The organism is Proteus sp. G2674 (genome assembly GCF_009915195.1).
GTDB lineage: Bacteria > Pseudomonadota > Gammaproteobacteria > Enterobacterales > Enterobacteriaceae > Proteus > Proteus mirabilis.
Genome location: NZ_JAABLS010000038.1, coordinates 57672 through 173014 on the forward strand (window position 1 = coordinate 57672; position 115343 = coordinate 173014).

General features: G+C 36.5%; 104 protein-coding genes, 2 tRNA genes and 2 pseudogenes (2 of these 108 cut by a window edge). 47 read left to right on the top strand and 61 right to left on the bottom strand.

What is annotated here, in order from left to right; all coding sequences use genetic code 11:
* Positions 1-845: the 3' portion of a LysR family transcriptional regulator gene (locus tag GWI58_RS14605; protein WP_004244812.1), read on the top strand. The gene continues 82 nt to the left of window position 1, outside the view; only the last 845 of its 927 coding nucleotides appear in the window; its start codon lies beyond the left edge, outside the window; the stop codon is at positions 843-845.
* Here the strand turns inward: GWI58_RS14605 and GWI58_RS14610 are convergent.
* Entirely contained in the window at positions 822-1742 is a 921-nt protein-coding gene (locus tag GWI58_RS14610) for a LysR family transcriptional regulator (protein ID WP_004244813.1), read from the bottom strand. The genes GWI58_RS14605 and GWI58_RS14610 overlap by 24 nt on opposite strands.
* A gap of 104 nt (positions 1743-1846) precedes the next feature.
* Between GWI58_RS14610 and GWI58_RS14615 the strand changes: the two genes are divergently transcribed.
* Positions 1847-2719, top strand: a complete 873-nt coding sequence (locus tag GWI58_RS14615; RefSeq protein ID WP_004247385.1) for an MBL fold metallo-hydrolase — start codon at positions 1847-1849, stop codon at positions 2717-2719.
* Positions 2707-3372, top strand: coding sequence for a DsbA family protein (locus tag GWI58_RS14620; RefSeq protein WP_094959638.1), 666 nt, complete (start codon positions 2707-2709; stop codon positions 3370-3372). Before GWI58_RS14615 ends, GWI58_RS14620 begins: the two co-directional genes overlap by 13 nt.
* Before the next feature lie 101 nt (positions 3373-3473).
* On the opposite strand, the gene GWI58_RS14625 is transcribed toward GWI58_RS14620, so the two are convergent.
* Positions 3474-4106, bottom strand: coding sequence for a prepilin peptidase (locus GWI58_RS14625; protein WP_094959637.1), 633 nt, complete (start codon positions 4104-4106; stop codon positions 3474-3476).
* Positions 4107-4353: 247 nt separating this feature from the next.
* Here GWI58_RS14625 and rsmE point away from each other — a divergent pair, with 247 nt between their 5' ends.
* The 4 genes from rsmE to ruvX all read left to right on the top strand — a co-directional run bounded on the left by rsmE (position 4354) and on the right by ruvX (position 7147).
* Positions 4354-5085 (top strand): 16S rRNA (uracil(1498)-N(3))-methyltransferase, encoded by a 732-nt coding sequence (gene rsmE, locus GWI58_RS14630; protein ID WP_049217911.1) that lies wholly within the window; start codon positions 4354-4356, stop codon positions 5083-5085.
* A gap of 10 nt (positions 5086-5095) precedes the next feature.
* On the top strand, positions 5096-6052 hold the full coding sequence (gene gshB / locus GWI58_RS14635; protein WP_161769302.1) for a glutathione synthase: 957 nt from the start codon (positions 5096-5098) through the stop codon (positions 6050-6052).
* 112 nt (positions 6053-6164) lie between these two features.
* Positions 6165-6728, top strand: coding sequence for a YqgE/AlgH family protein (locus GWI58_RS14640; protein ID WP_004244821.1), 564 nt, complete (start codon positions 6165-6167; stop codon positions 6726-6728).
* Positions 6728-7147: a Holliday junction resolvase RuvX gene (ruvX, locus tag GWI58_RS14645; RefSeq protein ID WP_004247382.1), complete on the top strand. Its 420-nt coding sequence runs from the start codon at positions 6728-6730 to the stop codon at positions 7145-7147. The genes GWI58_RS14640 and ruvX overlap by 1 nt, the downstream gene beginning before the upstream one ends.
* Here ruvX and GWI58_RS14650 read toward each other — a convergent pair.
* Positions 7144-8163, bottom strand: a complete 1020-nt coding sequence (locus tag GWI58_RS14650; protein WP_094959636.1) for a type IV pilus twitching motility protein PilT — start codon at positions 8161-8163, stop codon at positions 7144-7146. The two genes, ruvX and GWI58_RS14650, sit on opposite strands and share 4 nt — an antisense overlap.
* A gap of 21 nt (positions 8164-8184) precedes the next feature.
* On the opposite strand from GWI58_RS14650, the gene GWI58_RS14655 reads away from it, so the two are divergent.
* From GWI58_RS14655 to hemW, 5 genes are read left to right on the top strand one after another with little or no spacing between them, the layout of a single operon-like run.
* The gene (locus GWI58_RS14655; protein WP_004244825.1) at positions 8185-8883 is read left to right on the top strand and encodes a YggS family pyridoxal phosphate-dependent enzyme; all 699 of its coding nucleotides are present in this window, start codon (positions 8185-8187) and stop codon (positions 8881-8883) included.
* Positions 8884-8901: 18 nt separating this feature from the next.
* Positions 8902-9720, top strand: coding sequence for a pyrroline-5-carboxylate reductase (gene proC / locus GWI58_RS14660; protein ID WP_004252280.1), 819 nt, complete (start codon positions 8902-8904; stop codon positions 9718-9720).
* A gap of 18 nt (positions 9721-9738) precedes the next feature.
* The gene (locus GWI58_RS14665) at positions 9739-10302 is read left to right on the top strand and encodes a YggT family protein (protein ID WP_004244828.1); all 564 of its coding nucleotides are present in this window, start codon (positions 9739-9741) and stop codon (positions 10300-10302) included.
* Between the two features lie 10 nt (positions 10303-10312).
* The gene (rdgB, locus tag GWI58_RS14670) at positions 10313-10906 is read left to right on the top strand and encodes an RdgB/HAM1 family non-canonical purine NTP pyrophosphatase (protein WP_161769303.1); all 594 of its coding nucleotides are present in this window, start codon (positions 10313-10315) and stop codon (positions 10904-10906) included.
* A complete protein-coding gene (gene hemW / locus GWI58_RS14675) occupies positions 10899-12029 on the top strand; it encodes a radical SAM family heme chaperone HemW (protein WP_004244830.1) in 1131 nt (376 codons plus the stop codon). The genes rdgB and hemW overlap by 8 nt, the downstream gene beginning before the upstream one ends.
* Before the next feature lie 102 nt (positions 12030-12131).
* Here the strand turns inward: hemW and GWI58_RS14680 are convergent, their stop codons facing one another.
* The 5 genes from GWI58_RS14680 to trmB form a co-directional block, all read right to left on the bottom strand.
* On the bottom strand, positions 12132-13082 hold the full coding sequence (locus GWI58_RS14680) for a siderophore ABC transporter substrate-binding protein (protein ID WP_049196499.1): 951 nt from the start codon (positions 13080-13082) through the stop codon (positions 12132-12134).
* 147 nt (positions 13083-13229) lie between these two features.
* Positions 13230-13967 (bottom strand): DUF2884 family protein, encoded by a 738-nt coding sequence (locus GWI58_RS14685; RefSeq protein WP_161769304.1) that lies wholly within the window; start codon positions 13965-13967, stop codon positions 13230-13232.
* Between the two features lie 71 nt (positions 13968-14038).
* Positions 14039-14965: a glutaminase B gene (gene glsB / locus GWI58_RS14690; RefSeq protein ID WP_004247376.1), complete on the bottom strand. Its 927-nt coding sequence runs from the start codon at positions 14963-14965 to the stop codon at positions 14039-14041.
* A gap of 76 nt (positions 14966-15041) precedes the next feature.
* Positions 15042-15368, bottom strand: coding sequence for a YggL family protein (locus tag GWI58_RS14695; RefSeq protein ID WP_004244834.1), 327 nt, complete (start codon positions 15366-15368; stop codon positions 15042-15044).
* Positions 15368-16087, bottom strand: a complete 720-nt coding sequence (gene trmB / locus GWI58_RS14700) for a tRNA (guanosine(46)-N7)-methyltransferase TrmB (RefSeq protein ID WP_004244835.1) — start codon at positions 16085-16087, stop codon at positions 15368-15370. Before trmB ends, GWI58_RS14695 begins: the two co-directional genes overlap by 1 nt.
* A gap of 215 nt (positions 16088-16302) precedes the next feature.
* On the opposite strand from trmB, the gene mutY reads away from it, so the two are divergent.
* The 4 genes from mutY (at position 16303) to GWI58_RS14720 (ending at position 19116) form a co-directional block, all read left to right on the top strand.
* Positions 16303-17343 (top strand): A/G-specific adenine glycosylase, encoded by a 1041-nt coding sequence (gene mutY / locus GWI58_RS14705; protein WP_049196496.1) that lies wholly within the window; start codon positions 16303-16305, stop codon positions 17341-17343.
* 30 nt (positions 17344-17373) lie between these two features.
* Positions 17374-17646 carry an oxidative damage protection protein gene (locus GWI58_RS14710; protein WP_161769305.1) on the top strand — a complete coding sequence of 91 codons (273 nt, stop codon included), beginning with the start codon at positions 17374-17376 and terminating at the stop codon, positions 17644-17646.
* A 62-nt stretch (positions 17647-17708) separates the two neighbouring features.
* Positions 17709-18779, top strand: a complete 1071-nt coding sequence (mltC, locus tag GWI58_RS14715; RefSeq protein WP_036972226.1) for a membrane-bound lytic murein transglycosylase MltC — start codon at positions 17709-17711, stop codon at positions 18777-18779.
* 261 nt (positions 18780-19040) lie between these two features.
* A tRNA-Phe gene (locus GWI58_RS14720) sits at positions 19041-19116 on the top strand.
* Positions 19117-19396: 280 nt separating this feature from the next.
* Here GWI58_RS14720 and GWI58_RS14725 read toward each other — a convergent pair.
* Both GWI58_RS14725 and GWI58_RS14730 read right to left on the bottom strand, forming a co-directional pair.
* Entirely contained in the window at positions 19397-19696 is a 300-nt protein-coding gene (locus GWI58_RS14725; protein ID WP_094959633.1) for a helix-turn-helix domain-containing protein, read from the bottom strand.
* Position 19697: 1 nt separating this feature from the next.
* Positions 19698-20048 (bottom strand): annotated as a pseudogene (locus GWI58_RS14730) (type II toxin-antitoxin system RelE/ParE family toxin).
* 245 nt (positions 20049-20293) lie between these two features.
* On the opposite strand from GWI58_RS14730, the gene GWI58_RS14735 reads away from it, so the two are divergent.
* Complete coding sequence (locus GWI58_RS14735; protein WP_161769306.1) at positions 20294-21109, top strand: phosphoribosyltransferase; 816 nt, start codon at positions 20294-20296, stop codon at positions 21107-21109.
* A gap of 556 nt (positions 21110-21665) precedes the next feature.
* Here the strand turns inward: GWI58_RS14735 and GWI58_RS14740 are convergent.
* Positions 21666-21776: pseudogene (locus tag GWI58_RS14740) on the bottom strand (helix-turn-helix domain-containing protein); the annotation flags it as partial.
* Between the two features lie 459 nt (positions 21777-22235).
* Between GWI58_RS14740 and speFL the strand changes: the two are divergent.
* The 4 genes from speFL to GWI58_RS14760 all read left to right on the top strand — a co-directional run bounded on the left by speFL (position 22236) and on the right by GWI58_RS14760 (position 27093).
* Positions 22236-22343, top strand: a complete 108-nt coding sequence (gene speFL / locus GWI58_RS14745) for a leader peptide SpeFL (protein ID WP_107034653.1) — start codon at positions 22236-22238, stop codon at positions 22341-22343.
* A 373-nt stretch (positions 22344-22716) separates the two neighbouring features.
* Complete coding sequence (speF, locus tag GWI58_RS14750) at positions 22717-24879, top strand: ornithine decarboxylase SpeF (RefSeq protein ID WP_094959631.1); 2163 nt, start codon at positions 22717-22719, stop codon at positions 24877-24879.
* Between the two features lie 63 nt (positions 24880-24942).
* The gene (gene potE, locus GWI58_RS14755) at positions 24943-26271 is read left to right on the top strand and encodes a putrescine-ornithine antiporter (protein ID WP_094959648.1); all 1329 of its coding nucleotides are present in this window, start codon (positions 24943-24945) and stop codon (positions 26269-26271) included.
* 129 nt (positions 26272-26400) lie between these two features.
* Positions 26401-27093 carry a TetR/AcrR family transcriptional regulator gene (locus GWI58_RS14760; RefSeq protein ID WP_161769307.1) on the top strand — a complete coding sequence of 231 codons (693 nt, stop codon included), beginning with the start codon at positions 26401-26403 and terminating at the stop codon, positions 27091-27093.
* A gap of 117 nt (positions 27094-27210) precedes the next feature.
* Here the strand turns inward: GWI58_RS14760 and GWI58_RS14765 are convergent, their stop codons facing one another.
* The 9 genes from GWI58_RS14765 to GWI58_RS14805 form a co-directional block, all read right to left on the bottom strand.
* On the bottom strand, positions 27211-28362 hold the full coding sequence (locus GWI58_RS14765) for an adhesin (protein ID WP_094959629.1): 1152 nt from the start codon (positions 28360-28362) through the stop codon (positions 27211-27213).
* A 12-nt stretch (positions 28363-28374) separates the two neighbouring features.
* Complete coding sequence (locus GWI58_RS14770; protein ID WP_036900794.1) at positions 28375-28890, bottom strand: fimbrial protein; 516 nt, start codon at positions 28888-28890, stop codon at positions 28375-28377.
* Positions 28891-28910: 20 nt separating this feature from the next.
* On the bottom strand, positions 28911-29444 hold the full coding sequence (locus GWI58_RS14775; RefSeq protein ID WP_012367545.1) for a fimbrial protein: 534 nt from the start codon (positions 29442-29444) through the stop codon (positions 28911-28913).
* Positions 29437-29865 (bottom strand): fimbrial protein, encoded by a 429-nt coding sequence (locus GWI58_RS14780; RefSeq protein ID WP_094959628.1) that lies wholly within the window; start codon positions 29863-29865, stop codon positions 29437-29439. Before GWI58_RS14780 ends, GWI58_RS14775 begins: the two co-directional genes overlap by 8 nt.
* Before the next feature lie 31 nt (positions 29866-29896).
* Positions 29897-30628 carry a fimbria/pilus periplasmic chaperone gene (locus tag GWI58_RS14785; RefSeq protein WP_094959627.1) on the bottom strand — a complete coding sequence of 244 codons (732 nt, stop codon included), beginning with the start codon at positions 30626-30628 and terminating at the stop codon, positions 29897-29899.
* Positions 30629-30663: 35 nt separating this feature from the next.
* On the bottom strand, positions 30664-33186 hold the full coding sequence (locus GWI58_RS14790; RefSeq protein WP_161769308.1) for a fimbria/pilus outer membrane usher protein: 2523 nt from the start codon (positions 33184-33186) through the stop codon (positions 30664-30666).
* 60 nt (positions 33187-33246) lie between these two features.
* Positions 33247-33819 (bottom strand): fimbrial protein, encoded by a 573-nt coding sequence (locus GWI58_RS14795; protein ID WP_094959625.1) that lies wholly within the window; start codon positions 33817-33819, stop codon positions 33247-33249.
* 187 nt (positions 33820-34006) lie between these two features.
* Positions 34007-34567, bottom strand: a complete 561-nt coding sequence (locus GWI58_RS14800; RefSeq protein ID WP_094959624.1) for a fimbrial protein — start codon at positions 34565-34567, stop codon at positions 34007-34009.
* Positions 34568-34711: 144 nt separating this feature from the next.
* On the bottom strand, positions 34712-34996 hold the full coding sequence (locus GWI58_RS14805) for a helix-turn-helix domain-containing protein (RefSeq protein WP_004244884.1): 285 nt from the start codon (positions 34994-34996) through the stop codon (positions 34712-34714).
* 640 nt (positions 34997-35636) lie between these two features.
* Here GWI58_RS14805 and GWI58_RS14810 point away from each other — a divergent pair.
* The 8 genes from GWI58_RS14810 (at position 35637) to GWI58_RS14845 (ending at position 46028) form a co-directional block, all read left to right on the top strand.
* Positions 35637-36461, top strand: a complete 825-nt coding sequence (locus tag GWI58_RS14810) for a winged helix-turn-helix domain-containing protein (protein ID WP_094959623.1) — start codon at positions 35637-35639, stop codon at positions 36459-36461.
* A complete protein-coding gene (locus GWI58_RS14815; protein WP_004244887.1) occupies positions 36458-36910 on the top strand; it encodes a hypothetical protein in 453 nt (150 codons plus the stop codon). The genes GWI58_RS14810 and GWI58_RS14815 overlap by 4 nt, the downstream gene beginning before the upstream one ends.
* A gap of 162 nt (positions 36911-37072) precedes the next feature.
* Positions 37073-38041: a trehalose operon repressor TreR gene (gene treR / locus GWI58_RS14820; protein WP_110229810.1), complete on the top strand. Its 969-nt coding sequence runs from the start codon at positions 37073-37075 to the stop codon at positions 38039-38041.
* A 119-nt stretch (positions 38042-38160) separates the two neighbouring features.
* Complete coding sequence (gene treB / locus GWI58_RS14825) at positions 38161-39582, top strand: PTS trehalose transporter subunit IIBC (RefSeq protein ID WP_036969808.1); 1422 nt, start codon at positions 38161-38163, stop codon at positions 39580-39582.
* 25 nt (positions 39583-39607) lie between these two features.
* Positions 39608-42325, top strand: coding sequence for a glycoside hydrolase family 65 protein (locus tag GWI58_RS14830; RefSeq protein ID WP_110229809.1), 2718 nt, complete (start codon positions 39608-39610; stop codon positions 42323-42325).
* A complete protein-coding gene (gene pgmB / locus GWI58_RS14835; protein WP_110229808.1) occupies positions 42318-42962 on the top strand; it encodes a beta-phosphoglucomutase in 645 nt (214 codons plus the stop codon). The genes GWI58_RS14830 and pgmB overlap by 8 nt, the downstream gene beginning before the upstream one ends.
* 55 nt (positions 42963-43017) lie before the next feature.
* Positions 43018-44403, top strand: a complete 1386-nt coding sequence (locus tag GWI58_RS14840) for a carbohydrate porin (RefSeq protein ID WP_110229807.1) — start codon at positions 43018-43020, stop codon at positions 44401-44403.
* A 368-nt stretch (positions 44404-44771) separates the two neighbouring features.
* Positions 44772-46028: a Zn-dependent hydrolase gene (locus GWI58_RS14845; protein ID WP_161769309.1), complete on the top strand. Its 1257-nt coding sequence runs from the start codon at positions 44772-44774 to the stop codon at positions 46026-46028.
* Here the strand turns inward: GWI58_RS14845 and GWI58_RS14850 are convergent.
* A complete protein-coding gene (locus GWI58_RS14850; protein ID WP_094959617.1) occupies positions 46022-46906 on the bottom strand; it encodes a helix-turn-helix domain-containing protein in 885 nt (294 codons plus the stop codon). The genes GWI58_RS14845 and GWI58_RS14850 overlap by 7 nt on opposite strands.
* A gap of 464 nt (positions 46907-47370) precedes the next feature.
* Between GWI58_RS14850 and GWI58_RS14855 the strand changes: the two genes are divergently transcribed.
* The 7 genes from GWI58_RS14855 (at position 47371) to GWI58_RS14885 (ending at position 60575) form a co-directional block, all read left to right on the top strand.
* The gene (locus GWI58_RS14855) at positions 47371-49365 is read left to right on the top strand and encodes a M10 family metallopeptidase C-terminal domain-containing protein (RefSeq protein ID WP_161769310.1); all 1995 of its coding nucleotides are present in this window, start codon (positions 47371-47373) and stop codon (positions 49363-49365) included.
* 306 nt (positions 49366-49671) lie between these two features.
* Entirely contained in the window at positions 49672-51609 is a 1938-nt protein-coding gene (locus GWI58_RS14860) for a M10 family metallopeptidase C-terminal domain-containing protein (RefSeq protein WP_161769311.1), read from the top strand.
* A 215-nt stretch (positions 51610-51824) separates the two neighbouring features.
* Positions 51825-53861 carry a M10 family metallopeptidase C-terminal domain-containing protein gene (locus GWI58_RS14865; protein ID WP_161769312.1) on the top strand — a complete coding sequence of 679 codons (2037 nt, stop codon included), beginning with the start codon at positions 51825-51827 and terminating at the stop codon, positions 53859-53861.
* A 642-nt stretch (positions 53862-54503) separates the two neighbouring features.
* Positions 54504-55979, top strand: coding sequence for a serralysin family metalloprotease (locus tag GWI58_RS14870; protein ID WP_063108904.1), 1476 nt, complete (start codon positions 54504-54506; stop codon positions 55977-55979).
* 162 nt (positions 55980-56141) lie between these two features.
* A complete protein-coding gene (locus tag GWI58_RS14875; RefSeq protein ID WP_110229802.1) occupies positions 56142-57881 on the top strand; it encodes a type I secretion system permease/ATPase in 1740 nt (579 codons plus the stop codon).
* Between the two features lie 16 nt (positions 57882-57897).
* Positions 57898-59223 (top strand): HlyD family type I secretion periplasmic adaptor subunit, encoded by a 1326-nt coding sequence (locus tag GWI58_RS14880; RefSeq protein ID WP_094959612.1) that lies wholly within the window; start codon positions 57898-57900, stop codon positions 59221-59223.
* Positions 59224-59273: 50 nt separating this feature from the next.
* Positions 59274-60575, top strand: coding sequence for a TolC family outer membrane protein (locus tag GWI58_RS14885; protein WP_237611710.1), 1302 nt, complete (start codon positions 59274-59276; stop codon positions 60573-60575).
* 488 nt (positions 60576-61063) lie between these two features.
* Here GWI58_RS14885 and arnT read toward each other — a convergent pair whose 3' ends face one another.
* Positions 61064-62698 carry a lipid IV(A) 4-amino-4-deoxy-L-arabinosyltransferase gene (gene arnT, locus GWI58_RS14890; RefSeq protein ID WP_237611711.1) on the bottom strand — a complete coding sequence of 545 codons (1635 nt, stop codon included), beginning with the start codon at positions 62696-62698 and terminating at the stop codon, positions 61064-61066.
* 363 nt (positions 62699-63061) lie between these two features.
* Positions 63062-63400 (bottom strand): carboxymuconolactone decarboxylase family protein, encoded by a 339-nt coding sequence (locus GWI58_RS14895; protein WP_004244914.1) that lies wholly within the window; start codon positions 63398-63400, stop codon positions 63062-63064.
* Between the two features lie 131 nt (positions 63401-63531).
* Between GWI58_RS14895 and GWI58_RS14900 the strand changes: the two genes are divergently transcribed.
* Positions 63532-63915 carry a DUF1992 domain-containing protein gene (locus tag GWI58_RS14900; RefSeq protein WP_036894309.1) on the top strand — a complete coding sequence of 128 codons (384 nt, stop codon included), beginning with the start codon at positions 63532-63534 and terminating at the stop codon, positions 63913-63915.
* A 39-nt stretch (positions 63916-63954) separates the two neighbouring features.
* On the opposite strand, the gene GWI58_RS14905 is transcribed toward GWI58_RS14900, so the two are convergent.
* The 10 genes from GWI58_RS14905 to mrpA form a co-directional block, all read right to left on the bottom strand.
* Complete coding sequence (locus tag GWI58_RS14905) at positions 63955-65529, bottom strand: AbgT family transporter (RefSeq protein ID WP_004244916.1); 1575 nt, start codon at positions 65527-65529, stop codon at positions 63955-63957.
* A gap of 623 nt (positions 65530-66152) precedes the next feature.
* Positions 66153-66476, bottom strand: coding sequence for a transcriptional regulator MrpJ (gene mrpJ / locus GWI58_RS14910; RefSeq protein ID WP_004244917.1), 324 nt, complete (start codon positions 66474-66476; stop codon positions 66153-66155).
* Positions 66477-66497: 21 nt separating this feature from the next.
* Positions 66498-67325: an MR/P fimbria adhesin subunit MrpH gene (mrpH, locus tag GWI58_RS14915; protein WP_004244918.1), complete on the bottom strand. Its 828-nt coding sequence runs from the start codon at positions 67323-67325 to the stop codon at positions 66498-66500.
* A 21-nt stretch (positions 67326-67346) separates the two neighbouring features.
* On the bottom strand, positions 67347-67895 hold the full coding sequence (locus tag GWI58_RS14920) for a fimbrial protein (protein ID WP_041701024.1): 549 nt from the start codon (positions 67893-67895) through the stop codon (positions 67347-67349).
* 10 nt (positions 67896-67905) lie between these two features.
* Positions 67906-68391 (bottom strand): fimbrial protein, encoded by a 486-nt coding sequence (locus GWI58_RS14925; protein WP_161769314.1) that lies wholly within the window; start codon positions 68389-68391, stop codon positions 67906-67908.
* A gap of 12 nt (positions 68392-68403) precedes the next feature.
* Positions 68404-68949 (bottom strand): fimbrial protein, encoded by a 546-nt coding sequence (locus tag GWI58_RS14930; protein ID WP_004244923.1) that lies wholly within the window; start codon positions 68947-68949, stop codon positions 68404-68406.
* Between the two features lie 13 nt (positions 68950-68962).
* Positions 68963-69721 (bottom strand): MR/P fimbria assembly chaperone MrpD, encoded by a 759-nt coding sequence (gene mrpD / locus GWI58_RS14935; RefSeq protein ID WP_004244924.1) that lies wholly within the window; start codon positions 69719-69721, stop codon positions 68963-68965.
* 55 nt (positions 69722-69776) lie between these two features.
* Entirely contained in the window at positions 69777-72392 is a 2616-nt protein-coding gene (gene mrpC, locus GWI58_RS14940; RefSeq protein WP_049197759.1) for an MR/P fimbria usher protein MrpC, read from the bottom strand.
* Between the two features lie 22 nt (positions 72393-72414).
* Complete coding sequence (mrpB, locus tag GWI58_RS14945) at positions 72415-72963, bottom strand: MR/P fimbria assembly terminator MrpB (RefSeq protein ID WP_023843516.1); 549 nt, start codon at positions 72961-72963, stop codon at positions 72415-72417.
* A 96-nt stretch (positions 72964-73059) separates the two neighbouring features.
* On the bottom strand, positions 73060-73587 hold the full coding sequence (gene mrpA, locus GWI58_RS14950) for an MR/P fimbria major subunit MrpA (RefSeq protein WP_004247325.1): 528 nt from the start codon (positions 73585-73587) through the stop codon (positions 73060-73062).
* Between the two features lie 678 nt (positions 73588-74265).
* Between mrpA and mrpI the strand changes: the two genes are divergently transcribed.
* Positions 74266-74832 carry a phase variation DNA invertase MrpI gene (mrpI, locus tag GWI58_RS14955; RefSeq protein ID WP_004247323.1) on the top strand — a complete coding sequence of 189 codons (567 nt, stop codon included), beginning with the start codon at positions 74266-74268 and terminating at the stop codon, positions 74830-74832.
* Between the two features lie 564 nt (positions 74833-75396).
* Here the strand turns inward: mrpI and GWI58_RS14960 are convergent.
* The 8 genes from GWI58_RS14960 to GWI58_RS14995 all read right to left on the bottom strand — a co-directional run bounded on the left by GWI58_RS14960 (position 75397) and on the right by GWI58_RS14995 (position 82451).
* Entirely contained in the window at positions 75397-75717 is a 321-nt protein-coding gene (locus GWI58_RS14960) for a helix-turn-helix domain-containing protein (protein WP_004244929.1), read from the bottom strand.
* Between the two features lie 20 nt (positions 75718-75737).
* A complete protein-coding gene (locus GWI58_RS14965; RefSeq protein ID WP_094959610.1) occupies positions 75738-76586 on the bottom strand; it encodes an MrpH family fimbial adhesin in 849 nt (282 codons plus the stop codon).
* A gap of 18 nt (positions 76587-76604) precedes the next feature.
* Positions 76605-77141: a fimbrial protein gene (locus GWI58_RS14970; protein WP_012367529.1), complete on the bottom strand. Its 537-nt coding sequence runs from the start codon at positions 77139-77141 to the stop codon at positions 76605-76607.
* 10 nt (positions 77142-77151) lie between these two features.
* Positions 77152-77670, bottom strand: a complete 519-nt coding sequence (locus GWI58_RS14975) for a fimbrial protein (RefSeq protein WP_004244936.1) — start codon at positions 77668-77670, stop codon at positions 77152-77154.
* Between the two features lie 13 nt (positions 77671-77683).
* Positions 77684-78238, bottom strand: a complete 555-nt coding sequence (locus GWI58_RS14980; protein ID WP_004244937.1) for a fimbrial protein — start codon at positions 78236-78238, stop codon at positions 77684-77686.
* Positions 78239-78249: 11 nt separating this feature from the next.
* Positions 78250-79008 (bottom strand): fimbria/pilus periplasmic chaperone, encoded by a 759-nt coding sequence (locus tag GWI58_RS14985; protein ID WP_004244938.1) that lies wholly within the window; start codon positions 79006-79008, stop codon positions 78250-78252.
* Positions 79009-79056: 48 nt separating this feature from the next.
* The gene (locus GWI58_RS14990; RefSeq protein ID WP_094959609.1) at positions 79057-81684 is read right to left on the bottom strand and encodes an outer membrane usher protein; all 2628 of its coding nucleotides are present in this window, start codon (positions 81682-81684) and stop codon (positions 79057-79059) included.
* A 239-nt stretch (positions 81685-81923) separates the two neighbouring features.
* On the bottom strand, positions 81924-82451 hold the full coding sequence (locus tag GWI58_RS14995) for a fimbrial protein (protein ID WP_004244940.1): 528 nt from the start codon (positions 82449-82451) through the stop codon (positions 81924-81926).
* A 1247-nt stretch (positions 82452-83698) separates the two neighbouring features.
* Here GWI58_RS14995 and rnz point away from each other — a divergent pair.
* A complete protein-coding gene (gene rnz / locus GWI58_RS15000) occupies positions 83699-84616 on the top strand; it encodes a ribonuclease Z (protein ID WP_094959608.1) in 918 nt (305 codons plus the stop codon).
* Positions 84617-84698: 82 nt separating this feature from the next.
* On the opposite strand, the gene GWI58_RS15005 is transcribed toward rnz, so the two are convergent.
* Positions 84699-85373 carry a DUF421 domain-containing protein gene (locus GWI58_RS15005; protein WP_017628305.1) on the bottom strand — a complete coding sequence of 225 codons (675 nt, stop codon included), beginning with the start codon at positions 85371-85373 and terminating at the stop codon, positions 84699-84701.
* Positions 85374-85652: 279 nt separating this feature from the next.
* On the opposite strand from GWI58_RS15005, the gene GWI58_RS15010 reads away from it, so the two are divergent.
* Both GWI58_RS15010 and betT read left to right on the top strand, forming a co-directional pair.
* Positions 85653-86288, top strand: coding sequence for a hypothetical protein (locus GWI58_RS15010; protein WP_237611712.1), 636 nt, complete (start codon positions 85653-85655; stop codon positions 86286-86288).
* Positions 86289-86656: 368 nt separating this feature from the next.
* A complete protein-coding gene (gene betT, locus GWI58_RS15015; protein WP_004244946.1) occupies positions 86657-88660 on the top strand; it encodes a choline BCCT transporter BetT in 2004 nt (667 codons plus the stop codon).
* A 70-nt stretch (positions 88661-88730) separates the two neighbouring features.
* Here betT and hpaR read toward each other — a convergent pair whose 3' ends face one another.
* Both hpaR and GWI58_RS15025 read right to left on the bottom strand, forming a co-directional pair.
* Positions 88731-89168: a homoprotocatechuate degradation operon regulator HpaR gene (gene hpaR, locus GWI58_RS15020; protein ID WP_004244947.1), complete on the bottom strand. Its 438-nt coding sequence runs from the start codon at positions 89166-89168 to the stop codon at positions 88731-88733.
* Positions 89169-89445: 277 nt separating this feature from the next.
* The gene (locus tag GWI58_RS15025) at positions 89446-89637 is read right to left on the bottom strand and encodes a hypothetical protein (protein WP_004252455.1); all 192 of its coding nucleotides are present in this window, start codon (positions 89635-89637) and stop codon (positions 89446-89448) included.
* 107 nt (positions 89638-89744) lie between these two features.
* On the opposite strand from GWI58_RS15025, the gene hpaC reads away from it, so the two are divergent.
* The 3 genes from hpaC (at position 89745) to GWI58_RS15040 (ending at position 92840) form a co-directional block, all read left to right on the top strand.
* A complete protein-coding gene (gene hpaC / locus GWI58_RS15030; protein WP_004247315.1) occupies positions 89745-90263 on the top strand; it encodes a 4-hydroxyphenylacetate 3-monooxygenase, reductase component in 519 nt (172 codons plus the stop codon).
* Positions 90264-90886: 623 nt separating this feature from the next.
* Complete coding sequence (gene dtpB, locus GWI58_RS15035; protein ID WP_004244950.1) at positions 90887-92365, top strand: dipeptide/tripeptide permease DtpB; 1479 nt, start codon at positions 90887-90889, stop codon at positions 92363-92365.
* 262 nt (positions 92366-92627) lie between these two features.
* Entirely contained in the window at positions 92628-92840 is a 213-nt protein-coding gene (locus GWI58_RS15040; RefSeq protein WP_004244951.1) for a TM2 domain-containing protein, read from the top strand.
* Between the two features lie 90 nt (positions 92841-92930).
* On the opposite strand, the gene fbaA is transcribed toward GWI58_RS15040, so the two are convergent.
* From fbaA to GWI58_RS15100, 12 genes are all read right to left on the bottom strand, one after another.
* Positions 92931-94010 (bottom strand): class II fructose-bisphosphate aldolase, encoded by a 1080-nt coding sequence (gene fbaA, locus GWI58_RS15045; RefSeq protein WP_004244952.1) that lies wholly within the window; start codon positions 94008-94010, stop codon positions 92931-92933.
* Between the two features lie 64 nt (positions 94011-94074).
* On the bottom strand, positions 94075-95238 hold the full coding sequence (gene pgk, locus GWI58_RS15050) for a phosphoglycerate kinase (RefSeq protein WP_161769315.1): 1164 nt from the start codon (positions 95236-95238) through the stop codon (positions 94075-94077).
* Positions 95239-95340: 102 nt separating this feature from the next.
* Positions 95341-96360: an erythrose-4-phosphate dehydrogenase gene (gene epd / locus GWI58_RS15055; RefSeq protein WP_004244954.1), complete on the bottom strand. Its 1020-nt coding sequence runs from the start codon at positions 96358-96360 to the stop codon at positions 95341-95343.
* Between the two features lie 258 nt (positions 96361-96618).
* On the bottom strand, positions 96619-98613 hold the full coding sequence (gene tkt, locus GWI58_RS15060; RefSeq protein WP_004244955.1) for a transketolase: 1995 nt from the start codon (positions 98611-98613) through the stop codon (positions 96619-96621).
* A gap of 336 nt (positions 98614-98949) precedes the next feature.
* The gene (locus GWI58_RS15065; protein WP_227201502.1) at positions 98950-99336 is read right to left on the bottom strand and encodes a transcriptional regulator; all 387 of its coding nucleotides are present in this window, start codon (positions 99334-99336) and stop codon (positions 98950-98952) included.
* Positions 99337-99398: 62 nt separating this feature from the next.
* Positions 99399-100526, bottom strand: coding sequence for an ABC transporter substrate-binding protein (locus GWI58_RS15070; RefSeq protein WP_088206792.1), 1128 nt, complete (start codon positions 100524-100526; stop codon positions 99399-99401).
* A 10-nt stretch (positions 100527-100536) separates the two neighbouring features.
* Complete coding sequence (locus GWI58_RS15075) at positions 100537-101748, bottom strand: MFS transporter (protein WP_110229800.1); 1212 nt, start codon at positions 101746-101748, stop codon at positions 100537-100539.
* Position 101749: 1 nt separating this feature from the next.
* Positions 101750-102907 (bottom strand): NAD/NADP-dependent octopine/nopaline dehydrogenase family protein, encoded by a 1158-nt coding sequence (locus GWI58_RS15080; protein WP_110229799.1) that lies wholly within the window; start codon positions 102905-102907, stop codon positions 101750-101752.
* Positions 102904-103920, bottom strand: a complete 1017-nt coding sequence (locus GWI58_RS15085) for a PLP-dependent cysteine synthase family protein (protein WP_017628302.1) — start codon at positions 103918-103920, stop codon at positions 102904-102906. Before GWI58_RS15085 ends, GWI58_RS15080 begins: the two co-directional genes overlap by 4 nt.
* Before the next feature lie 11 nt (positions 103921-103931).
* A complete protein-coding gene (locus GWI58_RS15090) occupies positions 103932-105335 on the bottom strand; it encodes a Y4yA family PLP-dependent enzyme (protein ID WP_094959605.1) in 1404 nt (467 codons plus the stop codon).
* A gap of 11 nt (positions 105336-105346) precedes the next feature.
* Complete coding sequence (locus GWI58_RS15095) at positions 105347-107458, bottom strand: TonB-dependent receptor (RefSeq protein ID WP_094959604.1); 2112 nt, start codon at positions 107456-107458, stop codon at positions 105347-105349.
* A 31-nt stretch (positions 107459-107489) separates the two neighbouring features.
* Positions 107490-109352, bottom strand: coding sequence for an IucA/IucC family protein (locus GWI58_RS15100; protein ID WP_094959603.1), 1863 nt, complete (start codon positions 109350-109352; stop codon positions 107490-107492).
* Positions 109353-109565: 213 nt separating this feature from the next.
* On the opposite strand from GWI58_RS15100, the gene GWI58_RS15105 reads away from it, so the two are divergent.
* Complete coding sequence (locus tag GWI58_RS15105) at positions 109566-110402, top strand: HpcH/HpaI aldolase/citrate lyase family protein (protein ID WP_094959602.1); 837 nt, start codon at positions 109566-109568, stop codon at positions 110400-110402.
* Between the two features lie 70 nt (positions 110403-110472).
* Here GWI58_RS15105 and GWI58_RS15110 read toward each other — a convergent pair whose 3' ends face one another.
* From GWI58_RS15110 to dnaQ, 4 genes are all read right to left on the bottom strand, one after another.
* A complete protein-coding gene (locus tag GWI58_RS15110; RefSeq protein ID WP_094959601.1) occupies positions 110473-111267 on the bottom strand; it encodes an ABC transporter ATP-binding protein in 795 nt (264 codons plus the stop codon).
* Positions 111267-112349 carry a FecCD family ABC transporter permease gene (locus tag GWI58_RS15115; RefSeq protein WP_094959600.1) on the bottom strand — a complete coding sequence of 361 codons (1083 nt, stop codon included), beginning with the start codon at positions 112347-112349 and terminating at the stop codon, positions 111267-111269. Before GWI58_RS15115 ends, GWI58_RS15110 begins: the two co-directional genes overlap by 1 nt.
* 362 nt (positions 112350-112711) lie before the next feature.
* A tRNA-Asp gene (locus GWI58_RS15120) sits at positions 112712-112788 on the bottom strand.
* Between the two features lie 122 nt (positions 112789-112910).
* On the bottom strand, positions 112911-113669 hold the full coding sequence (gene dnaQ, locus GWI58_RS15125) for a DNA polymerase III subunit epsilon (RefSeq protein WP_094959599.1): 759 nt from the start codon (positions 113667-113669) through the stop codon (positions 112911-112913).
* A gap of 65 nt (positions 113670-113734) precedes the next feature.
* Here dnaQ and rnhA point away from each other — a divergent pair, with 65 nt between their 5' ends.
* Positions 113735-114214: a ribonuclease HI gene (gene rnhA / locus GWI58_RS15130; protein ID WP_004244975.1), complete on the top strand. Its 480-nt coding sequence runs from the start codon at positions 113735-113737 to the stop codon at positions 114212-114214.
* A 24-nt stretch (positions 114215-114238) separates the two neighbouring features.
* Here the strand turns inward: rnhA and GWI58_RS15135 are convergent, their stop codons facing one another.
* Positions 114239-114952, bottom strand: coding sequence for a class I SAM-dependent methyltransferase (locus tag GWI58_RS15135; RefSeq protein WP_004244976.1), 714 nt, complete (start codon positions 114950-114952; stop codon positions 114239-114241).
* Between the two features lie 37 nt (positions 114953-114989).
* Here GWI58_RS15135 and gloB point away from each other — a divergent pair, with 37 nt between their 5' ends.
* Positions 114990-115343, top strand: partial view of a hydroxyacylglutathione hydrolase gene (gene gloB / locus GWI58_RS15140; protein WP_060555270.1) — the 5' portion only. Its footprint extends 402 nt past the window's final position; the window shows 354 of its 756 coding nt (coding positions 1-354); it begins with the start codon at positions 114990-114992; its stop codon lies beyond the right edge, outside the window.

Consider the following 115343-nt stretch of genomic DNA (forward strand, 5'->3'; position numbering starts at 1 on the left):
TACTGAAAACGTCTCAACCCACAGTCAGTCGCGAACTATCACGTCTTGAACAGCTATTGTCATTTAAGCTATTTGATAGAATTAAAGGTCGCCTACAACCTACCACGGAGGGATTAAGATTTTTTGAAGAGGTACAGCGCTCTTATTATGGACTTGATCGCATTATTACCGCAGCCAATAGTATTCGCCATTTTCATCAAGCGGAATTAAATATCACCTGTTTACCGGCATTTGCTCAATCACTATTACCCTCAATTTGCCAACAATTTCTCAGCCAGTATCCCGAGGTTAATTTAACGATAGTGCCACAGGAGTCTCCTTTATTAGAGGAGTGGTTATCTGCACAACATTATGATTTAGGGCTAACTGAGCACACACAAACACCAGCCGGAACCCAACAAGAAACACTGCTAACGTTAAATGAAGTCGCTATTTTGCCAAAGTCTCATGTGTTAAGTAAAAAAGCATTACTGCAGCCACAAGACTTTCATCAAACTCGTTTTATCAGCTTATCTGCTAATGATAGTTATCGACAACTTATTGATGCTATGTTTATTAAACAGGGGATCACTCGACAATTGATCATGGAAACACAAAGTGCGGCCTCAATTTGTGCCATGGTGAGTAAAGGCATTGGTGTTTCTATCGTTAACCCTATTACTGCCCTTGATTATCAATATAGTGATCTCTGTATACGACCACTGAGTTTTACCATTCCATTTACGGTGAGTTTGATCACACCATCTCATCGCCCCTCATCACAACTTGTGCGCTATTTTATTGATGTGATGAAAACCACTTTAGCCAATTATCCAAAACAATTAACTCACGCGTTCACCCGATAATGACAACCAATGAGGCGAAGAGGCAAACCAGTCAACCAGAAAATCCAGTAAAACACGCACGGCTGCGGGCATGTTTTGTCGGCTCGCTAACACGGCATAAATTCCCATAGGCTGTGGCTGATAATCCGCTAACAAAATTTCTAACTCACCCCGTTCAAGATAGGGTTTTGCCGAGCAGTAAGGTTGTAAGGAGACTCCGGCACCTTGCAAAGTGGCTTGCAATAACACAACCGACTCATTGGCACTTAAATTACCACCTACAGGAACAGAATAGCGCTCATCACCTAAACTAAACTCCCACAAGCTACTGCCAAAAAAGCGATATGTGAGGCATTGATGATAAGTCAAATCATCCGGCGTGTTAGGGATACCATGTTTAGCTAAATAATCTTTATGAGCACAAACCACAGAAAGACATTTTGCTAAAGGGCGGGCTATCAGATTAGGCTCTAAATGGTTGGTAATACGCAATGCAATATCAATACGCTCTTCAATAAGATTGACTGTCTGATTAGATATCTGCAAATCGACTGCAATAAGAGGATAAAGTTGTATAAATTCAGTTATAGCCACAGATAATGCACAATTAGCGAGTGATTGTGCCGTTGTAATACGCACCAGCCCACTGATTTGGTGACTCTCTTTGGGAATATTCGCGGGAATACGCTCGGCCATCTCTAGCAGTTGTAAACTTTGTTGATAAACTAATTCTCCCACGGAAGTCAGACTCTGCTTACGGGTTGTTCTATGCAACAAACGCACCCCAGCCCACTCCTCCATTTCATTAAGATAGCGCGTCACCATTGCTCTAGACATACCTAGATAATCAGCAGCTTTAATCATGCTACCTTGCTTAACGATGGTCACAAAAACCTCTGATGCTTTAATTTTGTCCATATTATTTGCTCGATTTATGCAACAATGTATTCACCAAAACAGGGTTTTTCTCTCATTTCATGCAACCTATTATAGAACGCATCAACATGATGGAGAAAATAAAGATGAAAAAATTACTTCCTTTAACACTTGCAACTACTGCGTTTTTCGCCACTTCTGTGATGGCAACAGAGTTAACATTAGATATCTACAATCCCGGTGATGCCAGTGTATTCCCTGTTTCATCTGAAATCATTTATGGTGATAAAGATGCTGTCTTAATCGATGCTCAGTTCCAAAAAAATGATGCTCAAGCCTTAGTCGATAAAATTAAAGCATCAGGGAAAAACTTAACTTATATCTATATCAGCCATTCTGATCCCGATTTTTATTTTGGGTTAGATGTCATTACTGAAGCATTTCCAAATGCTAAAGTGATTGCCTCAGCTCCCACCGTCAAAATCATTAATGAAACCCAAGCAGGAAAACTTGCCTACTGGGGGCCTGTCCTCAAAGACAATGCCCCTAAAAAAGTTATCATTCCTGAAGTCGTTACTGGTGATAGTTTTTCTCTTGAAGGTGAAAAACTCTATATCAAAGGATTAGATAGCCAATCTCCAGAAAGAACCTATGTTTATGTGCCAAAACTGAATGCTATTATGGGTGGGGTAATACTGTCTGAAAATATTCATGTGTGGCTAGCAGATACTCAATCTAAAGCACAACGCCAATATTGGCTAGAAGCGTTACAACAGATTAAAACGTTATCACCTAAAACGGTTATTCCGGGACATTATGTTCCAAAAAGCAATTATGATATGCGTTCTGTTGATTTCACAATGAATTACCTTAAAGAGGCAGAAACTAAACTCGCTGAAACTCAAAACTCAGAACAATTTATTGCGGCGATGGAAAAAAGTTATCCTGACTTAGCAGATAAATCGAGTTTAGAGCTTAGCGCAAAAGTCCTTAAAGGAGAGATGAAATGGCCTCAGTAAGCCATGTGAACCAAGAAAATAGCACCAAAAAGCTGCACTATATTTACGATCCACTTTGTGGGTGGTGCTACGGCATTGCCCCACTTATTGAAGTAGTGAGTCACGAATACCCACATGTACTAACGCTACATGGTGGGGGATTATTTACCCCGACAAGAAAAGTGACAGGGGGCGATGCATGGAAAGAGCATGTAACCCCTATCGATGAACGTATTAGCCAGTTATCGGGGCAAGTTTTTAGTCAGCAATACCGCAATAACCTCGCCAATACAGAGATGACATTAAACTCACTGATGCCAATTGCAGCGATATTGGTAGCAAGAAAAATGGGCGATAGAGATGTCATGTTATTAAAAGCGTTACAAGATGCCTATTATCTTGATGGATTAAATATTAGTGATAAAGATGTGCTATTTTTTATCGTACAAAAACTCGGGTTTGATATCACCCTTTTTTCGACGCTATTTACGCAAGTAAATGAGTATGAAATAACTCAACATATACAGCAAACTCAACAATTAATGCATCAAGTAAATGGTCGTGGTTTCCCAACCCTATGTATTGAAGATAACCAAACCTACCAGTTGATCCCAGTAGAGAATTATTTTGGCGATACAAAAAGTTGGACTTCTTTTCTAAAACAAACGCTGTAATACCTTACTGAAAATAGAGTAAATAATGATAGAGACTTGAAGGTGTAGACAAATTCTACACCTCACTCTTATTTAATATTCAGCAAGAAATATTAGCCTATTCAATACATTATTATTGTCTTTACTCTTAAAACAACTATCGCTGAAAATGCAAGGCAAGAGCCAAAGGCAATCTGCTTTATCTTCACATTAGTAAAAGCCCAAATAAGCATATAAATAACAATCCCTAATAGTGCAGCGAAAAAGAGGATATAAGGTAATAGTTCTATTCCACACCAAGCGCCTATGGCACTAAAAAGCTTTACATCACCCAACCCCAAAATAGTCTCTTGATATATCCAATAACCGAGCCAATAAATACTATAAAAAAACAAGCTTGCGACTAAACAGCCATAAAAAGAGCAAGTTGAAGAAATCACGCCATAAGGCGTTAAATTAAGCGTAATTCCAAAGAAAAGTAACCAAAAAGTTAAGTTATCAGGTAGCTGAAGATAATCTGCATCGAAAAACGAGAGAGTTAAGAGGTAAAAACTAAACAATAGAAATAATATTAATAACGAATAATTAGAAATAGTAAAAGACCAATAAAAACAGATAATTAAATAGACTTGCCACAATTGCTGATAACGAATAGGTGAGAGGCGTGCTAAAACAGAGGTAGAGAAATAATCGCTATACCCTTTTAAAAAGGTAAAAAAGGCCATTGTAATCATGATGTTTTGCGGTAATAACATAAATATCTATCCTTGATATTTGCGAGTTCCTAATCTAGGACTCTAAAATAGAATGCTATTACTTCCAAGCAATGGTTGTTTTATCATATTGCAAACATGAAGTTTTACGACAAATCTCGCAAATAAAATCCAGCTATAATGATAGAAAAAGCCACCTGATAACTTGCATGAGCTAATGGCATGCGTATGATGCATATCACAATATCTTGTTTATCATGGTTAACATTTTACGTAAGGGTTTCACGTTATGCGTATTCCTCGCATTTATCATCCAGAGCCACTCAGTGCAGGTACACAAACTTCATTAGCAGAAGAAGCTGCAAATCACGTTGGACGAGTATTAAGAATGTCAAAAGGCCAAAAACTGGCACTTTTTGATGGCTCCAATCAAGTATTTGATGCTGATATTATCGAAAGCAGCAAAAAATCAGTGATTGTGCAGGTTAATGAAGGACAAATGGATGATAGAGAATCCCCACTTGATCTTCATTTAGGCCAAGTACTTTCACGTGGTGAGAAAATGGAGTTTACTATCCAAAAGTCCGTTGAATTAGGTGTTAACACCATTACTCCGCTGATCTCTGAACGTTGTGGTGTTAAACTAGATCCTAGTCGTTTAGAAAAAAAGCATCAGCAATGGCAAAAAATTATTATCTCAGCCTGTGAACAATGTGGCAGAAATAAAATTCCACAGCTTATGCCGGTGATGTCATTAGAGGCGTGGTGTGCCCAAACGGATGATAGCTTAAAACTTAATTTACACCCTAGAGCAAGCCAAAGTATTAATACCTTGCCACTTCCAGTTAAAAAAGTACGACTATTAATTGGCCCTGAGGGGGGATTATCTCCTGAAGAAATTGCCATGACAGCAAAATACCATTTTACTGATATTTTATTAGGTCCTCGTGTATTAAGAACAGAAACAACAGCACTCACCGCAATCACCGCTTTGCAGGTTCGGTTCGGCGATCTGGGATAAAGGAGAAATAATGATTAAATTAGGTATTGTGATGGATCCTATTTCATCCATCAAAATTAAAAAAGATACCAGCTTTGCCATGTTACTCGAAGCACAGCGCCGTGGTTGGGAAATCCATTATATGGAAATGAACGATCTTTATCTTAATCAAGGTGAAGCCCGTGCTCACACACGTCTGTTAAGTGTAGAAGAAAACCCTGAAAAGTGGTTTGAATTTGGTCAAGAGCAGGATATTGCGTTAGGCTCCCTTGATACTATTTTAATGCGTAATGATCCCCCATTCGATACCGAATTTATCTATGCTACCTATATTCTTGAACGTGCTGAAGATATGGGGACTTTAATTGTTAATAAACCACAAAGCTTACGTGATTGTAATGAAAAACTGTTTACAGCATGGTTCCCATCATTAACGCCAAACACATTAGTCACTCGAGAAGCCAAACACCTTCGCGCTTTCCATGAAAAACATGGTGATGTGATTTTTAAACCACTTGACGGTATGGGTGGCGCCTCTATTTTCCGCCTGAAAAAAGATGATCCAAACGTCGGTGTTATTATCGAAACCTTAACAGAGCACGGTCACCGTTTCTGTATGGCACAGAATTTCTTACCAGAAATTGTTGATGGTGATAAACGTATTCTGGTAGTTGATGGAGAGCCGGTTCCTTATTGTTTAGCTCGTATCCCTGCCAAAGGTGAAACCCGTGGTAACTTAGCCGCTGGTGGCCGTGGAGAAGCGCGTCCATTAACAGAAAGCGATTGGGCAATTGCACGCCAAGTAGCACCTATCTTAAAACAAAAAGGCCTTATTTTTGTTGGATTAGATGTTATTGGCGATCGTTTAACGGAAATTAATGTTACAAGCCCGACTTGTGCACGTGAGATTGAAGCGGCTTATCCTGAGATTTCTATTACAGGTATGTTAATGGATGCTATTGAAGCTCGCCTTAACAAGAAAAACTAATTTTTAAACGATGTGTTTTAAGGTTTAAAAGTCTTTACCTAGCCCTTATATTAAACATTATCAATAGGGCTAGGTTTTTTAATAAAAACAATCAGAGAACAGTATTACTATTATGAATTTACTCAACCATTTTCTTATTGCTATGCCATCATTAAGCGATCCGCTCTTTCAACGCTCGGTCGTCTATGTTTGCGAACATAATGAAAACGGTGCAATGGGTTTAGTTATTAATAAGCCGATTGAAGATATCTCTATTGAAAGTGTCTTAGAGCAGTTGGAAATATTCTCAGCAGATAGAGATAGTGCGATTAGCTTACAAAAACCAGTTATGTCTGGTGGCCCTGTAGCGGAAGAGCATGGTTTTATCTTACACACCCCTGTTTCTGGTTTTAGCTCAAGTATTAAAATCAGCGATAGCACCATGATCACCACATCAAAAGATGTGCTAGAAACATTAGGCACAGCAAGACAGCCTGAAAAAACCTTAGTCTCATTAGGATATTCCAGTTGGGAAAAAGGCCAGCTTGAGAGAGAAATTTTAGAAAATAGTTGGCTTACCGTTGAAGCAACCCCACAAATCATTTTTGATACCCCAATTGCAGAGCGTTGGCATAAAGCCGCCGAACTAATTGGTATCGATATCCACACAATTTCACCAACGGCTGGTCATGCATAATGTCAAATAGAACGGTAATGGGGTTTGATTTTGGCACCAAAAGTATTGGAGCCGCAATAGGTCAAGAAGTCACAGGGACAGCAAGGCCATTAGCCTCCTTTAAAGCTAAAGATGGTATTCCAGATTGGAGTCAAATCGAAAAAATCATTAAAGAATGGCAACCGGATTTAGTGGTGGTGGGATTGCCTCTTAATATGGACGGCACAGAACAGCTAGTAACTACCCAAGCCAAAAAATTTGCCAATCGCTTACATGGACGCTTTGGCGTACAAATCGCCTTACATGATGAGCGCCTTAGCACAGTCGAAGCCCGTGCTCACCTTTTTGAACAAGGAGGGTATCGTTCTTTAGATAAAGGTAGTGTCGATGCAACCTCTGCCGTTATTATTTTAGAAAGCTGGTTTGAACGGCAGTATTAATTTTCTTCATTGATGTGCTCATTGAGCAAACCTTCATATTGACGTTGTTGGCGACTTAAAGTGAAGGTTTGCATACCATATTCAAACCCAGTTTGCATTAATGTCGTCACTTGATGATATTTCCCTTCTCTGATCAGATGTGCAATCCCCTGCGTCATATACATCACTTCAAACAAAGCAACACGCCCGCCTTGTGTTGCAGGAACCAATTGCTGAGAAATAATTGCTTTTAAGCTCCCAGCTAATTGTACCGAGATCCATTGTCGTTCATTGGATGAAAATACATTAGTGACACGCTCTAACGTTTGAACAACGCCTTGTGTATGTAATGTTGCTAGTACTAAATGCCCCGTTTCAGCCGCAATTAATGCCATTTTAATACTTTCTAGATCTCTTAATTCCCCTAGCATAATTACATCAGGATCTTGGCGTAATGCAGCTTCTATTGCACTCGCTATATTTTGTACATCGCGCCCTATTTCACGTTGTTGGATAATGCTTTGCTTATTGGTGTAAATAAACTCTATTGGCGCTTCCAAAGTAAGAATATGCTGACGCTTATGCTGATTGAGATAATCAATCATCGCCGCTAATGTGGATGATTTACCACTCCCTGTTGCTCCCGTCACTAAAATGAGTCCATTAGAAACATTATCTAATAATGCAGTGATTGATTTTGGTACGCGTAGTGATGTTAATGTCGGGAGTTGTGAATTTATCACTCTTAGTACTGCGGATATCCCTAATTGTTGGCGAAATAAATTCACTCGTAAGCGCTGCCCCTCAGCAAGAGTTATCGCCGTATCAACTTGCCCCTCCTTACCAAAAAATTGCAATTGCGCTGTGGTCAGATAAGGTGTTATCCATTTGAGTAGCGTATCAGAAGTAATAGGTTTACATTGATTTTGTTGATAAAGTACGCCATTGATCCGTAATCGTGGCACATCGCCACAACAAAGGTGCAGATCGGAAGCATTATGCTTTACACTATATATAATTAATTTTTCCATATTCATCTTATTATCTCCTGAGTTGCCATGAATACTATTAAACAGAATCTCGTCAATGTCAGGTCTCACATTGACACCGCAGCGCAAAAATGCGGGCGTTCTCCAGACGAAATAACCCTACTTGCAGTTAGTAAAACTAAGCCTGTGAGCGATATCGAAAAAGCAATTGCATGTGGACAAACTGAATTTGGTGAAAACTATGTGCAGGAAGGTGTAGATAAAATTAGCTATTTTGCTGAAAACAAAAATTTAGTTTGGCACTTTATTGGCCCATTGCAGTCCAATAAAACACGTCTTGTTGCTGAACATTTTGCCTGGTGCCATACCATAGATAGATTAAAAATAGCGCAAAGATTAAGTGATCAACGTCCAACTACGTTACCGCCACTCAATGTTTTGATCCAAATAAATATTAGTGATGAAAACAGTAAATCAGGGATCTCTCTTACCGAGCTTGATGGCCTTGCTGCACAAATATCCATTCTGCCAGGGATCAAACTGCGCGGACTAATGGCTATTCCTGCCCCAGAAAATGACTATAACAAGCAAGTCGAGGTACTAGAAAAAATGCATCAAGCATTTAAACAGTTACAAAATCAGTACCCCGATATTGATACATTGTCGATGGGAATGACTGGTGATATGGAAGCAGCAATTGCCTGTGGCTCAACACTGGTACGCATTGGAACGGCCATTTTTGGCGCTCGTGATTACGCCAATAAATAAAAAAGAGGTTAAATTAGTATGGAACATCGCAATATCGCTTTTATTGGTGCTGGAAATATGGCACACGCTATTATTGCAGGACTGGTTAATGGGGGTTATCCCGCAAAAAACATTACGGTAAGTTCACCTTCTGAGGTTCGACGTGAGCCTTTAGAAAAAGAGTTTGCCATACAGAGTACTTGCGACAACATCAGTGCTGTTGAAAATGCCGATGTCATCGTATTAGCCGTCAAACCACAAATGATGGCTGAAGTTTGTAAGCCATTACAACATATCGATTTTAGTCAAAAATTAGTGCTAACCATTGCCGCGGGTATTCCAGCTTCTCGTTATAATGATTATTTAGCCACTTCGCTACGACTGATCCGCATCATGCCAAATACCCCAGCACTGGTTGGCAAAGGGTTAAGCGGTATGTTTGCTCAAAACACTATTACCCCTGAAGATAAACAATTTGCTGATGCGTTAATGAAAAGTGTCGGTACGACGGTTTGGGTAGAGCAAGAATCAGCTATCAATGATATTATCGCCGTTGCGGGTAGTGCGCCTGCTTATTTCTTCTTGTTTATGGAATCTATGCAACAAGAAGCCGAGCGCTTAGGTTTTTCAGCCGACGTAGCAAGAGCTATTGTACAACAAGCAGCCAGTGGCTCTACTGCATTAGCTGAAAAACAAAATAGCTTACCTTTTTCAACATTACGTGAACAAGTAACGTCAAAAGGTGGCACAACAGCTGCAGCATTGGCACAATTCTATGCAGGTAAATTACCTGAGAATGTTGCTTTAGCGATGCAAGCGGCGATTAAACGAGCGCAAGAAATGGAAAAACAGTTTTAATTTCATCAGGGCCAACTAATGAACTTTTTAAATTTCGTCATTCTGACTCTTATTCAACTCTATATTTCCGTGCTACTACTTCGTGTATGGATGCAATGTGTAAGAGCTGATTTTTATAATCCATTTTCACAATTTGTGGTTAAAATTACCCAACCTGTTGTGCGTCCATTAAGAAGAATTATCCCCTCTATTGGCTCTATTGATACTGCTTCGGTCATCTTGGCATATGTTTTAGTGTTATTAGAAATTATCCTCCCTTCTTACTTATCCGGAGCAGGTGGTGCTATTCCGTTTTCTTTAGTCCTACCCTTCGCATTTATTGAATTACTCACCGCAGCAGGTAAGATTATTTTTTGGATGATTATCATCCGCGCAATTCTCAGTTGGGTCAGCCAAGGACGTAATCCTATCGATCATCTACTCTTCCAATTAACTGAGCCTTTAATGGCCCCAATTCGCCGTGTTATTCCGGCAATGGGAGGATTAGATTTCTCAGCCATGATTGTTATCCTGATCCTTTATGCCCTTAATTATTTACGTGTAGATGTTTTACAGTGGCTAATCACCATGACACTTTACTAAGGAAGATAATATGCAAAAAGTGGTTCTTGCTACTGGAAACCCCGGCAAAGTAACAGAGTTAGCCTCATTACTCGCTGATTTTGGTTTAGATATTGTCGCACAAACTGAGCTAGGTGTTGGCTCAGTTGAAGAAACCGGTCTTACTTTTGTAGAAAACGCACTAATTAAGGCGCGTCATGCTGCCAAAGTAACAGGTTTACCGGCTATAGCTGATGATTCAGGGATCTCGGTTGATGCATTAGGTGGTGCTCCGGGAATTTACTCTGCTCGTTATGCTGGTATTGAGGCAACCGATCAGCAAAATGTAGATAAATTACTCGAAGCAATGAAAGATGTTCCCGCAGAGAAACGTCAAGCTCAGTTTAACTGTGTGTTAGTTTATCTACGCCATGAAAACGATCCCACTCCGCTAATTTTCCATGGTATTTGGCAAGGTGTGTTGACTCAAGAAATGCAAGGTGATGGTGGATTTGGTTATGATCCTATTTTCTTTATCCCTGAGCTAAATTGCACTGCGTCACAGTTAACCAAAGAGCAAAAAAATCAATACTCTCACCGTGGTAAAGCACTAAAACTAATGTTGGATGCACTTAAGAATGCTTAAGTTACCACCATTAAGTTTGTATATTCATATTCCTTGGTGTGTACAAAAATGCCCTTATTGTGATTTTAATTCTCACACCTTAAAAGGCGAAGTTCCACATCAGGAATATGTGCAACATCTGCTCAATGATTTAGATGCTGATCTTACTCATGTTGGCTCTCGTGAAGTGCAAACTATCTTTATTGGTGGTGGCACGCCAAGCCTATTAAGTGCTGAATCAATGGCTGATTTACTGTATGGCGTAAAAGAGCGCATAGCCGTTGCTCCTGATGCTGAAATTACTATGGAAGCCAATCCTGGTACGGTTGAAGCTGAACGATTTGCCGGTTTTCAACGTGCGGGAATTAACCGTATATCCATTGGCGTACAAAGTTTTGGTAATGATAAACTGATCCGCTTAGGGCGCATTCATGATGCCGATGAAGCTAAAAATGCCGCGAGACTAGCAAAAGAGTTAGGCTTACGTAGCTTTAATCTTGATTTAATGCATGGCTTACCTGACCAATCATTATCTCAAGCACTTTCAGATCTACAGCAAGCAATCGCTTTATCTCCCCCACATCTTTCTTGGTATCAATTAACTATTGAACCCAATACACAATTTGGCTCCCGTCCGCCTAAATTACCTGATGATGATATGTTGTGGGATATTTTTTCTGAAGGTGACAAATTACTTACCGCAGCAGGATATCAACAATATGAAACATCGGCTTATTGTAAGCCAGGTTTTCAATGTCAACATAACCTAAACTATTGGCGTTTTGGGGATTATTTAGGTATTGGCTGTGGTGCTCATGGAAAAATAAGTTTTGCCGATGGCCGAATTATGAGAACGGTAAAAACCAAACATCCTAAAGGTTTTATGGCAGGACGTTATCTTCACCAGCAAAATTGGGTTGATAATGATGACCGTCCATTTGAATTTTTTATGAACCGTTTTCGGTTATTAGAAGCTTTTCCTCGGCAAGATTTTAGCGACTACACGGGGCTTGCACAAGAGACTATCCGTAGACAAATTGATGAGGCACTCGCATTAGGTTATATCAGTGAAACAGAAACCCATTGGCAGATAACGCCCCACGGTAAACTGTTTCTTAATTCATTACTTGAACTCTTTCTTTAATACGAAAATTCACTTATTTCGTCAATAAACAAATGCCCATACTGTTCATTTACACTATGGGCATAATTTATTTATCGGCGCTTATAAACATTATCACTGATTTTAAAGTGCACTTTGTACCGCTTCAATTTGCTGAGTAAGACTTTCTAATCCACCACCAGAGAGATACCAAAGATCAGATTGCAGATAAACAATACCACCATTTTTATAAGCAGAAGTTGTTTTCACTTCATCATTTTCAAAGGTGGTTTTCTCTAATTTACCGGCACCAATGGCTTCACTGCGATCGATAATAAAAATAACATCCGGATTTACTTTGGCGATCATTTCAGAAGTAACCACGCGACGTTTGCCTTTCTCTTCTTCAGCAACAGGTGGTAATTCTGCTTTCTTCGCTTTAACCACATCGTAAATCACGCTTTGGTTATTGGGCATTAAATTGCCTGCATTGTGCAGTAAGACCAACACTTTTTTATCTGATCCTGCCGCTTTTTTCTGAGCCTGTTCAATCACGGTATTCAATGTTGCTAATTGTGCTTGAGTAGCTTGTTGCTTATCAAATAATTCACCTATTAATTGAATATTCGCTTCCACTGAATCAAGATAATTCGCACTATTTGCGCCTAAATTAATCGTGGGGGCAATGTTTGTGAGTTTCTCATAAGAAGCGCCTTGACGACCGGTAATAATAATTAAATCAGGTTTAAGCTCAGCGAGTTTCTCAAAATCAGGGGCTTTCATTCCCCCAACATTAGCTACATCATTCGCAATACGCCCTTTAATATATTCAGGTGCATTTCCTAATGGTAAACCAACCACTTTATCCGCTAAACCTAATGCAACTAAAGAGTCATATAGACCAAAATCAAACAGTACAACCTTAGACGGATTTTTAGATACTGCGGTTTCACCTAATAGGTGCTTGATAACAACTTTATCATTTTGCTGTTCAACAATTTGATTAGGCTGGTATGTAACTGAGGTATTACTTAATGCAGAAAAACTGCTAACTGACAGAAGAGAGGCAGTAACTAACGCAAGGATCTTTTTCATGAATTTAGCCCTGTTTAAGTGGAATACTTAAGCAGGGCATTCTAAACAGCTTACTTTACATGTCAATTGAATAAGAATGATTTTCATTGTTATTTTCAACTATTGTGAATCAACAATCTATAACTCTTATTTACTATAAGGATAAAGCTATTTGTTTAGTGAATTTATCAATTCGACACGTTGGTTTTCCATTTGGGTGATTTTATTACATGCCTGCTGCCCAAATTGATTAAATGAAGCTTCTTGTTGCTTCCATTCTTTTTCGATGATTTGCTGAAAACCATCAAGATTACCTAATAATCCACTTAAGGCTTTTTTCCTATCACCACTCGCAGCAGCTAGTAATTGTTTTTGACCTAATTCATTAATGCTATCTTGCAACATCCCCCCAAGGCTACTCTCAATTATTTCTCGCCCTTTGGTTTCGACCTGTTTAATCGCTTGAGCATGGAATGTGACATTATCAGGCTTGAGCGAAATAACAGTATCCATTTGTTGATTAAGATTTTTTTCTAAGTCACTTAAGCGCTTTAAAATACGGCTATCTTGCCCAAAGGCTTCAATAACAACTTTATCCAGTACTTTTCTTGACTCTTGTAATTTAATTCCCGTCTCTTTTCTTAACCAAGGGATATCTTGCCTAACTGTCGCTTGATATTTTTTCGCAATAGCTTGTTGCTCAGGGGTTAGTGTGACGCCCTTTTCATCACGCAGTAACGTGCCATCGGGATAAATGACAAGTAAACCATTAGAGCCGGCCACTTCAACAAATTCAGGTGTAATACGTAAATCATCTTTTGGCGTGACAGCACAGTCAAAACTGGGTGCAGCAGTGGCTGAACTTGCGACAAAAACCAATGCAACGACCAACTTTTTAAATCCCATAATCGCTCTCCTAGAAGCGTATTGAACTACTTTTTTACCTAACATTGCGCATTATTGGCGTCTACAGCCACTTAAAATATTGAGCGCCCTACTTTGTTTGCTAATAATTCAAGGGCAGCACACCCCGCCAATGAGTTACCGGATTTATCCAACTCTGGTGACCATACTGCTACAGTAAAGGCATCAGGAACCACAGCAATAATACCGCCTCCCACCCCAGACTTACCGGGAATACCGATACGGAAAGCAAACTCTCCCGCACCATCATACATACCACAAGTTAACATTAACGCATTTATTTGTCGGGCTTGTCTTGGCGTAATAATCTGATTTTTACTTCCAACACATATTCCTTGATTCGCTAAGTAGCTAAAACAACGAACAAGCTCTACACAACTCATTTCAATCGAGCAATAGTGAAAATAGGTTTCTAATACGGTGATAACATCATTATCAAAATTATCAAACGATTTCATCAGATAGGCAATGGCAGCATTGCGACTTAAATGTTCCATCTCTGATTTTGCCACAACGGTGTTATAGCAAATATCAGCTGTATTCGTCAGTGCACGAATAACTTCTAACATTCTCTGTTTTGGCGCGCTTAATCGCGATTGCAACATATCCGTAATCACTATCGCTCCAGCATTGATAAAAGGATTACGTGGTATCCCTTTTTCCATTTCTAACTGGATTAACGAATTAAAAGGTAATCCTGAAGGCTCTTTGCCTACTCGTTGCCAAATCTCGCTTTCATCATAACGTGTTAACGCAAGGGTTAAGCTAAGTACTTTTGATATAGACTGAATAGAGAAACGTTTATCGGCCATACCCGCTTGATAAAGCTCACCATCAACTGTATACACGGCCATAGCCAGTTGATTAGCAGGTACTTGAGCGAGAGCAGGAATATAATCTGCTACTTTTCCTTGCCCAATTAAAGGACGAATTTGTTGCAATATATCTGACAATAATGCGTTAGATAACGTTGTAGTCACAGCTGATTCCCTAGACAGACAAGGGCATCCTGTTGGATGCCCTTGTGATTATTTGCTAAAAATGTATAACTTTTTATTAGTCCCACCAAACGTCAAATAGTTCAGAGGTCTGTACATCTTGCATATTTTTTTCTTTTAAGTAGTTTTCTACTAATTGACGATGCTCTTCGGTACATTTGCCAATTTTTTGTAGACAGATCAGGCCTTCCCAACTCAGATAACCACTCGCATCAAATGCCAGCCCATTTGGCTCTATCACATTAAGGATAAAGTCATCAACAAAGCTGTCGACCTCCTCAATAGGGGTATTTTCTGGGAACGTCCATTTAACTGAAAAACCTAATTCCTGAAATTCATCGATACGCATTTTTTTGCGTAAACGGCGACTACGTTGTTTAGCCATTATTTTACCCTCTTAAACATAAGATCCCATACTCCATGCCCTAAACGATGACCGCGTTGTTCAAACTTAGTCACGGGGCGTGTTTCTGGTCGTGGTACATAATCCTGAGTTTCTGATAAGTTCTGATATCCATCAACACTTGTCATAACTTCAAGCATATGTTCTGCATAGGGTTCCCAATCTGTTGCCATATGGAAAACACCGTTTGGCGCTAATTTAGTTAAAATTAACTCTGCAAATGGTACTTGCACAATACGACGTTTATTATGACGCGCTTTGTGCCATGGATCAGGAAAAAACAACTGAACCATCTGTAAACTATTATCTGGGATCATGTGATTGAGTACTTCTATCGCATCATGACACATAACTCGCAGATTTGAGATATTCTCTTCTTGTGCACTGGCAAGGCAAGCACCTACACCGGGGGCATGTACCTCAATACCAAAGTAATTATTTTCTGGCGAATTTTTTGCCATAGTCACCAACGAAGCGCCCATTCCAAAACCAATTTCTAAAACAACAGGGGCGTTACGTCCAAAAACCTGACTGAAGTCGATAGGTTCCGGTTGATATTCAATGCCAAAGATAGGCCATTGCTTTTCTAATGCTTGTTCCTGACGAGGAGTTAAACGGCCTTGTCGGCGAACAAAACTACGAACGCGTCGTAAAGCACGCCCTTCTTCATTGAATTCCGGAGAAATTACATTCTTGATCATGTCTAATACTGTCAGTCGTTAGGCCAATTATTAACTTAATAACGTTATAATGTCGTTATAGTATACATTTAAGCGACATTATCCAAAGATAGCCAATTTTAGCAAGAGTCACCTATATAAGCATCACTCTATAAGATAAATATTAAGGGTGTTTACAGTTTATGCTCTCTGTGGTGCAATCTTACCCTTATACAGATCTGAGTTAAAAATAAAATATGATGGAAGCACAGCAGTTCTCGCAAGTCGTACTCGACTGGTATCACAAATACGGGCGCAAAACATTACCTTGGCAACAAGAAAAAACGCCTTATCACGTTTGGTTATCTGAGGTGATGTTACAACAAACTCAAGTTGCCACGGTGATCCCTTATTTTGAGCGTTTTATTGCGCGTTTTCCGAATGTTAGCGCATTAGCGAAAGCGCCACTTGATGAGGTGCTACATTTATGGACGGGTTTAGGTTATTACGCCCGCGCCAGAAACTTACATAAGGCGGCACAACACATTGTAGATAAGCATCAAGGACAGTTTCCTGATACCTTTGAGGACGTTTGTGCTTTACCGGGTGTGGGACGCTCTACAGCAGGGGCTATTTTATCGCTATCACTAAAAAAGCCTTATCCTATTCTTGATGGCAATGTAAAACGTGTTTTAGCGCGTTGTTATGCTGTAGAAGGTTGGCCGGGTAAAAAAGAAGTTGAAAATAAATTATGGGAAATCAGTGAACAAGTCACCCCAACCAAAGGGGTTGAATATTTTAATCAAGCAATGATGGATTTAGGGGCAATGGTTTGTACGCGAACAAAACCAAAATGCGAACTTTGCCCTTTAAATACAGGTTGTATTGCTTATGCTCACCATAGTTGGGCGGATTATCCGGGGAAAAAACCTAAAAAGGCTATTCCTGAAAAAACAACTTATTTTCTTATTTTACAATATGATAATCTGGTCTGGTTAGATAAAAGACCACCAGCAGGAATATGGGGAGGACTGTTCGCCTTTCCTCAGTTTGAAACAAAAATGCTTTTAGAACAGTGGCTAGCTGAACATGGTCTTGAAAATAACAAAACTGAGCAATTAATTTCATTTAGACATACTTTTAGCCATTTTCATTTAGATATAGTACCAATTTGCGTAAAACTCTCCACGTTTACCTCTCTGATGGAGGCGCAACAAGGACTTTGGTATAACTTACAAACCCCGGCAAGCGTAGGGCTTGCGGCACCTGTAGAGAATTTACTTAGACAATTAGCCTAAGCTAATACCGGCGATATTTGAGGATTTATTATGAGTAGAACTATTTTTTGTACGTTCCTAAATAAAGAAGCGGATGGACTTGATTTTCAGTTATATCCAGGAGAGCTTGGAAAACGCATTTTCAATGAGATTTCTAAAGAAGCTTGGGATCAATGGATGGCAAAGCAAACCATGCTTATCAATGAGAAAAAACTCAACACAATGAATCCTGACGATCGCAAATTATTAGAACAAGAGATGGTAAGATTTTTATTTGAAGGCCACGATGTTCATATTGACGGCTACACACCACCTGAAAAATAATATCCATTTTCCAGAGCCATTACGGCTCTGGAGTTTTATTCACCAGAGCGATGCAATAGACCATGAAAAAAATCCTTCTCTTGCTGATTATCGCCCCTCTACTCATCTCATGTAGTAGTAAACCCACTAAAACTTTTGAGCCTGATTACAGCAAAGACACCAATGCCTTCGATATATTAATGGGACAATTTGCCAATAATATCGAGATGATTTGGGGAATGCAGGAAGTATTAATCGCAGGCCCTAAAGACTACGTAAAATATACGGACGCTTATAGAACTCGTAGCCATATTAATTTTGAAGCGGGTACTATCACTATAGAAACCCTAGGGGGTGACGCGCCTCAATTCCAATTACATAAAGCGATTGTCACGACATTGCTTATGGGAGAAGATCCCGGCTCTATCGACCTCTACTCTGATGTAAATAATATTCCCCACAGTACAGAGCCTTTTTTATTAGGACAAGTACTTGATAATACAGGGCAGCCTATACGCTGGGAGTGGCGAGCAAATAAATTTGCAGATTATCTAATTGCCAATAAATTACAAAAGCGTCAATCAGGGCTGAACACTATTTGGTATGTCACTATTAACTTAGTACCTAACCACTTAGATAAACGTGCACATAAATATTTACCTTATGTACAACAAGCCGCGGCCAAGTATGGTGTTGAACCTTCACTGATCCTTGCCATTATGCAAATTGAATCCAGCTTCAACCCCTATGCGGTAAGTAGCTCTGATGCACTAGGCTTAATGCAAATTATGCCAGCAACAGCCGGACGAGATGTATTTCGTATGCAAGGTAAATCAGGGCAGCCAAGTCGCAGTTACTTATTTGATCCGGCGAATAATATCGATGTTGGTACAGCGTATATCTCGATATTACAAAATAGCTACTTAGGTGACATTAAAGATCCCGTTTCTCGTCGCTATGCGGTGATACAGGCTTATAATGGTGGTGCGGGTAGTGTGTTACGCATCTTCCACAGTGATAAGAAAAAAGCAGCCACGATGATTAACAACTTAGCACCGACGGAAGTTTATACGACATTGCGCAATAAACATCCGGCCGACCAATCACGGCGTTATCTTGAAAAGGTAAGCACCGCGCAACGTAACTATCGTTAACCATTATTATGTTTAAAAATAAAGCTTACCCAATCAATTTGGGTAAGCTTTTTTTGTTATCATTGCCCTACTTTTGTTCACTTCGCTACATTTTTTCTTTATTGCTCTGCGACAACAAAAATCACTTCAGTACTCTTTTTACTCATTTTGTGAAAAAAAGAGTCTTTTATTAATCAATAAGATTAAAAAAACAGCGATTGAACAGTTTTGTGATAAATAACGTTGACGAAGACGGTGAGATCGGGTTTAATACGCCCCGTTGCCCGGATAGCTCAGTCGGTAGAGCAGGGGATTGAAAATCCCCGTGTCCTTGGTTCGATTCCGAGTCCGGGCACCATATTTCTTTTGTTCGTCAGTGAGTTAAGTCACTGAGAGGGCAAACAAAAGCTAAAACATAAGTTTACGCAGATTATCTGTTGTTAAAATGTTATTTAAAGCTTTAAATAAACAGTCTTGCTCAATCAAGGCTGTTTTTTTTTATTTGTCTCTTTTACTTTCTTTCCTAATCACTGTCAAATCTAGATACTCCTCCTGTTATTCTTATCACATCAATTCCGCTTCAAGTATATCTCGCAAGTTATCAACACTTTCATACCTTATATCAATTAAATATGTCATTAAAGATGCAGCCCTATGCGCTTACCATTTGGTAACGTCACATCTATAGAAAGTTCGCCACCTAAAGCTTTTATATAGCGCTTTAACGTTGATAGCTTTGGATCGTTATCAACATTCTCAAGCTTAGCTATAGAGGGTTGAGAAATACCAAGCGATTGGGCCAACTCTGTTTGCGAAAGGTTTAATTCCTCACGAATTTTATCGAGTGTGATTTCACGGCGAATTTCTTCTGCTCGGGTTTCAATTTTTGCCAGTACTTCGGCTGATTGTTTTTTAAGTAGTTTACCCAAAGTGGACATGTTATTTCTCCTGCTCTAATAGAGGTGCAGTATATTCAGCATCGGCTATTTTGATTAATTTCTTATAGAAACGAGTTTCATCTTTCCTTTTTTATCACCAGCACATAGCACAATACCACGGCGAATGAGATCAAATGCAAAACACGCTCTAATCGGATGACCACCAACCTGAATTCTCAGTTCCTTCATATTCGGATATTTTGAACCTTTTAGTGTATCAACTTGAGGGCGACCAAGATTAGGGCCATCCTCACGCAAAAATCATTAACACCGCCAATACTTCAATTTGTATCTCTTCATCTTGTTCTTCAAACCAAGAATCAAACAAATCTCTCGTTAGTATTTCCCACATAAGTCATTATAACCTCTAGATTATATTGTCAATATATTAGTAATTCATAGTGTGTTATGAAAGTCTGGACTTCGATTAACAATTATTATATTTAAAAATATATAAATCTATTTTTATTTAACTTAATAAATTAAATTATTAATGTAATAATATATTCTAAATAATACATTGCCTTATTTTAATATAGCTCTGCTATTTTCTCTCTGTTATACTTTCCTTCTCTTCTCGGACTAGCATATGTATTTATGGGATTAATAATTCAAGAGCAATGTGTTATTGTTGATCATAATTGCCCCGACTGGCTAATAACTCAGTCTGAAGGGAATCCAACTATTGATTATACAGATGGCTTAAAAGTTTATGCTATTTTTAAAAGACAATTCCTTTCAGGTAAAAGAAGACGTAATAGAAAACAACGTCAACTGGGGGATAATTGTCCTTTAATTTATGCTTTGAAAAAAAAGGATGATTTATATACAAATATTTCTAGCATAAAAAAACTCAATGATAGCTTCAAAATTATTTGCAATAAACTTATGGAATTAGAACCTAAAGGGTATCAACTAATAATATCAATGCCTTCAGCCCATAATATTAGCCCTATTATCGCAAAACGTTTAGCAAAAAAATTTAATGCCACATATTTAACTGATATTTTAAGAAAAATAACAGTCGATAATGCTTTTCAACTTCTCGATAAAGCAGATATTAATATTGAAGAGGCTAAAAGTCTTAGTTTCAAAATTAAATTACAAGCAAAAGAAGTTGGACTTAAAGGAGGGTTTTCACTAAAAAGTATCCCTACTGAATTTAGGAATATATTTCCACCATTTGTTTTAAACACACAAGCATCATCCAATACTGAAAAAATCAGAATATTACTTGTCGATGATCTTATGGCTACAGGAACAACATTAACTACAGCTAGGGATATCATTGCACAACAGTATCCAAATGCCATTATACATGCTATCTGCCTATTCAGTTCAATAAAAAAACAAAACAAAAAACTTGATAATATCAAGATAAACGGGTATAAAGGCGTTATAGAGTGTGCTTGAGTCTCCCCGCTCTTAAAATCCAGATGAGACCCGCGTAAGCACCTGACTGAGGTCAGCTTGTAAAGAGCAAGTATCAGTCGATTAGGCAGCGGCTAATCCTTCAACACATATTGTTGTCGTAGAGAAATATCAAAAGGAGAACTTAGGTTCTCCTTTTACTTTTTAATCTTATGTGAAAAATTAACAAAGCATTCTTCCTTTCAAATTTCGTTACTACTATTTATCACGCCCTTTATAAATACTTCTTAAAACCCTCTACTGTTACAAAAATGGTCATTCCTATAAAAAAATTGAGTAATCAGAAACTAATTTTGTAATAAAAACACACTATTTACGCCATAGATATACAAAAAGAGAGCCTAAACTCTCTCTTTCTGCATCCAATAAATATTTATTTTATTGACTTCAATAAAGTATTAAAAACTTCATTCTGCGATGATCTGATGTTTTTTCCTTTTGGAGTAACAAAGGTCACTTCTTTTCCACTATGACTACAAGCAGTACTAACTGTACTTCTTGTCTTCTCGAGTCTCAATATCAGAACCTCATTCTAAAGCGCTAACGCACGATTGAAAACAAAGCGACAAGCTCCTGCGAAACATCGCATATTTCCCTCCTACTGACCATTTAATATTAATTGGAATTTGAAGGCTTGAAGTTGTTTTATAGATATCATTATCCTTTGGTCTATGACAAAAGAAACTGAGTTAGCCGGAAAACTATACCTTATATCCCCCCTGAAAAATGGATTTTACGGCACACATGATAAAAACGTCTTAAAGTGTTTTATGACTACACGAATAATTTGATAAAGGGAATATACACCATATTAATAATCAAAATAAAAAAATTGATTATGTTTATATAAACAACTACCACATAGATTCACAATGAAAATATTTTATATTTATTATATTACTATTTATAATATAGACTTAGCGACTATATTAATTGTAAGTTCCATTATTTAAAACAAAACAACAAATAATTAACAAGCAATGCATTAATTAAAGACAAAACTATTCTTAAAATGATATATATTGATCTGCATCACAGTTTAATTCGGATATTTAATTATATTGATTTATAGTTGTTATATAGGTCTTAATAATTAACGGATGCGAAAATGGAAAATAATAATCGATTTTGGCCACATATAAGACGTATTACACATATAATGATGTTTTCACATCGTTCATGTTTTGATTTTAATCTTTTCAACGCTCAAAGATAATCTCTCTATTGGCATCCATCACGTGGTTTGCATATTACCAGCGTATGGATAGTCAACCTCTTTACCATTATAAATCACATTTTATGTGACTATAATGGATTCTTATTGATCATTCATATTACTGTTTTTTATGCATAGTAATGTGCAGTTAATTAGTTTTTATTATTGGTAATTTGGCTAAAAACATATTACTAAAATTATAAAAACCATCATTCTATACATTATTTTTATACGTGATAACATAAATATAAACGTGATTTTTATAACTCGACACTCTATCGAGGGAAAAAACTCGCATTTATAAAAATAAAAAACTGAAATATTTTCACTTAATATTTCAGCGGGAATTTTTTACCAAAAAAAGGTATTAAAAATGAAAAGTTATAAAATAGCGGTCAGCTACGATATGTCTGACTATATTTCAACCCACCGTGAATGTGTCGATATTCTACATACTGATTTTTCTGATGTTGCCGTGATTATTATTTCACTTGATGACATTCAGAATGGAAAGCTTGATTTAATTGAACAAAATAGCTTTGAACAGCCTATCTTTGCTGTTATTAATAATGATGAAGTTATCCCAGCTAATATTATTAATCGATTAACTGGTGTAATTGATTTAAATAAAAAAAATAGTGAGTTATATAATAAACAACTAGAAACTGCAGCGTTAAAATATGAAGAGAGTCTATTACCTCCTTTTTTCGGCAGCTTAAAAAAATACGTTGAACAAGGAAATTCAGCTTTTGATTGTCCTGGGCATCAAGGAGGTGAATTTTTCCGCCGTCATCCTCTAGGTAACCAATTTGTCGAGTATTTTGGTGAGAACTTATTCCGCTCTGATTTATGTAATGCCGATGTTTCTATGGGTGATCTGCTGATCCACGAAGGTGCCCCATGTGCCGCACAACAACATGCAGCAAAAGTCTTTAATGCCGATAAAACTTATTTCGTTCTTAATGGTACATCTTCCTCCAATAAAGTCGTTCTTAATGCCTTATTGGCACCAGATGACCTAGTATTATTTGATCGTAATAATCATAAATCAAACCATCACGGAGCATTAATTCAAGCAGGAGCAACGCCTGTTTATCTTGAAGCTGCACGTAACCCATTTGGGTTTATAGGTGGGATTGATGCTCACTGTTTTGAAGAAAAATATCTTCGTGAACTCATCAAAGAAGTCGCCCCTACACGTGCAAATGAAAAGCGCCCTTTCCGCCTAGCCGTTATCCAATTAGGTACCTATGACGGAACAATATATAACGCACGTCAGGTAGTCGATAAAATCGGACATTTATGTGACTACATTTTATTTGACTCCGCGTGGGTGGGCTATGAACAGTTTATCCCAATGATGAAAGATTGTTCTCCACTTCTACTTGAACTGAATGAAAACGATCCGGGGATCTTAGTCACACAATCTGTACATAAACAACAAGCGGGATTCTCTCAAACCTCACAGATCCACAAAAAAGATCGCCATATTAAAGGTCAAAAACGCTATGTAAATCATAAACGTCTCAATAACGCCTTTATGATGCATGCCTCTACTAGTCCATTCTATCCATTATTTGCAGCTTTGGATGTGAATGCAAAAATGCATGAAGGTGAGTCAGGTAAACGTTTATGGATGAATTGCGTAAAGACAGGGATTGAAACCCGTAAATTACTCCTGAAATCCTGTAAACATATTCGCCCGTTTATTCCAGAAACTATCGATGGTCGTGCATGGGAAGATTTTGATACTGATGAAATTGCCAATGATCTCCGATTCTTTAATTTTGTTCCGGGAGAGCGCTGGCACTCATTTGAGGGATATGAAGAAAATCAATACTTTGTTGATCCATGTAAATTACTACTAACCACCCCAGGTATTAATGCCAAAACAGGAAAATATGAATCATTTGGTGTTCCTGCCACCATTTTGGCGAACTATCTACGTGAAAATAACATTATTCCTGAAAAATGCGATCTTAACTCCATATTATTCCTGCTAACGCCTGCAGAAAGCATGGCGAAAATGCAGCATCTGGTCGCACAAATTGCTCGCTTTGAACAATTACTGGAACAAGATGCCCCACTGAAAGAGGTACTTCCATCCGTATATCATGCCAACCAAACACGTTATCAAGGATACACCATCCGTCAATTGTGCCAAGAAATGCATGATATGTATGTGAAATTTAATGTAAAACAACTGCAAAAAGAGATGTTCCGTAAATCACATTTCCCACAAGTCAGTATGTTACCTCAAGAAGCCAATATCGCTTTTGTGCGTGGCGAGGTGGAGTTAGTTGCCGTGGAAAAAATTGAAGGCCGTATCGCCGCCGAAGGTGCTCTACCTTATCCACCAGGAGTACTGTGTGTAGTGCCAGGGGAAATTTGGGGTGGCTCTGTACAGCAATATTTTCTAGCGCTAGAAGAAGGAATTAATCTATTCCCGGGATTCTCACCGGAATTACAAGGTGTATATATCCGCAATGATGAGGACGGTCGTCTGCGGGCATATGGCTATGTAATTAAGCACTGAGTTAATTAATTTATGCGTGACGGAGTGTGAATAAGCATGCTCCGTCAGCCGGAGAGTAAAACGATGAGTACTTCAAAAAATAAAATGAGTGTATTGCAACTCACTATATTAACTGCGGTGAATATGATGGGTTCCGGTATTATTATGCTACCGACCAAACTAGCCGAAGTAGGAACCATTTCTATTTTATCTTGGATTGTCACTGCAGTCGGCTCTATGGCTCTGGCCTATGCATTTGCTAAATGCGGTATGTTTAGCCGCCGTAGCGGAGGAATGGGAGGGTATGCCGAGTATGCCTTTGGCAAATCGGGGAATTTTATGGCCAATTATACCTATGGTATTTCCCTGTTAATTGCCAATGTCGCTATCGCAATTTCTGCTGTGGGTTATGGTGCCGAACTGATGGATGCGACAATGACCCCATTAGGTATTTGTATTGCAACGATTGTTGTATTGTGGATCTGCACAATAGCAAATTTTGGTGGTGCGCGGATCACCGGACAAATAAGCAGTATCACTGTCTGGGGAGTGATCATCCCTGTTGTGGGTATTTCAATTATTGGCTGGTGGTGGTTCAATCCTGCACAATACATTAACTCTTGGAATCCACATAATTTTCCATTCTTTGAAGCCGTAGGCTCTTCTATTGCCATGACCTTATGGGCATTTTTAGGTATGGAATCAGCTTGTGCCAATAGTGAAGCAGTTGAAAATCCTGAAAAGAATGTTCCTATTGCTGTATTAGGTGGCACATTAGGTGCAGCCGTTATTTATATCGTATCAACAAATGTTATCGCAGGTATTGTGCCAAATATGGATCTGGCAAACTCTACCGCGCCATTTGGCTTAGCCTTCTCCCAAATGTTTACCCCAGGTGTTGGGAAAATCATTATGGCGCTAATGATTATGTCTTGTTGTGGATCTTTACTTGGCTGGCAGTTCACCATCGCACAAGTATTTAAGGCGTCATCAGATTCTGGTTATTTTCCAAAAATATTTTCTGCAGTTAGCAAAGCTGATGCCCCGGTAAAAGGAATGTTAGTTATTGTTGTTATTCAATCTGCACTGTCACTGATGACCATCAGCCCATCATTAAATAAACAGTTTAATGTACTCGTCAATCTAGCAGTTGTGACTAATATTATTCCTTACATCCTTTCTATGGCGGCAATGATTATTTTACAAAAAGTCGCCAAAGTGGAACCTCATAAAGCGAGAACCAGTAATATCATCGCATTCATTGGGGCTATTTATAGTTTCTACGCTCTGTATTCATCTGGTGAAGACGCTGTAATGTGGGGGGCATTAGCCACATTCTTGGGATGGACACTATATGGTTTTGTCTCTCCACGATTTGAAATGAAACAAAACCAAGACCTAATGACAAAATAACACACGCTATTCGTTATATTCCTCCCGCATAAAATTCCAGCGGGAGGGACTTTTCTCATAACAAAATAATCAGCATTGACAGGTACTTAATAAGCTACCTGTATGCTCCCCTGTCGTGGAGATAGCAAAATGATGATATCAGAAATCACCAAACCGAAACGAGGACGTCCCCCCAAAAATCATAGTCCTAATACAGATGTAAAAAATATAGTTATTCAAAGTGGTATAGAAATGTTTGCTGAAAAAGGCTATATCAGTTCAGACATTTGTAAGATATTAGAAAAAGTTGGTATCCCGAAAGGATCATTTTATTATTACTTTGGTAGTAAAGAAAAATTTGGTTTAGTCGTCATCCAACATTATGACAACTTTATTTCTAAGCAACTAGATAACTATTTGTCTTATACTGCATTACCTTTCCCCAAAAGACTATTAGCATTTTGTCACATGATAAAATCAGAAATGGAAAAGTATCATTGGCAACGAGGATGCTTAGTAGGTAATCTCATACAAGACATTGTTAATTTACCCATTAGCTATTATAAAATACTGAATAATGTGATTTCTGGATGGCAGAAAAAGGTAGAAAATTATCTTCTAGAAGCACAAAAATATAAGTTTATATCTAAAAACATTGATTGTAGACAAATGGCTATTTTTTTCTGGATGGGTTGGCAAGGAGCAATAATGCAAGCAAAACTAACCCGCTCTAATCAGCCACTAGATATATTTATCTCTATTTTTATGGCGCAGGTGTTTGGTATTCATTATCAAGCGTCAGAATATCCCATTCTATTTAATAAAAATACTTTTACTAACTAATTTTTTAAAAAAAAGAAACAACTTATCAATAAAAATTTATTATTAAGTTAATTTCTAAAAAATGTAAAAAAGGCTCTACTTATCTAATAATAAATAGGCCTTATTTAGATAAATATATCAATCAAACGTAGCGATTAGCCAAGCAGAACCTTTATAATCTCCAGCTATCGCATTTGTTCCTTGAAGATGGCTGGTTATCTTAATTGTTCTCAAATCATTAATGTCAATTTTAAAATCTTTACCTTTTTGCCCGGTTATTTCATCTGTCATGGTCAATTCACTATAAATTTTATTATTGCTGTTTTGGGTACTCACCATCGGTAATCTTTTTTGAGGATCGTTATCAGTTATATAATCGAGACGTAATCTCACTTTTGTTGCTTTTGAAAAAACACAATTATAAGTTACACTTTCTGTAACTAAGCTGTCATAATTTAATGTATTAAGTTGCCCATGCTTTAAATTTAAAGTACTTACTTGTCCTGTACTTGTTACTGTTTTACAAGAAGAAGTTACGTTTAATTGTGATGCTGCTAATCGCATAGGAACAGTGACATCATTCAATGCCCAAGAATTTTGAGGAGGACTCGTTCCTGATCGTGTAAATGCACGGACATAACCTCCTAGATCCATTTCAGGTATAGGTAGCTGAGAATCAATAACCATATCATTTATATAAAATGTCACACTGATTGGAAATTGTACAGTAAATTCACTGGCATGAGCAGTTAATGTTGGTGTAGCCTGTTCACAAACAGATCCTCTTATATTTACCCAATTCAACATTTGAGTATCAATGGTCATTACCAAATTACTATTAATACGATATGCCATATGGCCTTCTATATTGGTACCAGCCATAGGTACATATGTAAACAAGCGATGATATGCATTATTCCAAGAAATATTTGTTGAAGCATGTCCCCAAGTAAGCCCTATGCACTGAACAATCCCCGATACACTTACACTAGATGGTGTATTATTGATCACAATCGTATTACCAACTTTATAATAGTTTTTACCATCTGTACCTTTCACTGGATTTAATGCAATAGGACTGTTACTTGCCAATTTAATCATATAGCCAGTGTTTATATCTTGAATTCTTGGCGCATAATCTGCAATAGCAATAGATGTAAATATAAAATTAATAAAAAAAACACTTAATAATATTAAGAAATAAATTAGGTCACTTAATAAAGGTATTATTACATTATTTAATGCTATTTCTTTTTTCCACGAGGAAAATTTATGTATTAGTTTCAACATAAAAAATATCCATTAGTTATAAGTCACTGAAATAGTAACTATTGAATTGAACTTCCCTAGTTTTAATTGATTAATAGGCACTGTATTTACTAACTGAGCTTGTAAGTCAACACGATAAAGAGTTGAATTAATTCGTTCTGGATTGATTTTATGCTTTTTACTTGTTTCCAGTGAACGAATAGTTCCACCAGTCACTTCATTAATATCTATACCTAACCCATCAGTACTTGTTGCTAATATATTTTTTCCTTTATATAAAAGCGTACTTCCGCCTTTTGGGTTTAAAACAATGGCTAATGTATTATTAAAATTACAGTCTGATATATAAAGTGAAAAATCTTTTACCACAGGAGATTTAGTCAGTGAAGATATCGTCAATGTATCAAAACCAATTTTTAATGGAGCACTACCATTTTCACTACGTATATTACAAACAGGTTCAACCATTGTTGCAGATATATTAATAAAAATATCAGCATTACATACTAGAGAAATAAATAATAAAGCTACACCTAATAAATTTTTCATTTTATTTAGCCATATTAGCACTATTCATACTCCACATTAAAAGTTACGATACTGGAAAATTCACCAATCTTAATTTCTCCTATTGCTGGCTTACGGACAAAGACACCAAACTCAAATTGTTGTGAACCATCAACAACACTTACATCTCCAATTGTCATCGGTTTATTCCATATAACAGACCTTCCATTATTATCAATAATTCCTAATAGTGCTCCACTATCCCCTTTAGTAATAAGAAAATGATTACCATCGATATCAACTAATTCGTTACTTTTCCAGGTTAATTTAATACTTTTCTGTAAGTCAGTTTCACTACACTTATCAATCGCAATCGTGAAATGAGTCACTTTACTAATTTCATTTTCATTAATAAATTGCCAACGTAGATTGTGTAAAGTAACTTTTTTATTTATTGATTCTGAAGCGACTTGGCATGCAACACTGATTAACTCACCGCTAAATTCAACATCTAAATTATTGGCCGCTAATGCTTGAGACTGCCAATTACATATTGTTAAAGAAATAAGCCCTAGAAATTTCACCATCTTATTCATAACTTACCTCTAAACGTAATATATGTTGATCTTTCATTAAGGTGGGTAAATATATTGGATTATTGCCATTGTGTAATGAAAGTGAATAATCTTCAGAAAATAGCCTTCGTTGTATATCATAATAACGAATACTTGCAGGAGTATTTGCTGTTACATCAAATAAGTTTATAGTGCGATAATCTTTTCCAGCTCCACATCCAATCAAACTTAAATTATTATCAAAAGATAAATTACAAGGCGCATTAAACAGAGTGGCTCTCACTTGAACTACTCCTTGATGTAATGGCTCATAAACTGATTGTTTTGTCGCAGTACTCACGATAGAACTTTCGGCTATAATAAATTGACTGAATGCACAGCCAACAATGAGTAAAAGCACTTTGAACCATTTGGCTATTTTAAAAACGTGATATTTACTCATTACTTTTCCTATATCCCAATATTGTTAAGAATTATTGTTCACCAGTTACCACACAGGTATCACCTTGGCAACGAAATACCAACGATGGTTTACCACCATAATCATTAATATAAGTAAGATAAGGTGTAGATAATATAGAAGACGCAATATCATGAGCCGATTTAGGTGGCACCATGACAACATCAAAAGGATTTTTTTCAGCGGCTGCTTTACTATTTCCAAATCCAATTATTGTTAAATTAAAAGGCGTTATATTATTGACTCGGTAGCCTTTAGCCGTTTTGGTTAATGTCACTTTATGTGTCCATTTAGTTTCTGCTTCAGATAAAATACTATTTGGACGATAAAATAGTTTTACACGAGATTGCAAAGCAATTTGTAATGTATTGCCATCTGTTGATTTCGGTGGTACTTCACGTAAATTAAAATAAAATACCGACTCTCTATCTTGTGGTAATTTATGTAATTCTGGTGTTGTACTTAGCCTAACTAAACTATAACTATTTGGCTCGATTCTCTGTAATGGAGGCGTAGCTAAAATAGCACCTTTAGTTAATTTATTCCCCTGCAAATCCTCTATCCAACTTTGTGCGAGATAAGCTTCTTCAGGATTATCATTAGAAATAGTAATATTAATTGACTTTTCCGTTCCAGGGAAAATAATACGCGTTCTATCTAATGTCACAGCACTATGTGCCGCCATCGAAATAAATATGGAATACCCAACAAGAATACAATATAACCCACGACTAAAATTAAACATAACTAACCTCACAATATAAAACATTTAATTAATAATTAATTTTCTGTAATTTTTGATATAGTCGGTGAAGAGCAAGGTAGCAATAACATGCTAGTTGGCGATGCTAAATCTTCAGGAAGTGACAACTCACATTGTTTTTTCCCTGCCCAATAAACAGATAGTTTTTCTTTTGATGAAATGCCTACTAGCCATGTCACACCATCTTCACCAACAATACCCAACTCACGATTATCCGCATTACGTACACTTGCCCCAAAAGGCGGTTTCTTACCATCATTTAGGGATATAATGGCAAACAACTTTTCCCCTTTCATTACTGATAAACTGCGATACCCTATCGCCCCTTTAGTCAAGGTAATATCAGTTGTTGATTCTAGCGTTTCTATATTTTCAGGTAGCTGACTGGTATTAATAGAAACCGTAGATTTACGATAACTATTAACATTAGGAATAACTGCAAGTCCAAAGTGATTAGTTTTGATAACGCCACTATCTAGAGGTACATCACCAACCCCTGGTGTTTCAATCATTAAACGAGTATCACCATTAGCTGAACGATGCAACGCAATACCTTGAGTTGTAACTGTAATACCACTGTTAATTGATGCACCAACACTACGATATTGTTGTGGTACATAACTTGCGTTAGCAGATAAGTTAGCTTGAGAAAAGTCGCGAGAATAATAACCACTGATACTTGATTGGCTATCAATTTCTTCTCCATGACTATAGCCCACATTCAGACTATAATTATCGCGATCACTATAACCACTATAACTTGCTCTATGGCTATATTGATTACTTTTACCAATACGAGAATATGATTCAGAAAATGAAATGCTATGGCCTTTATATAATGGTATTGTTAAATACAGATTAATAGCATCATCTTGATAACCACTATCTCGTTCAGTTCTGGTTGCTGATAAAGATATATTCGCATTTTGCTGAGATAACATTGGAATACTGATATTAGTACTTGCGTATAAACCATATTGTGTTTGAGGTTTATCTTGCCAATAGGTACTATATTGATAATTTAGTGATATATTAAAATTATCAAAATACTTGTTTATATAAATTTGATAGTTCTCTTTTGGAGAGCGAATATCATAACCAGTACGACGTTGATCCATAAACTGAGTTAATGTGCGATAATCTCTAGTAGCAAATCGATATCCAGCAAAAGTAATATCCGTGCGTAGTGCATCAAAAGATTTTGCATAATTAAGACGATAAGAACGCCCTTTTATTTTTTTATCAGTAAAACGTGCAAAAGACTGAGTAATATCAAGTGATAATGCCCCAAAAGAAAATAGATCCCGTCCTATACCAATCGCCGTTGCCTGATAATCGCGGTTAAATTGTGTTCCCCCATATAACGACCAAGCATTAGATAGACCATAGGAGAATTCACCACTGAATACGGGTTTACCGGTTAAATGATGTCCATCATAACGAGTTTTACCCATCACTAATTTATAGATCAGACGGCCAGGGCGAGTTAAATAAGGTAATGAGGCAGTACTGATACTAAATTTTTTCTCTTCTCCATTTTCTTCACGGATTGTGATATCGAGTATCCCTCGAACACCACTATCTAAAGTTTGAATACGAAATGGCCCAGGGGGTACTGTTGTTTCAAGGAGCACTCGATTTTGGCTACGAACAATCACGGTTGCATTGGTATCTGCTACACCTGTGATCTCTGGTGCATACCCCACTAATTTGGGAGGTAGCATGCGATCATCACTTTCTAATGAAATACCGCTGTATTGCCATGATTCAAAGACATCTGAGTAAAAATAATTTTCTCCAATAGTTAAAATTGAAGCCAATTTTTTCAAGGAGGTAAAACCATAAAGACGGCTAAAATCAAAATCGTGTATTTCTTGTGATTGTCTGCCACCCCGCTTTTTTTGATAGATGGCACTATAATCACCACGAAAGCGCCAAACACCTAAATTAATACCCGCAGTACCATTAGTGGACAAATAAGTACGTTTATCCCCCTCTTTTTCTTCGGTGATTGAAACATTAGCGCTGTAATCAAGAAAAGCACCATTAATTCCTTCTTCCCATAATGCAGGAGGAGTCCAATAAGGATCTCTATATTCCATCCATAATTGGGGGATCGTTATTTTGAGTGATAGTGTTGGGAGATCAATAACTGTTTGCATTCCTTTCAAAACAGAAAGATCAAGGCATTGACTATTAGGGTATACAGTCACTTTTGGTTTTACAGACTCTTTTAAACCAATTGAATCAAGTAAGTCAGCAGGTATACAGATAGCTTGTGTTTGCGTTTTTTGCTCTAAAACCGTGATATCGCGAGGTGCACCTAAACGTTGTCCATTAACAAAAACTGTTAATACATAATCACCAGGGGGAACATAGCCAGCAATGGAAAATTGGCTCATATCGATATTTTGTATATCTTCTGCATCTAACACATCGATATTGAATTCTGTAGCATAAGCAGAAAACACACTAATACTCATTGTCAATAATACGACTTGCCTTAACTGATTGAGTTCAAATATCATACTATTCACCATCCCCATCCTAGAGGTAATAAAATACTTTATTCATTAGAGCCTAAGAAAATGCATCTACCTTTATTGATAATGGATAAAAAAACGAACCAGTCCTTGATAATCTCCAGCTCGTAAAGGTTCTCCGGTGAGTTCTAGCCTAAGGAAGTAACGCAGATAGAGGATTTGTCCCGATTTATCTTGTCGTAATACGCTATCGAATAAAGGATATGTTTCTCCTGGTATTAATGCATTTTTATTATTATCTAGAACAGAAACCCCTAAACCTTTAGATGTGCCTTGCAAGATAAATGCATTGATATTACTTACGCTCTGTCCATCAAAACGTATCATCCATGTTTTGCTGTCAATTGACGTGTAAATGCTGCCACAGTCACGAAGTTCTATTTCAAATGGTAAAGTCTGCTGTTCGCGTTTTTCTTTGCTTGATAACATAGCTAAAGTTAAAGAAGAAAAATCAACCGTTTGATAACGATTTGACATTACAATAGAACAAGGAGTTGAGATAACACTACCCACTAGATAAGTACTTCCCTCATGCTCAATAACTTTAGGATCGAAAGCCAATGCTGTACTAGAAATAAGTGACAAAAGACTGCCAATTACTTGCAATCCTATACGTCGATAAATAGCCACTTTCTTCTCCATTATATAAATAGAATCTTCAGCTTTAGCTGGTTTATTTCTAAGTTAATAAAAAACCCATTGATATATAAAATAAAACCAACGAAATTAATATAAAAATAATAAATTAAAAAATTCTTATTCAAGAGATAAAATTGACTGCCAGCATTTTATTTACTAACAGTCAATTTAATTCATATTACTGATAAGTTATACGGAAATTAGAAATTGCACTAAATTTACCTTCAGAAACATCTTTACTTGCATCAACAGCTTTAGCAAGAGCTTTAAAGGTTAATACATTATCACCCTTTAGATTTGTAATACTTGGTAAAATATCTTTTGCTTTTCCAAACTCAAAACCATCAATTAAAATTCCCAAGTTATTTGTATTACCAGCAGAAGTAGCCAATAATGTATTTGCTGTGTCAGCATAATTTTGTCCAGTAAAGACAAGTTCCATTGATTTTACCGGAACAGGCTTACCACTAGTGGCATCTATACCAAAATTAGTAAAATCACAACCTGTAAATTCAATATCAAAATCAGCCTCAACCATTTTACCACTTTCTAAGGCTTTACGAGAAAGTTGGCCAAACTCAACTGTTTGTTTCAGTGAAGATTGAGCAATATTACAAGGCGTATTTACAACAGAACCCGTAAATGTGATAACACCTGTATTAGCATTATCAGCCATAGCATTTAAAGAAATAGCGGAAGTAGCTAATAGAACAGTTAATGCTATTTTATTAAATTTCATACATCATTTCCTTTATATTTGACTATTTTAGTATTTACCGACATTGAGATAGGCTATCTCATCAAAGAATATCCTTATTCACGCATCCCTATTAAAAATATAAATATCCATATTGAAATCTTGTCCATAGAATTTAATTTAAAGTTAATCACCAGAAATAATTTTAAATTTATCACTGATGATAACTTTTAATAGATATTGAATATTAAGATCTAGAACATCAGATATTAACAATAGCTTCTCAAAGCTTATTTTTGACTCTGCTGTTTCATATCTAGATACCTGCTGTTGACTGACATTTAACTTTTTAGCTAAATCTTCACCTGTTAGTCCTATCGCTTTTCTTTTTGAACGGATCTCTTTCCCTAAGTATTGATGAATAGCTTTAGTATCGTAAGTTTTATCAATTTCGTATTTTTCTCTTTCCATAATCTATTTTCTATTAGCTTTATAAAAATGGGATATATCATGCTAAAATACGAGCATGCCAGTTACTGCTTTATGATTGTATTTTATTAAAACTAACTTTTAACTTTGTTTCGCAATGTTGTTGATGCAATAAATGCTACATGAGTTATTACAATGCGTGTTAGCAAAAAAACTACAAAACTCACAAAATTCACAAAAAATAACAAGCATATCAACATTTTAGATAAAAACCAAAATCGACTTAATTGATTTATTTAACTTTAATTTTAGAAGTGATTTTACTCATTTTTAAATAAATTTAATTCCAATAGCAATTTATTTATAAAAGCTTTCTACTAATTCCCAGAGTAACACCCCCATTATAAATAAATTTAAATAATGGTAATTCCTAAAGATTATAGAGACTTATAATATTAAATAATAAAAGTCACATAGTTAATTTATACGAATAAATAAATAGATATCTTGCTTTGTTTGTTACCAGTAAGTTTCTAATTGTTACTTAAATGTATTAAAATGCGATAAACAAATTTTTTAGTTTTTTTAACTTGAAAAAATAATTTTTTAGCTTTATATATAAAAAATACTCCTTTTATAGCATTAAGAAGAATAAATATCCAAATGACGTATTGGCGGCACTATGTATCTAATTAATGATGACATTATATTTTATAGCGATAAAAATTTATTATTTTCAAAAAAACTCAATAAAGAAAAGAAAATTTTAGCACCTTCATCTAAAATGCTAATACATCTTATTACCGTTAATGAATTAGTTACGCAACGAGAATTATTTAGAATTGGCTGGGGAGATAAAGAAAAATTTATAACTAATAGTGCTTTCTATCAAAATATTCTTTTATTAAGAAAAGCATTTAATGAGCTAGATATCGATGATGAGATTGTCATCACCGTTCCTCGAAAAGGGTATATCATTAATCACAATATTAGTATTGAAAAACTATCTGACAATAATATTCAAGATATAAAATTAATCAATGAACATAAAATTAGTGATATTCCTCACATAAAAAAAGAAATAGAAGAAGATATAAATACGAATATTAATAATAAAGATCATTCTTTATCATCAATAAAAAAAACAAGCATATCTTTATCAAAAAAGAAATTATTTATTATTATACTTACATTGATAGTCTTGTTTTTTGTTGTTATTTTTACTTTTAATTATCTAGATAGTAGAAAGCATAAATTATATAACTATAGTAACTGCGGAACATATAAAAAATATAATTTATTTTGTAATAAAGAAACATTAAATGAGGAAAAAGAAAATTTAATTGATAATTATATTTCTAGTTATTCAGATTATAATTTCATCTATATAACTGAAAGTGATTCTTATTCACGAACATCATTAATATTATGTAAAAAAAAGTTTAGTCCTATTAATTTCTTGCATAATCAATGTGTGTCTATTTATGTATTGGATAATAAGAAATGAAAAAATATAGTGCTATTAGTGTATTAGTTATCATTTTAAGTTTAATGATTTATTTTAGTTTTTACTTCAATCAAGAAAAAGAAAATGTAATAAATTGTGAAGCAAAGTTAATTATTTATGATAAAGAGGATACTAAAGCTAATTTAGAATTAATGTTTACTTTAGGAGAGGAGCAAGGATGGGCAAGTATTCGAGGTGTTATTGATTATAACGGCGATTTGATCCCAGTATATAGAAAATCTTTTTTTGATATAACCAAACTGAAAACTAGCTACAAGCTAGCATCTACACAGATCCTTATTAACGATAATAACAGTGAAATTATCAATAAAATAATTCCCAATTTATATGTCAAAGAGGGTTGGCAAAGAAGTCTTTCTGTTTTTAGTCAAAACGATGGTGGTTATTTATTCTCATCTAACAATGTATACTCATTTTATTGTTATTAGCCTCCAATACAGACAAATATAAAATTCTCTTTTTTACGATTGTGGTAGTATCTGCGTACAATTTTTAGACTAAATCAAACAGTAAAAGAATCACTTGTGGAAAACAACCTGCTAAAACTACAATAACTTTATCACACAGCAGATAAATACAGAAAAACGCTCATGACAGATACTAATAAAAAAAAGTTAACAATCAATGATATAGCCAAACTTTGTGGTGTGGGAAAATCGACTGTTTCAAGAGTACTTAATCAAGATCCTATGGTTAATGAAGAAACAAGGAAAAAAGTTAACTCAATTATTGATAAATATAAATTCACGCCGTCAAAATCTGCACGAGCAATGCGGGGATACTCTAATCGTTCTTTTGGTATTATCGTCACTCGCCTGGATTCTTATGCGGAAAATCAAGCGGTTAGTGCCATATTACCGATCCTCTATCAAAACAACATTGACCCTATTATTTTAGAAAGCCAATTTAGCCAAGCCAAAGTAGAAGAAAATTTAAAAATGCTCGCCCACCAGAAAATCGATGGCGTAATATTATTTGCATTTTCAGGGATCAATGCGGCTAACTTAGCAAGTTGGAAACAAAAAATGGTTGTTATAGCAAGACCACTAGAAGGTTTTGTTTCCATTTGTCATGACGATGAACGAGCTGTTAACGCTTTAATGCATTATTTCCATCGAGACAAACATTATCAACATATAAGTTTTATCGGGATCCAAATTAATGATGAAACAACGGGTTTATTACGTTATCAAACTTATCTTCAATATTGCCAGCAACATCAATTAATATCTCAAGCTCAACTTGGTGAACTTAATTATCAAAGTGGCTATTTACTTGCCAAACAAGCATTAGCAAGCAAGCCTCAAGCTATTTTATGTGCTACCGACTCTCTGGCCTTTGGTGTACAAAAATATTTAGCCGAACAGAAAATAGAACATATTGAGGTGGCCTGTATCGGTCGTAATGATCTACTCACCTTTTTATTTCCTCAAACTAAATTCTATCGATTAGGCTTTAGAGAAAGTGGACAAGAAGCTGCTAACATATTGATACAAATGTTAGAAAAAAATATTCCTGCACAAAAAATCATTATATCAAGTCATGACTTAAACCCATGATCAAATAAATTAATGATCATTAACTGTGATCTTTATCTTGTTATGGGAACGTTCCCATTGGATAAAAAGAAAGATCTCGATATATTAAAAAATAACCCTACTATTATGAGAATATTAATATGTCGATACCTCAAGACAACCAAGCCATTGAAGAGTTAATTACTCTTGTTGGAGGTTCAGATAATGTTATTAGCGTTTCACACTGTCTAACCAGATTACGTTTTGTTTTGAATGATCCCAATCTTGCTGATATAGATAAAATTAAAAAAATATCTTTTGTTAAAGGCTGTTTTAATAATGCGGGTCAATTTCAAGTTATTGTTGGTATGGATGTTGATATCTACTATAAATTATTAATTGATAAGCTTTCATTAAAAGCTAAATCTAAAGATGATATAAAATCTGACGCGAAAAAGAATATGGGATTCTGGCAAAAGCTGATTGCCAATTTAGCCGAAATTTTTGTTCCATTATTACCTATCTTAATTTGCGGCGGTTTATTGTTAGGATTAAGAAATGTTATTGGCGAAATGCCTATATCAGATAATAAACCCCTCACTTATTTTTATCCTTGGTTAACGCCAATATATGATTTTCTCTGGTTACCTTGTGAAGCCATCTTCCATTTTCTGCCTGTAAGTATTTGCTGGTCGAGTGTAAAAAAGATGGGCGGTACACCTGCACTAGGTATCGTACTAGGTATAACCTTAGTTTCTCCACAGCTAATGAATGCTTACAATTTAGGTTCACAAATTCCTGAGGTTTGGAATTTTGGTTTATTTACTATTGAGAAAGTAGGTTATCAAGCCCAAGTGATCCCTTCGATTTTAGCGGGACTATTTCTGGGATGGTTTGAAACTAAATTACGTCGTTTTATCCCTGATTACCTAAAATTAGTTATTGTGCCGATCGTAACTCTTATTGTCGCCGTTTTTGTTGCCCATGTTATTTTAGGCCCTATCGGTAGAAGCATAGGTGATGGTCTCGCCCAACTGATCAAATTTTTAATGTTAGGTGATTTTGCCCCTATTGGTTCAACTATTTTTGCCTTTTTCTATTCCCCCATGGTGATCACCGGCTTACATCACACAACGTTAGCGATAGATTTACAAATGACTCAAAGTTATGGCGGTACACCTATTTGGCCGATTATCGCTCTGTCTAATATTGCTCAAGCATCCGCCGTTGTAGGCATTATTATCGTTAGCCGCAAATTAAATGAACAAGAAATTACTATTCCGGCAGCTATCTCTGCTTATTTAGGTGTGACAGAGCCGGCCATGTATGGCGTCAACTTAAAATATGGCTTTCCTATGCTGTGCGCCATGATCGGCGCTGCGCTAGCGGGTTTGATTTGTGGATTAAATAATGTGCTATCTAATGGTATTGGTGTCGGCGGATTACCCGGTATTTTATCTATCCAACCTACTTATTGGTTAGTTTATTTATTGGCAATGATAGTGGCTATTGTCGTCCCTATTGGATTAACCATTCTGGTCTATCGCTATAAAGAAAAAGCAGGCACCTTGCAAGTCGATTAATTTAATCTCAAACTAAAGGTTAAACATGAATTATATCTCTGTTATTCTTTCTGATACTGATATCACCATTAAATATCTTTCAGAAAAAAGCCATTATTCATTTGATACCACAAATAGCCATTACCTTGATTGGCTAAATATGGCTAAAGCTATTAATCATAAATTTAAATCTGCTCAAGGTGGTTTGATATATTCGACAAGTAATGAATCGGATAGCGCTATTATTAAAACCATTGATAATAAAGTAATAAATTTATCAAATTTCTTTACTGAAATATTTAATAAACCTTTTATTTATATCAATAAAGCGCAGCTTGAACATCATCATGATTTAGAAGAAAAAATGGTTACAGTTGCCAATAACTTTGCTTGGTCAATTAAATATTCAGGCTTAGAAACAGGAAAAGATGAATATTGCCAAGAGTCTCTCTTAACTACGGCCAATGGTTATATTGGGTTAAGAGGAACTTTGCCCGAAATGACTATAAGTGATGAACACTACCCCGCTACCTATATTGCTGGCCTATATAATCAAGCAAGTTCACAAATAGAAAACCATCAGGTGATTAATGAAGATTTTGTTAATGCACCTAATGGGCAATTTATTTCTCTTAAAATTGGTAAGGGGGAATATCTTCATCCAAAGCAACTGATAACACACCATTTAACACGTCATTTAGATTTAAAAACGGGTGTATTCACTAGCCAATGGCGTGTAGAAACCCCTGAAGGACAGCAACTTGATATTCATTGTACTAAATTTGCCAATATGGCTGATATGTCACATTACGCCATTTTATATACCTTTAAACCATTAAATTTCTCAGGTGAAATAACGGTTATAACTCGCCTAGAAGGAAATACTTATAATTACGGTGTACAACGCTATCGTAGCCTTAACCCCCATCATTATCATGTGTTACAAACTGGAGCGAATAAGCAACAGGCATTTATATTAGCTCAAACAGATCAGTCAAAAATAGGGATCGGATTATCGTCAACAATAAGTGGTGATTTCTTTACAAATGAAGATATTGTTTGTCATGTTTCTGATACGCTTGTTGAACAAACCATCACCTTTAACGCTCAACAAGATACCACCTATCAACTTGAAAAATGTGTTGCTGTAACAACCTCTACGGCTTACCCAGACTCATGGCAAGATGTGGTTAATTGGGAACAACAACCTTTACACAGCCAATTGATAAATAGCCAAAAAGCGTGGCAAACGTTATGGGATAGTGCCGATATCTCGATTTCTGGCGATCTGATGACCCAAAAATTACTACGCTTACATACCTTCCATTTACTGTCATCCGCATCACCATTTAGCAATCAGCAACATCAATTAGATGTTTCAGTCACCGCCCGAGGGTTACACGGGGAAGCCTATAGAGGCCATATTTTCTGGGATGAGATCTTTATTCTGCCATTTTATATCATGCACTTCCCTGAAACTGCACGCCAACTATTACTATATCGTTACCACAGGCTACCTGCTGCACGTCTTGCAGCTCGAGCAGAAGGATTTCAAGGTGCTATGTTCCCTTGGCAATCAGGGCATGATGGTAGCGAGCAAACCCAGACACTGCATTTAAACCCCTTATCAGGGCAATGGGATGCTGACCACAGTTGTCGTCAACGTCATGTCTCATTAGCGATTGCCTATAATGTGTGGCTATATTGGCTAAATACTCATGATCACCAATTTATGGAACAGTATGGACTTGAACTACTCAATGACATTACCTTGTTCTGGTTAGACCAATGTCAGTGGGATGAAGGCGATCAACGTTTTCATATTGATGGAGTTATGGGGCCGGATGAATTTCATGAGAAATACGCAGACTCACTTGAAGGTGGCTTAAAAGATAACGCATACACTAATTTAATGGTGGTTTGGTTATTTAATCAAATAGAGATGTTCATAAACAATGATCGTTTTTCTAAAAAATTACAACAGCTAAACCGCCAATCTAGCGTTTTCAATAAAATACAAGAAGTTAAAAATCGTATTGCTATCAATATTGATGATCATGAAATTATTGAACAGTTCTCAGGTTATTTTCAATTAAAAGATCTGGATTGGGAAAGCTATCGAAAAAAATACGGCAATATCTATCGTATGGATAGAATTTTGCGTAAAGAAAATAAATCTGCCGATGATTACAAAGTTGCTAAACAAGCAGATACCCTGATGTTATTTAATAACTTAGATAAGCAAACCATACATTCCCTAATTACCTCTCTTGGCTATTCAGTTTCTAAGCACTTTGCTGAAAAAAATCTACATTACTATTTAGAAAGAACCTCTCATGGTTCCACACTGTCACGCATTGTCCATGCTTATCTCGCAGAACAAATACAGTTACATGATTTGTCATGGCAACTTTATCAAGATGCTCTTTATTCAGATTATAATGATATCCAAGGTGGAACAACTGCCGAAGGTATTCATACTGGTGTTATGGCGGCAACATTAAATACCACCATCATGGCTTATGCTGGTGTTGATATTCGTCAGGATATGCTAACCATCACCCCTTCACTCCCTCAACAATGGCAAAAGCTAAGCTTTAAATTATTGCATCGCTCTACTTTATATCAAATTAATCTCACTCATAAAGAAATTAGTATTTTAAGTGATAAGCCCAGTACTATTTTAATTAACCATCAAACGCATAAGCTAACCGCCAATACGTTATTAGTATTAAATTTAAATGGAGACACGCAAAATGATTAAAGGTCTTATTTTTGATCTGGATGGCGTAATTGTTGATACCGCCAATTACCACTATATTGCGTGGAAAAAGCTATCTAATGAAATAGGAATTGATTTTGACAAAGAGTTTAACCATTTATTAAAAGGAATAAGCCGAATTGAGTCATTAGAGCTTATTTTATCTCATGGTAATAAAAGTGATGTTTATTCTGCGGATGAAAAAAAATCATTAACAGAAACAAAAAACAAATATTATCTTGAGTTATTAAATAGTATTACTCCAAAAGATATTTTACCGGGTGTTTTAGATCTAATAGAACAAGCAAACAATAATCACATTCCTTGTGCTATTGCATCAGCTTCAGAAAATGCCCCAACCATATTAGAAAAATTAGGTATTAAGCATTATTTTAAGGCAATTGTTGATCCTAAAACACTCAAAAAAGGCAAGCCCGATCCTGAAATATTTTTGCGTGCGGCTGAGTTTATTCACATTCCTCCACATTTATGCATCGGATTTGAAGACTCGATTGCTGGAATACAATCGATTAAACAAGCGGGCATGTATGCAATTGGTGTTACTGCTGACGGCCCCTTACCAGAAGCCGATTTAGCAGTTCACTCATTAACTGAAATAGATATTCATTCACTTTTTTAATAAAAAAAACATGGGGATAATAAACTGCCATTATTCCCGATATAAGGAATAAACAATGAACATCAAACACCTTGCGATAGCGACTTGTATCGGCATTGCTGTGCCGACAATTGCTCACGCCAATACAAATGAATTATCAATAGAACAACGTTTAGCTCGACTAGAAGAGAGAACGTTAGCCGCTGAAAAAAGAGCTGAGTTAGCAGAGCAACGTGCCGCTAAGTTAGAAAATGCGTTAAAACAAAATCAGGTGCTTAATAGCAATCTATCACAAACTAGCGAAACTATAACTGCGCCACCGTCATCGCTGATAGAAACAAATACCGGTTATGGAAAACTCAAGTTATATGGTGATGTTGAATTTAATACAGATATTGCAAGTAAAAAAGGTCAGCTAACCTCCATTAACATGCGCTCAGGTAAAGAAAAAGACTATGGCGATTATGATAAATGGGGGATCAATGGGCGTATATTAATTGGCTTAGACGGAGAGCGTCTGTTAGATAATAAAAATTATGCAGGCTTCACTGTTCAACCACTGGCAAATATTGATGGTAAGGTATCACTTGATGATGCTGCTTTTTATTTTGGTAAAAAAGATCGTTGGCAATTTAAGTTAGGTCGTTATGAAGCTTATGACATGTTCCCGCTTAATCAAGATACTTTTGTTGAATATTCAGGTAATACTGCAAATGATACTTATAGTGATGGCTTTGGCTATATCTACATGATGAAAGAAGGTCGAGGGAGAAGCAATAGCGGTGGTAGCATGATGTTTAATAGCCAATATAATAATTGGTATTTTGAAACTAATTTATTAATTGAAGATGGAACGTCTATTTTCGCTAACAAAGAATATCACGGAAATAAACTATATAATAATAAAAATGTTATTTATTTTCGCCCTGTTATTGCATGGAATAACAATAATTTTAAAGTTGCTGTCGCCTTAGAAAAAAATATTATCAATAATGCTTATGGTTATGATGATAAAAAAACGGGTGAATTTAGAGACCAATCCAAACGCAACGGTTATGGATTAACTTTAGGCTGGAGCAATCTACAACAAAATCCTGAAAAAGGTGTCACAATAAATTGGAATACTGCTTATTTAGACGCTAATGATGAGAACGACTTTACAACAGGTACTAATATTTTATGGCGTAAATTACAATTAGGCTATATCTATGCCCATAATAATATTAAGTCATATACTATTAATAGTAATGATGATAACAATAATGATATTATATTTGGCCCAGGAAAATATAATATCCACACTCTCTATTCCTCATATGAATTACCTAATATTTTAGATATGGATAATTTTAAAATCTATTTAGGTGCATATTATTCTGTTATTAATGGTAAAGATATTGAAATAGAAAATAGCGATAAAGATCGTTATGGTGTAAGAGCACGTTTTAAATACTTCTTCTAGATTTAATTATTAATATATTGGATGAGAATATCATCCAATATACCCCATGAGAATAATTTTCATTTATATTAAAAATAAGAAAGATTAATATCAGTACAACATCTTATTTTATTTATCTTTTATAACATCTTTAACACAATAATGATTCATTTATGAAATAAGTCGGAAATATATCTCTTTTTAATTACGCCCTATCTCACAGAATATAAAATCCCTCTTATTTACCATTGACGAAATAAATTCTGAGCAGTAAATATAATAAGTAACGATTATAAAAATAGCAGACCATCTATAAAAGATGGCTTTTTTAATCTTTTGTTTGTCTCATTTTTTAGACAGTTTTACAGAAAACACCGGAGAATAACCTTATGACTCAACCAAATACAGCAACAGACTTTTCAATTAATGATATGAAAACATTAATTGAAACAATGCAAATTTATAAAAAAGATAACCATGACAAAGGGATAACACGTATTGCCTATAGCGAAGAAGATGAAGCAGCCCATCTCTACCTTGCTAGTGTAATGAAAGAGGCAGGCCTTGAAGTCTATCGTGACGGTATTGGCACACTCTACGCTCGCTTACCGGGGCAAGATAGAACGTTACCCGCCGTAGGAACAGGCTCTCACCTTGATACCGTTCCCCAAGGGGGCGCTTATGATGGTGCCTTAGGAGTTATTGCTGGTTTTTATGCTTTGATGCAATACAAACCACAACAACTGAAACGTGATCTAGAGTTAATTGTATTCCGAGCAGAAGAATCGAGCCGATTTGGGTTTTCATGTATCGGAAGTAAAGTGTTAACAGGAAAAATTGACCGTACTCGATGGGAACAAAATAGAGATGATGAAGGTAATAATTTCTTTGATATTTTAAAATTCCTTGGTTATCAGCATGAAAACTTAGATCAATGTTTACTTAAATCTGATCGTTATAGTGCATTTATTGAATTACATATTGAACAAGGTAAACGTCTAGAAAACGATCAAAAAACAATTGGAATTGTCAATGGTATCGCTGCGCCAACACGCTTTTCAGTCACCGTAAATGGCCATGCAGACCACTCTGGTGCAACGCCAATGTATCAACGTCAAGATGCGTTAGTGGCGAGTGCGGGTATTATTACTGATATCAATCATGCTGCCTGTACGGAAGCGGTATACGGCACCGTAGGTACCATTGGTAAACTTAATGTCATACCAAACTCGATGAACGTTATTCCAGGGCAAGTAAAATTCTCCGTGGATATTCGTGGTATTGATACGGACAGTATTCAACGGGTTGTACAGCGTTTAACAAACAGTATTGAGAAAGCAGAAAAAGATTTTGGTGTAAAAATAATAGTGCAACCTATTTCGGCTGAATCACCAGTAAAACTGGATGACTCAATTTGCCAAGTTATTGAAAATATTTGTCAAAAACACGATATCAATTATATGACTATGTTAAGTGGTGCCGGTCATGACTCAATGAATATGGCATCTTTATACCCGACAGCGATGATTTTTACCCCCTCTGTTGCGGGGATTAGTCATCATCCCGATGAATTTACGGAGTTTAGTGATATTGCAATAGCTGCGGATATCTTAGCAGAAACATTAGGCGTTCTAGCTAATCAATAATGACTGATAATCTCTTTTAAGCGTGTAATGGCATCATCATTTTTTATTGCTTTTGCCCATAACGTATCAAAGAGAGATTGATATTGAAATATTGCTTCCGTTGATGAAGATACTGTCGCAATACCCGTACTTACATTAGGAAATTCACCTAAACGAAATGGACTAACCGCTAAAGAGAGAGGTGCTTTGTTTTGATAAAACAATTGAAAGGTTAAAGATGGCATCGTATCTGAAATAATCGCAATATTAAGATGACTATTTTTTTGCTCTAACTTTTCAATTAAATGGCTGATTTCTTGTTTTGCGCGTTGTTTTCTTTCTTGTTGAATTGCTTTACTTACATTAACAGAGCCTAGCATACCAACATAAAGAAATTTTTCGATTTGCTGTTGGCTAATTAAATTATAAATATGCGGTGAGTGTAATGATTGATGCTTTTTACGCTCTTTTAAAATAGATAAAACTTCTTGTTGCTTCTTTGTTAGCGCATTTTCAGGAGAGGCTTCTGTTAACATTTCGACAAGCGTTTTATCATAACAATCAGAGGTTAATAAATAAGAAAAGGGTTCGAAATGGGTATAAATATGGGAAGATTGCGTTTCAAGTTGGCGCATTCGTTCAAAAAAACCATTAGCGCTAGAGTAATACTCCGTATTAATACCTAATAAGCTACTTAATGAGGTGTCAAGTAATCGAGCAAGATTATCTAATGTCTCAATTTTAACGATTTCACCCTTTTCTAATCGATAGACAGCGGCACGGGAGATCCCTAAACTTTCAGCCACATCTTCAGCTTTTAATGAGGAGGCAATACGATAAGCACGCAGTCGATGACCAATGGACAAGTAATCTATCTTTTCTCTTGATATATAAGACATTTTATTATTGCTCCACCAAAGACAAAGGATGTGTATAAAAAATAGACATCAAATAATTTAGCCATATATAGTTTAAAGGAAATAGATAATAAAAAATATTACCTTCTTCACATAGAAATCAAACAAGTCGCAGTAGTACCTAGCAGATAACATCATTTAGGTTTTAAATTAGATGTTATCAAAAAGATAGCCTCACCAGGGAACTATCATAATAATAAATAGAAAAGGCACTGTAATCATATTGCAGTGCCTTTTCTATTTAACAGGAAACATATTATCTTATTAATCATACAATCACCTAATAATATAACAATATAATAATGTAATAAAATACTGACATGTGTTTTTTCAAAAAGAAATCAATCAATAAAAATTTTATAATTAGCTAATTATAAAATTATAATATGAATTTATTTTATAAGATTAATGTAAATAACTTTTCATTGAATAAAAAAGGAATTGATATGACTATAATAATAAATATGAAAGAATCGACTGATTTCTATTTACCTAAAGGGATCGTAACAACAGGAGTTATGGCTGGTTGGCCCCAAAAATCACCAAATAAAATAACAACAGTAACTTATACATTTCCAGATTACAATACATATCGAGAAATTATAAAAAGCAAGACCCCAATAACAGAAAGTGAAGAAAAAAACACGTTAAAAAATATATATGAATATCATAGATTATATAATGTTAGGGAACAAAAAAAACAAGAATTAAACACAATTAAAGATAAAGATAAAGATAAAGATAAAGATAAAGATAAAGATAGCGAGGATTCAAAAAAAAGAATTAAAAAATCAGAAGAAGAAATAGAAAAAATAGAAGATAATATTATTAATGCAGTAGATAATATACATCCCTATTTTTATTTAACTCAAGAAACGATATTTCCTCATCAACAAGAAGTTATCGAAGATATATTACAACACATCTCAGATATATTATCTATATTTTTTTATAAAATTTCACCCTATATCAATGCTGATTTAAAGTTTGGCTATTATAGTCAATTTATTGATATGTCCACTCATAAATTAATTTCAAATTCTCGAAAAGGTAATGCTGCTAATCCTAACGTGGAAGGTACACCTAGGAAAGAAATAAAACCAGATGAAACTCATGACCTTCCTGGAACTATATTTGTTAATATTTCCACACAAGAATATTATAAAACAATCAATCAGGATGGTATTGATGAGTATATAAAAAATGAGGCTAAAATCAATGACGTGTATTATTTTAATAATGATAAAACTATTTCAATAGCAAGAGGTAATAATCATTTATTCAAAGAATACCAACAAAATAAACATAAAATTGGCTCATATGAATATCTTGTTTTTATGCATGAATTAGGCCATGCTCTAGGGTTAAACCATAGCTGGAAATATATACCAAATAAAGAACATAAAGTATTATATTCATATAAGTATTCAATTATGAGCATTGATTTTGCTGATATTGAAGAGGCAGATTTTGCTGGCCTTTATCCCATGACCTTTATGCTAGTAGATATATTATTATTACAATATCTCTATGGCCCAAATATGACCACACGCCTTGAAAATAATACCTATGGTTTTCATTCCAATACGGGACGCGCCGCTTACTCTTTAAATAGCATAGAAGATAAACTAGTGAGCTGTATTTGGGATTCAGGAGGAATTGATACATTAGACTTTTCCCTATATACCGTTAATCAAGTCATTAATCTCAATGAGGGCTGTTTTTCAGATATTGGAGGATTACGGAGTAATATCTCTATTGCCTATAAAACAATTATTGAAAATGCTATTGGTGGTAAAGGTGATGATACTCTCATAGGAAATCCCTTTGATAATAACCTTATAGGTGGTGATGGCAATGATTTATTTTATGGCGGTGCTGGCAATGATTTATTTTATGGCGGCTCTGGAAACGATGTTATATACGGAGAATTGGGAAATGATGTGCTCTATGGTGAGGATGGAAATGATATGCTTATTGATTATTATGGTGCTAATATGTTGGATGGTGGTAAGGGTAATGATCGGATCTGTGTAGCCTCAACAGATAGAGGACTCCCTGGCAGAAATATCATTCTAGGGGGAGAAGGTGATGATGAAATATATTTGGGCACAGGAACTCATCGTATAACAGGTGGACAAGGAAATGATACCTTTAATTTTTTCTGCTATAAGGGGGTTGAAAGCAATAGTTCAATTTGGGATTTTGAAAAAAACAAGGATAAAATAACGTTGATCACTAGAGATTTTAGAAAAATAGATATATCAAAAATGAAAAAAGTTGATAAGTTATCAGGAAGTAAAAATGAATTTTCATTAAATCATAACAAACCAGCCAATAAGACCATAATAGATATTTCAACATCTTCTAACGACGATAATTCCATTGTACATATAGAGATTGTCGGTATATTTAACCACGATGAACTCTTTGCAGTATAAATAAATATCACCATATGATTTATTAAAATTTTAAACTATTTCTCTATAAATTATCATCAATAATTATATTAATAATAATCCAGCATAATAAAGATAACAGACTAGAAACACACTAATAAATGGTGTGTTTCTATAAATTTTATTTCTATAAATATAACAACCAACTAATAATATAAAAAACACTGATATGTGTTTTTTCAAAAAGCAATAAAACAACAAAAATACAATAATTAGCTAATTATAGAATAAGTTTATTTTATAATAATTAATGCAAATAACTTATTATTAAATAAGAAAGGAATTTATATGACTATAGTAAAAAATGTAAAAGAAACGACTAATTTCTATTTACCTCAAGGGATCATCACAACAGGAACTATGATAGGTTGGCCAAAAAAATCACCAAATGAAATAACAACAATAACTTATACATTTCCAGATCATAACACATACCGAGAAATTATAAAAAATAAGAATCCATTAACAGAAAGCATGAGAAAAAAAACGCTAAAAGATATATATGAATATTATAGATTAGTAAATATTAGGGAACAAAAAAAACAAGAATTAAAAACTATTGAAGACAAAGATAGTGAGGGTTCAAAAAAAAGAATCAAAGAATTAGAAGAAGGAATAAAAAAAATAGAAAATGATATTTATGCTATACTAGATAATATACCTATCTATATTTATTCCACTCAAGAAACAATATTCCCTCATCAACAAAAAGTTATCGAAGAAATATTACAACACACCTCAGATATCGTACCTATATTTTTTAAAAAAATATCACCATATACCAATGCTGATTTAAAATTTGGCTATTATAATCAATTTGTTAATATATCTGGTACAAAATTCATTTCAGGTTATCGAAAAGGCAGTGCTAGTCATCCTAACGAGGAAGGTACACCTATAAAAGAGATAAAACCAGATGAAGAACATGATACTCCTGGTACTATATTTATTGATTTTTCTTCACGCGAACATTATAAAACAATTAAGCAAGATAATATTGATAAATATATAGAAAATGAGGCTGATATCTATGATATATATTATATTAATAATAATAAAACTATTACAATAGCAAGAGGTAATAATGAGTTGCGCGAAGAATACCAACAAAATAAACATAAAATCGGCTCATTTGTATATCATGCTTTTATACATGAATTAGGTCATTCTCTAGGGCTATTCCATATTTGGGAATACATACTAAATGAAAAGCATAAAGTATTAGATTCAATTAAATACTCAGTTATGAGCTATAAGTGTCCTGATATTAAAGATGCAGATTTTGCTGGTCTTTATCCCATGACCTTTATGCTACTAGATATATTATTATTACAATATCTCTATGGCCCAAATATGACCACTCGCCTTGAAAATAATACCTATGGATTTCATTCCAATACGGGACGCGCCGCTTACTCTTTAAATAGCATAGAAGATAAACTAGTGAGCTGTATTTGGGATTCGGGTGGAATTGATACATTAGACTTTTCCCTATATACCGTTAATCAAGTTATTAACCTAAATGAAGGCTGTTTTTCAGATATTGGAGGATTACGGAGTAATATTTCTATTGCCTATAACACTATTATTGAAAATGCTATTGGTGGAGAAGGTAATGATACTCTCATAGGAAATGATTTTAATAATAACCTTAGAGGTGGTGATGGCAATGATTTATTCTATGGTGGCTCTGGAGACGATATTATATACGGAGAATTGGGAAATGATGTGCTCTATGGTGAGGACGGAGATGATATACTTGTTGATTATAATGGTGCTAATATGTTGAATGGTGGTAAGGGTAATGATCGGATTTGTGTAGCCTCAATGGATAGAGGGCTGCCAGGCAGAAATATCATTCAAGGGGGAGAAGGTGATGATGAAATATATTTGGGCACAGGGACTCATAATGTAAAAGGTGGACAAGGAAATGATACCTTTAATTTTTTCTGCTATGAGAAGGTTGAAAGCAATAGTTCAATTTGGGATTTTGAAAAAAACAAGGATAAAATAACGTTGATCACTAGAGATTTTAGAAAAATAGATATATCAAAAATGAAAAAAGTTGATAAGTTATCAGGAAATAAAAATGAATTTTCATTAAATTATAACAAACCTTCCAATAAGACCATCATAGATGTTTCAACATCTTCTGACGACAATAAGTCCATTGTACATATAGAGATTGTCGGTATATTTAACCACGATGAACTCTTTGCTGTATAAATACATTTCACTACATTATTTGTTAAATTATTACTCTATAAACAATCATCAATGATTATATTAATAATAACTCAGCATAATATACGTATAAAATAATTAATAGCAACCAACTAAAAAACATACAATAAATAGTGTGCTTTATAAATTTTATTTCTCTCTATATATCCCTTAATTATAAAATTAATAAATATCCTCTTTTGGTAAAAGGATTTAGTATGAATAGTTTTAACTCAATAAAAAAACCAACTCACTTCTATTTGTCTGATGGTAAAATAGTTACAGAACATATGTATGGTTGGCCTAGACAACCTCATAGTAATATAACAAAAATAACATATATATTTCCTGATTATGATAAAAAAAGAAATTACTCAAATAAAAAATATTCAGTAACAGAAAAAGATAGAATAGAATCAATAAAACATACCGCTAAAATATATGAATTGATCTATCTTAAGGAAAAAAAAGAAAAAGAAATCACTTCATTAAAATATTATAGAAATAAATATTCAATAAGCAGAATAGCTGAATTAGAAAAAGATATAGAGGATCTAGAAAATAGTATTAATAATAATAAGAATAGTATACATCCGTATTTTTATAATACACAAACAACCATATATCCTCATCAACAAGAAGTTATTTCCGATATTCTTAGTGAAATTTCCCGTATAACACAAGCAAAGTTTGTTGCATCTCATCCAGAATACGATGCCGATATAAAATTTGGTTTTTACGATGATTTTAATATTCGTCATGGCTCAATAGATTTTTCATATACCACCAGAGGTTTTGCAACCTACCCTAGTTGGTATTCAACCCCCATAAAAAAGATAAATATTGATGAACAATATCAATACTCTGGAACTATATTTTTAAATTTATCATCACACCAATATTATAAGATAATACATCAACATGATCTTGATAATTATATAAAAACAGAAGGTAATATTGGTGATGTGTTTAAATTTTATGATAATGATACTATTCTAATAATAAAAAAAACTAATACTCTAATTGAAACACTAAAAAATAATAAATATCAACCAGGAACATATCATTATAAAGTTATTTTACATGAAGTTGGTCATGCACTCGGGCTAAACCATAGCTGGCAATACTTAGAATATAAAGATAAAAATCATGTATTAGCTTCATTTAAATATTCTGTTATGGGTTATAAGATGCCAACCTCAGAACATGCTGATTTTGGCGGTCTTTATCCCATGACCTTTATGCTATTAGATATATTATTATTGCAACAACTCTATGGCGAAAATATGACCACACGCCTTGAAAATAATATCTATGGATTTCATTCTAATACGGGACGCACCGCTTACTCCTTAAAAAGCATAGAAGATAAATTAGTAAGTTGTATTTGGGATTCAGGGGGAATTGATACATTAGACTTTTCCCTATATACCGTTAATCAAGTTATTAACCTAAATGAAGGTAGCTTTTCAGATATTGGCGGGTTACGGAGTAATATCTCTATTGCCTACAAAACGATTATTGAAAATGCTATTGGTGGATCAGGTCATGATACTATCATAGGAAATAGTGCTAATAATGAACTTCTAGGTGGTGATGGTAATGATACCATCAAGGGTGGTTTGGGTAATGATCATCTCTATGGTGGTATGGGTAATGATATTCTCTATGGTGATATAGGTAATGATTATCTCTACGGAGGTGTGGGTAATGATCATCTCTATGGTGGTATAGGCAATGATTATCTTTATGGAAGTAAGGGTAATGATCAACTCTTTGGTGGTGATGGGGATGATACCCTTGTTGATTATTATGGAAGTAATACATTTATTGGTGGTAAAGGTAATGATATATTATTTTCTATATCAAAGGCAGGACATAATGAACTTCAAGGTGGTGAAGGAAATGATACATTTTATTGTGGATTAGGTACTAATCTATTATATGGTGGACAAGGAAATGATACTTTTAACTTCTTATGCCATAAAGGCGCTAAAAGTTATAATTTGATTTTTGATTTTAATACAAATGAAGACAAAGTTATTTTTGTTGATCGAGACTATAAAAAAATAGATATATCAAAAATGAAACGAGTAGAACAATTATCAGGAAATGAAAATGAAATAGTTTTGCATAATGATCTTCATACAAATAAAACCACAATAACTATTTCAACAGCCAATAACAACCATCATTCGACTATCTTTATAAAACTTGAGGGTATATTAAGTTACAATGATCTTTTAGATATGTAAAAATATTATTTTAATTAATAATAAGGATTATGATTACATTGTAGTCCTTTTTATTTAGATACTCTGTTTTTTAACAGTATGAAAATAATACATTATGTTATTTTTATTTTGTTTATTATTCACAAATATTATTATTACTATAGGAATAAATCAAACATCAAACATCAAACATCAAACATCAAACATCAAACATCAAACATCAAACATCAAACATCAAACATCAAACATCAAACATCAAACATCAAACATCAAACATCAAACATCAAACATCAAACATCAAACATCAAACATCAAACATCAAACAACTTAGTATAAAAAAGTTAATATAAAAAACGACACATTTATTTGAAATAAATCCACTGATTAAATTAAAAATCAAACTTAAGTAAAATTATCCTTTCAATTAAAAATAAAAACTAACAATAGAAATCATCTAAAAATAAAATATAACTATAATTATATTCACCTTATTAAATTATTCTGACTTAAAACACACTTTACTTCACAATTATTTAAAAACTTATTTTACCCCCCTAGATTAATAATAATTAATGTCTATCTTTATCCTCAATGGCATTCGCCAGATAAATATATTTTCAGTATGAAAATAAACTTAACCTAAATTTATATCTGGAGGATATTATGGGATCTTTTTTATTAAAAAAAGCCGTTGGGTTATCTAATATTTCTGATTTATTAGATAAAAGCGGGATCTTCTATAACTATTCAACCAAAGTATTACCTTCTTTTGATTATGATACCGCAGGAAAACATATAGCCCGTGAAGATTCCACTTGGAATGGCAAATATGTTATTGGGCAACCCGCTGAGGTGACTTATTCATTCCCAAAATGGGAAGGCAAATTTAATCAATTTGGTAATAAGAATCCTTATGAATTTAATGAATTACAAAAAGAGCATGCAAGAAAATCTTTAGATGCATGGTCTGATATTGCAAATATTAAATTTACTGAAGTTGCTGTTGGGAATGTTGATGGAATGAAGGCTTCTGACGTAAAAACAGATATTACTTTTGGTAATATCTATGATCCCAATGGCACATTTCAGGCTTATGCAACATTGCCTAATACCTATGCTTATGGAAAAGATCTTTCTGGCCAAGCATGGTTTAGTGATTATTATTATGCAGGTAATACTACACCAGAATTGGGTAATTATGGTCGTTTAACTATTATCCATGAAATTGGTCATACACTGGGTCTTATGCATCCTGGTGATTATAACGCAGGTCAGAATGTTCCAGGTTATTTAAAATCTGATTATGCGGAAGATAGTCGCCAATATACAGTAATGAGCTATTGGGATGAATATGAAACAGGCGCCCACTTCCAAGGTGCTTATGCCGGAGCCCCTCTCCTTCATGATATTTCTGCTATGCAATATCTCTATGGTGCAAATACGACTACCAGAACAGGTGATGATGTATATGGTTTCAATTCAAATACTGGGATTGATTATTATACGGCTACTGATAGCAATGATAAATTAATTTTCTCTGTATGGGATAGTGGTGGTAACGATACATTTGATTTCTCAGGCTTCTATCAAGATCAACTGATTGATTTACGTGCTGGGAACTTTTCTGATGTGGGGGGATTACAGAAAAATGTTTCCATTGCACAAAATGTTACCATAGAAAACGCAATTGGTGGTTTTGGTAATGATATTATTCATGGTAATGATGCTGATAATACTCTTATTGGAGGTGAAGGGGACGATATTATCTATGGCCATAGTGGTAATAACACTATTTATGGTGGTCGTGGACAGGATACATTACATGGTGGCACTGGAAGCAATACCTTTATTTATAAAGAAATTGCAGATTCTTTAGTAACAGCCGCAGATAAAATAATGGATTTCAAAACCGGTATTGATAAAATTGATTTATCAACATTAATTCAAGATACATTTAGTAGCAAAATTCTTAACTTTGTTGATAACTTTACAGGAAATGCTGGCGAAGCAACTCTTAGCTATAATGAAGTAACCAATGCTTCTGAATTAGCCATTAATGCTTATGGCTATAATTATAATCCTGATTTTAAAATTGATATCGTAGGTTTTGTTAATTACGAAACTGATTTTATTGTTTAAGTCATAGTTAGGTAGGAGAAAGTTATTTCTCCTACCCTCTTTTGCTTTAAATGAAGCTATTTTGATATTCATAATAATAAATAAAGTGAAAATAGACGCTTCTTTAAAACCAACAAAAGATATTTAGTACTAAAAATAGACAAATTAAATCAGGAATACCACATGCCACAAATAAAATATAATAACGAGATAACAAGTATCATAAAAGAGAGACGAAAAGTTTTTCTCTCTATTGGACTATTTACCGCTTTAATTAATATATTAATGTTAGTCCCTTCTATTTATATGTTACAAGTTTACGATCGAGTATTACCATCAGGTAATGAAATGACACTATTGATGCTAACAATCATTATGTTAGCTCTATTTATCTTTATGGGAGGATTAGAATATTTAAGAAGCATTATTGTTATACGCATGAGTAATAAATTAGATTTATCACTTAATTCAAGGGTTTACACATCGGCTTACCGAGAAAAATTAAATAAAATAGCGAATATTAACCCAACATTAGCATTGACAGACCTAATTACTTTACGACAATTTATTACTAGTCATGCCATATTCACTTTCTTTGATCTACCTTGGTTCCCTATTTACCTTTTAGTTATTACTTTATTTAATCCTTGGTTAGGATTATTTGCACTTTGTGGTGCCCTTATCTTATTTGCTTTGGCTATCCTTAATGAATATCTATCTAAAAATCATTTAAAAAAAGCGAACGGTTTTGCCAATCAAGCACAACTAATACAAAGTCATCATTTAGAACATCCACAGACTATCGAAGCGATGGGAATGCTTAGCCAGCTACGTAAACAATGGCAAACAGCTCATTTCAAATACTTACAAGCACAAACACAAGCCAGTGATAATGCAGCCGGTATTAACGCTATCACAAAAGTAACACGTATGGCATTACAATCTTTAATGCTAGGTTTAGGGGGATGGCTTGCTATTGATAATACTATCAGTCCTGGAATGATGATTGCCGGTTCAATACTTTTAGGTCGAGCATTGGCCCCTATTGAGCAAGTGATCAATGTATGGAAAAGTTGGGATAGCAGTAAAGCAGCCTACAATAGATTGACAACTTTATTAAAAACATACCCTCAAGAAAATAAAAAAATGGCCTTACCTAAGCCTCAAGGCCAATTACTTGTTAATATCGATGAAGCCGTATACCCACACAGTGACAGAATATTACTAAATAATATCAATTTTGCTCTATTACCGGGAGATATACTAGGAATTATTGGCCCGAGTGCTTCTGGTAAGTCTTCTTTAGCAAAATTTATTGTCGGTATATGGCAGGTCAAAAAAGGCATTGTGCGATTAGATAATGCGGATATCTTTCAGTGGAGTAAAGAAGAAATTGGCCCACATATTGGTTATTTACCGCAAGAAATCGCCCTTTTCCCCGGCACTATCGCTGAAAATATCGCACGCTTTACTGAGGTTGATCCTCAAAAAGTGATCCAAGCCGCCAAAATGGCACATGTACACGAGATGATTTTACGCTTTCCTCAAGGATATGAAACCCAAATTGGTGCTCACGGTGAAGGATTATCCGGCGGACAAAAACAACGTATTGCATTAGCCAGAGCATTATATGGCGATCCCACATTAGTTGTCTTAGATGAGCCAAATTCTAATTTAGATGATTTAGGTATTAGAGCATTAACACAGGCGATCGAAACATTAAAACAGCATAAAAAAACCGTTATTTTAATTACCCACCAAAAACAGCTACTTTCCGTCACCAATAAATTATTAGTGATATTTGATGGAAACACCAAATTATTCGGTCCAACGGCTTCTGTTATTGCTGAATTAAATAATCCAACTATCACAAAAACGGCAAACACTATTTCTTCAACACCAGCAACCTCAAATAACGCTTAATTTTTCGGAATTGATTATGACTATAGAAAAAAATGTTATACCACTGTCAGAAAAAATTTCAGATGATCCAAAGAAATTTCTCGTTATTGGATGGACTGTGGTTTTATTAGGCTTAGCAATTTTTATTTTTTGGGCTGCTTTCGCGCCCCTTGATAAAGGAGTTCCTGCAATAGGAAACGTAGCGATATCGGGGAATAAAAAAAGTGTACAGTCATCTGTTGAAGGCATTATTACTCATATATTTGTAAAAAATGGTGATCCGGTATCAGCTGGACAAACTCTGATACAGCTAAGCCCTATTCAATCTCAAGCCTTAGTAAAATCGTTATCAGAGCAATATGATAATTTACTGATCACTCAACAAAGATTATATGCTGAACTTAATCAACAAACTTCATTTAAATTAAATAATAACGAGAAATACTATTCATCTACTGAAAATAGAGAGAAGTTATTACTACAACAAAATCGTTTATTAAATGAAAAAAGTGCAGAATTAATAAGTGAAATAAATGGTTATAAAGCAGCTATCGATGGCATTACTGGTCGCCTAACCCATCTAAAGCGCTCAATTCAGAATAAAAAGAGTCAAATTAGTAATCTACAAAATCAGCTTAATGATTTACAAATATTAGCTAATGAAGGATATATTCCTCGTCATCGATATCAAGAAATGATAAGAGAATTAGCAGAAAATAATAATCAACTCAACGAGACTTTTGGGCAAATAAGTGCATTAGAAAAACAAAAATTAGAATATGAGCAAAGAATATTGCAACGTAATGCCAATTTCCACCAACTAGCTCGAACAGAACTAAATAAAATACAATTACAAATCAGTGAAACAGAAAAACAACTTATTATAGAAACAGATAAATTAGCTAAAATGGCAATTATCGCACCGATATCGGGTACTGTGATGGATCTTTCTGTTTTTACCCAAGGTGGCTTTGTAAAAACAGGTCAGACATTAATGGACATAGTGCCTGAAGATCATCAACTTGTTATTGAAGCACGCCTTGCTCCACATCTTATTGATAAGGTAACTCCTGGCCTTCCCGTTGATTTGATCTTTAGTGCCTTTAATCAAAATACCACGCCAAAAATTCCTGGTGAAGTAACGATTATTTCTGCCGATAGATTAATTGATGAAAGAACAACTGAGCCATATTATCAAGTTCTTATTAACATAAAAGATTATACATTATTAGCAGATAATAAAAATAAATTGAAAGCAGGCATGCCCGTTGATGTATTTATTAAAACTGGTGATCGCTCATTATTAAATTATCTTTTCAAACCAGTATTGGATAGGCTCCATACTTCATTAACGGAAGAATAATGATGCTAATAAAAAAACTTTTTACACTTTTTTCCGTAGGACTCCTAAGCTTGCCAGCTTCAGCGGTTACATTGTCTGATCTCTATTTTTTAGCGATTAAACATGATCCCACATTTAATGCAGCTGTAAAAGAGCAAGTAGCAGGTAAAGAGTATGAAAATATCGGGTTATCACAATTGCTACCCAATATTTCTGTCAATTACAAAAATAATCCTCGCAACTGGCAACGTAAGTCTTATCCAATAAATATATTTCAGGATAAAATAACAACAGTGGAGTATCAAAACTATCAAAGCTATTCTGTCAACGCGATTATTAGTCAACCACTATTTGACTACACCGCATTTAGTGAATACAAAGCTTCTATCATTAAAACATTATTAGCAGACAGTCATTATCAAAATAAATTTTCAGAATTAATCATTCGACTTATTGATAATTATATTCAAGTTGCTTATACACAAGATAAATTATTGCTAAATCAAGCACAGCAAGAAATCTATCAAAAACAACTAGTTTCAAGTCAACGCCTATTGGAGTTAGGAGAAGGAACCAAAACAGATATTGCTGAAATAGAGACTCGTTTATATTTAACCCAGTCACAATATACCGATCTTCAATTAGAAATTGAAAAGGCTAAAAACAAACTCAGTGCTATGATCGGTTCACAATTGCCTACTCATGAGCACATCGCAAAGCTAACTGATACAAAGTTTGTTCTTCAATCACTGGCTCCCGATGACTATTCCACATGGGAAAAAAATGCCATACAAAATAACTTAAAGATACAATCTGCTCGTCATGAAATGGCGATAGCTAAACAAGAGATTGAGAAAAATAGAGGAGAATTTTTCCCAACAGTACAATTTTATGCTGCTTACTCTAGTAGTAATTCTGATAGTAATAATACCATTAACCAGAAATACCAATCTGCTAACGTGGGTTTTTATGTCAGTATGCCTTTATTTAATGGGGGTAAAACAACGGCATCAATGCGTCAGTCGACAGCAAAATATCAGATGAGTGCATTTGAAAGGGATGCTATTATTCAAAATATTATGCAGGAATTAAGATATCAATATCAAATTTGCTCAACGAGCCATATTAAATTGATGGCTTTTGAGCAAGCAGTTAGTTCCGCTAAGTTACAATTAAATGCAACACGAAAAAGCTATATTGGTGGTCAGCGAACGATGGTTGATGTGCTTAATGCGGAAGAGCTTTTATATAGAGCGCAGCAAGATTTAATCAAAGCCAAATATGATTATATTCAAGCTTGGGCATTATTACATCAATATACCAATACTCTAGATATTGAAAAAATAAAAATTATTGAAAACTATTTTCAGTAGCTGAAAATATATAATTGATTTAACTCAATACTATAATAAAAGCCCTATAATTAATCAGGTTATAGGGCTTTGCGTCTATGATAGTTAGTCTAATAGATTACTTAGCTTATTAGCATATCGTATTTTCATCACTTCTTTTTATTACCGTACAACATTAATACACGGTGAGTAAGAGCAATTGATGCCAGACCGATAATACATTCAGTTAAAAAAATCAGCATAAATTCCCCCTATTCATGAGTACATTTTGTCTGGGTGGGGGTTCTGATAAAGTTAAGTGACTTGTCATATAGTGCTTAGCTAACTCCGTTCTAATGGACACATTTTAAACCTACCATTAAAACGACAAAGCGCAAAATATATTTACCGACAAATTCTGTTTTTTAATCTAGATCACATATAAATCACACGAAAAGCAAAATCGTAATACATGATCAGTACTCACTGAGAAAAAACATCACAGCAAAATAAATATTAAAGCAATTCAGCTAATTAAAGAACACCAGCGTTAAATCGCCCTCTTTTTCTACTATCGGTTTTTCCTTTAATGTAGTCAATTTAGTCAAAATCTGCTTTCTATCAGGTCTGACTAAAACAATCGCTACCCCTTTATATTGGTTTGCTTCGATTAATGCTAATAGCTGTTCAAGGCTATAGTATTTATTTTTTACATCTGGGTAATTTAAACCATAAGCCAACTCACCTTTCGTCTCTGTTAAACGGATATCAGTCCGTTTTAGTCCCCAAGCAAGTGATGTACCAATACCAACTTCATCCGTTAAAAGATACGATTTATTACTTAAAGGCTCATAATAACGTTGGATAATATTTTCTGGTGTACTCCTACTTTCTATCTTTTCTGGGATTGCATAGCCAATAACTAAACTTAGTCCGATAGAGCAAAACATCGTTAAAAACTGTGTTTGTCTAAACAGCGCCCCCGCACCAATCACACTCCAAAATAAAAACCCACTTATTGCTAACACTATTTTTAACGTTTCATTCGTATCATAAAGCTCAAATTTGGCACTGTATAAAGAATAGATAACGGCTGATATACCCATTAACCCAAAAGCAATATTGATAGATGCGTTCAGTTTACTGATTTTCTCATCAGGTCTATCTTTTAACTCTTCGATATAGTGTGCAATTAAAATAGATAATGGCACAAAGCACGGTAGCATATAGGTTAATAGTTTTCCTTTTGAGGCTGAGAAAAAAGCAAAAAAGAGAGCAAACCACAGCAGAAAATAGAGTGTACCTTTTTTTAAAGAGAAAGCTGATTTTAATGCACCAAATAAAAAACCTAGCCAAGGCAATACACCCAATATAACTATCGGGATATAGAACCACGTTGGTTGTGAGCGAGCAGACTCTTTAGCAATAAAACGCTGTACATGTTCAACCCAGAAAAAATAATTCCAATAATCCGGTGCTTGTAATGCAACAGTAATCACCCAAGGTCCAGCTGTAATAGCGAGAGCTAACAGTGCAATAGAGGAATAGCAAACCACTTCTTTAAAGCGAGCTTGACTAATTGCCATGACTAAAAAAACTAATGCAGGTAAAACAACCGCAATAAAGCCTTTTGTTAAAAAACCAAGTGCGCAAAAAAAGCCAATACCCATATAAGTAATTATTTTGCCCTTTTTATTCGGGGTCGATAACGCAACTAAAAATGAGTACATTGCAGCGGTCACAAACAGCGTCACAATAGGATCTAATATATTATAAGTACCTATTGCTAATACCAGAAAAGAAGATAAAAAAACGGTCATAGCATTAAAAGCAAGAGCGCTATTGCGCCAAACTACCATTGCCGCTTTATAAATAAGCCATCCTGTTAATAAGGTTGATGTTACTACAACAATACGCACCGCAAAATGGCTTTCACCAAATAGCCACTGAGCAATACAATTGATCCAATATCCTAAAACAGGTTTTTCAAAATAACGAATATCAAGAAGATAAGGCACTGACCAATTGCCAGAAACTAACATTTCACGGCTAATTTCAGCATAACGAATTTCATCTGGTTGCCATAACAGTCGCGTTTCTAAAGGAATAAAATAAGTTAATAAGATAAATAGGAAAAACAATAACCATTTATATCTTTCTGTCATCGCTATATTCATAATTCCTCAAATAAACGCACTACATTATTTATCAACATCAATTAGTCATAATATTTTATAAAAAATTCAAATATATTTATTAAAGCTTTATTAATAAAAATAGAGAAATAAAAAATATTATTAAAAATCAAATTGTTATCTTTTATTTTTTTACGTAAAAATACTCACAATTCCTTTATGTTTTTATAAAAAAGGTTATCAATAATAATTTCCTTTTGGCATTTCACGAATATAACTAATACCATTAGTAATCATTAAGAAAAACTAAAATATAAGTGAGCCACTATAAGCTTTAAAACCCAAAAAGCCAGCAATATGCTGGCTATAATGATAACTAAATTTTATTAAATACTATTGACTAAATTCTTTAAAAGCACCCATGGTATTGGACGCATACATCACAGAAGGGCCCCCTCCCATATAAATCGCGACGCCCAATGCTTCTGCAAGCTCCTGCTCTGTCGTCCCTAATTCAACTAGAGTTTTAGTATGAAAACCTATACAACCATCGCAACGATTAGCAACAGCAATGGCAATAGCAATCAGCTCTTTGGTTTTAGCATCGAGCACACCATCTTTAGAGCTTGCTTTGGTGGTACTCATAAATGACTTCATAACTTCAGGAATATTTTTAGATAATGCCCCCATATTCCCCGAGATGTCTGTTACTATTTCTTGGTACTTGCTCATTTTACTCTCCCTATAACAATATATATTTTTATATAATATAAAAATATAATATCATTTTATGTGATTTGATCAAGTGAAATTAAGTTTGTTATTTTATTGATTACATTAGTCATTAATGTTGAGGCTGAATAATGTCAATTCTTGATGAATGGGCGGAGCGCCACATTGAAAAGGCGTTGAAAAATGGTGAACTCTCTTCTTTGCCAGGAGAAGGTAAACCCTTGGTATTAGATGATAACAGTCATGTTCCTGAGTCTTTGCGGGCTAGTTATCATTTGCTTAAGAATGCCGGCTTTTTGCCCCCAGAAATGCAAGATAGAAAAGATGCATTATCTTTAGCTGAAATATTAAGTTCACTTTCAGAAACTGGCATCAAAGATGAACAGTTACAAAAAAAACTCACTTTACTCGAATTAAAATTACAACAGGCAGGAATGGACACACAGTTTCTACATACGGACTATGCAACCCAATTAACAGAAAAGTTAGCAACACATAAAGATAAACACAAATAAGCCTATACATCCTTGTATAAGCTTATCTAAAGAATAATATTATCCCGCATGCGGTGAATAATAAATTGGCGATCCAGGCCCTACAGGTAAGTGGAAAACAAACACCCAAAGGTAGAATAACAGTGACCAACCAATTAAGAAGATAATAGAATATGGCAACATCATCGAGATCATGGTTCCAATACCCGTATCTTTCTTATATTTTGTGGCAACCGCTAAGATTAAACCAAAGTAACTCATCATTGGCGTAATAATATTCGTCACCGAATCACCTATACGATAAGCTGCTTGAATAGTTTCTGGCGCATAACCTGCCAGCATTAACATAGGAACAAAAATAGGCGCCGTTACTGCCCATTGTGCGGAAGCTGAACCAATCATTAAATTGATAAAGGCGCAAATTAAAATAAAGCCCAAAAATAGCAACCCACTTGGCATATCAATACTGTTGAGTAAAGCTGCACCTTTAACAGCGATCACTTGCCCTATATTTGTCCAGCCAAAAAAAGCCACAAATTGAGCAGCAAAGAAAATAATTACTAAATAAAGACCTAATGTGCTCATAGAGTTTGCCATGGCATCGACAATATCTTTATCTGAACGCATAGTCTTGGCTATCCAACCATAAACAATACCGGGGATAGCAAAAAATAAGAAAATAAATACAACAATGGATTTTAAGAATGGTGAGTTACCAATTAAACCTGTTTCTTGGTTTCTTAATATGCCATTTTCAGGTACGACAGTGAATGCCAGAATGATGGCCATCACAATAAATGTTCCTGTTGCTGCCCATAGTGCTTTTTTCTCAAGAGGGGTAACTTGCGCAGCATTTTTTAGATCAGTTTCTTCATCATCTAATTCATTACCATTATAAGGCCCTAACTGAGGCTCAACGATTTTTTCTGTGATGATGTAGCCTAAAAATGTAATTAAAAAGGTGCTGACAAACATAAAGTACCAGTTTGCTTCCGCACCAACAATATAGCTTGGGTCAATAATGCGTGCTGCTTGTTGTGTAATACCTGATAATAATGGATCGATAGTCCCTAACAGCAAGTTAGCTGAATATCCACCAGATACTCCCGCAAACGCAGCAGCAATCCCCGCTAATGGATGACGACCTAGCGAATGGAAAATAATTGCCGATAGCGGGATCAAGACAACATATCCTAATTCAGCTGCAGTATTTGACATAATACCTGCAAATACAATGGCTAATGTGGTCATTTTGCGTGGAGCTTTCATAACCACTAAACGCATAACGGCTGATAATAATCCCGCTCGTTCAGCTATTCCGACACCGAGTAAAGCCACCAGTACGGTTCCTAAAGGAGCAAACCCTGTAAAATTGGTAACAATATTAGCAAGAATACGTCGTATACCATCAGCATCAAGTAAACTGATAATATGAATATAACCATCTTCAGCGCGCCCTTTAGCGCCTTCTGGTCGTGGATCTTGTACTGTAACGCCGAAGTATTCACCAACTGCTGAAGATACAAGTAAAATAGCAATTAAAATAATAAATAAAATAACGGGATGGGGGAGTGCATTTCCAAGCCATTCCACTGTGCGTAGAAAACGACTTCCTCCCTGTTTTTTTGTTTGCATGATTTATCCTTTTTATAAAAAAACAGAAAATGCACAGTACACAACCAAATTTGTTTTTACTATCCGTAAATACCTATCATATAAATGATATTATCTAAAATTAACACTCAAACAATGAAAAAAAATATAATTTAATTAATATAAAACAATAAGTTAAAAAATACACCATCAATTATAGATAACAAACATTAAAATCAATTTATAATATCTAAAATTAAAAAATGCGCGCAAGTTAACACTTTTTAACATTTTAAAGTCTATTTATTAACCTTTGCAGAACTAAAAACTCCTTAAAAAGTACATAAAAAGCTTCGAATACTCTAATAAACCTGATAATAACGGCTGAAATTACTATTTATAGTCACATCATTACAAGAATTAACTAAGAGATGTTAAAAAATAAGTCTATTTGTGACTAAGTGGTATGATAATAAAATAGGAGAAAAACCTAATAATAGCGTAGTAAATAATAGAAAAATAATAAATGAGTTTATTAGAAGAGATAAAATAAGTCAGCTTTCAACATAAAAAAACGGCAAGGTTGCCCTTGCCCTACCAATAAGGTAATCAATCAAAGAAATGTAATATCTAGCAAAACATCAATATGTCATATCGACTTAATATCAATAATGAAAAGCATCAGGTGTTGCTTGAGCAATAACATAATTGCGCTTATCTATTCCTTTATTATTTAATGAAGGCTTTTTTACGTAGCAATCCTCAAAAAACCAATAAATGGGTGTATTTAAATAGAGAGCTAACAACACTAAATGTCTGAGATCTATTTTGTTCATACCTCGTTCATAGCGAGAAAACTGTTGCTGGCTGACACCAATTTTTTTAGCCAGCTGCATACCGGTATAACCCAGCTCTTTACGTTTTTTTTGGATCTTTTTACCTACAGAAGCATTTACATCTATATTCGCAAAATCAAAATTCATCATCATAATATTCACCCACTATCATGATTAAGGCATGGTTAAAATAATTGAACCGGAACCGGAGAAACGACCAGGAGCTACCCGTCCATTCGTGCGTAGCGTTGAACTCACAGAGACTGGCGCTGAACCGCCTGCTGGAACATTTACCGTAACGCCTTTTTCACCAGGATAATTGTTTAGATATAAATCAGCATATAAACTCTTATCTGCACGCAGAGGTACCCGCCCACTATCAGAGCCAGATGCGATAACCAACACTTTCATTGCTAAATTACAGGTTACATTGATTGTTTCAGAGCGCTTAGCACCACTTAAACTAGCTTCATCAATATCACCATAGTTAAGGTTCACCGCACCTTCAGATATTTTACAAGCACCCACTGGTGGTGGTGCGATACCGCATAGTGAACCTGGTAAGAGTTTTCCTCGTGGTGATATACCACTTGAATTCGGTTGATAGAATAATCCCACACACTCTTGGTTAGAGTTTAATGAAGGTCCCCTGTGGGTGGTTTGCCCTTCAATAGGGAATGATCTATTTTTAAGTACTACATCACGAACTTCAGCTAAAGTACGTAGCTTTTCAATTCGAGCAATCTGAAATGCAGGATTTCCCCCAGTACCATTTACTGTATGTTTATGGTTTACTGTGACATAACACACAGGCCAGCCATAACAAGGATTTAATATTCCTGAGGTTTCTGGATCCCAACGCTCAATAACATAAGTATAAGTGGCGTTAGAAGGTGTCCCTGTTGATTCTGTTATATAAGAAAAAATAGAGGCCATCGCAGGTGCTGAGAAAAGCCCCGCTATTAAGATAAATATCGCCGGAAATCGTTTAAATATAAACATGTAAAACCTCAATCTTCATTATCAGTCATAATTCAAATAGAAGGTGGCTATTGCACTAAAAGGACCACGTTTAATCGACTTATTCGCAATCGCATCCGGCTCACCTTGAATAAAGGCATAAAAATTCAAAATAGTGTCACCCGCAGTTAATGACATCTTGTCTGTTTCTTTATTTATAGGTAGAGCATTACCATTTTCAGACTCTAATCCCACCGCAATGCCTGAAGCTTGGCTGCCCGGGCTTATTGCCAAAAATCCTTCTCCTGCCATTGCTTGATTTTCCTCTCCTTTAAAGGTTATTTTGACGCTTTTACCGATTGAGAGATCACATTCTGACAGACGTAATTGAAATAACTTGCTTGGCGTTCTTTTATAGGCATAAAGGTTTTTATCAGGAATATTGCCAAAATCGAGTACCACGGTTTCATCACCCGGTTTTATGGTACAAGGCTCATCAACTAATATGCCGTGAAAATAGAGGTTGTCTGGTATTGCAAAAGCCGTTGAAGTTAACCCTATTGATACAGATAGACCCAATATGAACCGGATCGATAATGTTTTAATTTTCATCAAAACGCTCCTATTGGTATTCTGCTAATAAGGTGGCTGAGACTTCAAATGCCCCTTCAGGCAATGTACTTCCCGGTCTTTTTACTGGAGCAGCTTGAATAACCGGAGGCGAATCTGGTGAAATCGCAATACGCTCATTTAGCTTAAAAGGCTTACCATCTTGAGTTAAATGAATACCTAAATCGGGAATATTGGTTTGCAACGCCGCCTCATCAAACTGGGTTTTAGGTCCGATAATTGATAATCCCAAATCCCAGCCTTTTAAATTAGCGTCGCATACCAAGGTATAATTCACCGATTCGGTATAGTTAATACCATCAACTTTATTAATACCGACGTTCTTACCAAAAAAAACCTCAATCCGTTCGTCATTACTGATAACACAAGGAGGTGGCACTAATAATGTTCCGAATAATTTTAAATTAGGCGAGTCTGCCGCCATTACTGCTGTAGAATTTAGTAATATAATCAGACAAATAGATTGCAATTTATTCATCGTGTTGCCCCTTTACTGATAATCTACATGAAGTGTGGCATTGGCAACAAAATCTCCACCAACTAGTGTTTCTCTATTATCACGCACAGGGATCGCTTCTAGTTTAGGCAAATTGGGATAGGTAAATTTAACCGCTGAGCCTAATCCTAATAATTTACCTTGATAAAGAATGCGTACCCCTAATCCCGTAATATTAGTTTGTAGGGCATTACTATCGAACCCTGTTGCATTACCTGTTATATAGACTTTCATGGCGTTAGTCGGTCTTTTTTGGCAAGTCGCGGTATATTCGATAGGTTGCTTATAATTGCTATCATTAATACGCGTACTCATTACTTCGCCAAAATTCACCTCGATCATCTTGCCGTCATTGATTAAGCAAGGAGGTGGAGCAATGACGTTTCCAGTAATATTGATATAAACAATCCCGGGGGTCGCTCTTATTACTGCTCCTGCAGGTAAGTTAGCAACAGCAGTAGAACTCAGGCCTCCAGTAAATGTTGCCAGAATAAAAACCAACACTGCCTTGCTTGGGCTAAACCACTGTTCCATAACCATAAATCAGACCTATTTAGTTTCCAGCTGCCGTTTCTGTTACTTTGCATTGATTGCCACTACAGGTGAATTTCATCTGAGGGCGACCGCCATAATCATTGATGTAGCTCAATACCGGTGAAGCACCAAACATGGAAGCACTCAGATTTATCGTGCCGCTACTTTTAGGTGCGATCATTAATGGTTCAAAGCCATCCAAGCTTTTTCCTTTCAAACTGGTTAATCCATCGACTAATGTCACATAGTAAGGCGTTGGATTATTCACTTCGAAGCGATCACCTTTTTTAGTTAAAGTGATCTGCTCTTGCCAAGGATTGGTTAAATCCGTTTGCGAGGCATAGATTGATGCAGGACGATAAAATAATTTGATCCGCGTTTGTAATGCAATTTGCAGTACATTAGGCTTATTACTACGTGGTGGAATTTCACGTAGGTTAAAATAGAAAACACTTTCTCTATCTTGTGGTAATTTGGCTATATCAGGTAATGATTGCACCTTAATCTGACTTTTATCACCCGGTTCAATACGTTGGATCGGGGGTAAAACAATCAGTGGGCTTTCAATACGTTCGCCGTTTTCATTTTCCATCCAGCCTTGAGCAAGATAAGGCAAGTCCTTATTTTGATTGCTGACATTTAAACTAATCGATTTTTCGGCACCATTAAAAATGACACGAGTTCGATCTAGCGCAATGGCAGCAACAGCTTGATGAGTAAATGCCATTCCCATTAACAAAGTGGTTGCAACAATGCATGAGCGTTTTAATAACATCATCTTTAATTACTCTTTGTCTGAAGTTGTTTTTATCTTTATTTCCTGTTCCTTAACCTTAACGAGATAGAAACTTCGTTTTAGGTAAGGAGACTTCTCTTTGATTGAAAGTAGAGGTTGCTGTGCCATCATCACTACAGGTCAATAATAGTGATGAAATTTGCACATTCTCCACCAATGTTGGAATAAGTACTTTGCACTGCTCTTTACCACTCCAACGAACACTCAATACATCCCCGGTATTAATACCGGTTAGATAAACATTTCCACCATCATTAATGATGCCTAACTCACGCCCTTTTTCTGTTGTGACACTGGCGCCAAATGGTGGGAAGGTTCCATCTTTTAACCGAATAACCGCCATGGCTTTTTGCCCTTCGATAACATCAAATCGACGGTAACCAATCGCCCCTTCGGTTAGGGTTAATTGCTGAATTGAGCGTAATGCTTCGACATTTTCAGGTAATCGATTAAGATCGATACTCGCGCTACTACGGTAGTAATCATTAATATCTGGCAATACCGCTTTACCAAACATATTGGTATGGGAAATCGCACCAAAATTCTTCACGGGAATATTAGCGATACCGTCTGTATCAATAAGTAAGCGAGTACTACCTGTACGACTAACGCGGTGTAATGCTCCACCTTTCGGCGTAAGTGTGGCACCACCTTGTAGCGATAAAGTGGCAGAGGTATATTCACCATTGATATGACTTGCACTGGCGGTGACTAAGGCCGCATCAGCATAATGCATAAAATAAGCATCGGCTGAAGGTTTACCATTGCTACTTACCCCAGCGCCAACACGATAACTGCTATTGTCATCAATTCGATCGTAATAGCTGACATTATGAGAGTTACCGCTCTTATTAATGACAGTGTTGTAACTGATGGTCGCACGATCACCCCAAGGCATACTGACATTCATATAAACGCCATTATCATTGGTGCCATTAAATTTATTACGGAAAGCGGAGAGACTAAAATTGATATTTTTAAAACGACCAATATCCGCGCTTTTCGCTAACGATAAGTTGTAATTATCATTAGTTGGCTTATTCCAATATGTTTGGTGACTATAGTTTAAGTAAGTACTCAATCCCCAGTCAGGAAATTGCTTACTAAACATAATGGTATAAAGTTCTTTGTTATTATCAGCATTACCATCGCGATAGCGACGCTCTAAATACTGATCCATGGTCATAAAGTCGCGTTCTGAGAAGCGATAACCAGCAAAGGTGACTTGGCTATTAATAGCTTCAAAACGTTTTGAATAACTTAATCGATAAGAGCCACCGTTATAACGCTTATCATCACGTGGAATTTTTGCCCAAGAGTGAGTAGCATCAAAAGAGAGCGCACCAAAAGCCATCAAGTCACGGCCGATACCCGCAGACAAGGCGTTATAATCACCTGCAACAATTGATCCCCCATAAAGTGACCAACCGTTACTCACCCCCCATGAAAATTCACCCATACCAAAAACGGGGCCTTCGGTATTATGGTCAATATTAGAAGGTTTACCTGCCGAGAATTTATATTGCACTCGTCCTGGTCGAGTTAAATAAGGAATACTTGCCGTATCCATTTGAAACTCTTGTACAGAGCCATCTTGCTCTTCGACACGTACATCTAATTTACCGCTAACGGCATCATTAATATCTTGAATACGAAATGGTCCTGGAGCAACTTGCGTCTCGTAGATCACTCGACCCTGTTGGCTAATTGTCACTTTGGCATTGGTTTTTGCTACACCTGTGACTTCTGGCGCATATCCACGTAAATTCGGTGGCAACATATTGTCGTCAGTTGCGAGATGAACCCCGGTAAAACGGAAACTATCAAAAATATCGGAGCGCGAGTAAGTCTCTCCCATGACAAAGCGCGCTTCCCATTGAGGGATAGCTCTATAGAGATAGTATTGATTCCATTTCCAGCTGTTTTCTGTACTTTGAGGGATCCCTGTCGTATGTTGGTAGCTCGCTTGCCAATCAGCGCGAAAACGCCAAGCACCTAAGTTCGCCCCTAAAGTACCTAACCCCGTCACTTGCTGACGTTGTTTCCCTTTAGCAGGATCAGTCACATTGGCATTAACGTTATAATCAAAAAGTATCCCTGAAATACCGTCATCCCAACGAGAAGGCGGATCCCAGTTTGGTGCTGAATACTCCAAATAAGCTTGAGGTATCGTTAATAATAAATTACCACTACCTAAACTGGCATTTATTGTCATTCCGGGAATAGATGATGTATCAAGGCAAGTTTGATTATCGTTAAAACGAATTTTATCAAGCCACTCCGGTTTTAGCCCTAATTGACGAACTAATTCAGGAGGTAAGCAAGGTTCACTTCCTTTGGGATCATCTGCAGGTACAACGTAATTAATATTATAGATATCGGGAAGTTCATTATTATTTATACGAACAACAAATTCGTAGCGCCCTGGCATAATATAGCCAGCTCGAGAGAAATCAGATAAATCGATATTTTGTTTATCTTTAAGATCTAAAATATCAGCATTAAACTCAATATCGCTATTCGCTAAAGCTGAACTTGAAAGACTGGATGCCCCAGTAACAATTAAATAGATCAATATAGCAACAGGCCGAATAGCATGCTTTTTTCTCTTTTCTCGCTTCTCTAAACAAACGGTTTTGAATGATCTAACCATAAATTATCCAACCCTGATCCATTTAATAGTATTCCAGCTTAAAGCGCAGCGTCGTACGGTAATTCCCCGCTTTTGGCGTATCGTTGTTTTTGACTATTCGAGCTTGGTACAGCAATGCCATTGACTGCGAATCAATGCCAACGGGCGGTAGGGGTTGTCCTGGAATAGCTTGTCGACCATAACGATCCGCTATCGCTAATGAAGCACCTTTGGCTTCACCGGATAACTCAAAGTTGCCATTTCCATTAGAAGGACCATCGAACGTTGCGATAAAACGTGGATTATCCGCTTCTTGCCCTTTCTGGCTAATTAGCGTACAGTCCGTTAATCTGATAGAAAAATATTCAATCGGTCCTTGACCTTCAGTGACTAACGTTGGGATAGATACCGTCGTTAGCGGGATCACTTGATCACTACTTCCCGCTGATATTGCACATGACGGCTCTAATATGGTTCCTTGTAGATTGAGCCACCCAAATCGCTGATGCATGTTTTTATCTTGTTTTACATCACTGGCTATCGTTGGCGCAGTCACTAAACTGGCAACAAGGCATAGCAATAGTGGTGCCATCTTGCGATTCATATTTTTCTCCGTTAGTAAGAAAAATCATTAAAAGTAAAGACAGGAATAAAGCTCTGTACTTCCTTGTACAGAACTTATTTTTTCTTACTGATAAGTCAGTGCGAAAGTTGCGATTGCAGTAAAGTCACCTGGAACAGCAGCTTCAGATGCAGAACCTTGTAAATAAGCAGCAAAGTTCAGATCATTGTTACCATCACGCAGGTTTTGAGCAGCACTTGGGGTGCCTAATTTGATTTGTTTACCACCCGCATCGGTGATAACAACAGCTGCATTTTTAGCGATACCTTCAATGCCTAAAGAACCTTCTAAAACTTCAGTTGCTTCAGAACCAGTGAAAGTTGTTTGAACAGTTTTGTAAGTCTCTGTAGTACAATTTTCTAAAGAGATTTTAAAGTCACGAGAATTACTACGGCCACCATCTTTTAATGCAGCAGTAGAAATTTGACCTAGTGGAACTGTTTGATTTTCAGTATCAGGAGTAATTGAGCAAGGAGCATCAATGATTGAACCAACAAATTTAACAGTACCATGACCTTGATCTGCTGCTAAAGCAGAACCCGCAACAACAGATAAACCTAAACCAAGAACTAAAGCTAATTTATTTAATTTCATCTTTTTGTTTCCTGAAATATAAAGGATGAAGACATCTAAAATAATTAATTCATTTAGGATTGGATTATTCCTAATTGAATGGCTCATTTATTGAGCTCGGGAATTTTGGTATATTTAAGTCCACTTCAAACGCCACGAAATATCGTTAGAAACGAAACAAAATACACCAAATTGTTTAGTTAAAGATTTTCATCTTGCAAGTATGACTATTTAGATTTTTTCATCTTAAAATTTAGGAAAAAGATTATATAATTCTAAGTGCAAATACTATAGTTTGTTAAAAAAGTAAAAAAATTTATTTCAGTGTTTTGCACAAAGTAATAAATTATTTTGATTTTTTAAAAAATTGTTTAATATCAATATGTTAAATAATTAAGAATATATACCCAATAATATATTTGACTTAAGTTAGAAGCCGGAGAATAATAGTAAACAATTTGGTGTATTTTGATTGTTTCTCTAAATAGGTGTAAATATCACCTGCTATTCTCCTTTCTCTTACCTATCAATGGTTTTCGTTTTCTAAAAATTGGCAAACTTTCAATAAACTTGTTTAAAATTAACGAGTAAAAAAGAAAGTATAAAAAAAACACAACCCTTTATTGATGCATATTACTTGCTATAGTGATGCTGCAACTGACTTTTGTTGTTTATTATCTAATTGAAAAGGTTACGAAAATGAAGCAACGTAAATTTCTTACACGTTTTGAAGTGAACGCTATTTTAAAGCAAGCTAAGGAAGGTAGGTATCCCGAAAGAGATTACTGTATGTTTTTAATGTGTTTTTTACATGGTTTTCGTGTTAGCGAACTATGTAATTTAACATTAAGCGATATTGATCTAGAAAGTAGAATACTCTATGTCAGGCGTTTAAAAGGTGGGCTTTCAACAACACAACCTATTATTGATGAGGAATATGAAGCCTTATGCAACTGGTTGAAAAGTAGAGAAAACTGGAGAGAATCAGATTCTGAATGGGTATTTTTATCACAAAAAACGGGACCAATTTCCCGTCAACAAGTTTATGGGTTATTACGCCGTTTAGGTAAAAAAGCCAATGTTTCTATTAGTCCACACCCTCATATGTTACGCCACGCCTGTGGCTACGCACTGGCGGATTTAGGCAGAGATACACGTTTAATTCAAGACTATTTAGGCCATCGCAATATTTCCCATACGGTTATTTATACAGCAAGTAACTCAAAACGATTTATCAATATGTGGGAAACGCGAAACTCACAATAGTTCTTTATTAATAGATTACTTAAAAAGTTAATATCAATAATTGAGTACGTTTTATTTTACAATAAGAATATAGATATTTTTTTCTTTTTAATTCAAATTAGGATTTATATTAAAAATTATATCATTTAATATAAATAATCACGATAGTAATCTTAATAAAGAATTAATTAATGATACTTGATTTTAATAAACCCGGTCATATTTGGTGTACTAATTTTTTTTGAAATATAATCATTTTTATTCCAATAGACTCTATCTTAGAAGGTATCCATTTACCCACAGAAAAACATTAAAAAGATTTATCATTAATAATTTAACTTAGTATAAGAGATATATTCAAAATACAATTAATTCTGATTTTTTCGTCTCTTTCTACACATTTATAATGCTCATAAAGCAATCACTACCCATCTAAGCTCGCTTAGGGATAGTGATTGCAAGCCTAATGAGTGCAACATAACTCGACAGTCAATATCGCTATAGCGATCATTAAGGGAAAACATCCCCTTAGCCTGACCTAAATAGGTTGCTTATTTAAGGACTTTTTCTTGTAAGAGGTAAAGGTTAATACAGAAATGCGTCTAGTGCTTTTTTGGCTAAAAGATTGCTTCGTCGACTTAGCGGTTTGCCACTTTTGACCGACGTTGAAGTAATACAGTCCTCAAAAAACCAGTAAATGGGTGTGTTTAAGAACTTAGCTAATAGCACCAGATAAGTAAGATCTATTTTGTTTAACCCTCGCTCATAGCGTGAGAATTGTTGTTGGCTAACCCCTAGTTTTGCCGCCAATTGGCTACCTGTGTAACCTAACTCTTTACGCCTTTTTTGTATGCGCTTACCTACCAGTGCATTGACATCAATATTTGCACGACGATATTTCACCATGATATTTCAACCTTTTATTATTATGGTAACGTTAGAATCAACGCGCCAGAGCCAGAAAAGTACCCTGGAGCAACATGTCCATTGGTTCTCAATTTAGAACTCACTTGTATAGAAACCATTTTGCCTTTAGCGACAAAGATAGCCTCTCCCTCTTCGCCAGATTTATCATTAATATATAAATCAGCATATAAGCTATTGTCATTACGTAGTGGGACTTGACGATTATTCATTCCTGTTGCAACAACCTGTAAAGAGGCATCACGATTACACGTCACATTCACAGTTTGAGAACGAACCGCATTGTCTAATTCATTTTCCCCCACATTGCCGTAATCCAACTCAACAGAATGGGCTAACACATCACAATGCCCAACAGGAGGGGGAGCAATTGCACAAATAGAACCCGGTAATAAATAGCCATCTTCAGCAAAACCATAAGCATTTGGCTGATAAAATATACCAACGCACTCTTGTATGGTTGATGTATCAACATATCGATGAATGGCAACTCCTGGGCCATAAGGGAATCCTCCTAATTCTTTCATAACAGCAATACGTAGATCTTCCATTCTTCGATATTTATGCCCATCACTTAAAATAGTTCTGGTCGCTGAACCTCCAGACTGGTTAGGCTGATGACGATGGTTTATGGTTATATAACAAGGTTTTTTTTTATAACAAGGATTTAAAGCCGTTGGTGGCTCGGGATCCCAACGTTGGATAATAAAAGTGTAATCAGCCCCTGTCCCCTCATTACCCACAGGTTTTGATTCTGTAATATAAGAAAAAATAGCGGCTATAGAGGAAGCTGGATATATCAACATGCTAGTAAATAAGTAAAAGATTAATTGGCGCTTAGGTATAAGCATATAAACCTCAAGTCAACATTAGTCATAATTTAAATGGAATGTAGCAATGGCGCTAAAAGGCCCCCGTTTTATTGATTGATTAGCAATTGCAGTAGGTTCTGCTTGTATAAAAGCACTAAACCTCAATGTGTTATTAGTTGAAAGTAAAGCCATATTTTTCGATGGCTGATTAATGGGTAAGAGGACTCCATCGCTATCTTCTAGACCAATAGCAATACCAGAGGCTCGACTTATTGGACTCAATGCTAGAAAACCTTTCCCTGCCATCGCCTTATTTTCATCACCTTTAAATGTGATGGAAACTTTGTTATTCATGGAGAGATCGCACTCCGATAGATGGATCTCAAATTGCTGGCTTTTAGTTCTTTCTACTCCATTGTAAAAAGCACTATCAGTCACTTTATCCAGCGTGATGACAATAATTTCATCACCGGGTTTTATTACACATGGCTCATCAATTAACTCACCATGAAAACGCATATTAGGATCAGCATTAGCCATAGCTATCACAGTGGCAAAGATTGCAGTACTCAGAGATAATCTTTGTAATATCATCCCGATACTCCTATTGATATTCAGCAAGTAGCGTTGCTGTTGCCTCAAATGCACCTTTTGTTAAGGTACTTCCTGATTTTTTTACAGGCACAGCTAAAATAATCGGCGGTTTATCAGAGGTAATAACAAACCGTTTATTTAAAATAAATGGCTCACTATCTATCGTGAGATGTACGGCTAAATCCGTTATATTGGTTTGTAAAGCAGCCGCATCAAATTGGCTTGCAGAGCCGATAATGGATAAACCTAATGCCCAACCTTTTGCATTTTCTTCACACTGCAACGTGTAATTGACGGTCTTTGTATAATTAATGCCATCGATGCGACTCGTTCCCAGTTGGTGACCAAAATTAACATCAATCATGTCATTGTTTTGGATCACACAAGGAGGGGGAATAAATAGTGTGCCAAATAACCTCAAATTATTTTCGCTGTTAGTGATTGTCGCCTTATTTGCCGTCTCATCAGCCATTAATGAAAATGATGAAAGTAACGTTATGAAAAAGAATATCCTCTGTTTATTAAACATTCCCGTTATCTCCTCACTGATATTCCATGCGCAATGTCGCTGTGGTAGAAAAGTCTCCTCCCACAAGAAGAGTAGAAAAATCACGCACAGGCACCGCTTCCAATACAGGGAAATCGGGATAAGTAAAATTAATTGCCTGCCCTAACTTAAGTGGTTTATTTTGATACAAAATACGTATACCTAATCCGGTAATATTGGTCATTAATGCATTGGCATCAAAAAAAGTACCATTCCCCTCGACAGAAAGTTTTAGTGTATTAATGGGCATTTGTTCACAACTTGGATGATAATCAACCAGACGTTTGTAATTTAAGCCATCAACTCGTGTACTTAGCACATCACCGAAATTCACTTCTACCGTTTTGCCCTCATTGATCATGCAAGGAGGGTGAGCGATAACGTACCCTTTTATATTGATAGGGATCGGATAAATAGGTGTAATAGGAGAATTTTGTGATAGTCCCGTACTTGACAAAACCGGTGTCACAGCAGTTACATTTGTTGTGATAAAAAAGCTCAATAGTACCAATATTGATACAAGACTATTTTTATTAATCTGCTGTTTCATAAATATACCTATTAATTTCCTTGGTCTGTTTCTATCACCTTACATTCACGACTATCGCAGCTAAATTTCAATCTTGGACGACCACCGTAATCATTGATGTAACTTAATACCGGAGAAGCCCCCAGCGTAGAAACCGTTAAATTGAGTTTTTCCTGCCCTCGAGGCGCTACCATGATAGGGGTAAATCCTTCTAAGCTTTTCCCTTTCAGATCCGTTAGACCATCAACAATAGTGATATAATAGGGTGTGGGATTATGCACAACATAACTCTCCCCCTGCTTTGTTAAGGTAATTTTTTCCTGCCATGGATTACTTAAATCAGTTTGGGTGGCATAAATAGATTTTGGTCGATAGAACAATTTTATCCGCGTTTGTAGTGCAATTTGTAATACGTTGGGTTTATCACTACGTGGAGGGATCTCACGTAAATTAAAATAAAAAACACTCTCTCTATCTTGAGGTAGTTGTGCAATATCAGGTAATGATTGCACTTTCACTTGGCTCTTATTCCCAGGTTCAATACGCTGAATAGGAGGTAATACAATAAGAGGTGTTTCTATTTTTTCTCCTTGCTCGTTCTCTAGCCAACCTTGAGCTAAATAAGGTAATTCTTTGTTTTGATTACTTATACTCAGACTTACTGATTTATCAGCACCATTAAAAATAATACGTGTACGATCTAAAGCGATTGTCGCACCAACTTGCGACGTAAACACCATTCCAGTTAATAAGGTGGTAGTTACCATAAATAAATGTTTAGATGCCATCATCTTTAATTACTCTTCTCTCTATCAATCAATTATTGTTATTACTTAGCGTTATTTACTAAGAAATGAATGTTGAGGTAATGCTTGCGTTTTATCTGTTTCTAGGAATGATGTTGAAATAGTCGGCTTTCTTTGAAAGCAAGTTAAAAGCAGTGATGTGATCAGTTGTGTATCCGCCAATTTAGGAATGGATAATTGGCATTGGTTTTTACCATCCCAATGTACATATAAGACATCGCCTGAATTAATACCGCTTAAATAAACCTTTCCACCGTCGTTAAAAACACCTAATTCTCGACCATTAAGCGTTGTTACTGTCGCTGCAAATGGCGGAACGCCTCCTTCAGCCAACTGTACTGTTGCCATCGCTTTGTGTCCGGCAATCACATCAAATTGACGATAGCCAATAGCGCCTTCAGTCAAAGTTAATTGATGAATAGAACGTAGTGCTTCAACATTGTCTGGTAGCTGTTTAAGATCGATAGAAGCACTGCCTCGATAATAGTGATTAATATCGGGGATCACCGCCTTGCCAAAAATATTGGTATGAGATATGGCACTAAGACTTTTTACCGGGACATCGGAAACACCTTGAGTATCAATTAACAAACGGGTTGCCCCCGGCATATTGCTACGGTGAAAATCCCCGCCTTTAGTGGTTAATGTTGCCCCACCTTGGAAAGATAAAGATGCCGAAGTATAGTCGCCGTTAATATGACTGGCTGAAGCCGTTACTAAAGCAACATCACCATAATGTGTAAAGAAACCATCAGCCGATGGTTTACCTCGACTACTAACTCCTGCACTTAGACGATAATTATTGTTATCATCAATGCGATCGAAATAGCTGACATTATGTGAGTTACCTTCTTTATTTATGACCGAGTTATAACTTATCGTTGCTCTATCACGCCAAGGCAAATTAATGTTGAAATACACGCCGTTGTCATGATTGCCATTAAAACGATTACGATAAGCGGATAAGCTAATGTTAATGTTTTTAAACTTCCCGATAGCGAGATACTTTGATAAAGAGAAGTTGTAATAGTCGTTATTCGGTCTATCCCAATACCTTTGATGGTTATAATTTATATAGGCACTAAGTCCCCATTGAGGAAATTGTTTACTCAGTGTAAGGGTATAAAGCTCTTTATTATTTTCTTGTGCGCCATAGCGATAACGCCTATCTAAATATTGATCCATACTCATAAAATGACGATCAGAGAATCGATAGCCTGCAAAAGTGATTTGCCCATCTATAGATTCAAAACGCTTTGAATAGCTAATTCGATATGAACTGCCATGATAGTGTTTATTCTCATTAGCGAAGGTTGCCCATGAATGAGTCGTATCAAAAGAGATAGCACCTAACATCATTAGATCTCGTCCAAAACCTAGCGAGGCCGAGTTATAATCCTTAGAAACTAAAGTGCCACCAAAAAGAGACCAACCATTATTCACTCCCCAAGAAAACTCTCCCATTGCAAAAATAGGCCCTTCAGTTTTATGATCTAATCGAGAAGGCTTACCCGCAGATACTTTATATTGAAGGCGTCCCGGTCTTGTAAGATAAGGAATATTGGCTGTATCAATTTGGTATTCTTGTATTGTTCCGTCCTGCTCTTCAATACGAACATCCAAGCGTCCACTTACCGCATCATGCAGATCTTGAATACGAAATGGCCCAGGCGCGATTTGTGTCTCATAGATAATCCGTCCTTGTTGACTCACGGTGACTTTTGCATTCGTTTTTGCAACTCCTGTGATCTCTGGAGCATAACCTCGTAAATTAGGGGGTAACATTTGCTCATCCGTAAGTAAACTTATTCCCGTAAAACGGAAATTATCTAATAGGTTTGAACGTAAGTAAGTCTCCCCCATGACTAAACGGGTGCCCCATTTCGTTATCGCTCGATAAAGATAGAATTGATCCCAATTCCAGTGATTTTCTGTGCTATGCAATACACCTGTAGTGTGCTCATAACTTGCTTGCCAATCTGCCCGAAAACGCCAAACACCTAAATTTGCCCCCGCCGTACCATTTGCGGTGATCTGCTGTTTCTGCTTGCCATCACTAGGCGCTCTGACATTGGCATTAACGTTATAATCAAACAATAATCCAGCAATACCTTCGTCCCAAAAAGAAGGCGACTCCCAATTCGGTGATGAATATTCTAGATAAGCTTGAGGAAGAGTAATAAAAAAAACCCCACTACCTAAATCTGTCCTCAGGCTCATACCTGGTAACGATGCCTCATTAAGGCAATTACCCTTATCTTTCCAAGTTAACTTTTTTAACCATTCTGGTCTGAGTGCAAACTGCTTAACTAATATAGGTGAGATACAAGGTTCGCTTGCCTTGGGATCATCTTTGGGCACAATATAGTCAACACGATAAGTTCCACTTAATTCATTGTTATTAATATTAATAATTAACTCATACTTGCCAGGAGTAATATATCCCGCTCGGGAAAAGCTTGATAAATCAATATTTCCTCGATCTTTTAAGTCAAGAATATCTGAGTTAAATTCAATATCTTTGCTAACAGCAAATGAATCGCTGGCAATACTTGCCATCCCTATAATCACGAAATAGATCAGTGTGGTAGCAGAACGACCTCTGCACTGCTTACTTTTATGTTTAACATTTAAATCAATCGTCTTGAATAATTTAGCCATAAGTAAACCTAACTAATCCATTTAGTGATATTCGAGCCCAAAACAGTCAATTATCAGTAATGCCCCTACGGATGAAATATCACTATGTTTGATAATCCTTTTGTATTTATAAAAAGAGCGCGTTTTACTATTACTCACCATCGATATCTAGCGCGATGACAAAAGTGTCCTAACGATAAGAAAGCTCATCAATTAACAAAGCCTTGTATATCCTTATACAAAGCTTTATTTGACGACTATTATTGATAAGATAAAGCAAAAGTGGCTATTGCTGTAAAATCACCAGGAATAGCAGCTTTTGAGGAAGAACCTTGTAAATAAGCGGCAAAATTTAAGTCATTGTTACCGTCATTCAATGTTTGGGCGGCACTTGCTTGACCTAATTTGATTTGTTCACCACCTGCATTGGTGATAACAACAGCTGCATTTTTGGCGATCCCTTCAATACCTAAAGCCCCCTCTAAAACATCAGGAGCTTCAGCACCGGTAAAGGTTGTTTTGACTGTTTTATATGTCTCAGTAGAACACTGTAATAATTTGATTTTAAACATTTTTGATGCACTACGGCCACCGTCTTTCAGTGCGCTAGATGACACTTGACCTAATGGAATACGTTGAGCACCTGAATCAGGATCGATAGAACAAGGAGCATCAATAATTGAACCATAGAATTCAACAGTACCATGCCCTTGATCTGCCGCTAATGCAGAGCCCGCAATGATAGATAAGCCTAACCCTAAAACTAAATGCAGTTTTTTTAATTTCATTTTGTTTTCCTAAAATATAAAAGTTAAATAAAGTATAAAAGCAACAACATTCAATTAAGAAAAATAATCCCATACAGGCGATACACTTCTCTTTTATGAATAAGATACGCAATGAATTTGGTATATCTTGATATATTGTAAAAATTAATCTCTATAATTAATCATCAATACATAAAATAAATAATAATTAACAACCGAAATTAGATAACGCTCATATCAAGTTGGGTTTATTATTCTCTGCCACTTTATTTAAGTCAAACCTGATAAATTTAATTAAATATATATTTATTAATACACTGATATTAATTGAATTTTTTTTCATCTTACGCAAATTATAATTACCCCCAAAATAAGTAATTAGATAAAAAAACCAAAAATAGCATCATAAAAAGAATATTTATAGAGTTTTAAATAAAAAACACTTAGATATAAAGTGTAAAAAATTGAAGGAAACATATTTTTATAAATAGAAATAAATTTTATTATTTTAATATTATAACAAAAAAACAAATAACCATAAATTTACATATAAGTACAAAAAAGATACAATATTATAACTTTTATTGTTCAATAACGATGATTTTTCAGAATAAAGAACCAACAAATTATTTTTAATGGAATTTAAAACTAAAAGGTTATTTTGAAATATTGCGGTTAAATTTAACAGCATGAAAAACAAGAAATTAATTAGAAAATTGAAAGCATTAACTTGCTAAGAAATAGACATAATAAAATTAAATAATGCTGTAACCAAATAATAAAAAAGAACTATATAGAAATTAAACCTTCATAATGGAATATTTTCTGATTAGACAGAATTAATATCATTACATTATATTAACAAAACAACTTTTTAAGATAAAAATTAAAAACTAAAATTGTAAAAAAAACACAAAAAGTATTTCAATTTGTAAGATATGTTTATTTTTTATTTACTCAAAAAATCATAATTTAAATTTTACTTTTTTTATTTTTTCAATAAGAACTTTAAACTTTATTAAAAAAAAGAAACAAATTAAGAATATGCCCCATTCATTCTATTTGTATAAAAACAGATACATTTAAATCGTTAATCAGAGAAATTTAATTTTAGTAAATAAAGTATATTATCTTTTATTCACACTATTATTCATATCAACTTTAATAAGAAGATTATCTTAATCACTGTTGCAGAATTTTATTTAGTTTAGATACCATTACGATTAAGATGAATGTTAAAAATTCACCATGGAGATCAGGATTTCATTATGGAACTTACCTTTTTAGGCACTAATGCAGGCGTACCTTCTAAAGATCGCAACGTCACCAGTATGGTACTTGATTTACAAAATAAACAAAAAAGTCTGTGGATGTTCGATTGTGGAGAGGCGACCCAGCATCAGATCTTACATAGCCATGTAAAGCTATCACGCATTAATAAGATTTTTATTACCCATTTACATGGTGATCATATTTTTGGTTTACCCGGACTACTCTGTAGCCGTTCAATGGGGGGCACAGAAAACCCGTTAACCATTTATGGGCCTACAGGCATTAAGGCATTTATAGAAACAGCCCTTACATTAAGCCAATCTTATCTCACTTACCCTTTAGATATTATTGAAATAGAACAAGATGGTTTTCTTTTTGAAGAAGAAGGTATACGTGTAAATTGTGGCGCATTATCACATCCTGTCCCCTGCTTTGGTTATCGTCTAGAAGAAGACAATAAACCAGGTAAACTCAATGCTGACAAGCTAGAGGCAGAGAATATCCCTAGAGGCCCTTGGTATAAATTATTAAAACAAGGGAAAACCGTTACACTACCTGATGGACGGATCATAGATGGAAAAGATTATCTAAGCACAGAGATCAAAGGCCGTTGTATTGTGATTTTTGGCGATACACAACCAACGCCTAATGCAGTTAAACTCGCTGAGAATGCCGATGTTATTGTCCATGAAGCAACCTTTAAACATGACATGGCTGATAAAGCCAATAGTCGTGGACATTCAAGTACCATACAGGCAGCTGAGTTAGCCAAAAAGGCGAATGCTAAGCGACTAATCATTACCCATATCAGTAGTCGCTATTCACCTAAAGAAACCCCCGAGCTATTAGCGGAATGTCATACTGTATTTGATAATACACAAATCGCCAGTGATTTTGAGACATTCAAACTTTAACTAATACCAAATCAAAATAGAGCAACGATAGCGACTCTTGAGATAGTATTAATCGTTGCTTTTATTTTTTCACAGGATATTGCTACTCAGCAGTCGGAATGAAATCGTGTTTGATCTTACCGTCTTGCAAAATAAAATTGACTTTACCATCCCAAAATTCGGCTAAAAAAACATCTTCTGGGTTATCTATATGTTGTTTTTTCATCTCTTCGTTTAACCAATTTTCATCTCGTTCTATCTGCTCAAGTTCAGAAGCTCTGATCACTCCGTCTTTCATAATAATGATAGAGGGCATTTTAGCACCATCACACACCACCGTTATTTGTCCATCAGGTTCAATTTGAGCATAATTAACTTCTTGAAAAGAATGAATTCCTTGGGCATGTAACCTAGAGGTGATATTAAGAATATCAATCTTATTTTTCTTCTCAGTAATGTTTTCCATAATAAATCTTCCCTTTTTAATAATCGGGATCGGATTTCCTATCGCTACTGCTCGGAAAAAATTAAATTTTTTACTGATATAATTGAGAAAAGAAATAAAAAATACACCTATCAAAAAGACAATAACATATTGGTAAAGCGGGATTGCATCTGTGTAAATAACCCCTCCCATAATCCCCCCTAAAACAAAATTACCAATAAAATCAATGGGAGTTAGTTGAGAGAGTTGTGTCTTCCCTGAAATATTCATATGAGCCAAAATTATTGTAAAACCAATAATAAACTTGATAACCACAAGCAGATAATATTCCATTTCTTAAGCACCTTTGCAAAACGATTCACACTGTAATTATAAAGCATAAAACATACCATTGAGAGAAATCTGACAGATATTAACCTTACAAATCTAATATATTTGACTAGTGGTAATCACTTAATATACTTAACCTTGTTGATTTTCAGACTCTCACTATACTTATTTTATTGGGAGTTAAGATAATATATAAAATATCAACTCAATAACCTCTCGCTTTTAATACTAGTTATGCGAGATATCATCGATATGTTTTGGATACATTCTCTGGAGAGAAACATGAACAAAAAATTACTGGCATCTTTAATTCTAGCAGGTCTTGTTACCATTACAGCAGGTTGTGATGATTCATCGAAAAAAGTGGATGAAGGTATTGATAAAGCAAAAGAGACAGCAACCCAAGTAAATGAAACGGCTCAAGACAAAGCAAAAGAATTAACAGATCAAGCTAAAGAAAAAGCGGCTGATTTAAAAGAGAGTGCATCAGCGACAGCTGACGAATTAAAACAAGATGCGGCCAAGCTAAAAGAGCAAGCTGAAGATAAAGCTGCAGAGCTTAAAGCACAAGCCGATCAAAAAACCGATGCATTAAAAGAGAGCATTGCACAAAAAACAGATGAACTAAAAGATTCTGCAAGTGCAAAAGCAGATGAAATCAAACAAAGTTTAAATAATGAAAGTGACAAACTGGCTAGTAAAGCAGAAGAAGTGAAACAAAACGCTAATACCACTGCAGATAACTTAAAACAAAATGCTAGCGACAAAGCAGCGCAACTAAAAGAAGATGCGGCTAAAACCAGTGATGATGTAAAACAGCAAGCGCAAGATACTAAAGATAAAGCGCTTGATAAAGCCGATGAGCTCACCGATCAAGCAAAGCAAAAAATTGATTCTCTAAAGGCTGATAATAAATAATTTCATTTCAGAAATTTTGATGTTGAAAAAGCCAGTAATATTTTACTGGCTTTTTTTGTGCAAAAAACAAACAGGAGTTGATCGATTAAGCAAAAAATGTAACCATACTATCCTTTTTTCAACAGGAGAAACCTATTAAAGCGTCAAGACGCTGACTAAAAACATATGATAATGAATTGATTTAATTGTAATTTTCTTCACCTTACGGAAAAATATAATTTATTTCCGTTCTTTTATAAAGCTTCAAGATCATCTGATGTTTTATTCAAATTTTCTTACAAACTTTTCTTTCCTAGCGATACCACTAACATGCTAGATTGCAATATCGAAAAGTCTTGTCTAAGAAAAATAACAAAAATAGGTTAACTATGAGCCAACAAAATGAAATCACACCAAAAAAAATTAGGATGAAAATTAATCCTCCCGTATTTTACACCTCCGCAATACTTATTATGCTCGTCGTAGGGTTTTCAGCGCTATTTCCTGAACTCGCTAATGACAAGCTAGGGCACCTTCAGGAAAACCTTTTCACCAACGCGAGCTGGTTTTATATTTTAGCCGTAGCATTGGTTTTGCTGAGTGTGACTTATTTAGGGCTATCGCGCTTTGGCGAAATAAAATTAGGCCCGGATCATGCTCGTCCACATTTTAGCTATTTTGCTTGGTTCGCGATGCTGTTTTCAGCAGGTATGGGTATTGGGCTGATGTTCTTTGGTGTCGCAGAACCCGTTATGCACTATTTAATGCCGCCCACAGGGGATGCGCAGACGATTGAAGCCGCCAAAGAAGCTATGCGTTTGACTTTCTTCCACTGGGGCTTACATGCTTGGGCTATTTACGCCATCGTAGCATTAATTCTGGCGTTTTTTAGCTATCGTCATGGTTTGCCATTAACGTTACGTTCCGCCCTTTATCCTATCATTGGCGACCGTATTTATGGCCCTATTGGGCATGCGGTAGATATTTTTGCTGTGATGGGCACCGTATTTGGTGTCGCAACTTCACTGGGTTTTGGTGTTCTACAAGTTAATGCCGGTTTAAACCATCTATTCGATATTCCAATTAATCCAACCGTGCAAGTGGTTTTAATTGTTGTTATCACCGGGCTTGCTACTATTTCGGTTGTCTCTGGATTAGAAAAAGGTATCCGTTTTTTATCCGAGCTTAACCTTGGTTTAGCCGTTATTCTTCTTTTATTAGTCATTATTCTTGGCCCTACTGTATTGATTTTAAAATCGTTTGTTGAAAATACAGGGGGCTATTTATCAGAAATAGTGAGTAAAACGTTTAATCTTTATGCCTACGAGCCAAAATCAAGTGATTGGTTAGGTGGATGGACACTGCTTTATTGGGGCTGGTGGTTATCGTGGTCGCCTTTTGTCGGTATGTTTATTGCACGGATCTCCCGTGGTCGTACTATTCGTGAGTTTGTTGTCGGCGTACTCTTTGTTCCAGCTGGCTTTACCTTACTTTGGATGACTGTCTTTGGTAATACCGCTATCTATTTAATTAAAGATAAAGGTGCTGAAGTTCTTGCGAATATAGTACAACAAGATGTGTCATTAGCACTGTTTGAATTCTTAAATTATTTTCCATTCTCATCAGTGCTTTCCTTTGTCGCAATGCTGATGGTCATTGTCTTTTTTGTCACCTCAGCAGACTCCGGTGCAATGGTGGTTGATACCCTAGCATCAGGAGGAGATTCAGAAACCCCTGTATGGCAACGTATCTTCTGGGCTGCATTAATGGGTATTTCAGCCATTACCTTGTTATTGGCAGGAGGTTTATCAGCATTACAAACTGTCACCATTGCCAGTGCGTTACCATTTGCCATCGTGCTATTGGCATCAATTTATGGATTAATTAAGGCATTGCGAGTGGATGTTTATAAGCGAGATAGCCAACAGATGACGACTATCGCCCCACCGGCTAGCCGTAATCCTATTCCTTGGCAACGTCGATTAAGAAATATTGCTTATTTTCCTAAACGTTCACATGTAAAACGTTTTATGGAAGAAGTCGTTAATCCTTCCATGGAAATGGTGTCGGCAGAATTAAGCAAACAAGGTATTCAATGCTATATCCATGACGAAGAAGAAGATCGCATCGGCTTTGAAGTGGACTTAGGTGAGGATATGAACTTCTTTTATGAAGTACGATTACGATTCTATACTCAACCCGCTTTCGCGCTAGCAGGCTTAACGGATGAAGAAAAAGATGAAGAGCATAAATACTATCGCGCTGAAATTCATCTCAAAGAAGGTGGGCAAGATTACGATGTCATGGGCTGGACAAAAGAACAAATTATTCATGACATTCTCGATCAGTATGAAAAACATATTCACTTCTTACACGTATTAGGTAAAAGGTAATTTCACCTATTACATAAAAACAAAAGAGATGATGGTATAACATCATCTCTTTTTTCTTGGTGCACACATGTTATTTTTCAGTTGAATGACTATTTTCTGGATTTAACGCTATCAGTTCTTTCAGTAAGATAGACAAATGTTGCAGTTTTTCTGTAGAAAACTTTTGTTCGAGTAATTGGTACCCTTCTTCTATCTTAGGCTGGATTTTATCATATAAATTTTGCCCATTGGTTGATAGAGAAACGAATAATTTACGTTGATCACTCACTGGTTTTAATCGACAAATTAGCTCATCTCTTTCCATTCTAATCAAAATACCTGTCAAACTTGGACGCAGGATACAGGTTTTTTGTGCTAATTCGTGAAAATCGATAGAGCGCTTATCAGCAAGAACTCGGATGATCCGCCACTGCTGCTCTGTCAGATTATGCTCTTTAAGAACGGGGCGAAAAAATCCCATCGCAGATTCCCGTGCTTGCAATAGCGCGATTGTTAATGACTCATGCATAATCAGAAGCTCTTTATTGATAGATAAATTGATGAAAAATCACTCAATCTAGCCGGTGAAAATTATAACTCGTTATAGTTATAAATGAATAATATTCTAAGAATAGACTTTTTATTACAATTAATCATATTAACAAATAAATAAACTTGACTCAATTTCTAACATTTTAGGCTATTTTAGCAATTGATGACCTTAGTACTTTTCTCAGACAAAACCGCGTAATATCCCCAAAAAATAACAGGATAATATGTGTCATTTCGTGTTATTTATCAGCAAACTAGGCTAAACCACCTGATTTACCTATCGCTTTTCTTGACTTATTAGGAATAATAACAACCAGCGATAAGGTTGTCTCACGACTTTTTGAGATAAAGTTAACAGGTTGTAACAAAGAAAGATTGATCTCTTGGCTAATGCGAGGTAGCGTTACGGCTTTAAATTCACACAGCAAAGAAATCAGCAAGATCATTACAACTTTGTGAAGCGGCACTAGTTAGATAAATTCTGATTTTCTAACTAATGGTTATTTTAAGTGAAGACGCCCACAGATGAGAAGTCTGGCAGTAGGAGTAAAAAATGTCTGATGAAAAACAGGCTAACCCACTTTTTCGGGATGCAATGGCAAGCTTAGGTGCTGCCGTTAATATTGTCGCAACTAATGGTGATGCAGGATGCTGTGGTTTAACAGCAACAGCAGTATGTTCAGTTACCGATACTCCACCGACAGTGATGATTTGCATCAATAGTAAAAGCCAAATGAATAGTACGTTTCAAGAAAATGGCAAATTAAGTATCAATATTTTAAATCATGAACAAGAAGAGATGGCTTGCCATTTTGCCGGTATGACAGGTCTGGCAATGGCTGATCGCTTTACCCAACCAGGATGGCAATATGGCGCATTGCAGCAACCGATATTAACCAATGCACTCGCTAGCCTAGAAGGTGATATTTACGATGTACGCCAAGTAGGTACTCACTTTGTTTATATGGCAGAGATAAAAAATATTGCGGTTCGAGAAGATGGCGATGGCTTAATTTATTTTAAGCGTCGCTTCCATCCCGTTAAACATAAATTAGTCACAACCACCGCTTAATTAGCTAATATTAAAAACAAAAACGCACTTTATTATTTTGAAGAGGGTATCAATTTAAATCCTTCATTATTAATAAAGGCGTTTTTATTACCTTTGTTAAATTTTAAATAATTACCCGCACTTCATGCATATTTATTTCATTTTATCCTAAAATAGAGCTATCAGCGTTTTATTAAATTATTTTTAACATCTGTTTGTTATAAAAGAAATTATTAAAATTATAAGAAAACTTTTTCTTTAGAAAATCAATTAGTCACGATATAAATAACCCTTTCACTCTATTTTTATGCTTATATTTTATCAGCTTTATTAAGCTTAAAATATAAACAAAATAGGCTCTTTTTGGTGATTATTTATACCAAAGATCAATTAAATCGCTTTAATTGAAAATAAATTAATGACTATTTTTTTCAATCTGGTATTAATCTTACTAACAGTGTGATCAACCTTTGAGAAGTCATTCTATCAATATATTAGTCTACCGGACTTACTGATCACCATCTTAAATTTGCAAACATCACTCTAAATACAACAGATAATGTTATCAGGGTGTAACATTCATCGTGAATTTGAGTAAATAGCATCGTTGTTGAAAATAAATAATAATTAGGGGCATTAAAGATATGGATAAACCCGCTAAAGTCGGTTTATTACAACAGCCTAAACCATTCTTTATGATTTTCTTTGTGGAATTATGGGAACGTTTTGGTTACTACGGCGTACAAGGTATTCTTGCCGTTTATTTTGTTAGTAAACTCGGATTCTCTCAAGAACAAGCTTTTATTACTTTTGGTGCATTCTCCGCATTAGTTTATGGGCTTATTTCTATTGGTGGTTATGTTGGTGACCATCTATTAGGCACCAAACGAACCATTGTTTTAGGGGCTATCGTATTGGCTATCGGTTATTTTATGACCGGCATGTCAATTATGTATCCTAATTTAATCTTTTATGCTTTAGCCACTATCGCAGTAGGTAACGGTTTATTTAAAGCAAACCCAGCAAGCCTATTAGCTAAATGCTATAAACCTAAAGATCCCCGTCTTGATGGTGCATTTACACTATTTTATATGTCGATTAATGTTGGTTCATTAATCTCCTTATCTATTGCCCCCGTTCTTGCCGATCGCTACGGCTATGCGCTGACTTATAATATTTGTGGTATCGGCTTAATAATGGCCATATTGGTCTATTTTTTCTGCCGTAAAATGGTCGTGAATATTGGTTCTGAGCCAGATCACCTGCCAATGAATTTCAACAAACTACTATTAGTTATTGCAGGCTCTGTCGCTATGGTCTTTATTTGTGCATGGTTGTTGCACAATGTGATGATTGCTAACATCGTTTTAATCAGCTTGTCTATTGTTGTGGTTATCATTTATTTTCGTGAAGCCTTTAAACAAAAAGACAGAGTGGCACGTAATAAAATGTATGTTGCATTTGTTCTGATGTTAGAAGCTGTTATTTTCTATATTCTCTATGCTCAGATGCCAACCTCACTTAACTTCTTTGCTATCCATAATGTTCACCATACCCTGTTAGGCTTTGATATTAACCCGGTGAGTTTCCAAGCATTAAATCCATTTTGGATCATTATTGCCAGCCCTATCTTAGCAATGGCTTATAGCCATTTTGGCGCGAAAGGCAAAGATTTATCCATGCCGGCAAAATTTACCACAGGTATGCTTTTATGCTCATTAGGCTTCCTAACCGCTGCCGCTTCAGGTATGTGGTTTGCTGATGCTCAAGGTTTAACATCACCTTGGTTTGTTGTACTGATTTATCTCTTCCAAAGTCTAGGGGAATTGATGATCAGTGCATTAGGCTTAGCGATGATTGCCGCTTTCGTACCGCAATATATGATGGGCTTTATTTTAGGTATGTGGTTCTTAACACAAGCGACGGCTTACCTGTTAGGAGGCCATGTAGCAACCTTTACCGCCCCACCTGAAGGTATTACCGATCCACTACAAACACTGCCTATTTATACTGATGTGTTTGGCAAAATCGGTATCGTTACCTTAGTGGTTGGTTTGATTATGTGGGCAACAGTACCTTTACTAAACCGCATGATGAAAGAAGAGAGTAAAATGATTAAGTAAATAAGCAAACACCTTTGCTTATCACAGACAAAGCGCCTAGAAAGGCGCTTTTTTTATCTCTTATAAAAATGCTTAGCGATTAAATCTTCTACAACCTTAATCTTTTATTATTTATGATTAGTGATCTTCTCTTTTTTTCTTTTTTCTGGTTTTAATCTATCTTATAAATAGTACCTTTAATTGAAACTGACAATATTTAGCATTGTCTAATAATCAATATTCATGATTAAAAACCAATGATTGGTAATAGGAGCAGATATTAATGAATGATAAAAATAAGCTAGCAGCCGCATTATTAGCTATTTTTCTTGGTGGGCTAGGAATACATAAATTCTATCTTCGTAAAGTAGGAATGGGGATTTTATATCTCATTTTTTGCTGGACGGGGATACCCGCTATTATCGGTTTTATTGAAGGAATTTATTATCTGTGTATTTCAGACCAAACCTTTAATGACAAATATAACCGAAACTAAATAGCCCAATACCATCGTACCTAGTGCTAACAACCAACAAAAAACCCGCATACTAAGCGGGTTTTTTAGGTGTATTACAATAAAACTGTATTACAGAACATCAATCGCATTTAGCTCTTTAAATGCTTGCTCTAAACGAACAACCATTGATGTTTGACCATGACGTAACCAGTTACGTGGATCATAGTATTTCTTGTTAGGTTTATCAGCGCCTTCTGGATTACCTAATTGGCTTTGTAAATAGCCTTCGTTCTTTTTGTAGAACTGTAAGATACCGTCCCAAGTTGCCCATTGAGTATCGGTATCGATATTCATTTTAACAACACCGTAGCTTACAGCTTCTTTGATTTCTTCTGCAGATGAACCAGAACCACCGTGGAAAACAAAGTTTAAGCTATTGTGTGGCAGATTGTATTTCTCTGACACATAGTCTTGTGAGTTACGAAGAATTTTTGGTGTTAATTGAACGTTTCCTGGTTTATAAACGCCGTGAACATTACCAAATGATGCAGCGATAGTGAAACGTGGGCTGATAGCATTTAGTTTTTCATAAGCGTAAGCAACGTCTTCTGGTTGGGTATATAGCGCCGAGCTATCCATACCTGTGTTATCAACGCCATCTTCTTCACCACCAGTACAGCCTAATTCGATTTCTAAAGTCATATCGATTTTAGCCATACGCGCTAAATATTTAGAACAAATTTCAATATTTTCTTCTAATGACTCTTCTGATAAATCAATCATATGAGAAGAGAATAGTGGTTTACCTGTTTTCGCATAGTGTTTTTCACCTGCATCTAACAGACCATCAATCCAAGGTAACAGTTTTTTCGCACAGTGGTCAGTGTGCAAAATAACAGGAACACCATAGTATTCTGCCATTTGGTGTACATGGTGAGCACCAGAAATAGCACCTAGGATAGCCGCTTGTTGTGGCGCTTCAGCTTTAAGACCTTTACCTGCGATAAATGCAGCACCACCATTAGAGAATTGAACAATAACAGGAGAACGCACTTTCGCAGCTGCTTCTAATACAGCATTAATTGAGTCTGTACCTACGCAGTTAACTGCAGGCAGAGCAAAATTATTTTCTTTTGCTACTGCAAATACTTTTTGTACATCATCACCAGTGATGACACCCGGTTTTACGAAATCAAAAACTTTAGACATGTAATAAGATCCTATATTTGGAACAGGCAGAGTTTTACACTCTACCTGTATGAGCGTGACTTAATTACTGTTTAGCGCGTTCTTCCAGCATAGCAACCGCAGGAAGTTTTTTACCTTCTACGAATTCTAAGAAAGCACCACCACCGGTTGAAATGTAAGAGATTTTATCTGCGATATCAAATAAATCGATAGCCGCTAATGTATCACCACCGCCAGCGATAGAGAAAGCATCACTATCAGCAATCGCTTTAGCAATCACTTCAGTACCTTTACGGAAGTTAGGGAATTCAAAGACACCCACAGGGCCATTCCACAGAATGGTTTTTGCGTTTTTCAGGATTTCAGCTAAACGTTCAGCAGTCACATCACCGATATCTAATACTTGTTCATCATCTTTGATGTCATTTGCTGATTTCAGTACAGCTGGCGCTGTTTCTGAAAATTCTGTCGCAACACGGACATCTGTTGGTACTGGAATATCGCATTTTTCCATTAATTTTTTCGCATCGTCAACAAGGTCTGCTTCATATAATGAACGACCTACAGAATGACCTTCTGCTGCGATAAAGGTGTTAGCAATACCACCACCAACGATTAATTGGTCAGCAATTTTTGATAATGAATCTAAAACTGTTAATTTAGTAGATACTTTAGAGCCACCAACGATAGCCACCATTGGACGCTCTGGTTTATCTAATGCTTTGCCTAATGCTTCAAGCTCTGCTGATAACAGAGGACCCGCGCAAGCGATATCCGCAAACTTAGCAACACCGTGTGTTGACGCTTGAGCACGGTGAGCCGTACCGAATGCATCCATGACAAAGACATCACATAATACAGCATATTGCTTAGACAGCGTTTCGTCGTCTTTCTTTTCGCCTTTATTAAAACGAACGTTTTCAAGTACAACTAATTCACCTGCATTAACATCAACACCGTTTAAATAGTCTTTTGCTAGGCTAACGGGTGCAGATAATTTCTCTTTCAGATAGTCAACAACTGGTTTTAAAGAGAACTCTTCGTTGTACTCACCTTCAGTAGGACGGCCTAAGTGTGAAGTTACCATAACTTTAGCGCCTTGTTTTAAAGCCGCTTCAATAGTCGGTAATGAAGCACGAATACGTGCATCTGAAGTTACTTTTCCATCTTTCACTGGAACGTTCAGGTCAGCACGAATTAGTACTCGTTTACCGGCCAGGTCTAAATCGGTCATCTTAATTACAGACATGATGAATCCTCTCATTGATTCTCTAAAATTTAGTAATCTTCTGTTCAGTACCGCGCATTATCACATAATGTGCTATTGCTGAGTACCGTCATTAATACATGATTATTTAAAACCAGTTGCAGCCATAGCTAACGTCGTATCAAGCATTCGGTTAGCAAAGCCCCATTCATTATCACACCAGACTAACGTTTTAATCAGATGCTGCCCACTGACTCTAGTTTGTGTACCATCAACAATGGCACTATGAGGGTCGTGGTTAAAATCTGTTGAGACTAATGGCAATTCTGTGTAATCCACTATACCACGAAATGCGCCAGTTGCTGATTTTTGAATTAACTTATTGACATCTAACACATTTACAGCATTTTTTACCGTGACACTTAAATCAATTGCTGTCACATTAATTGTAGGAACTCGTACAGAAATTGCCTCGAAATGATCTTTAAATTTCGGGAAAATCCGTGTAATACCGGCAGCTAATTTGGTATCAACCGGAATAATCGATTGTCCTGCGGCTCGTGTACGACGTAAATCTTTATGATATGCATCAATAACAGGTTGATCATTCATCGCAGCATGGATTGTCGTCACTGTACCTGACTCTATACCAAAAGCATCATCCATCATTTTAATAATCGGGATAATACAATTTGTGGTACAAGAGGCATTAGAGACGATGCGGTGCTGTTTTTTCAGTTCATGTTGATTAACACCGAATACCACCGTAGCATCAAGATCTATCGTTCCCGGATGAGAAAAGAGCACTTTCTTTGCCCCTTGTGCAATATGCGCCTCACCATCGGCACGAGATCCATAAACGCCACTACAATCAAGTACCACATCAATACCTAACTCACCCCAAGGTAAGTCTGCAATATCGGCATGATGGAAAAGACGGATTGCATCATCACCTACTTGCAATAAGTCATTATTAACACGAATATCCCAAGCAAAACGACCATGGCTTGAGTCATATTTAAGCAAATGAGCAATACCTGTCGCATCAGCCAATTCATTTATTGCAACAACGCTTATTTCAGCCCGCTTTCCAGATTCATAAAGCGCTCTTAACACATTACGCCCTATTCGACCAAAACCGTTAATAGCAACTCTAATTGTCATGTAACTTCCTTGATAACTCGTAATTACGCAACCGCTTAGAATAATCGAGCAATTGACTAATCAACAACGATAAATCAAGTAAAACTAAAAAATGTGCGGTCACCGACATTTTTAGTGCAACTGAAACGGTTCAGCTTATTGGTATTCAGATTACGAGAAATGAGAGAAAATCGCAATAGCAAAAAAAGGGGGAAGCATAAAAAAAGAGCACATCTGAGAAATTATTCCCAAAAATGTGCTCTTGTTAACATTTATTGATTATTTAAGTAGAGTTTTTGCCTGTGTAACCACATTTTCAACAGTAAAACCAAACTCAGCAAACAGTTCGTTTGCAGGAGCAGATTCACCGAAGCTATGCATACCGACAATCACACCATCAAGACCAACATATTTAAACCAGTAATCCGCGATACCCGCTTCAATAGCAACACGAGCTTTAACCGCTGCAGGTAATACTGCTTCACGATAATCAGCATCTTGTTTATCAAATGCATCTGTTGCTGGCATTGAAACCACACGAACTTTACGGCCTTCTGCTGTTAATTGATCGTAAGCATTAACAGCTAATTCAACTTCAGAACCCGTAGCAATAAAGATAAGTTCAGGTGTACCGTCACAATCTTTCAGGATATAACCACCCTTCTCGATATTAGCCAGTTGCTCTGGAGTACGTGGCTGTTGAGCAAGGTTTTGACGAGAGAAGATGAGCGCAGTTGGACCATCTTTACGCTCAACAGCGTATTTCCATGCTACTGCTGACTCAACTTGGTCACATGGGCGCCATGTACTCATATTTGGTGTTACACGCAGACTTGCCATTTGCTCAACAGGTTGGTGAGTAGGACCATCTTCACCTAAACCGATAGAGTCATGGGTATAAACAAAGATACTGCGGATTTTCATCAGTGCAGCCATACGTACCGCATTACGTGCATATTCCATAAACATCAGGAAGGTAGCGCCGTAAGGAACAAAACCACCGTGTAATGCAATACCATTCATAATGGCAGACATACCGAATTCGCGAACACCATAATGGATGTAGTTACCGGCTTTATCTTCATTTAATGCTTTAGAGCCAGACCACATAGTTAAGTTACTTGGTGCAAGGTCAGCAGAGCCACCCATAAACTCAGGTAAAACTTTACCAAACGCTTCTAATGTATTTTGTGATGCTTTACGGCTAGCAATACTCGCTGGGTTATGTTGCAACTGCTCAATAAAGGCTGTTGACTCTTTTTCCCAATTTGCAGGTAATTCGCCAGACATACGACGTTTAAATTCAGCTGCTAATTCAGGGAATTGTGCTGCATACTCAGCAAATTTAGCGTCCCACGCAGCTTCTTTTGCTTTACCAGCTTCTTTAGCATCCCACTCTTTGTAGATCTCTTGTGGAATTTCAAAAGGACCATACTCCCAGCCCAGAGCTTTACGAGTTTCTGCAATTTCTGCATCACCTAATGGTGAACCGTGAGAATCGGCAGTGCCTGCTTTATGAGGAGAACCAAAACCAATAGTGGTTTTGCAAATTAACAGTGAAGGCTTATCAGTAATTTGTTGTGCGGTTTCAATCGCAGCTTTAATACTCGCTGCATCATGACCATCAATACCACTAATCACATGCCAGCCATACGCTTCGAAACGTTCAGCAGTATTATCAGTAAACCAACCATGTACTTTACCATCAATAGAAATGCCATTGTCATCGTAAAATGCAATCAGTTTACCTAACTGTAAAGTACCTGCTAAAGAGCATACTTCGTGAGAGATACCTTCCATCATACAACCATCACCCATAAAGGCGTAGGTGTAGTGATCTACGATATCGTGACCAGGACGGTTAAATTGAGCCGCTAATGTGCGTTCTGCGATCGCAAAACCTACTGCGTTAGCAATCCCTTGACCTAAAGGACCCGTGGTAGTTTCAACACCTGGGGTATAACCATATTCTGGGTGACCCGGTGTTTTAGAATGCAGCTGACGGAAATTTTTTAGATCATCTAAAGAAACTTGATAACCAGACAGATGTAATAAGCTATAAATCAGCATTGAAGCATGGCCGTTAGATAAAACAAAACGGTCACGATCTGCCCAGTGAGGATTAGTTGGATTATGATTTAAAAAATCACGCCATAATACTTCTGCAATATCAGCCATGCCCATAGGTGCACCAGGGTGCCCTGATTTGGCTTTTTGCACTGCATCCATGCTTAAAAAACGGATCGCATTTGCAAGGGTTTTACGAGTGGTCATTTTCTACTCCAAGTCGGATAAAAAGCATCTAGATAGCTGATTCTCTCAATGCGGGCAAAAAACCGCAATATAAAAAATCCACAAAGGTGGCTATCGTAATCAGTGAAAATCAATAATTCTTTGATTTAAACAGCATTTATTACGATAAACGCGGGAAATAACATTACACCACCACATTGTTGCGCAACAAAAATGAAAAATGACTTTTATTTGCGCAATTAAGAAGTATCTTATTAAACCTTAGCTTGATACGACTAATCAAGCTAAAATTACGTTGCTGTTTTATCCATCAAATCAAATAAATACTAAGCTATTTAATTTTCCCGCTGTTAATGGTCACCTACCAACACCTAACTTGAAAACATTCAGATGATTACTGGCTATTTTTTCAACTAACTGTTCAAGCGGAAAATTAACGGCCGGAAGGCTTGGAGAAAATAGATGTCGAGTAGTTTTATAAGGGAAAATATTACCTTGCTTTAATATCTGCTCCCTTATTCTTAATGGGCTAAACGCTCGTCCATTCTGCCAATCATACACAGTTATGCGTGTATCAGTGTAATCAAGCAACACACAAGGAATATAAGTGAGAGCAAGATGATGAGCGACTTGATACCTATGATTACCGTCCATAATAATTCCGGTCTCTTTTTCAATGGGTATAGGTGTTGTCCATCTTTGGCAACGAACTATTTCCTTAGTTAAAGCTTCAACATGAGCCATGTTGACTTCTTCTGAAGGACGGAGCAAGGCAATGGGATATAACACGACATCATACTCCATATTTACCTCCCCTCTTTTTCCAAATCAATCATATATCCCGGCTGATATGAGATGGGTAGAAATTCTTGATGTAAACGACGGAATGTGTCATCAGGATCAAGATCAGCAAATAATTGGGGATGTATCCACTTAGCTAGCTGCTGGATAGCAATAACATCATAGGGACTATTATAAAACTGATGCCAAATAGCAAAAAATGCGCCACGACGGCGAGCATTACTATCAACATAAGCAGGGCGAGTTGTAAACCATGCGAGTCGATGTTTAGATTGTTGAATATTAATCCCCGGCCCAAGTGGGATCCACTTTCCACCCGGCACAAATGCCTGAAAATTGCCGCTGGTAATAATCACAATATCGGGATTTGCAACAACCACTTTTTCTGGATTTAGCGTAAAAAAGGTTCCCGGAGCAAGATTGTCAGCAATATTATCCCCCCCCGCTATTTTAACAAAACGGCCAAAACTCCCTTTACCAAAGGTCATACAGCACTCTTCTGAATAGCCCCCAAGACGCTCTAAAAATACTTTTGGCAATGTCCCTTGTAATTGTTCAACTCGAGATGTCACTCGTTGTAACTCTTTATCACGGAATGTTAAATAAGCTTCTGCGCGATCTGGTTGGCCAAATAATTTACCAAATAACGTCACTGTTGGAGGAATGTGTGCAATAGGATCATAGCGAAAGTCGACATAAACAATGGGAATACCCGCTCGGGCTAATGCTGCTTCGTGTCCAGCATCAACAATAGTATTGCGTGCGTCCATATTCATGATGATGACATCAGGTTGCAGATTAATCGCCTGCTCTATATCAAACGTTCCTTGTTCGCTGCCACCAAAGGTAGGGATTTTTGCCAACTGTGGAAATTGTTGTCGGTACTGCTGCCATGTGGCAGGATCGGACTGTATTAAATCTTTTCGCCAAGCGACTATCCTTTGTGCTGGATTTTCTTTATCAAACATAGCCACTAAATAAAGCTGTCGTCCTTCCCCCAAAATGACGCGCTGTACCGGTAATTTGACATTCACGGTTCTGCCAAGTAGATCAGTAACAGGTGTTACAACTTGCTGTGAGTAAGCCATTGATGAATACAACAATACAATAGAAAATATAAATCGTAATATCATGATTAATAACCTATTTTTTGTTAGTGTTTTTTGAAGAATAACTCATTTTCAGCGTAATAATTAAAGTAATGCAATACATCACCGCCACACATAAAAACAACGTGGACAACCCAGGCCAAACAAGTATTCCGCCCCCCAGCGCAATACCAACAATAGAGGCAAACTGGCTAATACTTTGCACCAGCCCCAAAATATAACCCTGTTTACTTTCAGCGGTTGAGCGAGATATCAATGCGGTTAATACTGGCGTTGTTGCCCCAAGAAGAATGCCCCACAAAAAATAAAGTCCGATAAACCAGCTTATTTCTCTTACTGCTGCTAGCAGTAAGGTCACAATAAAACATCCCGCAATGATCCCCACCATTCGATAGAGTGCGTGAGATATGTTGTGTGCTTCAAACCATCTTGCCCAGAGGGCGGCTGAGACAATCACACCTGTAGCCTGCAATCCGTAAGCGACCCCTGTTAACCAGTTAGGGGCATTAAATACGCTACTGACATAAAGAGAAAAAGGGGTTTGTGTGATCATGCGGCTCACTAATAACAAACCCAGTATGGTAAGTAAGCCCACAATGACGCTGTGGTTAATTGATGATATCGCTTTTGCTTTATTTGTTGAGGAAGTGACGCAATTGGATGAAGCGTGGCGCGGTAAATCATTCGGTAGTATGAAAAAAACCAGTAGTGCACATAACGTACAAATGATAAATGCCCCGAAGTTTATCCAAAAGAAACTCAGTAAATCGAGGATCGCCCCACCAGCAATGGCTCCAGCTAACGATCCTGCATTGGTAGATACTTGTAACCATGCCAAAAGCCGAATACGTTGTGCTATGGGGATCATGGCAATACCATAAGCTTGAGCAGGTGCAATATACCCCGCACAAGTTCCCTGTAAAAAACGTAGTAGCAGTATTACCCAGACATCATTGGCAAAAGCGAGCCCCAATTGTGTTAATGCAAGCCCCATCAGTGCACGGATCATCATCACTTTATTGCCAGTTTTATCGCCTATTCGTCCCCAAAAGGTACTGGTTAGCATAACGCCCAACATAGGTGCGATATACACGCCGGTTCCCACGATACTCAGTAGCTCTGTCGACGCCATACTTTCGAGATGAAGCGGCCAAAAAGGACCACTCATTTCCATTGCTCCCATTGAGAGTAGCTGTACGATAAATAAAAACTGGACAATAAAAATGACACTGCCGGTAACACGCATACTATTTCACCCTTATTATTGGCCAATCCATTGGGATCTGAGGGTGAGGCAGATTTCCTCCCATATAACCACAACACCAATCATATATTTCTCTTATATAGGGTGTTGGTACTCGAAGACGTTCCCCAAGAGCAACAAGAAGCGCTAGTCCATAGGCAATGTCTTCCTGAAAAACCCGATGTTGTTTGTCAAAAATATAACCATGGGATTGTGCTGTAGAAATAAGAGGTAAAGGAATACCCTGATAGGCCTTATTCGTTCGCAACACACTGAGTAATGTTCGCGGATCAGCAATTGAGCCCGCATATGCTGCTACTATTTCCTGCTGTAATGGCTGCACGGAACTGAGATTAATCCCCAATACAACTTCTGCTTTATTACATAACGCTTGATTCTCCCTATCACAGCGGGCAAGAAAATAAGCACCCAACTCAGGGCAATCGTTCCACCAACATGGAATGCTCTCAAAAGGCCTATTGTGCCACTGTCCCCATGGACCGATAAGGCCATAGATAACAGAGCTGTGCATAATAGGATTTCCTGGCGTTAGGGTAATTTCTAGATAATCGGTCAGTAGCGTAATAGGTGAGTCATAAAGTTGTTTGAGGTAATTGAGAAGAAGATTGGTATATTGCGGTTTTTCTCTTCCATGCACAGCTACATAGAGTTGTGATTTTCCGCCCCCCATTCTGACACTTTTTCCCGGTTGTAGATCAAATGCAATATGGGGAACATCTTTCATTCCCCATATAACAATATTGGGTGCATCGCCTAACGTTTTTTCAGCCAGCCAGTCAAAGCCAGCAAAACCGGGAATGGCGCCCACAAAGATGTTTTTATGTTTCGGCAGTATTGGCACCATACGTTGAAGTAAACTTTCACGTACATGACTTGGTGTCGTAATAATGATGATATCTGCCTCAGAGCACGCCTCATCAATGGCTTCTGTCATCCTAACCGAACGGGTTTTAATAACTTGACCATCAGGCATCACCGCCTGAAGTTGATGATCATTTTCTTTATATGCTGTCACAGTTTCTGAGCGACTGCTGTAAAGAGTGACGTCAATCGCAGGATTTAAGCTAAATAAAATTGCCGCAAGATGCCCCGTTCGACCGGCTCCACATAGTGTTACTCTCAATTTCTCATTTGGGATCATCTGCTATCCCCCAAACAAGTTGGCAAAGAAAACCAATTATCAAGTTGTTCCCAGACTGACTCCGATATTAAATTTCGCTCTTTAAGCCATGTGTCATTAAAAATTGTCTGCAGATATTTTTCACCACCGTCAGCCATAGCAAGTGCAACATTTCCGCAAATTGTACTATTGTTAATCAACTCCAGCGCTTTATATACCACTCCCCCTGTAGAGCCACCAACCAGTAAACCAAAACGACGAGCAAGGTAACGAGCTGTTTCAAAAGCACATACATCAGAGACTTGTTCGCCATAATCAATACAACTGTAATCCAACACTAACCCCACTGTATCGCCTTGTGGGGTGCCTGTACCTGATTGATAGTATGGTTTACCGGGTTTTCCGAATACGATGGAGCCTTCCGGCTCTACGGCAATGGTTACAAGATCTGGATTGTGAACCCTTAATCCATGGGCTATCCCTGTCATAGAGCCACCCGTACCTACACATCCAACCCACGCATCAATTTTGCCAATCTGACTAATAAGTTCACGTACCAGATCTGCATATCCTCCCGCATTGGCTGCATTATCTGATTGATTCATAAAGATAGCGCCGGGAATTTCATTGGCTATTTCAGCCGCCATACGTTGGCGCTCCACAACAGCAACTTCATTTTCACCATAGTCGCCTTTAACGTAGCGGATCTCAGCCCCCAAAGCGCGCATGATAGCAATTTTATCTTGGGCAGCATGGTGATCGACCACCGCGATAAATCGAAGCCCAAATTCGATAGCAGCGATTGCCAATCCAATGCCCGTATTTCCTGATGACGACTCCACAATTGTGCTACCAGGCTTGATCTTTCCAGATTTCAGTGCCGCAACAACCATATTTCTCGCCATGCGATCTTTCATACTGCCTCCGGGATTATTTTTCTCCACTTTGATATAAAGACGCGTATCCGATTGCAGTAGCGGTAATTGAATGATAGGAGTATTACCAATTAAATCAGTTACTTTGCTAAAAACCATATTAAAAGTCCTTAATTATCAATGGTAAATATAGGTTTTTGATGTGAGTTTATGACCGCAGTTAATCTTGTGGGCAACGGATGCCGATGAAATTGATTTTCCAGTAAATCCATTTGGTAACCTGCGGTATTAGCAAATATCAGTAAATCACCTGGCTTTGGTAGGTGTGCAAAAGCGATCAAACGATTGGTGATAACATCGTCGTCCAAACAGCTATGACCTGCAATCCAAGCATTTCCAGCAGAAGAAAGTGGCTGATGGTTATTTCGATAAATATGGAGAGGATCACTTAAGAATTCAGAATTAAACCACGTTTCACATGCACTAAAACTAGTTCCTTCGACAAAAATAACGTGTCCGACATGATCATATGGACGAACTCGACAGACACGAAATACACTGATCGCACTTTGATTAACCAAGCTCCTTCCGGGTTCAAGGCAAAGTGTTAATCCTTCCTCAATTAATGCATCACAAACTCTTTTACCTGTGGGATCGGCTCCAGTTAGAAACTCAGTGAGCCACCCTTGGGCATTTATCTCTCCACCATATGGATAGAAAGAATCAGGAATTCGTCGAGTACGATAGTCTTTATGTGTTTGCGTAGAGAGCCATTTCTTATAACAATGACTATCTACATACTGAACAGGTAACCCTCCCCCAATATCGATAATATAAGGGGAGTAACCCAAAGCACGTGCGTAGCTAATCAAGGGTAAGGTATCAAAAAAAGCCTTGATCCTAGATACCGAAGAGTAACCACTAAGATGGAAATGGAATCCATCAACCTTTACTTGGTCACTATAATTAAGTTTCTCAAGCGCTGTCATGATCTCAGCGGATGACATACCAAAACGACTGATATGATTAGACTCAGGACGAAAACGCAGCAGTATACTTATACGTCCTGATGGACTTATCCACCTTGTAGCAAGGTGGATAAGCTCGTCCATTTCCTCAATAGAATCAATAACAATCCGTGCCCCTTGCACTATTAACGCCTGTAAAAACGCCGTTGTTTTTGCAGGGCCTGTGGCACACAACTCTGTACCTTTACATCCCGCACGAATAGCATCATTGAGTTCATATAGGCTAGATACATCCGCCCCAGTTCCCGCAGCAACAGCGGCTTGTAATAATGACTGTGATTTATTGACTTTAACCCCATAATACAAATTGGTTTGTATACCAAATGTTTTGGCGACTTCGACCATGGCATTAACGTTCTGCTCCACAGTATGAGGCCAGACAATATTAAGGGGTGAACCATATATCTGTGTTAAATGAACAAGGGTATCAGGGGATGTCTCCAACCAACGGATAATAACCGGATCGATATAAGGGGGTAATACTTGGGTTATAGCGATCTGCCAAGATTCATTTGCTCGGTAATAAGTATTTAACAACGAAGACATATGGAACCCTCTTAGAAGTCAACACTTACCGAGGCAAGGAAAGTACGTGGTGCTCCCTGTGCAATAGTGGTATATGACGCGACACCAGACCAGTAATGGTGATTAAATAGATTCTGTACATCAAAACGGAAAGTGGTAGGCGCACCATAGACACGTGTTTTATAGGAGGCTCCCATATCTACCGTTGTCCAAGGATTGATAGACTGTGTATTTGCCTGATTGACATATTGCTTTGCGCTATAATTGACATAACTGTTTAATGACAACCCATGCAAAATAGGAAGGTCATATTCCACCCCTACATTTGCTTGTAGAGGAGAAACGCCAACGGGTTTGTTACCACGGATATCAGATTTAGGCGATTTGATAAGTTCAGCATCAATAAGAGAAAGATTGCCTGAGATTTGTAAATTATCCAGCACCTGCGCTGAAAGGTTAACTTCAACGCCACGATTTCGTTGCTCACTATTAGCATTAAATATATTATCAGTGCTGTCGATAGCACCACTAGGCTTGGTTATCTGGAAAAGAGCCAAGCTGCTTTGTATTCCCGCGTTATCATACTTAACCCCAACTTCGTACTGTCGCGAGCGATAAGGACGCATCACTTGGCCGGCATTTTTTGCAAAACTCGGGGCTATATCACCTTTGCTTAACCCTTCAATATAGTTGGCATAGAGCGAAACAGACTCTAAAGGATGGTAAACCAGCCCCAACATTGGCGTCACCGCTGATTCATCATAAGTGGCCGAACGCTGTCCATTAGCCATAAAGTTATCGGCCTGTACTCTTTGCAAACGTATCCCGGGGATAATATCCACACTGCCATTCAATATGGTCATGGTATCCGAAACGGCAAAGCTAGTTAATTGACTAGAAGATACTTTGGGGACGCTTGCTGGAGATGATGGTAGGGTAACATCGACTTCTGATGGTGAATAAATATTAGAACTCACCTTTTGTTTTCCTACATTACCCGCAACAGCAAGACGGTCATGATAATAGCTGGCCTGTAATGTCATCTGATGATCAATGGCGCCCGTTGAAAAGTAACTTCTAATACCGGTTTCAAAAATATAACGATGTACATTAAAGCGATAATTAGTGATTGCCGATTCGACATCCCCATTATCGTTAATAATCTTTGGGGTTTGCTCAGAGATACGTGAAACGATTGAACGACCACCACCTGCATTCATGAAGAGTGTTAGATTATCGTTAAGCTCGTATGAACTGTGCAGTAATACGCCCTGATCACGGGTGTTCCACCACATCCCTTTTTGGGCAATATTCCGTCGACCATTAGGCGCCTTAGGAACATCGATACCCGCTAAGACAATAAAAGGGCGATTAGGTGATTTGACATATTGATATTGATCGAATAAATCAACTGAAACGGTGAATCCATCTTTTCCATAGTCAAGAGCGAGTGCACCTAATGCCGTTTTTTTATGAGTATTATCAAGCGCCAGATCTCCACCACTACCACCACCATTAAATCGGACGCCCCACATTTCACCGTCTGGGGTTACCCACAATTTACCTACATCTATATAGGCACCAAGTTGATTATCAGATCCCCAAGTGGTAGTAATCTGTTTAGTTCCCTGACGAGTAGGTCTTTTCGTCACGGCGTTAACGACACCGCCAACACCGCCATTGGGGGAGATACCATAAAGCCCCGCCCCAGGCCCTTTTAGTAATTCTATTCGCTCTAAATATTGAGGTAATAACTGATAATTTGGCGCTACACCATAAACACCATTAAGGGCAACTTCACCAATATTACCTTCTCCGATAGGGAATCCTCGGATCATAAAGGAATCAAGAATACCACCTGACGGAGATGTCACTTGAACGGATGGATCATCTTTTATTACATCGCCAAGTGTTTTAGCCTGTCGTTGCTCAATATATTTCGAGGTATATCCCTTAATACTAAATGGAATATCTTGGATATCTTTATTTCCCAATAAACCTATGTTGGCTTGTTGTGATAACCTACCTTTAGTTTGGGAGTTAACGCGCTCTGCGTTAACAATAATTCTCTCTTCCGCGCTGACGAAATCAGGAATTAAACTTGCTGCAATAGTCAATGCTAAAAAATGTTTGTTTGTGATCATTATTATTCTCTCAGATCTTAGAGTTATCTACTTATTCACCAGCTAACGGATTGTTAAGTCCATGCTGAAGACGGTAATCAGTATATTGCTGTAAATGCATGCTCATTAATGAGCGGGTATACCAAGGGTGGTGGAGAAAATGTTCACGCTCTTTGTGCCAAAAATCCGCCTCTACTCTGGGTTGAAGTGCTTTAAACACAAGTTCAAGCTCTTCGCCGATCACAGTCCATATGCGGGTATCAGGGATGTCATAAAGTTGAGTTAAACAAAGCGCAATTTCATGTAAATGACTGACAAGACAGGCGTCTACAACGAAGGTTCTGACAGGTTCAATATCATCTTCAAACACCGTGGGTAAAATGCCGGGCCAGATATAAGGTTGAAGCTCATAACCTTGCTGACGCAGTGCTGGAGCCCAACAGCGTCCATCACCAAAATCACGAATAAGCATGGTGACCGCACGACCGGAATCATCAAATAAAACTTGCGTATTTTGTTGGTGTGCCTCAAGGGCAATGCCATAAATTAAATACATCGCTAAAACCGGTTTCAGTATGACTTTGGTATAATTACGAAACCATGTTTCAGGTAAGTCGCCTGATAATGCGATCAGCTCGCTGATAAGGGGTTGGGGTTTATGTGGGAGCTCAGTAAATAATGATGCAACTGTGATAGCGATTAAATTATCGTTTCTTTCCCATGCTTGCGTATCACGAAATACAACCGAGAGAAACTTACCTTCAGCGTCATCCATACGCACGTTATGACGAAAATGCCACGCCACTTCTTCTCGGAAAAAGTCCAGCTTGCCATCAAAATCCTTATCCACCCGCAAAATATCCTCAATAATCGTACTAATACGTGGCCCCATATGAATAGATTTGGCTTGAAGGCTGCGCATTTCGCTAGTCATCCAGATAGCAACAGGTAATTTGATAAAGGGTGATCTAGATGCGGTAGGAAGCATGGTTCTAAACGACATGGATGCCGCGGTCTCAAGTTGAGGGCCTAATGGTAGAAGAATGCCTTCATCTATTTCTTTTGAGAAATGCGCAATGATCCAGTGTTCAAGATGCCAAGGATGCAGAGGAATAGGTAACCATTTTTGTGGGTTTTGGTGTTGACTTGTAAGCCACTCACACCATTTATTCCAAACGGTTGGAAAAGCCGATGAAAACCATTGATGGATATCCTGAATATGGGGCATCTTCTCACAATAAACCATATCGGTTTGTATGGCTGCTATACGCAGATTAACTCGTGCACCAAATTCAGCTGATAGTGCAACAATATCATCATCGCTTAAACCGGGTCTAGACTTCCAAGTTGGGTAATAAGAATGACCTTCAAGAGCGCCCCACTGATCGAGAAAAGTTGCACCATCACGCCGACTGTAATGACGAGTTATCCATTCAATAAAACAAGATGTTCCCTCTTGTGCCATCTCATTAGAAATCGTATCCCGCCACTTTGACCGATGTGCTCTAGCTAATCGATCATTATGGATACTGTTTGCTACATCTTTATTGAATTTTGTTATTCCCTCCGTTGTAGGGGTGAAACTAAGCTCGTTTTTCAGTATCTCCATGAGTTCTTCATGGGATTGCACCATTCGGTGGCGCCCATCCATTGATTTAAGGATAATATCACCGCGATGAATAACGGTATTTGCAGGAAAAACGGTCGTTTGATTAAATTGAAGGATATGTATCCCATCAGAAAGCGGGTACTTAACGTTATTTTCATCATTAAAAACTTGCAGTTTATTATCATCCAATAATTTTTCTGCAAAAAGACAGCGAATGATACGAGCAAGGGCATTACGTGTTGAAAAATCTGTTTGTATAGCAGTTTGTTGCCCTGCAATACTTTTTTTCTCTACCGTCTCCATCATTTTTCTCCCAAAGAAATAAGGCTTAAACAATTAATTTAAATTTATCTATCTTGGGGGGTTACTTAACCTTTTTTTACTTTTTCGAGCGTCTTGAAAAAGGTTGATGAGTAAGCTACCATCAGAAAATGATGATGTAAATAATAATCAATCTCATTCTCATAATTATTCGTTTTTATGGAAGATACATTATATTTATTACTAAGGTAGGTAAATATGAACGAAGAGATTAGCTATCTGTTTGTCCCTGCTAATAAAAAAGTTATGATTTCCAAAGCGTTAACTTATGGTGCAAATGCGATCATTCTTGATCTTGAAGATGCGGTTCATCCTGATGAAAAACCGCTCGGACGTGACAACATTCAAAATTGGCTAACGACAATAAATAACACCATCATTAACACCAGTATATATATCAGAATAAATCATCCTAAAGAGAAAGAATTTAAAAACGATGTTGATCTATTAAATTCATTAAATGAAACGCTAATGACAGGAGTAATGATCCCAAAACTGGAAGATGCGGAAATACTTTCCTATATAAAATCAAAACTTCATCTGGCTATATCAAAGCGACCATTTATAGGTATTATAGAAACAGCGCGTGGAGTGCACCATTGTGAAGAGATTGCCAATAGTGGTGTAACAAGATTAGCATTCGGCTCATTAGATTACTCACTAGATATTGATTGCCAACAAACAGCAGAAGCGTTGCTATACGCAAGAAGCCGAATCGTTATCGCTTCACGCATTGCCAACCTCATCTCCCCTATTGACTGTGTCACCCCTGAATTTTGCACACCTAATACATTATTAATGGATGCCAACCATGCTCGCGCTCTTGGATTTGGCGCTAAACTCTGTATTCATCCAGATCAAATAGATATTGTTAATAAGGCATTTAAACCTACTGAGGAAAAAATTAAATGGGCACAAGAAGTGGTTAAGCAATCAACAGCCAGTTATGCTTTTCAGATTAATGGGGAGATGATTGATTTACCTTTAATAAAACAAGCCACGCGTATTATCAATGGTAAATATAAACCAAATTGAATCGATCAAAGACCACTCAAATAAGTATAGTCATCATATCAAATACAATTATTTGAGTGGTTTAAAAATGCTATGTATCATTTATCATCCCATCAATTAAGACCTGGGGATGGCCTCTAGAGCATCGTTCAATACGGGCGCTAACGCGATAAACATCGGCGAGTATTTCTGGTGTGATCACCTCAGTTGGTAAACCATTGGCAACTAGCTCCCCATTTTTAAGCATTAATACATACTCTCCATGGCGTAATGCAATATTAATATCGTGAACAACAACCACAGTAATCATATTACGTTTCTTGGTTTCTCTCGCGATTAATTCCATCACATGAAACTGATAATTAAGATCGAGCGCGCTGAGTGGTTCATCTAGCAATAATAAACTTGGTCGTCGAATAAGTGATTGAGCAAGCCCCACCAATTGTTTTTGCCCACCGGATAACTCATCAAGATATCGCATAGCTAAATGTGAAATTCCCAGCTGTTCTAATAGATCTATAACTTGATCATTCGCTGAATGAGAACGATGTTTACCTAAAGCTCGTCTTGCAACCAGAATTGACTCCAAGACACTCAAATGAACACCCGCAGGTAGAGTTTGTGGCAAATAAACCACCTGCTCTGCTCGTTTAGAAAAAGAGAGGGAGAGTAATTCATCATCACCAAGAAAAAGCTTTCCTTGTGCGCTATTAAGCCCAGCAAGCGCTCTTAACAACGTCGATTTACCACTGCCATTAGGCCCCAAAAGAACAGTAATTTTCCCTCGTGGAAGCAGTGAGACCGTTAATTCTTTAATTATTTCTCGCTTCGAATATCCCGTAGAAAGCTTTTCAATACGCAACCCAGCATTTAATCCCGTGTCCATTATATTCTCCCGCGATGACGCAAAATGATACTAACAAAGAAAGGGATACCCACAAGAGAAGTCACAATTCCCACCGGAATAATCACACCAGATAAAAGGTTTTTGGAGACTAAAGAAGCTATCGATAATACCAATGCGCCAATAAGGGCACTTGCGGGCAAATAAAAACGATGATCTTCGCCAACAGTCATCCGAGCAATATGAGGAGCGACTAATCCAATAAAACCTATTGGGCCAACAAATGCCACCGCCAAGGCAGAAATGATGCTAATACGAAGTAATGTTGTTAGGCGTAAGCGTCTGACGTTGATCCCAAAGCTCATCGCACGATCTTCCCCTAGACAAAGTGCCGTCAGTTTCCAAGCATTCATCAATGACAAGGGGAAGATTATCACTAATACAACCAATAAAATGTATAACTTATCCCACGATGCCCGATTAAGGCTACCCATTGTCCAGAACACTAATCCCTGAAGCGTATCTTCGTTAGCGATAAATTGCATAATGGAAACGGCAGCATTAAAAGTAAACACTAACGCTATGCCAAAGAGAATAATTCCAGAGGTAGAAACTCGCATCCAACGTGAGATAAAGTCCAGTAACAACGTTGCCAGTAATGCGAAAATAAACGCATTAACTGAAATAAACCACTGTGCAGGAACCCCCGGAATACCAATTCCTAAAACAATCGCTAAAGCAGCACCAAAAGCAGCGGCAGAAGAGACGCCAAGCGTAAAGGGACTTGCCAGCGGGTTATTGAGTATAGTTTGCATTTCAGCACCCGCTAACCCGAGTGACATTCCAACAACAACCGCCATAAGGGAGTAAGGTAGCCTGATATCCCACACAATAACCCGAGTGCCAGCATCGGCAGTTTCTGGCGATATTAGTGTATTCCACAGTTCAGTCAGCGATAATCCTGAAGGCCCTAAAGTAAAATCAAGGATCAAAACGCTACATAACACGCCCCCTAATATCGTTAAGTAAAAGAAACGACGAAGTATCTGTCGCTGATATTCCTTCACTATATTTGCTTTTGTTGTTTTACTTGAGTGTTGTTTAGACGCTCTATTTTCGCTCATGGAATGTTAGCCTGTTAGTTACCCCACGCTAGGTATAAGCGATATTATAGCAAGCTAATACGAATTAAAACTATAACGATAATAGTTACCATTCTCGATAACGAGATGTAATAAGTAAAATAAAGCTACCAATTGATATGAATTGCTCTTATTTAATAGCAAATAAATGGAGGTAGAAAACAGAGACAAAAGTAATAAACTTAGATATCTATCTGTAATAGAAGACGTGAGTGTCGACAGAATACTGACTAAATAATTTAATGATACTATTTTTATTTTAGGCAAAAAAAAACCGCATCAGCTTAAAGCGATACGGTTTCTAATTATTTTGATGTCAGTTAATACATCAAAATGATAAATTCTGGCGGAACGGACGGGACTCGAACCCGCGACCCCCTGCGTGACAGGCAGGTATTCTAACCAACTGAACTACCGCTCCGCGTATCCTTTCGGACGAGATGAATATTACGAATCTCTTACCTTGTCGTCAACTATTTTTCTAACAAAAAGATGCGTTTGGATAGTTTTTAATCTCAACACTCTATTTATATCACTTTACCTTTATGCCGTTTCATCATTAGAAGCAGGCGCTGGACGCCATAAACAGTGGCCTCCTTTTTTCACCACTAAATCTAACCGAGCTTCGTGCGCAACTAACTCTTCTGCAGAGGCTTTTATTACTTTTAATCCACGCACTGGTCGTACAATACGTTGTATATCATCCCCTTTTTGCTCTTCGCTCGGTTCACCTTCCATTGAAAAAGCTAATGCGGTTTGCCCACCGGTCATAGCTAAGTAAACATCGGCGAGGATCTCGGCATCTAATAATGCGCCGTGCAGTGTTCGTTTGGAGTTATCAATTAAATATCTGTCACATAACGCATCTAGATTATTGCGTTTGCCAGGAAATAACTCCCTTGCCATAGCAAGGCTATCGGTTATTTGGCAAAAAGTTTCTGTGAGAGGAATATCACGGTTAAGCTTCTGAAACTCATAATCCATAAAGCCGATATCAAACGAGGCGTTATGGATAATTAATTCTGCACCACGAATATACGCTAAAAACTCATCTGCTATTTCTGCAAATGAAGGACAATCCTCTAAAAATTCGTCACTGATCCCGTGAACTTCAAAAGCTTCAGGATCAACCAATCTTTCTGGTTTTATATAAACATGGAAATTTCGCCCAGTTAAGCGACGATTGATAACCTCAACGGCACCAATTTCAATGATATTATGGCCTTCATAGTGAACGCCCAGTTTGTTCATACCGGTTGTTTCGGTATCTAGTACAATTTGTCGTGTGATTGGAGTGCTCATAATCCGTTTTTATGTCAGACTTAGGGTTAATTTTTCGTATTACTTAAAAAGGATAAGTCGCCTTTATGCACAAGCAGGTAGAAATATTCACCGATGGTTCATGTTTAGGCAACCCAGGTCCTGGTGGTTATGGTGCAATTTTACGCTACCAACAGCATGAAAAAACCCTTAGTGAAGGTTTTTTTATGACCACCAATAACCGCATGGAACTCCTTGCTGCTATCGTAGCATTAGAAGCGTTAAAATTCCCTTGTAAAATTACACTGACTACGGATAGCCAGTATGTCAGACAGGGAATTACCAAGTGGATACATAGTTGGAAAAAACGCCAATGGCGTAAAGCAGATAAAAGCCCTGTGCTGAATGTTGATTTATGGAAGCGTCTTGATAAAGCCATTGAGCGTCATGAAATTGAATGGCATTGGGTTAAAGGTCACGCCGGTCATGACGAAAATGAACGCTGTGATGAACTGGCCAAAGCGGCCGCGCAATCTCCCACAAAAGAAGATACTGGCTATCTAGAAAGTCAACAAGATAAAACCTGAGAGTAATAACGGCAGATAGTGATATTAATCAGGTCGATTACGTGTAGCGCCTAAAACTCTGCCTTTTACACTCATACGCGGTAATGCAAACTTCATCGCGGTGGGTGTTAAAGGAAGTGTTCTTTTACGCGCTAATATTAAATTTAAACATCCCCCGACATGATAGCGCTTACCATCACGTTTTACGGGACGGGAAAATGGCATAATCTGGAAGTTCTGTTGTGTTATCACTTCATAATTAAGCACACTTAGCCAATCAACTTGGCGACGAAGTGAAAACATCCGACAATAATAGGGCTGTTTATGCCGTAAAATAGGCGTACATTTTCCTATACCTAATAGGCTGATAGGATTAAAACTTGATAGGATGATCCAACCGTCATCCACTAATACACGATCGGCTTCTCTTAATAACCAATGAGGGTCTGCACTGTAATCTAAAACATGAGCCATAAGACAGACATCAACCGATTTATTTTCAAATGGCAGATAATTGAGAGACGCCATAACATCTGTGTTTGTCGTCGTTGTAGTCACGTTAACTTGATGTGAGACCATACTGGATTTAGTATCGAGTTCAGCACTAAGTTGACCTAATTTAAGCATATGAAAACCGTATATTTTCGGCCACCAATTTTGTAATCGCAATTCAATTGCCATGCGGTAATATTCTCCCCAAGGAATATTACGCCAAGAGCTTGGCATACAAATTGGTTTTCCCGAACGCGCTGCTTTCATCGTTTAACCCTTTTATATTTATAAGTAAGGTAACTTTATGGAGCTTATCAGAATTCCCGCTTTATCCGATAACTACATTTGGCTATTAAGTAATGAAAATAGTGAATGTGTGATTGTCGATCCTTCCCAAGCCAAACCGGTTATAGATACTATCTCACAACGTTCATTAACACCTGTCGCTATTTTGTTAACTCATCACCACGAAGATCATGTCGGTGGTGTTGCTGGGTTGGTTAGTAAATATCCTAACATTGAGGTTTTTGGTCCACAAGAAACACAAACTAAAGGCGCTAATAAAATTATTCATGATCAAGAACACATTATTATTGATTCTTTTTCTTTTTTAGTCATCGGAACACCAGGCCATACATTAGGTCATGTCGCCTACTAT

Excerpts from the sequence above, each read along its gene's own strand:
- mrpA (WP_004247325.1), bottom strand. The coding sequence starts at position 73,587 with ATGAAATTAAATAAATTAGCTTTAGTTCTTGGTTTAGGTTTATCTGTT.
- GWI58_RS15085 (WP_017628302.1), bottom strand. The coding sequence starts at position 103,920 with ATGGTTTTTAGCAAAGTAACTGATTTAATTGGTAATACTCCTATCATT.
- GWI58_RS14930 (WP_004244923.1), bottom strand. The coding sequence starts at position 68,949 with ATGGTTATGGAACAGTGGTTTAGCCCAAGCAAGGCAGTGTTGGTTTTT.
- ruvX (WP_004247382.1), top strand. The coding sequence starts at position 6,728 with ATGTCAAATAGAACGGTAATGGGGTTTGATTTTGGCACCAAAAGTATT.
- GWI58_RS15070 (WP_088206792.1), bottom strand. The coding sequence starts at position 100,526 with ATGATATTACGATTTATATTTTCTATTGTATTGTTGTATTCATCAATG.
- GWI58_RS14850 (WP_094959617.1), bottom strand. The coding sequence starts at position 46,906 with ATGTCTTATATATCAAGAGAAAAGATAGATTACTTGTCCATTGGTCAT.
- GWI58_RS15105 (WP_094959602.1), top strand. The coding sequence starts at position 109,566 with ATGAACGAAGAGATTAGCTATCTGTTTGTCCCTGCTAATAAAAAAGTT.
- GWI58_RS14665 (WP_004244828.1), top strand. The coding sequence starts at position 9,739 with ATGAACTTTTTAAATTTCGTCATTCTGACTCTTATTCAACTCTATATT.
- hpaC (WP_004247315.1), top strand. The coding sequence starts at position 89,745 with ATGTCTGATGAAAAACAGGCTAACCCACTTTTTCGGGATGCAATGGCA.
- fbaA (WP_004244952.1), bottom strand. The coding sequence starts at position 94,010 with ATGTCTAAAGTTTTTGATTTCGTAAAACCGGGTGTCATCACTGGTGAT.
- GWI58_RS14640 (WP_004244821.1), top strand. The coding sequence starts at position 6,165 with ATGAATTTACTCAACCATTTTCTTATTGCTATGCCATCATTAAGCGAT.
- GWI58_RS15100 (WP_094959603.1), bottom strand. The coding sequence starts at position 109,352 with ATGATGGAGACGGTAGAGAAAAAAAGTATTGCAGGGCAACAAACTGCT.
- GWI58_RS14830 (WP_110229809.1), top strand. The coding sequence starts at position 39,608 with ATGAATTATATCTCTGTTATTCTTTCTGATACTGATATCACCATTAAA.
- arnT (WP_237611711.1), bottom strand. The coding sequence starts at position 62,698 with ATGACAGAAAGATATAAATGGTTATTGTTTTTCCTATTTATCTTATTA.
- GWI58_RS15095 (WP_094959604.1), bottom strand. The coding sequence starts at position 107,458 with ATGATCACAAACAAACATTTTTTAGCATTGACTATTGCAGCAAGTTTA.
- GWI58_RS14845 (WP_161769309.1), top strand. The coding sequence starts at position 44,772 with ATGACTCAACCAAATACAGCAACAGACTTTTCAATTAATGATATGAAA.
- GWI58_RS14710 (WP_161769305.1), top strand. The coding sequence starts at position 17,374 with ATGAGTAGAACTATTTTTTGTACGTTCCTAAATAAAGAAGCGGATGGA.
- GWI58_RS15005 (WP_017628305.1), bottom strand. The coding sequence starts at position 85,373 with ATGGAATATTATCTGCTTGTGGTTATCAAGTTTATTATTGGTTTTACA.
- mrpC (WP_049197759.1), bottom strand. The coding sequence starts at position 72,392 with ATGGTTAGATCATTCAAAACCGTTTGTTTAGAGAAGCGAGAAAAGAGA.
- GWI58_RS15010 (WP_237611712.1), top strand. The coding sequence starts at position 85,653 with ATGAACAAAAAATTACTGGCATCTTTAATTCTAGCAGGTCTTGTTACC.
- GWI58_RS14770 (WP_036900794.1), bottom strand. The coding sequence starts at position 28,890 with ATGAAAAATTTATTAGGTGTAGCTTTATTATTTATTTCTCTAGTATGT.
- GWI58_RS14965 (WP_094959610.1), bottom strand. The coding sequence starts at position 76,586 with ATGCTTATACCTAAGCGCCAATTAATCTTTTACTTATTTACTAGCATG.
- mutY (WP_049196496.1), top strand. The coding sequence starts at position 16,303 with ATGATGGAAGCACAGCAGTTCTCGCAAGTCGTACTCGACTGGTATCAC.
- GWI58_RS14620 (WP_094959638.1), top strand. The coding sequence starts at position 2,707 with ATGGCCTCAGTAAGCCATGTGAACCAAGAAAATAGCACCAAAAAGCTG.
- mrpJ (WP_004244917.1), bottom strand. The coding sequence starts at position 66,476 with ATGATGATGAATTTTGATTTTGCGAATATAGATGTAAATGCTTCTGTA.
- GWI58_RS14805 (WP_004244884.1), bottom strand. The coding sequence starts at position 34,996 with ATGGAAAGAGAAAAATACGAAATTGATAAAACTTACGATACTAAAGCT.
- GWI58_RS15110 (WP_094959601.1), bottom strand. The coding sequence starts at position 111,267 with ATGGACACGGGATTAAATGCTGGGTTGCGTATTGAAAAGCTTTCTACG.
- GWI58_RS14785 (WP_094959627.1), bottom strand. The coding sequence starts at position 30,628 with ATGTTTAATTTTAGTCGTGGGTTATATTGTATTCTTGTTGGGTATTCC.
- gshB (WP_161769302.1), top strand. The coding sequence starts at position 5,096 with ATGATTAAATTAGGTATTGTGATGGATCCTATTTCATCCATCAAAATT.
- GWI58_RS14735 (WP_161769306.1), top strand. The coding sequence starts at position 20,294 with ATGGGATTAATAATTCAAGAGCAATGTGTTATTGTTGATCATAATTGC.
- GWI58_RS14920 (WP_041701024.1), bottom strand. The coding sequence starts at position 67,895 with ATGAAAATTAAAACATTATCGATCCGGTTCATATTGGGTCTATCTGTA.
- GWI58_RS14880 (WP_094959612.1), top strand. The coding sequence starts at position 57,898 with ATGACTATAGAAAAAAATGTTATACCACTGTCAGAAAAAATTTCAGAT.
- GWI58_RS14875 (WP_110229802.1), top strand. The coding sequence starts at position 56,142 with ATGCCACAAATAAAATATAATAACGAGATAACAAGTATCATAAAAGAG.
- mrpH (WP_004244918.1), bottom strand. The coding sequence starts at position 67,325 with ATGTTTATATTTAAACGATTTCCGGCGATATTTATCTTAATAGCGGGG.
- treR (WP_110229810.1), top strand. The coding sequence starts at position 37,073 with ATGACAGATACTAATAAAAAAAAGTTAACAATCAATGATATAGCCAAA.
- GWI58_RS14990 (WP_094959609.1), bottom strand. The coding sequence starts at position 81,684 with ATGGCTAAATTATTCAAGACGATTGATTTAAATGTTAAACATAAAAGT.
- betT (WP_004244946.1), top strand. The coding sequence starts at position 86,657 with ATGAGCCAACAAAATGAAATCACACCAAAAAAAATTAGGATGAAAATT.
- hemW (WP_004244830.1), top strand. The coding sequence starts at position 10,899 with ATGCTTAAGTTACCACCATTAAGTTTGTATATTCATATTCCTTGGTGT.
- trmB (WP_004244835.1), bottom strand. The coding sequence starts at position 16,087 with ATGATCAAGAATGTAATTTCTCCGGAATTCAATGAAGAAGGGCGTGCT.
- GWI58_RS15025 (WP_004252455.1), bottom strand. The coding sequence starts at position 89,637 with ATGATCTTGCTGATTTCTTTGCTGTGTGAATTTAAAGCCGTAACGCTA.
- GWI58_RS14810 (WP_094959623.1), top strand. The coding sequence starts at position 35,637 with ATGTATCTAATTAATGATGACATTATATTTTATAGCGATAAAAATTTA.
- GWI58_RS15080 (WP_110229799.1), bottom strand. The coding sequence starts at position 102,907 with ATGATCCCAAATGAGAAATTGAGAGTAACACTATGTGGAGCCGGTCGA.
- GWI58_RS14995 (WP_004244940.1), bottom strand. The coding sequence starts at position 82,451 with ATGAAATTAAAAAAACTGCATTTAGTTTTAGGGTTAGGCTTATCTATC.
- GWI58_RS14840 (WP_110229807.1), top strand. The coding sequence starts at position 43,018 with ATGAACATCAAACACCTTGCGATAGCGACTTGTATCGGCATTGCTGTG.
- GWI58_RS14625 (WP_094959637.1), bottom strand. The coding sequence starts at position 4,106 with ATGTTATTACCGCAAAACATCATGATTACAATGGCCTTTTTTACCTTT.
- pgk (WP_161769315.1), bottom strand. The coding sequence starts at position 95,238 with ATGTCTGTAATTAAGATGACCGATTTAGACCTGGCCGGTAAACGAGTA.
- GWI58_RS14780 (WP_094959628.1), bottom strand. The coding sequence starts at position 29,865 with ATGAGTAAATATCACGTTTTTAAAATAGCCAAATGGTTCAAAGTGCTT.
- GWI58_RS14790 (WP_161769308.1), bottom strand. The coding sequence starts at position 33,186 with ATGGTGAATAGTATGATATTTGAACTCAATCAGTTAAGGCAAGTCGTA.
- hpaR (WP_004244947.1), bottom strand. The coding sequence starts at position 89,168 with ATGCATGAGTCATTAACAATCGCGCTATTGCAAGCACGGGAATCTGCG.
- GWI58_RS14725 (WP_094959633.1), bottom strand. The coding sequence starts at position 19,696 with ATGTCCACTTTGGGTAAACTACTTAAAAAACAATCAGCCGAAGTACTG.
- speF (WP_094959631.1), top strand. The coding sequence starts at position 22,717 with ATGAAAAGTTATAAAATAGCGGTCAGCTACGATATGTCTGACTATATT.
- GWI58_RS14985 (WP_004244938.1), bottom strand. The coding sequence starts at position 79,008 with ATGATGGCATCTAAACATTTATTTATGGTAACTACCACCTTATTAACT.
- rdgB (WP_161769303.1), top strand. The coding sequence starts at position 10,313 with ATGCAAAAAGTGGTTCTTGCTACTGGAAACCCCGGCAAAGTAACAGAG.
- GWI58_RS14970 (WP_012367529.1), bottom strand. The coding sequence starts at position 77,141 with ATGATATTACAAAGATTATCTCTGAGTACTGCAATCTTTGCCACTGTG.
- mrpD (WP_004244924.1), bottom strand. The coding sequence starts at position 69,721 with ATGATGTTATTAAAACGCTCATGCATTGTTGCAACCACTTTGTTAATG.
- GWI58_RS14870 (WP_063108904.1), top strand. The coding sequence starts at position 54,504 with ATGGGATCTTTTTTATTAAAAAAAGCCGTTGGGTTATCTAATATTTCT.
- dtpB (WP_004244950.1), top strand. The coding sequence starts at position 90,887 with ATGGATAAACCCGCTAAAGTCGGTTTATTACAACAGCCTAAACCATTC.
- GWI58_RS14655 (WP_004244825.1), top strand. The coding sequence starts at position 8,185 with ATGAATACTATTAAACAGAATCTCGTCAATGTCAGGTCTCACATTGAC.
- GWI58_RS14980 (WP_004244937.1), bottom strand. The coding sequence starts at position 78,238 with ATGAAACAGCAGATTAATAAAAATAGTCTTGTATCAATATTGGTACTA.
- GWI58_RS14775 (WP_012367545.1), bottom strand. The coding sequence starts at position 29,444 with ATGAATAAGATGGTGAAATTTCTAGGGCTTATTTCTTTAACAATATGT.
- GWI58_RS14865 (WP_161769312.1), top strand. The coding sequence starts at position 51,825 with ATGAATAGTTTTAACTCAATAAAAAAACCAACTCACTTCTATTTGTCT.
- dnaQ (WP_094959599.1), bottom strand. The coding sequence starts at position 113,669 with ATGAGCACTCCAATCACACGACAAATTGTACTAGATACCGAAACAACC.
- GWI58_RS15075 (WP_110229800.1), bottom strand. The coding sequence starts at position 101,748 with ATGCGTGTTACCGGCAGTGTCATTTTTATTGTCCAGTTTTTATTTATC.
- potE (WP_094959648.1), top strand. The coding sequence starts at position 24,943 with ATGAGTACTTCAAAAAATAAAATGAGTGTATTGCAACTCACTATATTA.
- GWI58_RS14855 (WP_161769310.1), top strand. The coding sequence starts at position 47,371 with ATGACTATAATAATAAATATGAAAGAATCGACTGATTTCTATTTACCT.
- GWI58_RS14695 (WP_004244834.1), bottom strand. The coding sequence starts at position 15,368 with ATGGCTAAACAACGTAGTCGCCGTTTACGCAAAAAAATGCGTATCGAT.
- GWI58_RS15135 (WP_004244976.1), bottom strand. The coding sequence starts at position 114,952 with ATGAAAGCAGCGCGTTCGGGAAAACCAATTTGTATGCCAAGCTCTTGG.
- proC (WP_004252280.1), top strand. The coding sequence starts at position 8,902 with ATGGAACATCGCAATATCGCTTTTATTGGTGCTGGAAATATGGCACAC.
- rnz (WP_094959608.1), top strand. The coding sequence starts at position 83,699 with ATGGAACTTACCTTTTTAGGCACTAATGCAGGCGTACCTTCTAAAGAT.
- GWI58_RS14800 (WP_094959624.1), bottom strand. The coding sequence starts at position 34,567 with ATGAAATTTAATAAAATAGCATTAACTGTTCTATTAGCTACTTCCGCT.
- GWI58_RS14860 (WP_161769311.1), top strand. The coding sequence starts at position 49,672 with ATGACTATAGTAAAAAATGTAAAAGAAACGACTAATTTCTATTTACCT.
- speFL (WP_107034653.1), top strand. The coding sequence starts at position 22,236 with ATGGAAAATAATAATCGATTTTGGCCACATATAAGACGTATTACACAT.
- GWI58_RS14760 (WP_161769307.1), top strand. The coding sequence starts at position 26,401 with ATGATGATATCAGAAATCACCAAACCGAAACGAGGACGTCCCCCCAAA.
- rnhA (WP_004244975.1), top strand. The coding sequence starts at position 113,735 with ATGCACAAGCAGGTAGAAATATTCACCGATGGTTCATGTTTAGGCAAC.
- GWI58_RS14685 (WP_161769304.1), bottom strand. The coding sequence starts at position 13,967 with ATGGGATTTAAAAAGTTGGTCGTTGCATTGGTTTTTGTCGCAAGTTCA.
- rsmE (WP_049217911.1), top strand. The coding sequence starts at position 4,354 with ATGCGTATTCCTCGCATTTATCATCCAGAGCCACTCAGTGCAGGTACA.
- GWI58_RS14615 (WP_004247385.1), top strand. The coding sequence starts at position 1,847 with ATGAAAAAATTACTTCCTTTAACACTTGCAACTACTGCGTTTTTCGCC.
- mltC (WP_036972226.1), top strand. The coding sequence starts at position 17,709 with ATGAAAAAAATCCTTCTCTTGCTGATTATCGCCCCTCTACTCATCTCA.
- GWI58_RS14815 (WP_004244887.1), top strand. The coding sequence starts at position 36,458 with ATGAAAAAATATAGTGCTATTAGTGTATTAGTTATCATTTTAAGTTTA.
- GWI58_RS15040 (WP_004244951.1), top strand. The coding sequence starts at position 92,628 with ATGAATGATAAAAATAAGCTAGCAGCCGCATTATTAGCTATTTTTCTT.
- GWI58_RS15090 (WP_094959605.1), bottom strand. The coding sequence starts at position 105,335 with ATGTCTTCGTTGTTAAATACTTATTACCGAGCAAATGAATCTTGGCAG.
- GWI58_RS14680 (WP_049196499.1), bottom strand. The coding sequence starts at position 13,082 with ATGAAAAAGATCCTTGCGTTAGTTACTGCCTCTCTTCTGTCAGTTAGC.
- GWI58_RS15065 (WP_227201502.1), bottom strand. The coding sequence starts at position 99,336 with ATGGCTCATGTTGAAGCTTTAACTAAGGAAATAGTTCGTTGCCAAAGA.
- GWI58_RS15115 (WP_094959600.1), bottom strand. The coding sequence starts at position 112,349 with ATGAGCGAAAATAGAGCGTCTAAACAACACTCAAGTAAAACAACAAAA.
- GWI58_RS14895 (WP_004244914.1), bottom strand. The coding sequence starts at position 63,400 with ATGAGCAAGTACCAAGAAATAGTAACAGACATCTCGGGGAATATGGGG.
- GWI58_RS14960 (WP_004244929.1), bottom strand. The coding sequence starts at position 75,717 with ATGGTGAAATATCGTCGTGCAAATATTGATGTCAATGCACTGGTAGGT.
- GWI58_RS14765 (WP_094959629.1), bottom strand. The coding sequence starts at position 28,362 with ATGTTGAAACTAATACATAAATTTTCCTCGTGGAAAAAAGAAATAGCA.
- treB (WP_036969808.1), top strand. The coding sequence starts at position 38,161 with ATGTCGATACCTCAAGACAACCAAGCCATTGAAGAGTTAATTACTCTT.
- GWI58_RS14610 (WP_004244813.1), bottom strand. The coding sequence starts at position 1,742 with ATGGACAAAATTAAAGCATCAGAGGTTTTTGTGACCATCGTTAAGCAA.
- pgmB (WP_110229808.1), top strand. The coding sequence starts at position 42,318 with ATGATTAAAGGTCTTATTTTTGATCTGGATGGCGTAATTGTTGATACC.
- GWI58_RS14925 (WP_161769314.1), bottom strand. The coding sequence starts at position 68,391 with ATGAATAAATTGCAATCTATTTGTCTGATTATATTACTAAATTCTACA.
- tkt (WP_004244955.1), bottom strand. The coding sequence starts at position 98,613 with ATGACCACTCGTAAAACCCTTGCAAATGCGATCCGTTTTTTAAGCATG.
- mrpI (WP_004247323.1), top strand. The coding sequence starts at position 74,266 with ATGAAGCAACGTAAATTTCTTACACGTTTTGAAGTGAACGCTATTTTA.
- GWI58_RS14975 (WP_004244936.1), bottom strand. The coding sequence starts at position 77,670 with ATGTTTAATAAACAGAGGATATTCTTTTTCATAACGTTACTTTCATCA.
- mrpB (WP_023843516.1), bottom strand. The coding sequence starts at position 72,963 with ATGGCACCACTATTGCTATGCCTTGTTGCCAGTTTAGTGACTGCGCCA.
- epd (WP_004244954.1), bottom strand. The coding sequence starts at position 96,360 with ATGACAATTAGAGTTGCTATTAACGGTTTTGGTCGAATAGGGCGTAAT.
- GWI58_RS14905 (WP_004244916.1), bottom strand. The coding sequence starts at position 65,529 with ATGCAAACAAAAAAACAGGGAGGAAGTCGTTTTCTACGCACAGTGGAA.
- GWI58_RS14650 (WP_094959636.1), bottom strand. The coding sequence starts at position 8,163 with ATGAATATGGAAAAATTAATTATATATAGTGTAAAGCATAATGCTTCC.
- GWI58_RS14900 (WP_036894309.1), top strand. The coding sequence starts at position 63,532 with ATGTCAATTCTTGATGAATGGGCGGAGCGCCACATTGAAAAGGCGTTG.